At 70.1% G+C, this 114912-nt stretch carries 110 protein-coding genes (1 of these 110 only partly in view); 30 read left to right on the forward strand and 80 right to left on the reverse strand.

Annotation, left to right across the window (positions count from 1 at the left end):
• Positions 1-100: 100 nt before the first annotated feature.
• The 6 genes from DEI98_RS00005 to DEI98_RS00030 form a co-directional block, all read right to left on the reverse strand.
• A complete protein-coding gene (locus DEI98_RS00005) occupies positions 101-3142 on the reverse strand; it encodes a glycoside hydrolase family 38 C-terminal domain-containing protein (protein ID WP_111099518.1) in 3042 nt (1013 codons plus the stop codon).
• A gap of 39 nt (positions 3143-3181) precedes the next feature.
• On the reverse strand, positions 3182-4075 hold the full coding sequence (locus tag DEI98_RS00010; protein WP_371836703.1) for a carbohydrate ABC transporter permease: 894 nt from the start codon (positions 4073-4075) through the stop codon (positions 3182-3184).
• A 5-nt stretch (positions 4076-4080) separates the two neighbouring features.
• Positions 4081-5031, reverse strand: coding sequence for a carbohydrate ABC transporter permease (locus DEI98_RS00015; protein WP_110894824.1), 951 nt, complete (start codon positions 5029-5031; stop codon positions 4081-4083).
• Between the two features lie 107 nt (positions 5032-5138).
• A complete protein-coding gene (locus DEI98_RS00020; protein WP_027466665.1) occupies positions 5139-6497 on the reverse strand; it encodes an extracellular solute-binding protein in 1359 nt (452 codons plus the stop codon).
• A 240-nt stretch (positions 6498-6737) separates the two neighbouring features.
• Positions 6738-7580: a PhzF family phenazine biosynthesis protein gene (locus tag DEI98_RS00025; protein WP_111099519.1), complete on the reverse strand. Its 843-nt coding sequence runs from the start codon at positions 7578-7580 to the stop codon at positions 6738-6740.
• A 9-nt stretch (positions 7581-7589) separates the two neighbouring features.
• Positions 7590-8144 carry a DUF805 domain-containing protein gene (locus DEI98_RS00030; RefSeq protein WP_111099520.1) on the reverse strand — a complete coding sequence of 185 codons (555 nt, stop codon included), beginning with the start codon at positions 8142-8144 and terminating at the stop codon, positions 7590-7592.
• Positions 8145-8282: 138 nt separating this feature from the next.
• Here DEI98_RS00030 and DEI98_RS00040 point away from each other — a divergent pair, with 138 nt between their 5' ends.
• Positions 8283-8795: a hypothetical protein gene (locus DEI98_RS00040; protein WP_181437884.1), complete on the forward strand. Its 513-nt coding sequence runs from the start codon at positions 8283-8285 to the stop codon at positions 8793-8795.
• Between the two features lie 160 nt (positions 8796-8955).
• Here the strand turns inward: DEI98_RS00040 and DEI98_RS18980 are convergent, their stop codons facing one another.
• The 3 genes from DEI98_RS18980 to DEI98_RS00055 form a co-directional block, all read right to left on the reverse strand.
• A complete protein-coding gene (locus DEI98_RS18980) occupies positions 8956-11367 on the reverse strand; it encodes a lamin tail domain-containing protein (protein WP_111099523.1) in 2412 nt (803 codons plus the stop codon).
• A 268-nt stretch (positions 11368-11635) separates the two neighbouring features.
• Positions 11636-12595, reverse strand: a complete 960-nt coding sequence (locus tag DEI98_RS00050) for a hypothetical protein (protein WP_111099524.1) — start codon at positions 12593-12595, stop codon at positions 11636-11638.
• A 108-nt stretch (positions 12596-12703) separates the two neighbouring features.
• On the reverse strand, positions 12704-14023 hold the full coding sequence (locus DEI98_RS00055) for an ROK family transcriptional regulator (RefSeq protein WP_111099525.1): 1320 nt from the start codon (positions 14021-14023) through the stop codon (positions 12704-12706).
• A gap of 85 nt (positions 14024-14108) precedes the next feature.
• Here DEI98_RS00055 and DEI98_RS00060 point away from each other — a divergent pair, with 85 nt between their 5' ends.
• Both DEI98_RS00060 and DEI98_RS00065 read left to right on the forward strand, forming a co-directional pair.
• On the forward strand, positions 14109-14564 hold the full coding sequence (locus DEI98_RS00060; protein WP_027466669.1) for a GNAT family N-acetyltransferase: 456 nt from the start codon (positions 14109-14111) through the stop codon (positions 14562-14564).
• A 13-nt stretch (positions 14565-14577) separates the two neighbouring features.
• Positions 14578-14931, forward strand: coding sequence for an MGMT family protein (locus DEI98_RS00065; protein WP_258370686.1), 354 nt, complete (start codon positions 14578-14580; stop codon positions 14929-14931).
• 50 nt (positions 14932-14981) lie between these two features.
• Here the strand turns inward: DEI98_RS00065 and DEI98_RS00070 are convergent, their stop codons facing one another.
• From DEI98_RS00070 to sucC, 8 genes are all read right to left on the reverse strand, one after another.
• Entirely contained in the window at positions 14982-15410 is a 429-nt protein-coding gene (locus DEI98_RS00070; RefSeq protein WP_111099526.1) for a DUF805 domain-containing protein, read from the reverse strand.
• Between the two features lie 37 nt (positions 15411-15447).
• Positions 15448-17247 (reverse strand): ABC transporter ATP-binding protein, encoded by a 1800-nt coding sequence (locus DEI98_RS00075; protein ID WP_111099782.1) that lies wholly within the window; start codon positions 17245-17247, stop codon positions 15448-15450.
• A gap of 119 nt (positions 17248-17366) precedes the next feature.
• On the reverse strand, positions 17367-19175 hold the full coding sequence (locus DEI98_RS00080) for an ABC transporter ATP-binding protein (protein ID WP_111099527.1): 1809 nt from the start codon (positions 19173-19175) through the stop codon (positions 17367-17369).
• Between the two features lie 568 nt (positions 19176-19743).
• Positions 19744-21378 carry a bifunctional phosphoribosylaminoimidazolecarboxamide formyltransferase/IMP cyclohydrolase gene (gene purH / locus DEI98_RS00085; RefSeq protein WP_111099528.1) on the reverse strand — a complete coding sequence of 545 codons (1635 nt, stop codon included), beginning with the start codon at positions 21376-21378 and terminating at the stop codon, positions 19744-19746.
• Positions 21375-21968, reverse strand: coding sequence for a phosphoribosylglycinamide formyltransferase (purN, locus tag DEI98_RS00090; RefSeq protein ID WP_027466675.1), 594 nt, complete (start codon positions 21966-21968; stop codon positions 21375-21377). Before purN ends, purH begins: the two co-directional genes overlap by 4 nt.
• Before the next feature lie 41 nt (positions 21969-22009).
• Positions 22010-24028: a DUF6350 family protein gene (locus DEI98_RS00095; RefSeq protein ID WP_111099529.1), complete on the reverse strand. Its 2019-nt coding sequence runs from the start codon at positions 24026-24028 to the stop codon at positions 22010-22012.
• Between the two features lie 141 nt (positions 24029-24169).
• Entirely contained in the window at positions 24170-25057 is an 888-nt protein-coding gene (gene sucD / locus DEI98_RS00100; RefSeq protein WP_071404667.1) for a succinate--CoA ligase subunit alpha, read from the reverse strand.
• Between the two features lie 11 nt (positions 25058-25068).
• Positions 25069-26238, reverse strand: coding sequence for an ADP-forming succinate--CoA ligase subunit beta (gene sucC, locus DEI98_RS00105; RefSeq protein ID WP_111099530.1), 1170 nt, complete (start codon positions 26236-26238; stop codon positions 25069-25071).
• Positions 26239-26462: 224 nt separating this feature from the next.
• On the opposite strand from sucC, the gene DEI98_RS00110 reads away from it, so the two are divergent.
• The 4 genes from DEI98_RS00110 to DEI98_RS00125 all read left to right on the forward strand — a co-directional run bounded on the left by DEI98_RS00110 (position 26463) and on the right by DEI98_RS00125 (position 29963).
• Positions 26463-28094: a RecQ family ATP-dependent DNA helicase gene (locus DEI98_RS00110; RefSeq protein ID WP_111099531.1), complete on the forward strand. Its 1632-nt coding sequence runs from the start codon at positions 26463-26465 to the stop codon at positions 28092-28094.
• A 244-nt stretch (positions 28095-28338) separates the two neighbouring features.
• Positions 28339-28638: a hypothetical protein gene (locus DEI98_RS00115; protein WP_035809242.1), complete on the forward strand. Its 300-nt coding sequence runs from the start codon at positions 28339-28341 to the stop codon at positions 28636-28638.
• Positions 28639-28695: 57 nt separating this feature from the next.
• Complete coding sequence (locus DEI98_RS00120) at positions 28696-29061, forward strand: hypothetical protein (RefSeq protein ID WP_146237619.1); 366 nt, start codon at positions 28696-28698, stop codon at positions 29059-29061.
• Positions 29058-29963, forward strand: coding sequence for an oxygenase MpaB family protein (locus tag DEI98_RS00125; protein WP_111099532.1), 906 nt, complete (start codon positions 29058-29060; stop codon positions 29961-29963). The genes DEI98_RS00120 and DEI98_RS00125 overlap by 4 nt, the downstream gene beginning before the upstream one ends.
• On the opposite strand, the gene DEI98_RS00130 is transcribed toward DEI98_RS00125, so the two are convergent.
• Positions 29936-30445, reverse strand: a complete 510-nt coding sequence (locus DEI98_RS00130; protein ID WP_181437885.1) for an FHA domain-containing protein — start codon at positions 30443-30445, stop codon at positions 29936-29938. The genes DEI98_RS00125 and DEI98_RS00130 overlap by 28 nt on opposite strands.
• A gap of 120 nt (positions 30446-30565) precedes the next feature.
• Here DEI98_RS00130 and DEI98_RS00135 point away from each other — a divergent pair, with 120 nt between their 5' ends.
• From DEI98_RS00135 to DEI98_RS00185, 10 genes are all read left to right on the forward strand, one after another.
• The gene (locus DEI98_RS00135; protein WP_111089241.1) at positions 30566-30859 is read left to right on the forward strand and encodes a WXG100 family type VII secretion target; all 294 of its coding nucleotides are present in this window, start codon (positions 30566-30568) and stop codon (positions 30857-30859) included.
• Between the two features lie 104 nt (positions 30860-30963).
• Positions 30964-31257, forward strand: coding sequence for a hypothetical protein (locus DEI98_RS00140; RefSeq protein WP_111089240.1), 294 nt, complete (start codon positions 30964-30966; stop codon positions 31255-31257).
• Complete coding sequence (locus tag DEI98_RS00145; RefSeq protein WP_111099533.1) at positions 31257-32531, forward strand: hypothetical protein; 1275 nt, start codon at positions 31257-31259, stop codon at positions 32529-32531. Before DEI98_RS00140 ends, DEI98_RS00145 begins: the two co-directional genes overlap by 1 nt.
• 200 nt (positions 32532-32731) lie before the next feature.
• Positions 32732-33202 carry a hypothetical protein gene (locus tag DEI98_RS00150; RefSeq protein WP_146243374.1) on the forward strand — a complete coding sequence of 157 codons (471 nt, stop codon included), beginning with the start codon at positions 32732-32734 and terminating at the stop codon, positions 33200-33202.
• A complete protein-coding gene (locus DEI98_RS00155; protein WP_111232672.1) occupies positions 33199-33723 on the forward strand; it encodes a hypothetical protein in 525 nt (174 codons plus the stop codon). The genes DEI98_RS00150 and DEI98_RS00155 overlap by 4 nt, the downstream gene beginning before the upstream one ends.
• A complete protein-coding gene (locus DEI98_RS00160; RefSeq protein WP_111099536.1) occupies positions 33713-35173 on the forward strand; it encodes a hypothetical protein in 1461 nt (486 codons plus the stop codon). The genes DEI98_RS00155 and DEI98_RS00160 overlap by 11 nt, the downstream gene beginning before the upstream one ends.
• Positions 35174-35201: 28 nt before the next feature.
• Positions 35202-35786 (forward strand): hypothetical protein, encoded by a 585-nt coding sequence (locus tag DEI98_RS00165; protein WP_111099537.1) that lies wholly within the window; start codon positions 35202-35204, stop codon positions 35784-35786.
• A 609-nt stretch (positions 35787-36395) separates the two neighbouring features.
• The gene (locus DEI98_RS00175; protein ID WP_111099539.1) at positions 36396-40766 is read left to right on the forward strand and encodes an FtsK/SpoIIIE domain-containing protein; all 4371 of its coding nucleotides are present in this window, start codon (positions 36396-36398) and stop codon (positions 40764-40766) included.
• Between the two features lie 22 nt (positions 40767-40788).
• Positions 40789-41199 carry a hypothetical protein gene (locus DEI98_RS00180; RefSeq protein ID WP_111099540.1) on the forward strand — a complete coding sequence of 137 codons (411 nt, stop codon included), beginning with the start codon at positions 40789-40791 and terminating at the stop codon, positions 41197-41199.
• Positions 41200-41267: 68 nt separating this feature from the next.
• Entirely contained in the window at positions 41268-41906 is a 639-nt protein-coding gene (locus tag DEI98_RS00185) for a pyridoxal 5'-phosphate synthase (protein ID WP_111099541.1), read from the forward strand.
• Positions 41907-41922: 16 nt separating this feature from the next.
• On the opposite strand, the gene DEI98_RS00190 is transcribed toward DEI98_RS00185, so the two are convergent.
• The 6 genes from DEI98_RS00190 to DEI98_RS00215 all read right to left on the reverse strand — a co-directional run bounded on the left by DEI98_RS00190 (position 41923) and on the right by DEI98_RS00215 (position 52464).
• The gene (locus DEI98_RS00190) at positions 41923-42486 is read right to left on the reverse strand and encodes a hypothetical protein (RefSeq protein WP_146243375.1); all 564 of its coding nucleotides are present in this window, start codon (positions 42484-42486) and stop codon (positions 41923-41925) included.
• Positions 42487-42614: 128 nt separating this feature from the next.
• Positions 42615-44987 (reverse strand): GNAT family N-acetyltransferase, encoded by a 2373-nt coding sequence (locus DEI98_RS00195; protein ID WP_111099543.1) that lies wholly within the window; start codon positions 44985-44987, stop codon positions 42615-42617.
• Positions 44984-46375: a lysine N(6)-hydroxylase/L-ornithine N(5)-oxygenase family protein gene (locus tag DEI98_RS00200; protein ID WP_111099544.1), complete on the reverse strand. Its 1392-nt coding sequence runs from the start codon at positions 46373-46375 to the stop codon at positions 44984-44986. The genes DEI98_RS00195 and DEI98_RS00200 overlap by 4 nt, the downstream gene beginning before the upstream one ends.
• Positions 46372-47796, reverse strand: a complete 1425-nt coding sequence (locus tag DEI98_RS00205) for a pyridoxal-dependent decarboxylase (protein WP_111099545.1) — start codon at positions 47794-47796, stop codon at positions 46372-46374. Before DEI98_RS00205 ends, DEI98_RS00200 begins: the two co-directional genes overlap by 4 nt.
• Before the next feature lie 141 nt (positions 47797-47937).
• Positions 47938-49917, reverse strand: a complete 1980-nt coding sequence (locus DEI98_RS00210; RefSeq protein WP_111099546.1) for a LamG-like jellyroll fold domain-containing protein — start codon at positions 49915-49917, stop codon at positions 47938-47940.
• Positions 49918-50016: 99 nt separating this feature from the next.
• Entirely contained in the window at positions 50017-52464 is a 2448-nt protein-coding gene (locus DEI98_RS00215; RefSeq protein WP_111028996.1) for an ATP-dependent helicase, read from the reverse strand.
• Between the two features lie 57 nt (positions 52465-52521).
• Between DEI98_RS00215 and DEI98_RS00220 the strand changes: the two genes are divergently transcribed.
• Entirely contained in the window at positions 52522-53193 is a 672-nt protein-coding gene (locus DEI98_RS00220) for a hypothetical protein (protein WP_111099547.1), read from the forward strand.
• Here DEI98_RS00220 and DEI98_RS00225 read toward each other — a convergent pair.
• Complete coding sequence (locus DEI98_RS00225; RefSeq protein WP_071404647.1) at positions 53158-54180, reverse strand: glycerophosphodiester phosphodiesterase family protein; 1023 nt, start codon at positions 54178-54180, stop codon at positions 53158-53160. The two genes, DEI98_RS00220 and DEI98_RS00225, sit on opposite strands and share 36 nt — an antisense overlap.
• A gap of 106 nt (positions 54181-54286) precedes the next feature.
• Between DEI98_RS00225 and DEI98_RS00230 the strand changes: the two genes are divergently transcribed.
• Complete coding sequence (locus DEI98_RS00230; protein WP_111099548.1) at positions 54287-55309, forward strand: DUF817 domain-containing protein; 1023 nt, start codon at positions 54287-54289, stop codon at positions 55307-55309.
• 31 nt (positions 55310-55340) lie between these two features.
• The gene (locus DEI98_RS00235; RefSeq protein WP_111099549.1) at positions 55341-56213 is read left to right on the forward strand and encodes a Bax inhibitor-1/YccA family protein; all 873 of its coding nucleotides are present in this window, start codon (positions 55341-55343) and stop codon (positions 56211-56213) included.
• 427 nt (positions 56214-56640) lie between these two features.
• Here the strand turns inward: DEI98_RS00235 and guaA are convergent, their stop codons facing one another.
• Genes guaA through DEI98_RS00260 form a run of 5 tightly spaced genes read right to left on the reverse strand, consistent with a single transcriptional unit; the run spans position 56641 to position 61442 of the window.
• Positions 56641-58221 (reverse strand): glutamine-hydrolyzing GMP synthase, encoded by a 1581-nt coding sequence (gene guaA, locus DEI98_RS00240; protein ID WP_110863189.1) that lies wholly within the window; start codon positions 58219-58221, stop codon positions 56641-56643.
• Positions 58218-58664 (reverse strand): DUF3817 domain-containing protein, encoded by a 447-nt coding sequence (locus DEI98_RS00245; protein WP_017885467.1) that lies wholly within the window; start codon positions 58662-58664, stop codon positions 58218-58220. Before DEI98_RS00245 ends, guaA begins: the two co-directional genes overlap by 4 nt.
• A gap of 10 nt (positions 58665-58674) precedes the next feature.
• Positions 58675-59451, reverse strand: a complete 777-nt coding sequence (locus tag DEI98_RS00250) for an SURF1 family cytochrome oxidase biogenesis protein (protein ID WP_017885468.1) — start codon at positions 59449-59451, stop codon at positions 58675-58677.
• A 5-nt stretch (positions 59452-59456) separates the two neighbouring features.
• Positions 59457-60908, reverse strand: coding sequence for a cation:proton antiporter (locus DEI98_RS00255; RefSeq protein WP_111099550.1), 1452 nt, complete (start codon positions 60906-60908; stop codon positions 59457-59459).
• A 3-nt stretch (positions 60909-60911) separates the two neighbouring features.
• Entirely contained in the window at positions 60912-61442 is a 531-nt protein-coding gene (locus DEI98_RS00260) for a cation:proton antiporter regulatory subunit (RefSeq protein ID WP_017885470.1), read from the reverse strand.
• Between the two features lie 75 nt (positions 61443-61517).
• Between DEI98_RS00260 and DEI98_RS00265 the strand changes: the two genes are divergently transcribed.
• Positions 61518-62018, forward strand: coding sequence for a hypothetical protein (locus tag DEI98_RS00265; protein WP_146243376.1), 501 nt, complete (start codon positions 61518-61520; stop codon positions 62016-62018).
• A 230-nt stretch (positions 62019-62248) separates the two neighbouring features.
• On the opposite strand, the gene DEI98_RS00270 is transcribed toward DEI98_RS00265, so the two are convergent.
• From DEI98_RS00270 to DEI98_RS00300, 7 genes are all read right to left on the reverse strand, one after another.
• Positions 62249-64135, reverse strand: coding sequence for a glycerol-3-phosphate dehydrogenase/oxidase (locus tag DEI98_RS00270; protein ID WP_071404640.1), 1887 nt, complete (start codon positions 64133-64135; stop codon positions 62249-62251).
• Positions 64136-64197: 62 nt separating this feature from the next.
• Positions 64198-65316, reverse strand: coding sequence for a GuaB3 family IMP dehydrogenase-related protein (locus DEI98_RS00275; RefSeq protein ID WP_027466694.1), 1119 nt, complete (start codon positions 65314-65316; stop codon positions 64198-64200).
• 75 nt (positions 65317-65391) lie between these two features.
• Positions 65392-65583, reverse strand: a complete 192-nt coding sequence (locus DEI98_RS00280; RefSeq protein ID WP_027466695.1) for a hypothetical protein — start codon at positions 65581-65583, stop codon at positions 65392-65394.
• A 342-nt stretch (positions 65584-65925) separates the two neighbouring features.
• Complete coding sequence (locus tag DEI98_RS00285) at positions 65926-66732, reverse strand: ABC transporter ATP-binding protein (protein ID WP_027466696.1); 807 nt, start codon at positions 66730-66732, stop codon at positions 65926-65928.
• Positions 66729-67619, reverse strand: coding sequence for an ABC transporter ATP-binding protein (locus DEI98_RS00290; RefSeq protein WP_027466697.1), 891 nt, complete (start codon positions 67617-67619; stop codon positions 66729-66731). The genes DEI98_RS00285 and DEI98_RS00290 overlap by 4 nt, the downstream gene beginning before the upstream one ends.
• A complete protein-coding gene (locus DEI98_RS00295; RefSeq protein WP_027466698.1) occupies positions 67612-68598 on the reverse strand; it encodes a branched-chain amino acid ABC transporter permease in 987 nt (328 codons plus the stop codon). Before DEI98_RS00295 ends, DEI98_RS00290 begins: the two co-directional genes overlap by 8 nt.
• 12 nt (positions 68599-68610) lie before the next feature.
• Positions 68611-69921 (reverse strand): branched-chain amino acid ABC transporter permease, encoded by a 1311-nt coding sequence (locus tag DEI98_RS00300; RefSeq protein WP_111099552.1) that lies wholly within the window; start codon positions 69919-69921, stop codon positions 68611-68613.
• A 326-nt stretch (positions 69922-70247) separates the two neighbouring features.
• Here DEI98_RS00300 and guaB point away from each other — a divergent pair, with 326 nt between their 5' ends.
• The 3 genes from guaB to DEI98_RS00315 all read left to right on the forward strand — a co-directional run bounded on the left by guaB (position 70248) and on the right by DEI98_RS00315 (position 73432).
• Positions 70248-71750, forward strand: a complete 1503-nt coding sequence (gene guaB, locus DEI98_RS00305; protein ID WP_110859527.1) for an IMP dehydrogenase — start codon at positions 70248-70250, stop codon at positions 71748-71750.
• A 207-nt stretch (positions 71751-71957) separates the two neighbouring features.
• On the forward strand, positions 71958-72854 hold the full coding sequence (locus tag DEI98_RS00310; RefSeq protein ID WP_146243377.1) for a hypothetical protein: 897 nt from the start codon (positions 71958-71960) through the stop codon (positions 72852-72854).
• Positions 72855-73030: 176 nt separating this feature from the next.
• Entirely contained in the window at positions 73031-73432 is a 402-nt protein-coding gene (locus tag DEI98_RS00315) for a VOC family protein (RefSeq protein ID WP_111099554.1), read from the forward strand.
• 94 nt (positions 73433-73526) lie between these two features.
• Here the strand turns inward: DEI98_RS00315 and DEI98_RS00320 are convergent, their stop codons facing one another.
• Positions 73527-74327, reverse strand: a complete 801-nt coding sequence (locus DEI98_RS00320; RefSeq protein ID WP_071404637.1) for an SDR family oxidoreductase — start codon at positions 74325-74327, stop codon at positions 73527-73529.
• Between the two features lie 262 nt (positions 74328-74589).
• On the opposite strand from DEI98_RS00320, the gene DEI98_RS00325 reads away from it, so the two are divergent.
• Positions 74590-75918 (forward strand): ABC transporter substrate-binding protein, encoded by a 1329-nt coding sequence (locus tag DEI98_RS00325; protein ID WP_111053743.1) that lies wholly within the window; start codon positions 74590-74592, stop codon positions 75916-75918.
• A 152-nt stretch (positions 75919-76070) separates the two neighbouring features.
• On the opposite strand, the gene rarD is transcribed toward DEI98_RS00325, so the two are convergent.
• Both rarD and groES read right to left on the reverse strand, forming a co-directional pair.
• The gene (gene rarD, locus DEI98_RS00330; RefSeq protein ID WP_181437886.1) at positions 76071-77033 is read right to left on the reverse strand and encodes an EamA family transporter RarD; all 963 of its coding nucleotides are present in this window, start codon (positions 77031-77033) and stop codon (positions 76071-76073) included.
• 163 nt (positions 77034-77196) lie between these two features.
• Positions 77197-77493 carry a co-chaperone GroES gene (gene groES / locus DEI98_RS00335; protein WP_017885484.1) on the reverse strand — a complete coding sequence of 99 codons (297 nt, stop codon included), beginning with the start codon at positions 77491-77493 and terminating at the stop codon, positions 77197-77199.
• A 160-nt stretch (positions 77494-77653) separates the two neighbouring features.
• Here groES and DEI98_RS00340 point away from each other — a divergent pair, with 160 nt between their 5' ends.
• A complete protein-coding gene (locus tag DEI98_RS00340) occupies positions 77654-78856 on the forward strand; it encodes a class I SAM-dependent methyltransferase (protein ID WP_111099555.1) in 1203 nt (400 codons plus the stop codon).
• A 63-nt stretch (positions 78857-78919) separates the two neighbouring features.
• Here the strand turns inward: DEI98_RS00340 and DEI98_RS00345 are convergent, their stop codons facing one another.
• The 11 genes from DEI98_RS00345 to glmS form a co-directional block, all read right to left on the reverse strand.
• Positions 78920-79714: a DUF4190 domain-containing protein gene (locus tag DEI98_RS00345; protein WP_111099556.1), complete on the reverse strand. Its 795-nt coding sequence runs from the start codon at positions 79712-79714 to the stop codon at positions 78920-78922.
• 86 nt (positions 79715-79800) lie between these two features.
• A complete protein-coding gene (gene tsaD, locus DEI98_RS00350) occupies positions 79801-80856 on the reverse strand; it encodes a tRNA (adenosine(37)-N6)-threonylcarbamoyltransferase complex transferase subunit TsaD (RefSeq protein ID WP_111099557.1) in 1056 nt (351 codons plus the stop codon).
• Positions 80843-81388, reverse strand: coding sequence for a ribosomal protein S18-alanine N-acetyltransferase (gene rimI, locus DEI98_RS00355; RefSeq protein WP_111099558.1), 546 nt, complete (start codon positions 81386-81388; stop codon positions 80843-80845). The genes tsaD and rimI overlap by 14 nt, the downstream gene beginning before the upstream one ends.
• Positions 81385-82020 (reverse strand): tRNA (adenosine(37)-N6)-threonylcarbamoyltransferase complex dimerization subunit type 1 TsaB, encoded by a 636-nt coding sequence (gene tsaB / locus DEI98_RS00360; protein WP_110863199.1) that lies wholly within the window; start codon positions 82018-82020, stop codon positions 81385-81387. The genes rimI and tsaB overlap by 4 nt, the downstream gene beginning before the upstream one ends.
• 98 nt (positions 82021-82118) lie before the next feature.
• A complete protein-coding gene (locus DEI98_RS18185; RefSeq protein ID WP_146243378.1) occupies positions 82119-82808 on the reverse strand; it encodes a hypothetical protein in 690 nt (229 codons plus the stop codon).
• Positions 82808-84133 (reverse strand): AAA family ATPase, encoded by a 1326-nt coding sequence (locus DEI98_RS00365; RefSeq protein WP_111099559.1) that lies wholly within the window; start codon positions 84131-84133, stop codon positions 82808-82810. The genes DEI98_RS18185 and DEI98_RS00365 overlap by 1 nt, the downstream gene beginning before the upstream one ends.
• A gap of 115 nt (positions 84134-84248) precedes the next feature.
• On the reverse strand, positions 84249-84761 hold the full coding sequence (gene tsaE / locus DEI98_RS00370) for a tRNA (adenosine(37)-N6)-threonylcarbamoyltransferase complex ATPase subunit type 1 TsaE (protein WP_375334802.1): 513 nt from the start codon (positions 84759-84761) through the stop codon (positions 84249-84251).
• On the reverse strand, positions 84758-85924 hold the full coding sequence (gene alr, locus DEI98_RS00375; RefSeq protein WP_181437887.1) for an alanine racemase: 1167 nt from the start codon (positions 85922-85924) through the stop codon (positions 84758-84760). The genes tsaE and alr (DEI98_RS00375) overlap by 4 nt, the downstream gene beginning before the upstream one ends.
• On the reverse strand, positions 85921-87024 hold the full coding sequence (gene alr, locus DEI98_RS00380; protein WP_111099561.1) for an alanine racemase: 1104 nt from the start codon (positions 87022-87024) through the stop codon (positions 85921-85923). Before alr (DEI98_RS00380) ends, alr (DEI98_RS00375) begins: the two co-directional genes overlap by 4 nt.
• On the reverse strand, positions 87021-87416 hold the full coding sequence (locus DEI98_RS00385; protein WP_111099562.1) for a holo-ACP synthase: 396 nt from the start codon (positions 87414-87416) through the stop codon (positions 87021-87023). Before DEI98_RS00385 ends, alr (DEI98_RS00380) begins: the two co-directional genes overlap by 4 nt.
• An 8-nt stretch (positions 87417-87424) precedes the next feature.
• Positions 87425-89272, reverse strand: a complete 1848-nt coding sequence (gene glmS, locus DEI98_RS00390; RefSeq protein ID WP_042537488.1) for a glutamine--fructose-6-phosphate transaminase (isomerizing) — start codon at positions 89270-89272, stop codon at positions 87425-87427.
• Positions 89273-89388: 116 nt separating this feature from the next.
• Between glmS and DEI98_RS00395 the strand changes: the two genes are divergently transcribed.
• From DEI98_RS00395 to coaA, 3 genes are all read left to right on the forward strand, one after another.
• Positions 89389-90576 carry an ATP-binding protein gene (locus DEI98_RS00395; protein WP_111099563.1) on the forward strand — a complete coding sequence of 396 codons (1188 nt, stop codon included), beginning with the start codon at positions 89389-89391 and terminating at the stop codon, positions 90574-90576.
• A 10-nt stretch (positions 90577-90586) separates the two neighbouring features.
• Positions 90587-91072 (forward strand): glutathione peroxidase, encoded by a 486-nt coding sequence (locus DEI98_RS00400; RefSeq protein WP_110863205.1) that lies wholly within the window; start codon positions 90587-90589, stop codon positions 91070-91072.
• Positions 91073-91177: 105 nt separating this feature from the next.
• Entirely contained in the window at positions 91178-92122 is a 945-nt protein-coding gene (gene coaA, locus DEI98_RS00405; RefSeq protein ID WP_111099564.1) for a type I pantothenate kinase, read from the forward strand.
• A gap of 94 nt (positions 92123-92216) precedes the next feature.
• Here coaA and glmM read toward each other — a convergent pair whose 3' ends face one another.
• The 13 genes from glmM to infA all read right to left on the reverse strand — a co-directional run bounded on the left by glmM (position 92217) and on the right by infA (position 104353).
• Positions 92217-93590: a phosphoglucosamine mutase gene (gene glmM / locus DEI98_RS00410; RefSeq protein WP_111099565.1), complete on the reverse strand. Its 1374-nt coding sequence runs from the start codon at positions 93588-93590 to the stop codon at positions 92217-92219.
• A gap of 22 nt (positions 93591-93612) precedes the next feature.
• Complete coding sequence (gene rpsI / locus DEI98_RS00415; protein WP_017885499.1) at positions 93613-94098, reverse strand: 30S ribosomal protein S9; 486 nt, start codon at positions 94096-94098, stop codon at positions 93613-93615.
• Between the two features lie 36 nt (positions 94099-94134).
• Positions 94135-94581 carry a 50S ribosomal protein L13 gene (gene rplM, locus DEI98_RS00420; RefSeq protein ID WP_027466717.1) on the reverse strand — a complete coding sequence of 149 codons (447 nt, stop codon included), beginning with the start codon at positions 94579-94581 and terminating at the stop codon, positions 94135-94137.
• A gap of 330 nt (positions 94582-94911) precedes the next feature.
• Positions 94912-98007, reverse strand: a complete 3096-nt coding sequence (locus DEI98_RS00425) for an ExeM/NucH family extracellular endonuclease (protein WP_111099566.1) — start codon at positions 98005-98007, stop codon at positions 94912-94914.
• Between the two features lie 124 nt (positions 98008-98131).
• Positions 98132-98875, reverse strand: coding sequence for an MBL fold metallo-hydrolase (locus DEI98_RS00430; protein ID WP_110863208.1), 744 nt, complete (start codon positions 98873-98875; stop codon positions 98132-98134).
• Entirely contained in the window at positions 98872-99780 is a 909-nt protein-coding gene (truA, locus tag DEI98_RS00435; protein ID WP_111099567.1) for a tRNA pseudouridine(38-40) synthase TruA, read from the reverse strand. The genes DEI98_RS00430 and truA overlap by 4 nt, the downstream gene beginning before the upstream one ends.
• 76 nt (positions 99781-99856) lie before the next feature.
• Positions 99857-100975, reverse strand: a complete 1119-nt coding sequence (locus tag DEI98_RS00440) for an aromatic acid exporter family protein (RefSeq protein WP_111046471.1) — start codon at positions 100973-100975, stop codon at positions 99857-99859.
• A 157-nt stretch (positions 100976-101132) separates the two neighbouring features.
• Positions 101133-101711: a 50S ribosomal protein L17 gene (rplQ, locus tag DEI98_RS00445; RefSeq protein ID WP_111099568.1), complete on the reverse strand. Its 579-nt coding sequence runs from the start codon at positions 101709-101711 to the stop codon at positions 101133-101135.
• Positions 101712-101774: 63 nt separating this feature from the next.
• Positions 101775-102770, reverse strand: a complete 996-nt coding sequence (locus tag DEI98_RS00450; protein ID WP_017885506.1) for a DNA-directed RNA polymerase subunit alpha — start codon at positions 102768-102770, stop codon at positions 101775-101777.
• A gap of 205 nt (positions 102771-102975) precedes the next feature.
• On the reverse strand, positions 102976-103374 hold the full coding sequence (rpsK, locus tag DEI98_RS00455) for a 30S ribosomal protein S11 (protein ID WP_017885507.1): 399 nt from the start codon (positions 103372-103374) through the stop codon (positions 102976-102978).
• Between the two features lie 9 nt (positions 103375-103383).
• A complete protein-coding gene (gene rpsM / locus DEI98_RS00460; RefSeq protein ID WP_017885508.1) occupies positions 103384-103758 on the reverse strand; it encodes a 30S ribosomal protein S13 in 375 nt (124 codons plus the stop codon).
• A 186-nt stretch (positions 103759-103944) separates the two neighbouring features.
• The gene (gene rpmJ / locus DEI98_RS00465; RefSeq protein WP_022903266.1) at positions 103945-104061 is read right to left on the reverse strand and encodes a 50S ribosomal protein L36; all 117 of its coding nucleotides are present in this window, start codon (positions 104059-104061) and stop codon (positions 103945-103947) included.
• A gap of 70 nt (positions 104062-104131) precedes the next feature.
• The gene (infA, locus tag DEI98_RS00470; RefSeq protein ID WP_017885509.1) at positions 104132-104353 is read right to left on the reverse strand and encodes a translation initiation factor IF-1; all 222 of its coding nucleotides are present in this window, start codon (positions 104351-104353) and stop codon (positions 104132-104134) included.
• A gap of 294 nt (positions 104354-104647) precedes the next feature.
• On the opposite strand from infA, the gene DEI98_RS00475 reads away from it, so the two are divergent.
• Entirely contained in the window at positions 104648-105940 is a 1293-nt protein-coding gene (locus tag DEI98_RS00475) for an LCP family protein (RefSeq protein ID WP_111099569.1), read from the forward strand.
• A gap of 145 nt (positions 105941-106085) precedes the next feature.
• Here the strand turns inward: DEI98_RS00475 and map are convergent, their stop codons facing one another.
• The 16 genes from map to rpsC form a co-directional block, all read right to left on the reverse strand.
• Positions 106086-106865, reverse strand: a complete 780-nt coding sequence (map, locus tag DEI98_RS00480) for a type I methionyl aminopeptidase (RefSeq protein WP_375334805.1) — start codon at positions 106863-106865, stop codon at positions 106086-106088.
• Positions 106866-106924: 59 nt separating this feature from the next.
• Positions 106925-107515: an adenylate kinase gene (locus tag DEI98_RS00485; protein WP_110863215.1), complete on the reverse strand. Its 591-nt coding sequence runs from the start codon at positions 107513-107515 to the stop codon at positions 106925-106927.
• The gene (secY, locus tag DEI98_RS00490; protein WP_027466722.1) at positions 107512-108834 is read right to left on the reverse strand and encodes a preprotein translocase subunit SecY; all 1323 of its coding nucleotides are present in this window, start codon (positions 108832-108834) and stop codon (positions 107512-107514) included. The genes DEI98_RS00485 and secY overlap by 4 nt, the downstream gene beginning before the upstream one ends.
• 147 nt (positions 108835-108981) lie before the next feature.
• Positions 108982-109446, reverse strand: coding sequence for a 50S ribosomal protein L15 (rplO, locus tag DEI98_RS00495; protein WP_027466723.1), 465 nt, complete (start codon positions 109444-109446; stop codon positions 108982-108984).
• The gene (rpmD, locus tag DEI98_RS00500) at positions 109443-109628 is read right to left on the reverse strand and encodes a 50S ribosomal protein L30 (protein ID WP_017885515.1); all 186 of its coding nucleotides are present in this window, start codon (positions 109626-109628) and stop codon (positions 109443-109445) included. The genes rplO and rpmD overlap by 4 nt, the downstream gene beginning before the upstream one ends.
• A complete protein-coding gene (rpsE, locus tag DEI98_RS00505) occupies positions 109628-110476 on the reverse strand; it encodes a 30S ribosomal protein S5 (protein WP_071406161.1) in 849 nt (282 codons plus the stop codon). The genes rpmD and rpsE overlap by 1 nt, the downstream gene beginning before the upstream one ends.
• Positions 110473-110847 carry a 50S ribosomal protein L18 gene (rplR, locus tag DEI98_RS00510; RefSeq protein WP_027466725.1) on the reverse strand — a complete coding sequence of 125 codons (375 nt, stop codon included), beginning with the start codon at positions 110845-110847 and terminating at the stop codon, positions 110473-110475. Before rplR ends, rpsE begins: the two co-directional genes overlap by 4 nt.
• A 2-nt stretch (positions 110848-110849) precedes the next feature.
• A complete protein-coding gene (gene rplF / locus DEI98_RS00515) occupies positions 110850-111386 on the reverse strand; it encodes a 50S ribosomal protein L6 (protein WP_017885518.1) in 537 nt (178 codons plus the stop codon).
• Positions 111387-111392: 6 nt separating this feature from the next.
• On the reverse strand, positions 111393-111791 hold the full coding sequence (gene rpsH / locus DEI98_RS00520) for a 30S ribosomal protein S8 (RefSeq protein ID WP_017885519.1): 399 nt from the start codon (positions 111789-111791) through the stop codon (positions 111393-111395).
• A gap of 153 nt (positions 111792-111944) precedes the next feature.
• Entirely contained in the window at positions 111945-112535 is a 591-nt protein-coding gene (rplE, locus tag DEI98_RS00525) for a 50S ribosomal protein L5 (RefSeq protein ID WP_042537502.1), read from the reverse strand.
• Entirely contained in the window at positions 112535-112894 is a 360-nt protein-coding gene (gene rplX, locus DEI98_RS00530) for a 50S ribosomal protein L24 (protein ID WP_017885522.1), read from the reverse strand. The genes rplE and rplX overlap by 1 nt, the downstream gene beginning before the upstream one ends.
• A 3-nt stretch (positions 112895-112897) precedes the next feature.
• The gene (gene rplN / locus DEI98_RS00535) at positions 112898-113266 is read right to left on the reverse strand and encodes a 50S ribosomal protein L14 (RefSeq protein WP_017885523.1); all 369 of its coding nucleotides are present in this window, start codon (positions 113264-113266) and stop codon (positions 112898-112900) included.
• A 31-nt stretch (positions 113267-113297) separates the two neighbouring features.
• Positions 113298-113582 (reverse strand): 30S ribosomal protein S17, encoded by a 285-nt coding sequence (rpsQ, locus tag DEI98_RS00540; protein ID WP_017885524.1) that lies wholly within the window; start codon positions 113580-113582, stop codon positions 113298-113300.
• Positions 113582-113902, reverse strand: a complete 321-nt coding sequence (rpmC, locus tag DEI98_RS00545) for a 50S ribosomal protein L29 (protein WP_111099570.1) — start codon at positions 113900-113902, stop codon at positions 113582-113584. The genes rpsQ and rpmC overlap by 1 nt, the downstream gene beginning before the upstream one ends.
• A complete protein-coding gene (gene rplP, locus DEI98_RS00550; protein WP_017885526.1) occupies positions 113902-114321 on the reverse strand; it encodes a 50S ribosomal protein L16 in 420 nt (139 codons plus the stop codon). The genes rpmC and rplP overlap by 1 nt, the downstream gene beginning before the upstream one ends.
• A 2-nt stretch (positions 114322-114323) precedes the next feature.
• Positions 114324-114912: the 3' portion of a 30S ribosomal protein S3 gene (rpsC, locus tag DEI98_RS00555; RefSeq protein WP_017885527.1), read on the reverse strand. Its footprint extends 224 nt past the window's final position; only the last 589 of its 813 coding nucleotides appear in the window; its start codon lies off the right edge, out of view; its stop codon occupies positions 114324-114326.

Raw genomic sequence — 114912 nt, forward strand, 5'->3', positions numbered from 1 at the left:
CACCCGCACCCACCCACACGCAACACGGCGCCGGACGGAACGCACCCGTGTCCCGTCCGGCGCCGCGGTCTCTCCCCGACCGAACGCCGGGCCCGCTGCCTCAGGCCCGACGCACGCGCAGCGTCACGATCTCGAACGGCCGCACGGTCAGCACGACGGGCTCCCCGGCCGACCACGAGCGCTCCAGCGGCCGTTCGAGCAGGTCGACCTGCGCCACCGACGCAGCGTCGAACCCGAAGGTGACCCCGACGTCAGCAGCCCGGCCCCCGAGTCCTTCGTACAGGCGCACGACGACGTCTCCCGAGCGGTCCTCGGCGAGCTTGACTGCCTCGACGAACACCTGTGGCGACGACACCGTGACGAGCGGCGCGACCTCGGCCGACCCGGGCACGCTCCGCACCGGCAGGTTCAGCCGGTACCCGGAGTCGGCGGCGTCGAGCACCGAGGCCCCGATCCGCAGCACCGTCCGGAACACGTGGTGCCCCTGGTCGGCGTTCGGGTCCGGGAACGTCGGTCCGCGCAGCAGCGACTCCCGCACGAGCGTGGTGATCCCGCCGTCCGGCCGGGTCTCGCGCGTGATGTCGTGGCCGTAGGTCGAGTCGTTCGCCACGGCGACGCCGAACCCGGGCTCCGCGACGTGCACCCAGCGGTGTGCCGAGGTCTCGAAGCGTGCGTGGTCCCATGAGGTGTTCTGGTGCGTCGGCCGGTCGATGTGCCCGAACTGGATCTCGCTCGAGGCCGACGACGCGAGCACGTCGATCGGGAACGCGAGCTTCAGCAGCTTCTGGTGCTCGTGCCAGTCGACCTCGGTCTCGACGCTCAGCTCGGGTTCGCCCTGCACGGCCGAGTAGCGCGTGGTGAGCGTCGACGATCCGAAGGACCGTTCCACCACGAGCTCGTCGCCTGCGATCGCGACCGACGACGCCGACAGCACCGTGCCGTTGCGCTGGTACGCGCGGTCGATGTCCCAGGCCTCCCACTGGTTCGGGGTGTCCCGGAAGACCGTGTACTCCGCCGCCGCAGCGCCTGGTGCGATCGCGTCGCGTCCGGTGGCGTGGTCGACGAACGAGACGACGAGGCCTGCAGCGTCGATGGTCGCGGTGACGACGCCGGTGTCGAAGACGAAGCGGTCGCCGCTCCGGACGGGAGGCACGGGTCGCGGTGCGTGGACGACCGAACCTGCCAGGGCGGTCACGTCCCCTGCCGCGACCGGCGAGGCGTTGAAGCGCACGACCGACGCGGCGTCGGCGGCGGCGCCGGTGACGGCACCGGTTCCGCTCCCACCTGCGGCGAGCGCCGTCGTCGCACTGCCGATCAGCCCCTCGAGCACCTCGGCGACCCGGGCGTACTGCTCCTCGGCGTTCTCGTACACCCACGCGATCGAGGACCCGGGCAGGATGTCGTGGAACTGCTGCAGCAGGACGGTGTGCCAGGCGTCCTCGAGTTCGGCGTACGGGTACTCGCTGCCGAGCCGGACCGCCGCCGCCGCTGCCCAGAGCTCGGCTTCGCGGAGCAGGTGCTCGGAGCGGCGGTTGCCCTGCTTCGTGCGGATCTGCGACGTGTAGGTGCCGCGGTGGAACTCGAGGTACATCTCCCCCGACCAGACCCCGGGTGTCGGCAGCTCGGCTTCGAGCTGCTCGAACACCTGCGCCGGCGTGCCGAGTGTGACGTGGGGCGACCCGTCGAGGTCGTGCTGGCGGTGTGCGGCGCCGACCATCTCGCGGGTGGGACCGCCGCCGCCGTCGCCGAAGCCGTACAGGAGCATCGAGGTGTTCGCGGTGCCGCGTTCCTTGTTGTTCCGTTCGCCGCGGCGCAGGTCGGCGGGCGAGACGTCGGAGTTGTAGGTGTCGGCCGGGGGCAGGTGCGTCAGCACGCGCGAGCCGTCGATGCCCTCCCAGTGGAACGAGGTGTGCGGGATGACGTTCGTCTCGTTCCACGACGGCTTCTGGGTGACGAACCACTTCGAGCCGGCAGCGCGGACGATCTGCGGCAGGGCGCCCGAGTAGCCGAACGAGTCGGGGAGCCAGGCCTCGGGGGTGTCGATGCCGAACTCCTCGAGGAAGAAGCGCTTGCCGGCGACGAACTGGCGGGCCAGGGCCTCACCGCCGGGCAGGTTGGTGTCCGACTCGACCCACATGCCGCCGACCGGGATCCACCGCCCTTCGGCGACCCGCTGCTTGATGCGGGTCCAGATGGACGGGTACTCGTCGCGGATCCACGCGTACTGCTGCGCGGACGAGCAGGCGAAGGTGAAGTCGGGGTCGCGGTCCATCAGGTCGAGCACGTTCGAGAACGTCCGGGCGCACTTGCGCTTCGTCTCGCGCACGGGCCACAGCCAGGCGGAGTCGATGTGGGCGTGCCCGACTGCGATCGCGCGGTGGGCGGCGGGGCTGGCGGGGACGGCGAGCACGGGCGCCAGGACCTGCCGGGCGTCCGCAGCCGTGCCGGCGACGTCGTCCGGGTCGAGTGCATCGGCGGCGCGTTCGAGCGCCCGCAGGATGTCGGCGCCGCGGGTGCCGTCGGTGGGGAGCTCGGCCATCAGCCCGCGCAGCACCCAGAGGTCCTGCTGCAGTTCCCACACGGTGTCGTCGCGCTCGACGACCTCGAGGGCCTTCAGGCGGTAGATCGGGTCGTCACCGGCGGTGGAGCGCGAGCCGAGCGGCGTCGCCCCTTGGAACGAGTCGCCGCCGATGTCCGGGTTCGCCCCGGCCTCGATCCAGAGCTCGAAGGACTCCCCCGGGCCGACCTCGAGCGGCACGGTGTCGTTCCGCGGCTCGATCGCCTTGATCGTGGAGCCGTCGGCGCGGAACGCGAGTCCCTCGGCCTGGAACCCGGGCTGCCGCTTGGTGAACCCCAGGTCGACGAGGAGCTCGGCGGTGGTCCCCGGCGCGGTGCCGAAGTCCGCCGGCACGGTCCCGGTCACCCGGAACCACGTCGTGCCCCACGGGCGTCCGCCCCAGTGCGACCCCACCGTGAACGGTGTGTACGTCTCGCCCACGGCGGCGTCGAACGGCACCGGTTCGCCCGGCACCTCCCACGCCTCGATCGTCACCGGGGCCGAGCGACGGAGGACGGCGGGGTCGACACGGTCGCGCACGAGGCGGGCGATCCGGGCCTCGACGAGCGGTTCGTCCTGGTGCATGTGTTTCCTTTCGAGAGTGTGCCGGGGTGGACCGGCGGATCAGCCCTTGATGCCGCCGGCGAGGGCGTTGCCGCCGCCGAGGCCTCGGGACACGATCACGTAGAGGGCGATGACGGGCACGGAGTAGACGATCGAGAACGCGGCGAGCTGCCCGTACGCCACCGCCCCGTTCTGCCCGAAGAAGTTGAAGATGCTCACCGCGGCGGGCACCTTCTCGGGCGAGAGCAGCAGGACGAACGGGACGAAGAAGTTCCCCCACGCCTGGATGAACACGAAGATGAACACGACCGCGATGCCCGGACGCATGAGCGGGATCACGATGCGGGTCAGGGTGGTGAGCATCGAGGCGCCGTCGGTCCACGCCGCCTCTTCCAGCGAGATCGGCACCGAGTCCATGAAGTTCTTCGCCATCCAGATCGCCATCGGCAGCGACGTGGCGGCGAGGAAGAAGATGCAGCCCCACACGTTGTCGATCAGGTTGAGCGACACGAACAGCGCGTAGACGGGCACCATCATCGCGGTGATCGGCAGGCCGGTGCCGAACAGGATGCTGTACAGGAACGGCTTGTTGACCCGCATCTTGTACCGGGACAGCGGGTACGCGGCGAGCAGCGCGAACACCACGGTGACGACCGCGGTGCCGCCGGAGAGCAGCAGGCTGTTCGCGAGCGGGATGAACGACAGCTCGGGGGTGAGCACCTTCGCGAAGTTGTCCAGGGTGAACTGCGAGGGCAACTTCACCGACAGCGACGCCTGGGTGTCGAACGAGGCGAGCACGAGCCAGAGCAGCGGCACCGCGAAGCACACCGCGATGACGAGCAGCACGGTGTTCGACACCCACCGCATGGTGCGGCCGCGCGGTGACGTCATGTGCATCGACCCCGGTGCGGTCACCGAGCGGGTCGTGGTCTGGTCGAGGGACGGGGCTGTCATGGCCATCAGTCCACCTCCGGCTTGAGGGCCCGGATGTAGATGATCGAGAAGACCGCCCCCACCACGAGCAGGATGGTCGCGATCGCGGTCCCGAAGCCGAGCTGCGAGAACTTGAACGCCTCCTGGTACGCCAGGATCGGCAGGGTCGACGAGTTCGTGCCCGGACCGCCGCCGGTCATCACGAAGATCAGCGTGAAGACCGACAGGGTCTGCAGCGTCGTGAGCATGAGGTTCGTCGAGATGCTCCGGCGGATCACCGGGAGCGTGATGTAGACGAGCCGCTGCCAGCCGGTGGCTCCGTCGACCTCGGCGGACTCGGTGATCTCCTCGGGGACCTCCTGCACGGCGGCCGAGTAGACGAGCATCGAGAAGGCGGTGCCGCGCCAGATGTTCGCCAGGATCACGGCGAGCATCGGGTACGTGTAGAGCCAGTTCGCTCCGGTGATCCCGATCGAGGCGAGGAACGTGTTGAGCGTCCCCTCGTCGTTGAAGAACGCGTACGCCGCGAAGGACGCCACGATCTCCGGCAGGACCCACGCGGCGACCACGAAGGTGCCGACGATCGCCCGGACGGCCTTGTTGGCCGAGCGCATCAGCAGGGCCAACCCGAGGCCGAGCACGTTCTGTCCCACCACGGCCGAGGCCAGCAGGAAGACGACGGTCAGGATGACGGACTTCGGGAAGTCCGGGTCCTGGAACAGCTCGACGTAGTTCTGGAAGCCGACGAACTGCTGGTCGGCCGCGCTGGCACCGGTCAGGGCCGAGTTGGTGAACGACCCGTAGAACGACGAGATGACGGGGCCGAGCAGGAAGATGACGAGGAGGACCAGGGCGGGCAGGAGCGGGACCGCTCGTCCGACGTTCCGCAGTGGTCGCCGCTTGCGCGGCACGGGTGGATCGGTGCGCTTCGGCGCACCGGGCGCCGACAGCGTCGGCGCGAGGGGGGTGCTGGACACGATGGGTGCCTTCCGGGTGCGGAGGGGTTCCGAAGGTGGGGAAGGACGGCCGGGAGGCGCGGTGCGGGACCGCCCCGCGCCTCCCGGCCGTCAGTGGGTGACGTCCGTCAACCAGCGGAGACGGTGTTCTCCTTGCCGACCACCTGCGTGACGGCCTTGTCGTAGGCGGCAGCCGCGTCCTTCGGCGACTGCTGACCGGTCATGACCGCTTCCATCGCGACCTGGATCGCGTTGGACACCTGCGAGTAGTCACTCGTCGCCGGGCGGAAGTTGGTGTTCTCCACCAACCCCGAGAAGAACTTGAACGTCGGGTTCGCCGCCGTGTAGGCCGGGTCGTCCGCGACGTCCTTGCGCACCGCGATCTGGCTGTTCTCGGTGTCGTACTTCAGCGAACCGTCCTTGTCGAGGAAGCTCGTGATGAAGTCGAACGCCGCCTGCGGGTTCTTCGACTTCGCGCCCACCGCCAGGGTCCAGCCGCCGGACATCGAGTTGTAGCCGGGAGCCTGCCCGTTCTGGGTCGGCATGGGTGCCTGGCCCATCACGTCGTTCCACTCGGGCCACGGCGCGGTGCCGGACTTCAGCCACGTGCCGGACTGCCACGAACCGTCCAGGTCGATCGCGAGCTTGCCCTTCGGCAGCCACGTCTGGGCGATGGTCGTGCCGACGTTCGTGTCGAGCGCCTGCTGCGGTGTCGGGCCGAGGCCGCCCTGGTAGACGTCCTTCACGAACTTGAGCGAGTCCTCGAACTGCTTCGAGCCGGTGACCCACTTCTTGTCCTTGTACAGGGTGTTGCCGGAGCCGTCGGCGCCGTACAGGAGCATCTCGAAGCCCTGCATGGTCGAGGCCTCGCCCTGCGCCTTGCCCGAGTAGATGTTGAACGGGATGACGTCGGGCTGCTTGTCCTTGATGGTCTTCGCCGCCGCGAGCACGTCGTCCCAGGTCTTCGGCTTCCACGGGACCTCGAGCCCGGCCTTCTTGAAGATGTCCTTGTTGTACCAGAGGGCTCGGGTGTCGGTGCCCATCGGGACACCGTAGATCTTGCCGTCGTCACCCTGCCCGGCCTGCTTGGCGTTGTCGAAGAACTGGTCCCACTCGTCCCACTTGTCCGTGTACTTGTCGAGTGGCAGCAGGTAGCCCGCCTCGGCATCGGCCTTGACGAGGAACGTGTCCTCGTACATGACGTCCGGGGCGGTGGCCGGCGCCTTGTTCATGAGCGCGAGCTTGGTGTAGTAGTCGTTGCCCTGCGCCTGGATGGGCACGAGGGTGACCTTCTTGCCGGGGTTGTCCTTCTCGTACTGCTTCTTGACGACCTTCATCTGGGCGTCGAGCTGCTGGAAGGCACCGAACTTCTGGTACGCGATCTTGATCGTGTCGCTCGAGGCGGACCCCGAGCTCGAGCAGCCAGCCAGACCGACTGCGGCCACGGCCACAGCTGCGAGTCCGGCGATGATGCGGGTGCGTTTCATCGGTGCTCCTTTGCACGGGTGATGTCCGCGGGCACCATCGCCCGCGCGCAGGATTAGTCCACCGTATTGACTTAACCGTGTCAAGGAGTTTCTCGGGCCGATTCGGGCGTACCGGGCGGAATCGGGCGTACGGAGTCGAATCGGGCGTACCGGGCGGAATCGGGCGTACCGGGTCGGAAGTTTCGACCAGGTACGCCCGATTCCGCTTCCCATCGCGTGCGTTCTGGGAAGGAACGTCCGTCAGGAGATCGGCGTCGCGCTCCCCGTCACCGTGATCCCGCCGGCCTCGGGCACGTCCACGAGCAGCAGACTCGGACGCCCGACGTGCCGCCCCTGCCGGATAGTGACGCGGTCGCCCGGCTGCACTGCCCCGATCTGCCGCAGGTACGCCCCGGTGGACGCCGCTGCCGATCCCGTCGCCGGGTCCTCGGTGATGCGCCCGGCGGGGAACAGGTTGCGGGCCTCGTACTCCCGGTCGCCGGTGCGGTGCAGCACCGTGACGGTCCCCGCCCAGCCGGCCTCGCGCTTGAGCTCGGCGAGGGGCCCCGGCGCGAACCGGAACTGGTGGAACAGCTCGCCGTCGTGCAGCACGAGCACCGGGTGCCAGTTGCCGGCGAAGGACTCCAGCACCGGGAACCCCGGAGCGATGTCCGCCGCCGAGAGCCCGAGCAGGTCGAACAGCCGCGCCAGCAGACCCGGCTCGATGTCCCGTGTCGCCGGCTCGACGCTCGTCATCGCGACCTGCACCGAGCCGTCCGCACCGACGGTGGCGTCGAGCGCGACCTCGCCAGCCAGGGTCGTGAACACCCGGCGGCCCGGCCCCTCGCGCTCGGCCAGCGCGACGGCCAGTGCGACGGTGGCGTGCCCGCAGAACGGCACCTCGGCGCTCGGCGAGAAGTAGCGGACCCGCGGCCCGGTCGACGTCGCACCCACGACGAATGCGGTCTCGGGGTACCCGACCTGCCGGGCGATCGCGAGCATCTGGGCGTCGGACAGCCCGGCCGCGTCGAGCACGAGCCCGGCGGGGTTGCCACCGCCCGGCTCGGCGGCGAAGGCGGTGTACCGGAGGATCTCCTGCTGCATGCCCCGACGCTACTGCGGTGTCACGACCGGGTGCGCGGGCCGATCACCGACGGGTGGCCCGGACTGCTGCGGTGCCGCGGGTGGCTCCGAGGGCAGTGCGAGGAACACGGCGAGCGCGATGTTGCCGGCGGGCACGAGGTACAGCAGGACCCACCACCCGGAGCGGTTCGTGTCGTGGAGCCGCCGCACCGCGATGGTGATCCAGGGCAGCAGCGCCGCGAGTCCGACGACCACGAAGACCCCCAGTGCGATCTGGGCGAAGACCGGCATCGACGTGAGCAGGAACCACCAGACCGGGAACGGGTTGAAGGACTGCATCGCCTGGTCGAGGACGCGCGTCTCGTCCGGGCTCGGCATCGGTGGCGGCGTCATGAAGAGTCCGATGCCGTACACGATGTTGATCGCCGCGGAGATGATCGCCCACCACAGCGCCCACCACCAGAACTCGGCACGAGCGGCACGACCGCGGAACACGACGTACCCCCGCCAGAACCGCGAGAACGAGGCGGGGAAGGTGGCCTGGTGCCAGGGGACTCCGACCGGTGGCTGCTGCGTCTGGTGCACCGAACCTGCTTACCGGGGCGACCTGGGCACTCCTGAGTACTCCTCGGCAGGCCCGGCGCGGCGGGTGGGGGTAACCCCCGACCACTTCCGGGTGCGCACGTGATGTTTCAGCACCGCGTCCGTCGTGAGACTGGATCCATGAGCACCGACACGCGTCCCACCACCGCCCGCCGCACCCTCCGGATCGCCCTCGCCTCCACCGCCGCGGTGTCCGCCCTGCTGCTGACCGCCGGCTGCAGCGCGATCCAGGACATCGTGCCGAACAAGACCCCGCAGAAGCACTTCGACGCGTACTCCGACGCCCCGCGCTCCGGGGAGTCCGAGGACCTGGCCTTCTTCATGCCGAAGTGGGTGCCGAAGGACGCGAAGGACATCGACGTGCGCCTCCACGTCTCCCAGCCCGGGTACGTCATCGGGTTCGCCTCGAAGGACGGCGTCGACGTGGACGACTGCACCCCGCTCGACGAGTCGTACGGCGGCACGGCGATGACCGCCGACTTCCTGCCCGAGGAGCTCCCGACGAAGGGCCTGGTCACCTGCGGCGACGGCCGCGCGGTCACCGAGATCGACGGCCGCTGGTACGGCTGGACCACGAAGGACGCCATCCCCGGTCAGGACGACACCCAGACCATGCACGGGTCGGCGGACTGACCGCAGCCACCCACCGGCCTGGAGGCGCGGGGCGGCCCCGCACCGCGCCTCCCGTCCGTCACGCGGTCGCGCCCACCGCGCATGGTGAGCAGAAACGGTCGGGTCCCCACTGCGGACCCGACCATTCCTGCTCACGAAGTGCGCCCGTGGGGCGTGGGGACTACTCCGCAGCCACAGCCCGACGTCGGCGACGCACGACCAGCACACCCGCGCCCGCCGCGAGCAGCAGGAACGCCACCAACGCACCGGCACCGAGGCCCGCAGCACCCGTGAACGCGAGCTGCCCATCCACGGTGATCGTGATCGGGGTCCACCCGATCAGGCTCCCGTCAGCAGCCGTCACCGCGAGGCGGTGCACGCCGGCCATCGTGTCCGCCGGGATCGTCACCCGAACCGTCCCCTCGGATGCGACCACAGCCGTGCCGATCAGCGTCGGCTCCGAGAACAGCCACACGTTCACCGTGTCACCGGCCGACGCCGTGCCCACCGTCACCGAGATCGTCTCCCCCGCACGAGCCGACGCCGGAGCCGACACCCCACCACGGTTCGCCTCCGTCAACAGCGACCCCGACGGCGCCACCGGAGCAACCGGGGCAGCCGAGGGACCCGGGGTCGGGACCGCTGTGGGCGTCCCAATCGGGGTCGGGGCCGGCGTCGTGCCGCCGTCGCCCGGGGTCGGAGTCGGCGTGGGCTCCGTGCCCGGATCGGTGTCGCCGCCTTCGCACGGGTACGTCCCCGTCCGGAGCGAGAACCCGTCCGTGTCGTTGTCGTCGGCGTAGAAGGTCGCGCGCTCCCCGTCCGTGCAGACGCCCGAGATCGCGAAGCCCTCGTTGGCGAGCGTGCGGTCGGCGGCCGACGGCGCCTCGTACAGCGTCGAGGCGGCGAAGGCCCCGTCGGTCACCTCGTACAGCGCGGTCCGGCCGGAGCACACCTCGTCGCAGACCACCCAGAGCGCGTCGAGCGTCGGGTCGAACTGCACGTCGGCGACGACGGCGAGCGAGGTCGCGATCGTGGCGATGCGCGACGAGGACCCGTCGTCCATCAGGGCGTAGGCGTACACACTCGCGGTGCCCTCGACCCCGACGAAGAACAGCCCCTCGCCGTGTCCGGCGTAGCTCGACGGTGCGTAGGCGGCGCCGGTGCGCTCGTCGGCGAAGCCGTGCGCGGTGAGCCAGGTGTCCGGGATCCAGGTGACGCCCTCGAGCCCGGCGTTCGCGCCGAGCCCGGGGAAGTCCGCGGCGAGGTTCCACTCGTCTGTGGCCCGCAGGGTGGCCTCGGAGCCGTCGGTCGTGGTGTAGCGCAGGACCGACGGGCGGCTCGTGCTCGACACGTCGTTGTTCCGCTCGGTCGACACGTAGACGGCGCCGGGGTCGTCGCTCGTGACGGTCACGCCCTCGGCGTCCGGGGTGCCCGTGCCGTCGGCGTAGCGCAGGTCGATGCCAGCGGCGTTCGACGGCGCCCAGCCGCCCGCGCCGTCCGAGGTCAGGTGGTAGAGCAGGCCGTCGCCGTTCTGCACGGCCCAGAGCTGCCCGTCCCGCGAGCTCCCCGAGGTCGTCCAGTCGATGCCGCTCAGGTCACCGGTGAAGGTGTCCTCGTCGTCGAGCACGGTCTCGTCCGGGCCGCCGGGCCAGGCCTCGGCGGTGACGATGCCGGCGAACCGGTTCGCCGCACCCTTCGTGGGTGCTGCCGTCTCGGCGAAGTCGCCGGTGCCGTCGGGGTTGCGGCCGTACGTGGTGGCGGCGTGCGCCGTCCACGAGGTCGAGTCGACGACCGCACCGCGGGCGTCGAAGAGCCGCGCGGAGTCCGCCTTGCCGAGTCCGAAGCCGAACGCCGCCTCGTCGAGGACGGTGAAGCCCCCGGCCGCGACGGTCGTGCCCGCGGGGATCGTGTACGTGTGGTCGTCCTCGCTGTCGCGCAGCACGTACCCGCCCAGGTCGACGGTGGTGCTGCCGGTGTTGGTCAGCTCCACCCAGTCGCCGGGGGTGCCGTCCTGCGACTCGACCTCGTTGATGCGCACGGGCGAGGAGCAGTCGTTCGCCGTGCCCTTCGTCGAGGCCGTGGTGTCCACGAGCGGCCCGACACCGTCGGCGCAGCGGCCGTAGGTCACACCCGCGTGGGTCGTCCAGGCGTACCGGAGCACCAGGTCGCCGGCGGGGTCGTAGAGGCGCGCGGTGTCGGCACCGCCGAGTCCGAAGTCGAAGCCGGGGGCGGTCGCGGACAGCTGGTCGACGACGAAGTACCCGCCGGCGGCGATCGTCGAGCCGCCGGGCAGCACGTACGCGTCGTGCGAGTTGTCGGAGTCGAGGAACGCGTACCCGGTCAGGTCGATCGCGGTGCCCGAGGTGTTCTTGAGCTCGACCCAGTCGGTGTCGTCGCCGTTCGACTCGACCTCGTTGACGACGAGGCCGTTCGCCGCGACGGCGCCGACGGCCGGGTCGTCGTCACCGACGGCGGCGAGGGCCGGACTGGCGGTGACGACACCGGCGGCGACGACCAGGGCGGTCGCGACGGCGGCGCCGATGCGGAGTGTTGGCGGGCGCAGGGTGGGCGGGCGCAGAGCGGGAGCGCGCATGCAGGGTCCTTCTCGGGGGAGCGAGCGGGCGAAGACCTGCACGACTGTTCAGCATCCACGCGACCGGCCGGTGGCCGCGGGGTGAACGGGCGGTGTCCCGGGTCGCGCCCGGCGCCGTGGACCCGCGGCGTGCGGACGGGAGGCGCGGTGCGGGCCCGCACCGCGCCTCCAGTCCGCCCTGCGGTCGCGCTCACCGCATCCGGTGAACAGAAGACGTCGGGTCCGCACTGCGGACCCGACGTCTTCTGCACACTCGTTGCTCGAGGTGTCAGCGCTCGGTGACCTCCGAGAAGTCCGGCGTCCCGTCGGGCAGCGCGGGCAGGGGCGTGCCGTCGACGTAGCGGGGCCAGGCCAGGGCGCGGGAGGCCGACGGACGGGACGCGTAGCGACGCCCGTCGGACGCGACGACCGTCTCGGGCGCGGGGCCGGGGGTGGAGGCGCGAGCGGGAGCGGGCGCAGGAGCGGGCGGCAGCGGCACATCGGGTGCCGGTGCGGGAGCGGCGGGCGTCGGCGTCGCGCTCCACGCCGGCTGCTGCTCGGGCACCGGCCACGTCGCAGACGGCAGCGTGGCTCGCGGACGGAACAGGGCGTTGCTCAGGGGCACCACGACGGTCCCGAGCAGGTCGAGGATCACCACCACCCAGACGAGCCGCCAGTAGCCGCGGGCGTAGTCGACGTCCGGCGCGAGCAGCGGGATCGAGAGCAGCAGTGCGAGCAGGGCGATGACGCCGACGGTGGCCTTCGCGACGACCTGCAGGACGGGCGTCGGGTACCGCCGGTGGATCACGAGGAGCAGGTGGACGTGCAGGAGCGCCACCCGGGCGACGCCGACGAGCCAGATCCAGTGCCAGAAGTGCTCCAGGACGAACCAGATGCCGTCACCGGAGACGCCCGTCGGCACGATCCACACCTTGTACAGACCGGCGACGAGCAGGTACATCGACGTGGCGATGCTCGCGAACGCGAAGATCCCCGACCGCCTGGACGAGACATCGGCGTCGTACCAGGACAGCAGCGCGAACACGACGACCACGACGATCGTCAGGAGCAGCTGGACCGCGACCATGCCGAAGTCGCCGAGGAGCACCGCGGCGATGCCGACCAGGCCCGCGGCGACGACCGCGCCGATGATCGTCCGGAACACGAGTGGGCGCACCCTCGCCCACCGCGGGTCCATCGTGCCGTCCGTGTCGTTCGCGCTGTCCGTGGTGTCCGTGCTGTCCGTCATGTGTCCCCCGTCAATCCCGCACACCTGGCGGCTGCGTCGGATCGCAGCGTAGCGGGCCGGGGCGGAGTGCTCCGGCCGAGCAGGGCGCCGGGCGACGGCGCCGTGCCGTCAGCGCCGGATGAGCAGGGTGCTGGCCCGCGGCGAGAGCGCGGCGTCGAGCACCAGGCATGCTGCGCCCACGGCGGCGACGTCGGCACCGCGGTCGCTCTCCACCACCTGCACGGCGTGCTTCGGCACGAGCAGCGGCGACCCGACGATGGCGGTCCGCGCAGCCGGCAGGGCAGCACTCGCGATGCGTGACCAGAACGGGCCGCCGAACACCACGCGGTCGATGTCGAGCAGGTTCACGATGAGGACGACGGCGTTGCCCATGACGGTGCCGGCATCGGCCGCGAGCGTGACGGCGGTGTCGTCCCCGTCCGCGATGGCCGCGGCGAGCTCGTCCCACGCGGCGTTCACGGCGTCGACATCGGCGGCATCGGCGGCGTCCGTGGCATCGGCGGTGCCCCCGGCATCCGCACCAGCACCCGCCCCGGCCCCGGCACCGGCACCACAGCCGGACAACGCCAGCCCCCGCGACCGCGCGACCCGCACCAACCGGTCCGGCGCGACGGCTGCACCGACCTCGCCGCGCGTACCCGAGCCGTCCGGGGTGCCCGCGAGCGACCCCTGGTCGACCATGATGTGCCCGGCGTCACCCGCGTTCGACCCCACCCCGCGCACGGGTTCGTGGTCGACGACGAGCCCGACGCCGAACCCGGTGCCGAAGTACACGAACGCGAAGTTCCGGGCCGAGGACTCCCCCGCCAGGAACATCTCGCCGACCGCGGCTGCCGTGACGTCCTTCTCGAGCAGGACCGGGTAGCCGGTGGCCTCGGCGAGCGCATCGCGCAGCGGCACGTCCCGCCACCGGGGCAGGAACGGCGGGTCGACCACGATGCCGGCCTCGACGTCGATGGGTCCGGGGCTCGCGATCCCGACGCCGAGCACGCTGTCGACGGCCACCCCGGCGTCGGCGACGAGCCCGTCGACGGCCGAGGCGATGGTGCGCACCACCTCGGACGGGTCGTCGGCGGTGGGGGTCGAGGTCGTGGACGCGGCGACGACGGTGCCGGCGAGGTCGAGCAGCACGTAGGTGACGACGGCCGGGTCGACGTGCACGCCGACCGCGTACCGGCTGCCCGGTTCGAGCCGCAGGATGGTGCGGGGCTTGCCGCGGCCGGACACGACGGTGCCGGACTCGACGATCATGCCGGCCTCGATCAGGAACCGGGTGACGTTCGACACGGTCTGCGCGCTCAGGCCGGTGCGGGCGGCGAGTTCGACGCGGCTCAGGCCGTCGGGCGAGCGGCGGACGGCGTCCAGGACCACGGTGCGGTTGAACCCGCCGATCGACGGGAGGTTCGCTCCGCGTCGATGCTCTGCCATGCCGCGACCATACCGCGGCAACGGTGCGGTCTCGGTCTGCCGTCGTCACTGGCTTCCGCAGGGTCTGCACCGTTAGCCTGGCCGCATGTCCGACCTGCGCCTGGAAGAACTCTCCGCGAAGACCGCTGCCGCGGCCAACTCCCTGACGCTCAAGCCGGGCCAGGAACAGTTCGTGCAGCCGACCACCTACGGGGTCGCCGAGTCCGACGTCAAGCCGAGCTCCGCGTGGACCCGTGTCGTCCTCGACGACGACGAGGTCCTCGGCCTGATCATCGGTTCGTTCGACGCCGACAACGCGCAGGAAGAGCTGCGCAGCTGCATCTGGCGCGTCAACGTGGCGGCGAGCGCACAGGGCCGGGGCGTCGGTCGCTTCGCCGTGCACGGCCTGGCGGACGAGGCGCGCAGCCGTGGGTTCGAGCGGCTGACGGTCGTCTACGAGCCGGGCGGCGACGACAGCCCCGAGGCGTTCTTCCGCGCCGTGGGCTTCGAGGTCGTGCGCGAGACCCAGTACGGCGACCACTTCGCGGTCCTGACGCTCTAGCACGCCCGACGACGTGCCCTCCGACGACGTGGCATCCGACGACGTCCCCGTCGACTTCGGCGCCGCCGTCGCCGAAGTGGTGCGGATGATCCCGCCGGGTCACGTCATGACGTACGGCGACGTCGCCGCAGCCCTCGGGTCGCGGGCGTCGCGTGCCGTCGGCAAGGTGATGGCGCACGAGGGCGCCGACCTGCCGTGGTGGCGCGTGGTGCGCGCGGGTGGGCACCCGCCGCTGCACCACGAGGTCCGGGCGCTCGAGCACTACCGCGTCGAGGGGACGCCGCTCGTGCAGGGGACGACGGCCTGGAGGCTCGACATGCGTCGTGCGCGCTGGTCACCCGCCACGGACGCGGACGACCCGTTCTGATACCCGGCCGCGCAGGCCGGCCCGCCAGGGTGCACCGCCAGGGTCCACCGTCAGCGGTCGAAGCGCGCACCCTTCGGCTTCGCGGGCAGCAGGCACAGCACGTACACGATGAGCGAGCCGAGGCCCGGCAGCACGTGCAGGAACTGCCAGAAGCCGGACAGGTTGGCGTCGTGCAGCCGTCGGGCGCCGAGGGCGAGCGACCCGATGAGCGTCGCGAGCACCCACAGCATGAACAGGTACGAGCCGACCGGGTTCTCGAGCACCGGGGTGTCCGGCGTGAACACCTGCGGCACGAGCTGCAGCACGAGCCCGATCGCGAACGACGTCAGCCACCACCACCAGAACTCGGCGCGCGATGCCCGTCCGGTGAACACGGTGTACTTCCGCCAGAACCGTCGGACGGCCTCGGTGAAGGGGGCACCGTAGAAGGGGTCGTGCAGGGCGACGCCGCCGGGCTGCACCACGCTGTCGTTGCTCATGGAGCAAGCCAACCACGTGGTGCAGCCCGACCGGGGCCTAGACGAGCGAGTCGCGCCAGGCCGCGTGCAGCTGGGCGAACCGCCCGGTGCCGGCGATGAGGTCGGCGGGGGTGCCGTCCTCGACGATCCGGCCGTGTTCCATCACGAGCACCCGGTGGGCGATCGCGACGGTGGACAGTCGGTGCGCGATGATCACTGCGGTGCGGTCGGCGAGCAGGGTCTCCAGGCCCTCCTGCACGAGTCGCTCCGAGGGGATGTCGAGCGACGCCGTGGCCTCGTCGAGGATGAGCACCTTCGGGTCCGCGATGAACGCCCGCGCGAACGAGAGCAGCTGCCGCTGACCCGCCGAGACACGGCCACCGCGCTTGTTCACGTCGGTGTCGTACCCGTCGGGCAGCGCCATGATGAACTCGTGCGCGCCGACGGCCTTGGCGCTCGCCTCGATCTCCGCACGAGACGCACCGGGCTTGCCGAGCGCGATGTTGTCCGCGACGGTGCCGGAGAACAGGTAGGCCTCCTGCGTGACCATGACGATCGCGCGGCGCATGTCCTTCGTGTCGAGGTCGCGCAGGTCCACACCGTCGAGCTTGACCGAGCCCTGGGTCGGATCGTAGAAGCGCGCCATGAGCTTGGCGAGCGTCGACTTGCCGGCACCGGTCGACCCGACGAGGGCGATGGTCTGCCCCGACGGGATGTGCAGGTCGAACTGCGGCAGCACGACCTTGCCCTTGTTGTAGGCGAAGACGACGTCGTCGAAGTCCATCTTCCCGGTGGCGTCCGCCAGGCGGGTGGGCTTCACGGGGTCCGGCACGCTCGGCCGTTCCTCGAGGACACCGGAGATCTTCTCCATCGCCGCCGAGGCCGACTGGTACCCGTTGTAGAACATCGCCAGTTCCTGCGCCGGGTCGAAGAAGCGCTTGGCGTACAGCGCGACCGCGAGCAGCGCACCGACCTCGAGCGTCCCGCCGACGATCCGGAAGCCACCGACGATGACGACCGCGGCGAGCGTGGCGTTGCCGATGAGCACGAGCACCGGGTCGAAGGTCCCGAACAGGTTGAACACCTTCGTGTTCGCCACCCGGTAGTCCTCGACGTAGCCGCCGTACTCGTCACGGTTGCGGGACTCCTTGCGGAACGCCTGCACCGCCCGGATGCCCGTCATCGTCTCGACGAAGTGCACGATGACGCGCGCCGAGGTGACACGGGTGGAGCGGAACAGCGTCTGCGAGTTCGTCTGGAACCAGCGGATCAGGAACCAGAGCGGCACGAGCGACACCGCGAGCACGAGCCCGGACGTCGGGTCGAGCAGCACCAGGGCCACGGCGGTGAACGCCATGTACAGCACGCCCTGGATGAGCTGGTTCAACCCGGAGTCGAGCAGCTCGCGGATCGAGTCGAGGTCACTCGTCTGGCGCGAGATGATCCGGCCCGACGTGTAGGTCTCGTGGAACTCGAGCGAGAGCCGCTGCGTGTGCAGGAACACCCGCTTGCGCAGGTCGAACAGGATCGCCTGGCTGATCCGTGCCGCGAGCACCGTGTACCAGGCGGTGAGCACCGCGCCGAGGACGGCCACGACGATGTACGTCGCGACGACGCCGAACGCCGGCACCCAGTCGTTCTGGTCCATCACCGCGGGCAGGGCGTTGTCGATGCCCCACGCGATGAGCGCCGGACCCGCGACGGTGCCGGCTGTCGAGACCACGACCACGATGCCGAGCAGCACCAGCCGGAGCTTCAGCGGTGCGGCGAGAGACCCGAGCAGGACGAGGGACCGGCGCCGCAGGCGCTTGCTCTCGGCCTTCGTGAAGTCCTCACGCTCCTCACCGCGCACGCCCATGGTGGTGATCGAGGCGGTGACGGGCGCGGCAGACTGCGTGTCGGCGATGTCGTCGACGACGGGATCCGCGCTTCCCGGCCCGGCCGACGTGTCGAGCGGCAGGTTCTTCTCTTGCTGGCTCATGCCATCGCCTCCTGTCGTGCGGTCGCGTCGTCGTCGTCGAGCGACGAGATGACGTAGCGGTAGTGCTCGTTGTTGGCCATCAGGTCGTGGTGGGTCCCGACGGCCGTGACGACGCCGTTCTCCATCAGGGCGACCCGGTCGGCCAGCGTCACCGTCGACGGACGGTGCGCCACGATGAGCGACGTGGTGTCGGCGAGCACGCGTCGCAGGCCCGCCTCGACCCGTGCCTCGGTGTCGACGTCGAGCGCCGACAGCGGGTCGTCGAGCACGAGCACCGACGGCCGTGCGGCGATCGCGCGGGCGAGCGCCAGGCGCTGGCGCTGCCCACCGGACAGCGACAGCCCCTCTTCACCGACCCGGGTGTCGACGCCGTCGGGCAGGTCGTCCACGAAGGACGCCTGCGCGATGTCGAGCGCCTCGCGCATGAGCGCCTCGGCCTCGGCACCCTGCACGTCCGGTCGACCGAGCAGCACGTTCTCACGCACGGTCGACGAGAACAGGGTGGCGTCCTCGAAGGCGACGCCGACGTGCCGGCGCAGCTCTTCGCGGGTGAGGTCGCGGATGTCGACCCCGTCGATCGTCACCGAACCGCCGGTCACGTCGTACAGACGCGGCACGAGCGAGAGCAGCGTCGTCTTGCCGCAGCCGGTGAGCCCGACGAGCGCCATGGTCTCGCCCGGCTGCAGCTGCAGTTCGACGCCGTTGATCAGGTCCGGGTACTGCGGTGCGGAGTCCTGGTACCGGAAGTGCACGCCGTTGAACGACAGGGCACCGTGCGGCTCGGCGATCGTCTTCGGGTGCTCCGGGTCCGTGATGGTGTTCTCGGAGTCCATGACCTCGAAGAAGCGGTCGACCGCCGTGCGGGTGTCGAACGTCATCGAGAGCAGGAAGCCGATCGACTCGATCGGGAACCGCAGCACCGTCGCCGTCGCGAAGAACGCGAACAGCTGCCCGACGGTGAGCTGCCCCTGCGATGCCAGCCAGATGCCGGCGAGCAGGCACAGCGCGAACGCGACGTCCGGCACGAGCAGCAGCCACAGCCAGATGCCCGCGATGGCCTTCGCCTTCTTGATCTCGGTGCCGCGCAGGGCCTCGGCCTGCTCGCTGAACTCCTCGAGCTTCGCGCCGCCGCGACCGAACGCCTTGAGCACGCGGATGCCGTGCACCGACTGCTCGACGCTCGTGGCGAGGTCACCGACCTGGTCCTGGCTGCGTCGCGCGACGGCGGAGTACCGGCGCTCGAACAGCAGACCGTTGATCCACAGCGGGATCGAGGCGATCAGGAAGATCAGCCCGAGGATCCAGCCGAAGGTGAACAGCACGACGAAGCCGACGACGATCGTCACGATGTTCACGACGAGCAGGACGACCCCGAAGGCCAGCCATCGCCGGATCAGCGACAGGTCCGACACGGAACGGGACAGCAGCTGCCCGGACTCCCAGCGGTCGTGGAACGCGACCGGCAGGTCCTGCAGCTTCGCGTAGAGCGAGTTGCGCATGCTGGTCTCGATGCGGGTCGAGGGGCGCATCACCAGCCGGCGGCGCGAGGCGATGAAGAACGCCTCGAGCACACCGAGGGCGAGCACCCCGAGCCCGGCGGGCCAGATCTGTGCCGAGTCGCGCGACGACAGCGGACCGTCGACGAGCCACTGCAGCACGTAGGGGATTGCGAGCGCCACCAGGGAGGCTCCCATCGCTGCGGCCATGCCGCCGATGAGGCGCCCCTGGTAGGGCTTCACGTAGGGGTAGATCCGCGCGATCGCGCGGAAGGTGGACGGGCGCGCCGTGGTGGGCGACTTGGACATGCGTTGCGTCCTCATGCGTCTGCCGGGTCCCCGGGTCGCGCTGCGCGGTGCTTGCTCGCTGCTTGCTTGCTGCTTGCTTGCTTGCTTGCTTGCTGCTTGCTTGCTCGCGTCGCGCGGCGTCGGCCTGGAGGCTCGGTGTGGCGTTGCGTGGTGATCATCGGCCGGTCGCGTGGTCGCGTCTCCGCCGTCACTCGCGTGACGTCGGTCGGGCCGGAGGCACCGAGGGACAGTCGTCCCCCGGGTTCAGGCGGGTGGTTCGCGGACGCCGGTGGTGCTGCGTCGCGGGGCCGTGGGAACGGCCCGACTAGACGGCGGCCGCGGCGCGGGGCCGCGGTGCGATCAGGGATCGCCGTGCGGGAGTGGTCCCCACGACGGACACGAGACCTGCACGGGCGGCCGTCGCCACGGTTCCGGTCATGTTGTCCATCGTCACTCCAGTCGTCGTCTTCGTCACCGTTGTGTCCGCGGTGCCGCCGGTCCCGAGGGATCGTCGGCTGCCTGCCGCGGAGCCTTACAGACTATTCACAGTGACTCACGGCGCGCAATGGTTCGCCACCGATTGTTCACATCAGTGGAAGAAGTGGCGCTCGCTCGTGAAGTACATCGTGACGCCGGCGGCCTTCGCCGCGGCGATGACCTCGTCGTCGCGGACACTGCCACCGGGCTGCGCCACCGCACGGACACCGGCGTCGAGCAGCACCTGCAGGCCGTCGGCGAACGGGAAGAACGCGTCCGACGCCGCGACGCTGCCGGTCGCACGGTCACCCGCACGGTTCACCGCGAGGTGGCAGGAGTCGACCCGGTTGACCTGGCCCATGCCGACACCGACGCTCGCGCCCTGGTTCGCCAGCAGGATGGCGTTCGACTTCACCGAACGGCTCGCACGCCACGCGAAGGCCAGGTCGGCGAGGGTCTGCTCGTCGGCGGGCTCGCCGGCGACGAGGGTCCAGGTCGCCTGGTCGAAGCCGGTGAAACGGTCGGCGTCCTGCACGAGGAAGCCGCCGGAGATCTGCTTGACCTCGCGGTCGGCGAGCGTGAAGTCGGCCGGCAGCGTGAGCAGGCGGATGTTCTTCTTGCGCGACAGGATCTCGAGCGCCTCGGGGTCGAACCCGGGTGCGACGACGACCTCGGTGAAGATGTCCTTCACGGTCTCGGCCATGGCGACGGTCACGGGGCGGTTCGCGGCGATGACCCCGCCGAACGCCGAGAGCGGGTCGCAGGCGTGCGCGGCGGCGTGGGCCGAGGCGATCGGGTCGGCGGAGTCGGCCGGGGCGATCGCGATGCCGCACGGGTTGGCGTGCTTGATGATCGCGACGGCGGGCTCGTCGAAGTCGAAGGCCGCACGGACCGCTGCGTCGGCGTCGACGTAGTTGTTGTACGACATCTCCTTGCCGTGCAGCTGCGTCGCCTGTGCGATGCCGGTGCCGTCCGACGTCGTGTAGAGCGCCGCGGCCTGGTGGGCGTTCTCGCCGTAGCGCAGGGTCGCCGACAGCTCGGCCTCGACCGCCAGGTGCTCGTCGAACGCACCGGGGGTCCGGATGTCGCCGGCGGTCGTCGGGGCCGCAGCGGCGGTGACGACGTCGCTCGCGAAGTAGGACGCCACCGCGGTGTCGTAGGCGGCGGTGTGCGCGAAGGCCTGGGCGGCGAGGCGCTTCCGGAGCTCGAGCGTGGTTCCGCCGGCACGGACGGCCTCGACGACCTCGGGGTAGGACGCCGGGGAGACGACGATCGCCACGTTCGGGTGGTTCTTCGCCGAGGCACGGACCATCGCGGGGCCGCCGATGTCGACGTTCTCGACCACGGTCGCGGTGTCGGCACCCGACGCCACCGTCTCGACGAACGGGTAGAGGTTCACGACGACGAGCTCGAACGGCGCGATGTCGAGGTCGGCGAGCTGCTGCTCGTGCGACTCGAGCCGCAGGTCGGCGAGCAGGCCGGCGTGCACCGACGGGTGCAGCGTCTTCACGCGACCGTCGAGGGACTCCGGGAACCCGGTGACGCTCGCGACGTCGGTGACGGCGTAGCCCGCGTCACGGATGGTCTGGGCGGTGGAGCCGGTCGACACGATCTCGACCCCGGAGTCGGCCAGTGCGCCGGCGAGCTCGAGCAGGCCGGACTTGTCGCTCACCGAGATGAGTGCACGGCGGACCGGGACCACGTCACGGTCGCGGTAGAGGCTGGGGTCGGCTGCGTGCACGCTCATGCGCTCGGGGTGCCCTTCAGGTCGGTGGTGCCGTTGGCGATGTCGAGGATGGTCTGGATGAGCAGGCGGCGCTCGACCGGCTTGATGCGGTCATGCAGCGTCGACTCGGTGTCCCCCGGCAGCACCGGGATGCGCTCCTGCGCGAGGATCGGCCCCGTGTCGACGCCGTCGTCGACCGCGATGACGCTCGCACCGGTCTCGGTGACCCCGGCAGTCAGCGCGTCCCGCACGCCGTGGGCGCCGGGGAACTCCGGCAGGTAGGCCGGGTGGGTGTTGATGATCCCCGGGGCGAACTCGGACACCACGGCCGGGGGCAGCAGGCGCATCAGGCCGGAGAGGACGAGCAGGTCGGGCGACCACGGGCGGATCTGCTCCGCCAGGGCCTGGCCCCACTCGGCGCGGGAGTCGTAGCGGGTGAACGGGACCGTGAACGTCGGGATCGAGAACTCCTCGCCCAGGCCGAGCCCCTCGGCGTCACGGTCGGCACCGATGGCGACGACACGGGCGGGGTACTCGGCGTCGAAGGTCGCTTCGAGCAGGGCTCGGAGGTTCGACCCGGTACCGGAGATCAGGACGACCAGTTCGAGCACGGCACCAACCCTACCGGCAGGCACGCACGCGACGGGCGCTGTTACCGGTCGTCCTTCGGCTGCCGCCACCAGGGCAGCTCGTCCTCGGGGATCTGGTCGGTGACGTCCCACTTCGCCGGGCGGGACGGCTCCGCCGGCTTCGAGGCGGGCGCTCGGGTGTCGGGCGCGACGTCCACGCGGTCCGCCTCGGCCGTCTCGTCGACGTCGTCGCGGCCGGCCACGAACTCCTCGGTGCTCCACGGGAACGCGGGCTGGGCGCCGGTCGGCACCGGGGTGGGTGCGGGTGTGGACGCGGCTGCCTGGGCTGCGGGCCGCTCGGGGCTGGGCTGCTCCGGCTCGGCGTCGGAGCCGGTCACGCGGTCGCGGAGTGCACCGGCTCGTCCCCGGACCCCTTCGGCCGCACCGGCCAGGCGGTCGCGGAGGCCACCCAGCGCTGCTCGTCCGGCACTGCGGCGCTTCGGTTCGGGCTCAGCGGCCAGGCGGTCGGCGGCCACCGCGTCGGTCTTCGCCCAGTCGGGGAGCTCGACGTCGTGGTCGGTGTCGCCGGCACGCGGTGCGACGGGCGCGGGTGCGGAGGCGGGCCGTGCGGGTGCGGAGGCGGGCTCGCTGCTGACCGGCTCGGTCACGTGTTCGGTCGTCGCACGGGGCCGTGCAGCGGTCGACCCGTCGTGGGACTCCTCGACCACGAAGCGGTGTACATCGGTGGTGCGCCCGGCACCGGCCTGGTCGAGCGCGGCGAGCAGGGAACCCGCACCGACGTCGACCCCGGCGCGCGCCGTGTCGTGGGCATCGTCGGATTCGTCGGCCTCGGTCCAGCGCTCTCGCGTCCATCCGCGGTCCGGCAGCCGGACCAGGTCACTGCCCGCGGCGAGCGCGATGATCGCCGGCAGGCCGATCTCGAGTGCGGCGAACCCGCCGACCGCGAGGGCGTGCGGACCGACGTCGGCCAGGCGGCCGGGGCCGAACGAACCGGAGGACACCCAGGCGATGAGCCCCGTGAGCACCCCGGCCACGAGTCCCGCGACGACACCGCCGAGCGCACGGTGCAGCGCGGAGTCGGCGGCTCCCAGGGCCCGCACCAACCGCGGCCGCATCGAGCCGCCGATCGCGAACCCGGCGATGACCGGCACGAGGATCCAGACGAGCCCGAACGTGTGACCAGAGGTCGGCAGCGCGCCGAAGACCGGCAGGCCCGGGATCGGGCCCAGGGTCGTGGCGATCGGGGACACGCTCGACCCGGTGCCGATCGCGAACCCGGGGCCGATCAGCCACGAGGTGGCCCACCCGACGAAGTCCGGCAGGAACGCGAGCTGCCCGACGGTGAGTGCGACGCCGCCGATGACCCCGGCGTGCGACTGCTCGTACAGGGTGATGACCTCGGCGAACGAGGTGAAGAGGAGCAGGCCGACCAGCACCGCGGCAACCCCGACGACCACGGCGGTCGCGGCGGTCCCGGCGCGCAGGCCGAACCCGGTCACGGTCCGCCAGACGGCGGGGATGCGGTCGACCAGGTCGATGACCCGCTGGGTGCCGGCATCGGCGGGCAGGTCACGCCGACGACGACAGACCTCGGAGGCGGCGAGTGCGGGGATCCCGAACCAGAGCGCCGGCAGCACCACGGCCTGCCAGAGCGTGGGGCGGGTGGCAGCCGAGGTCGACGACAGTGCGACGGCCAGACCGAGGAGCGCGACGACTGCGGTCCCGACCAGCAGCCCGGTGGTGCGGTGTTCGGTCTCCGCGAACCGACGCCCGGCGCGTGCGCCGAGCCAGGCCGTCACGACCGCGAACCCGAGGGCTGCCAGGGTCACGTGGATGGGGTCGACTGCGCCGCTGACCCCGGTGCTCTTGGCGAGTGCGGACCCGAGCAGGAACGAGACGTCGACGCCGTGCCCGACGAGCCAGACGCTGCCGGTGGCCTTCCAGAACACGTCCCAGTCGACCTGCAGGCCGTACTCGAACCCCCAGAGCAGCGTCAGGGGCACGAGGGCGATCCCGATGCCGACGCCGACCGTCACGACCGCCTCGATCGCGGCGAGCAGAGCGGTTCCCAGGCGGTTCATCGCAGCGAGGATACGTGCCCCTCGCGCGGCCGCCCCGGAGCCGCGCGGCTGCCGACGCAAAACACCGGTGTTCGCAGGACGAACACGCGCAGGACGCGGTTCAACCGACGAACACCGGTGTTTTGCGGAACGGGCTGGCCGCTAGCGAGCGGCGACGACCTCGCGCAGCAGCGCGGCGGTCTCGGACGGTGTCTTGCCGACCTTGACGCCGGCGGCCTCGAGCGCCTGCTTCTTCGCCTCGGCGGTCCCGGCCGAACCGGACACGATCGCGCCGGCGTGGCCCATCGTCTTGCCCTCGGGAGCGGTGAAGCCCGCGACGTAGCCGACGACCGGCTTCGTGACGTGCGCCTTGATGAACTCGGCCGCACGCTCTTCGGCGTCGCCACCGATCTCACCGATCATCACGATGGCCTCGGTCTCGGGGTCGGCCTCGAACGCGGCGAGCGCGTCGATGTGCGTGGTGCCGATGACCGGGTCGCCGCCGATGCCGATGGCGGTCGAGAAGCCCAGGTCTCGGAGCTCGTACATCATCTGGTAGGTCAGGGTGCCGGACTTCGAGACGAGCCCGATCGGGCCCTTGCCGGTGATCGTCGCCGGGGTGATGCCGACGAGGGACTCCCCCGGGGTGATGATGCCGGGGCAGTTCGGCCCGATGATCCGGGTCGTGCCGCCCTTCGCCTTGGCGTGCGCCCAGAACTCGGCCGAGTCCTGTACGGGGATGCCCTCGGTGATGACGACGACGAGGGGGATCTCGGCGTCGATGGCCTCCATCACGGCGTCCTTCGCGAACGCCGGCGGGACGAAGACGATCGAGACGTCGGCACCGGTGGTGTCGATGGCCTCGCGCACCGAGCCGAAGACCGGCAGCGACACGTCGCCGTGGGTGACGGTGGTGCCGGCCTTGCGGGCGTTCACGCCGCCGACGACGTTCGTGCCGGCTTTGAGCATCAGGGCGGTGTGCTTCGTGCCCTCGCCACCGGTGATGCCCTGGACGATGACCTTGGAGTCCTTGTTGAGGAAGATCGACATGGTCAGTCCCTTCAGGCCGCTGCGGCGGCGAGTTCGGCGGCCTTCTCGGCCGCATCGTCCATGGTCGCGGCGACGGTGACGAGCGGGTGCGCTGCCTCCGCCAGGATCCGGCGACCCTCTTCCACGTTGTTGCCGTCGAGGCGCACGACGAGCGGCTTGGTGGCCGCGTCACCGAGGATGCCGAGCGCGGCGACGATGCCGTTCGCGACGGCGTCGCACGCGGTGATGCCGCCGAAGACGTTCACGAAGACGCTCTTCACCTGCGGGTCGCCGAGGATGACGTCGAGGCCGTTGGCCATGACCTCGGCCGAGGCGCCGCCGCCGATGTCGAGGAAGTTGGCGGGCTTCACGCCGCCGTGGCGCTCACCGGCGTAGGCGACGACGTCGAGCGTCGACATGACGAGCCCCGCGCCGTTGCCGATGACGCCGACCTGGCCGTCGAGCTTGACGTAGTTCAGGCCGTGGGCCTTCGCCTTGGCCTCGAGCGGGTCCTCGCTGGCGGTGTCCTCGAGGTCCTTGTGGCCCTCGTGGCGGAAGTCGGCGTTCTCGTCGAGCGAGACCTTGCCGTCGAGTGCCAGGATCTGGCCGTCGCTGGTGCGGACGAGGGGGTTCACCTCGACGAGGGTCGCGTCCTCGCCCTTGTAGACGTCGTAGAGCTTGACGAAGACGTCGGCGACGGCGTCCTGCAGCTCCGATGGGAAGTTCGCCTGCGCGGCGATCTCGAGCGCCGCGGCCTTGTCGATGCCCGTCAGCGGGTCGACCTCGACCCGGGCGAGTGCCTCGGGCTTCTCGACGGCGAGCTGCTCGATCTCCATGCCGCCCTCGACGCTGGTCAGCGACAGGTAGGAGCGGTTGGCCCGGTCGAGCAGCACGGAGAAGTAGAACTCCTCGGCGATGTCGGCACCCTGGGCGACCATGACGCGCTGGACGGTGTGGCCCTTGATGTCGAGGCCGAGGATGGCCTGCGCGTGCTCGAACGCCTCGTCCGGGGTCTTCGCGACCTTCACGCCGCCGGCCTTGCCGCGACCGCCGACCTTCACCTGCGCCTTGACGACCACGACGCCGCCGATCTTCTCGGCCGCCGCCTTCGCCTGCTCGGGGGTGTCGGCGATGATCCCCTGCAACACGGGGACGCCGTAGGACTCGAAGAGGTCCCTGGCCTGATACTCGAAAAGATCCACGCTGTTCTTCTTCCCGCACGGTTCGTGCGATCGGCATCGGTTTCCCGGTCGCGCACTCCACATCGAGGGTCGCTCGATGTCGAGACAACGGCCGCCACGCAGCCTAGCGCTGCTCGGTGGACGGCCGGTGCACGGATGCCAGGCCCGGGTCCGCTCCGACGCGCATGAGCCGCTGCGCGCACCGCTGGGACCGGCCCCAAGCTGGCGCTCGGCACTGTGGATCGGTGCAACCCGAACTCCGTACCCGCGCCACCGAGGTCTTCGGCTGGAAGCTCCGCCCCGACCAGGAGTCCGTCATCGACGCGGTGCTCGAACACCGCGACGCCCTGGCCGTCATGCCCACCGGTTCGGGGAAGTCCGCGATCTACCAGGTCGCCGGCCTCGGGCTGGAGGGCGTCGTCGTGGTCGTCTCCCCGCTCGTGGCGCTGCAGGAGGACCAGGTGGTCGGGCTCGAGCACCATCCCGACGCACCCCGAGCCGTCGCCCTGAACGCCACGAAGAAGGCACGGGACGTCGCCGATGCGTGGGACGCCGTCGCCGCGGGCGAGGTCGGCTACGTGTTCCTGGCCCCCGAGCAGCTGGTGAAGGACGACGTGCTCGAGCGCCTCCGCGACGCCGGGGTCGCACTGGTCGCCGTCGACGAGGCGCACTGCATCTCGTCGTGGGGTCATGACTTCCGACCCGACTACCTGGCGCTCGGCGAGGTCGCGGAGCGCCTGGGCCGCCCACCGGTGCTCGCCCTGACCGCGACGGGCTCCGCTCCGGTGCGGGACGACATCGTCGACCGGCTCGGCATGCGCGACCCGTTCGTGCTCGCCTCGGGGTTCGACCGTCCCGGTATCCGGCTCGAGGTGGTCCGGCACGCCGAAGACGCCGAGAAGCGCCAGGCCGTGGTCGACCAGGTCGCCGAGCTCGACGGACCCACGGTCGTCTACGTCGCCACCCGCGCCGCGACCACGGAGTACGCCGACGCGCTCGCCGCCCGCGGTCGCCGCGCGCAGCCGTACCACGCCGGCATGCGGGTGGCGGAGCGCGAGGCCGTGCACACCGGGTTCCTGGACGGCGACGTCGACGTGGTGGTCGCGACGAGTGCCTTCGGCATGGGCATCGACAAGCCCGACGTCCGGTTCGTCGTGCACGCCGACGTCCCCGAGTCGATCGACGCCTACTACCAGGAGATCGGGCGGGCCGGGCGGGATGCCGAACCGGCCGGCGCCACCCTGCACTACCGCGCCGAGGACTTCGGCCTGCGCACGTTCTTCGCGTCCGGCTCGCCGCGGCCCGCCTCGGTCCGGGCCGTGTTCGACGCCGTCCCGACGACCGGCTCGATCGCCCGCTCCGCGCTGGTGGAAGCCTCCGGCCTGTCGGCCCGCACCGCCGGTCGAGCACTCAACGCCCTGCTCGACGCCGGCGCCCTGCGCGACGACGTGGACGGTGTCTCCCGGGTGCCGGACGGCCCGCAGGACGCCGACCGTGCGGCACGTGCGACAGCCGACCGTGCCGCCGAACGGGAACGGGTCGAGGAGTCCCGTATCGCCATGATGCGCCAGCTCGCCGAGACGACCGGGTGCCGCCGGCAGTTCCTGCTCGGCTACTTCGGCGACGAGCTGCCGGAGCCGTGCGGGAACTGCGACACCTGCTCGTCCGGCACGGCACGCGAGGCCTCCGCCCACGTCGCCGACGGTGCGAACGACGCCGCGTGGCCGCCGGATGCCCGCGTCGAACACGCCGAGTGGGGCACGGGCGTGGTGATGAGCACGGAAGAGGACCGCATCACGGTGTTCTTCGAGTCCGCCGGCTACCGCACCCTCGCACTCGCCGACGTCGAGGAACGCGACCTGCTCGAACGCGTCTGACAGCGGCACGGACGAAGCGCACCGGCGGCCGGCGCACGGGCCCGCCCGGCCCGGCCGGCCCGGGCGGGGAAGGCGCGGTCGCTCGACCACCCGTCGGCGACCGCGCTCCACTCCCCCGAGCATCGGCGATGCTGCCGTGGCGGTGTGACCGGAAGGTGACGCCCGGGTGAACACGACACGAAACCGGACGGCCGCCAAGCGCCGGCGGGTAGGCAGGAAGCCCGCAACGGAAAGGAACCACACCATGAGCGACCCCGGCATCAGCCCCGTCGACGACTTCGAGTCCCAGCAGCGTCGCGACGACGACATCGACCGCGAGCACGTCGGCCCGTACGAGGTGGACGAGGCCGAGGAGTCCCTCGAGACGGTGACGAACGACGCGGTCGCCGGCGAGACGGTGGAGCCGCAGCCCGGTGACGGCTCCGACGACGGTCCGACCGGCGGGTCCCCGCGCGAGGGCTCGCCCGACCTGTGGGAGCACGAGAACGAGCAGGACGAGGACCGCGCCGACCTCGGCAACGACCTCGGCACGAAGCCGCTCTGAGCGCTGATCTCTGAGCTGATCAGGCTCCCCCGGAACACGGCTCGGTAGCATCGGGCCGTGTTCCGACGAGTCCGCTCCAGCGTCCGCAGCATGCCCTCGGCAGCGCGGCTGCTGGCGGTCGCGGCGATGCTGCTGGTCGCCGCCGCGGCACACCTCGCCGCCCGCTCGGAGTCCGGTGGCCGCTGGGTCCCGCTCCTCGTCGTCGGCGTCGTCGGTGCGGTCGTCACCGGATCACCGACCCGCCTCTGGCCGCTCCCCGCGATCTGGCTCGTCGCGACGCTCCTCGCCCTGACCGGTGACGCGCCCGTCGGCGCCTCGTCCGCACTGGTCGCCCTGGTCGTCGGCGGGGTCGCACTCCTGGCGGCGATCGCCGTGGACCTCCGGCCCGTCCTGCGGGCGCGACGCCGACGGGGTGCGGCGTGACCACCCCACGGCCTGGAGGCGCGGCACACGACCCGCACCGTGCCTCCCGTCCGACTGCTGGTCGCGTGCACGACCGTCACCTGCGGCGGTTCCTCGCCGACAGCACGCCCGTGGCCGCGGGCGGCCGCGCCATCCTGCTGCAGATCGCCGACCCGGTCGTCGCGGCCGGTGTCCGGCGGCACTCGGACTTCGCCCGGCGACCCCAGCAGCGGCTCGCCCACACCCTGATGTTCGTCTACGCCGTCGTCATCGGCACCGAGACCGACTCAGCGACCGCGGCGGGCTTCGTCAACCGTGCGCACCGGCCCGTCGCCGGCGCCGACGACGTCGACCGGCAGCTCTGGGTGGCCGCGACCCTGTTCGACTCCGCCCGCCGGGCACACGACCTGTTCGGCACACGCGTCTCCGCGGCCCGAGCCGAGCAGGTCCTCGCCGCCTACGCCCCGATCGCCACCGCGCTGCGGGTGCCGCCGGAGCGTTGGCCGACCTCGGTGGCGGCCTTCGACCGGTACTGGCAGCGGACGCTGGAGGGGCTCGAGGTCACCGACGACGCCCGCGGGGTCGTCCGTGACCTGCTGCACCCGCGGTTCGCGCCGCTGTGGGTGCGGGCGGCGATGCCCCTCGTCCGGATCGTGACCGTGGGGATGCTGCCGGAACGGGTGCGCTCGGCGTACGGCTTCGCCTGGGGGCCGCGGGAGGAACGGCGCTTCCGGCGCACCGTCCGGGTGGTGGCCGGGGTGCGGGCGCTGGTGCCGGGGGCGCTGCTGCGGCTGCCGGGGCCGCTGCTGCTGCGGGCGATGCGGCGGACCGCGGCGCGGTACGCGACGGCCGGTGCTGGTGCTGGTGCTGGTGCTGGTGCTGGTGCTGGTGCTGGTCAGCCTGCGAGTACCCGCACGGCGTAGTCCCCCACCATCACGACGTCACCGGGCCGGGCGATGACCTGTGCGCCGCCCACGCTGGGTTCCTGCGCACCGGACGCGCGGACGACCACCGTGCCGTTCGACGATCCGAGGTCCTCGACCACCAGGCCGCCGTCCCCGGTCGGCCGCATCGCGGCGTGCTCGCGTGACACCGACTTCCCCGGGTCGTCGAGCAGGACGGCTCGTCGCCCCGGCGCGGTCGGGACGCGCCGTCCCACGACGACCGGCTGATCGAGCGGCACGACGTTGCCCGGAGCCACCTCGAGTACGAGTCGCGGCACGACGCCGATCGTGGGCAGTGGCTGCTCGGTCCGGACGACGGCGTCTGGCTCGTCGTCCGACACCGGAGCCGCTGGGAGCACCCAGGCGCGGGACAGGTACCCGGCCTGCCGGTCGCGCTCGACGTCGGCACGCGTGACCGCCGGGCGCTTTGGAGTGTCGTCGTCCTTCCGGCGTCGAGCCACCGTGTACCCCTCGTTCTGGTGATTGTTCAGAAGTGGTGCGAGATGCAACGAGATCAAGTATGGTCGAAACGCGCCGGGGGGCTCCCGGTACTTCACATACGCATCGGGAGGGCATGCGCCATGGCCAATGTCAACGTCACCTACGACGATCTTCGCAACCAGGCTTCGCAGCTTCGCAACGGCCAGAAGGCCATCGAAGACCAGCTGAGCCAGCTCAAGAGCCAGATCGACAACCTCGTCTCGTCGGGCTACGTCACCGACAAGTCCTCGAAGGCCTTCGACTCGACGTACTCGGAGTTCAACTCCGGCGCGACGCAGACGATCCAGGCCATCGACGGCATGGCCGGGTTCCTCGAGAGCGCGGCGAACACGCTCGAGTCGACCGACGAGCAGCTCGCGTCCAGCATCGGCTGAGACCGGCTCGCAACGGTGGTGGCCGGCGTCCTCGGGCGTCGGCCACCGCTCTCGCTGCTCCGGCAGCACACACTTCGAACGACGACTTGACCAACGGGGGGACCGTGGGCGGCACACTCAAACTCGATCTCGACATGATCGGCGGCCTGGCAGCTGATCTCTCGAGGCTGCACGGCGACTTCGAACACGTCGCCTCGACTGCTGCTGACTACAAGTCCGGGGTCGGCTCGTCGACCATCGTCAGTGCGATCGACGAGTTCGCCAGCAACTGGGACATCCGCCGGGGGCGACTCCAGGAGTCGATCAAGGCGGTCGCCGAGATGGCTGAGAGCGCACACGACGGTTTCACGCAGACCGAGGTCGAACTCGCCAACAAGATCCTCGGGAAGGACAGCTGATGGCGCGTCCCACCGACTGGAGCGCCGTCGACCTGCCGATCGACCCGGTGCCCGGCGATCCCATGGAGATCCGCCAGTCCGCATCGGGCGCTCGTTCGATCGAACGGGCGATCACCGAGCAGGTCAACCGCCTCAATTCCCTCAAGGACGGCGACGGTTGGGAGAGCGAGTCGGGTACCAAGTTCCGCGACTCGGCCGGTGATCTCGCTGGCGCCATCGAGAAGGCGAAGGGGCGCTACACCCAGCTCGCCGCGGCGCTAGACGACTGGGCGAACGGGCTCGAGGGCATCCAGCAGGAAGCCGATGCTGCCCTCGCCCGTGCGCAAGAGGCTCAGGACGCGCACCGAGCCGCCGCCGGCCAGACCCTGACCGCCGCGCCGGACACGCCGGAGCACCAGGACCAGGTCGACGCGCAGGACCGCGCGCTGAGTGCGGCGCAGGGCGACATCGACGCGGCGAAGGCGATCATCCACCGGATCGCTGGCCCGTCCGGGCTGGCAGGCGAGTACGGGGACCTCTCCGACCGTGTTGCGAGCCGTATCCGGGACGGTGCGGACGACGGGATGAAGGACGGCTGGTTCGACCACGTGAAGCAGGCGATCCACGATGCCAAGGGGGTGCTCGAGGCGATCAAGAGCATCCTGAACGTGGTCGCCCTCGTCCTCGTGGTGGCCGCGGTCATCGTCGCCTTCGCGATCCCGGGCGTCAACCTCATCGCGTTCGCCGTCGCTGGTCTCGTCGTGGCGAGTCTGACGTTCGGTATCACTGCAGCGCAGGCCGCCGCCGGAGACGCCACAGCATCGGATGTGGCGTGGGCGGCCGTCGGCGTCGCGGCGTCCGCTGTAGGCCTCGGAGCCGCGAAGACTGCTGCGTCCGCGCTACCGGCCTTGACACGGTCGACCCTGCAGTCCGGCGCACGCGGAGCTGCGAACAGCGCGCGAGCGGCCGGCATCCCGGAGGGACCCGTCTTCTCTGCCAAGTACACCGAACTGCGAGCGAGCGCGGCAGCGGTCGGCGACAAGGCCTGGGTCAAGTTCTTCGACAACACGCTGACCAACGGTGCGATCGCGCCGGTGCTCATCAGCCGGCTTGCGAGCGGAGGGCCGATCGCTCAGGAGATGCTGCCGAAGATCCTGCTCCCAGCCGTGACCGCCTCGGTACTCGGGGCGAAGGGCATCTACGACGGCGTCGTCGACGCTGCTGACGACCTCGGCGACCTCCTCTCCGGCAACTACTGGAAGAACGCGACGTCGGTGCAGGTCGGCTCTCTGTGACCGGCTACCGCCTGCAACTCCCGGAAGGGTGGATCCGGACCCGTCTCTCCGGCGACCTCGACCACGTCGTCGACCAGATGGTTGAGCGGACGATCCCGCGCGGGCGCTTCGGAGACTCGGACGGTGCCATCGCCAGACGTCGGCTCAGAGACGACCTTCGCCAGTCCTTCGGCGCCGCCGCCGACGCAGGAGCGGTCGACATGTACTCCTTCGAGGGCGAGGTCAGCGGTGTCCGGCTGCCGATGAGCTTCTCGGTCTCCGTGGCGCACTTCGGCGCGACCGTCGGCGCCCTGCCGCTCGAGGTCTTCGCAGAGGCGCTCAGCGACTCGGGTGACGCGCGGGTCGTCGACTTCCCCGCGGGCAAGATGATCCGTGCTCGGAAGGAAGTCAGCGAGACTGCCGGAGCAGCACTCCGCGCCGCAGGGCCCCCTGCCACCGGGATCGGTCTCCTCTCCGCGCCGTCCCAGCGCTCGCTGGAGGCGTTGAACCGATTCGTCGCAGACAACGCCGACGTCGAGGTGTCAACGACAACGGTCGATTACCTCGCTCCCATCCCGGGTGAGCAGGGGACCTTCGTCCTCGTTTCGCTGACGGCTCCCGGCCCTACGGACGTCGAAGCACGTGTCGGGCACTTCGACGTGCTCATGGCAGGGTTCGGGTGGACACGATGACGACGCAGCTGGAGGTCCCTGTCACCACCGTGATGGCCCCGCTCGGGATCGTGTCGAACCGCGTCCAGACCAGCGAGGGCTTCGCCACGACGGATCGCGAGGACCTTTCCGAGCTCGGCCAGCTGCTGGCTGCGCGGGGAGCAGATGCCGCATGGGCTCTCCTCGACGAAGTCGACGATTCGATCGCGTCCTGGATCGCGCTCACGCTCCGACCCCTCGGAGGTGCTGCGCCGGGTGTCGTCCGTCGAGCCGCGCGCTACGACGATCCGATCGAGAGCGACGAGGCGATGCGCGACACGACGCTCGGCCGAGCGCTTCGACTTCGACAACGAGCCGCCATCACAGCGCCGAGCCGCGACGAACCGAATGCCACCATCGTGAGCGAGAGTCTCAATTGGTCGTGGGTCCTCCCCGCGGACATGATGTTGTGCGTGCACTCGAACACAACACAACTGGTCTATGCCGATTGGGTCGCCCGTCACGTCGATCTGGTGGCGAACGGCATCGACGTTGTCCACTGATCTCCCTGAACTCGTCGTCCGCAGCGCGGTCGTCAGTGATCGGGCAGCGGCGCGTGACCAGTTCATCGGTCTGACCGTCGTCGATGGCACGGTCTTCTCGGTCCGATCGGACGGCCGCATCGAGACGCTCTGCTCCGGCATCCGCCGCGCGGCATGGGCTCCCGCCACGGCATTGCCACGGGAGATCGGCGTCGTCACCGCCGTCGGGGCGGTTGTCCTGATCAGCGACGACAGCACCAACGTGTTCCCACTGGACGTGTGGTGGATCGAGCCTGCCGCTCCGGCGACGCCTCGCCAAGCAGTGTCATCAAGCGGGTTCGACGACCTCGCCGACCGACTCGGTCTCGAGATCGCGTTCGATCCGGACGCGATGACGGGCTTCCAGACAGCGAGCGCCGTCGTCCACGTCCCGCTTCCGGACACCGCAGCACGCCGCGCCCGACGGCGCACCTTCGTGGTCGCGCTCCTGCAGGCGATCGCGCTCGTTCCCGTCCCCATCGCGTTCGCGCTGCTCGGCCGAGGGTGGGGCGGCAGCGTCGCGGTGCTGGGTTGGCTGAGTGCGGCCGTCTCAGCAGCCGCTCTGGTGAACGTCGTGCTCAGTGTCCGAGGACGACGTCGAACGCGACTGCGGATCGGGACCACGGTGGTTCGTCCGAGATCCGGGCCCGGGTGGTTCCGAGAGCGAGCCGGCATCTCAGTCGCGAGCGGAATGGTCGTCATCGACGACGGACGCGGCCGATCCGTCCTGCTGTCCACACCGCAAGCGACCTCATCCGCGTCGGCTGTCGTTCGTGCGCGCACGGTCCGCGGGAAGCAGGCTCGCGCGGTACTGATCGACGGGACGGACGTCGTCCGCGCCGAGCTGCCGTTCGCGTTCTGGCCCGAGTCCGACATCGACGAACTGCTCCGAGAGCTCTCGGTGATCCGAGATGCAGGCAGCGACCGACGCAGTTCTGCGGACGTGCGCTTCGACCCGCACCGCGGTGCCGCCGTTCCTGGCACATCACTCATCGTGTGGACCTCGCTCGGGGTCGTCCCGCTCATCGCCGTGGGCGGTGCGACGATCCTGCAACTGATGGTCTCGGTCTTCGCGAAGATCGGAGGGCCGCTGACATGGGGGATCGCCCTCTCGTTCGGTTCCGCGTCCGTCGTGATCCTGCTCGCGGTCATCGGCACCGAGCTCGGCGGACGACTGCCCCCTGTCGAACCGCCACCTCGAGGTTTCCGGCCTTCTCGGACCTTCGGGTCTGTTGTCGGCTGGTTCGTCCTCCTCTCCGCCGTGGCAGTCGGTCTTCTCGCGGTCGGAGACCCGGGGACCGCCTGCTACGCGGAAGCGCTCGCCTTCGCGAGTGTGGCGTTGCACTGGTCGCTGTACCGTCGCCGTGCCATCCAGTCCCGTCGTGGAGTGACGAGCATCGGGCGCTGGCTCGCAACGGGGTGCAGGAATTGACCGGACAGCCGAGAAGGGAGACCTCCTGATGGGACTCGAATTCGATTACTTCAACGCCTGGACGAGGTTCATCGAGGGCGACCCGGCCACCGCCGGGCGCGCCGCAACAGCGAACGTGATCAGCCACATCCACCGGCCTGTGCCGAAGCGTGTCGCAGGATCGCTCGAGTCGGCGATGACCGAACTGGCACGATTGCGGAACGACGTCGATGCCCACGACTTCTTCGTCCTGACGACCGACGCCCCGACCATCGAGATACTCGCCTACACGGTCATCCAGTACTTCCCAGGACTCGATGCTGCAGCCCAGGCGGTCGACGACGCACTCCTCCCGCTCGCCGAACGGACAGCCGATGCCGATGTGTCCACCGTCACGACGGCACTCGGTCCCGCCACGAGGATCCTCGACCGGACGGAGACACCGGCTCGCTCACTCCTGCGCCGCGCGGTTCCGTCGACGACGATCCGATGGGTGCAGCCCATCGGACAGCTGCCCGATCCGCTGACCGCCGTCCTGACCACGTTCATCCCGAAGCGGGCTGACGAGTCGTTCGCTGCGCCCTTGGTCGACCAGTTCGCCCTCGGGCTGGTGCTCACTCCAGATGCCGAGTGAGAACGACCACGACAACTACCACGACCACGACCACGACCCGCGAAGGAAGCGATGACACGACGACTCCCCCGCACACCCGGACGCCGCTGGGCCGCATTCGCCCGCGACACGGTGATCGTGCTGGCCATCGGTGTCGGCGTCTCCCTCCTCCCAGGCGGCAAGTACGACACGGGTCCCTGGGACGGACCGACCGCGTGGCTCATCCGGTACGTCGTGTGGGCATTCGCGTTGGTCGTCGGCGTCGTCATCGGGAGTCGTCACCTGAAGGCATCCCGTCCATCGAGGGGCGGACGATGACGACGCCCGCTGGCGGCGGCGCACCGCCCGCGCACGTGCAGCGCATGACCTGGCCGTTCGTGTCCGACGCATTTACGGCGCGACGTGACCGATGGGGGCTGCACTGAGCCCGCGTCGAGGTGAACCGACCCGCTCCCCCACACCGCACCTCCAGGCCGAGCGCCCATCCACAAGCCGGACGCAACACGACCTGCCGGACCGGGGAACCTGCGAGAATCAGGCCATGAGCGGCAGCACGACGCTGCGGGGGGCCTCGTCCGACCACCGCGTTGCGACCACGACGACCACGAACTCCGGTGCGGGGCGCCTCCCGTGCGCCTGACGTTCACCGCGAGCCACCTTCCGTCGAGCGCCTCCGCCGACTTCGTGGTGGAGTGCGACGAGGACACCCTGCTCGGCGAGATCGTCGAGGTCGTCGCCAAGCGGCTCGGGCAAGGGGCTGCGTCGATCGTCGACGTCTCGGTCGACTCCGTCCCGACCACCCCGCACGCACGCATCGGTGACGGTGTGCTGCTCGAGGGCGCTCGGCTGACGTTCGGGGCACCGGCACCGGTGCTGCCCCTGCCGGGCGACCTGCCGAGCGTGCGGATCGTCGGCGGACCGGGTGCCGGCACCGTGGTGGTGCTCGATGCGGGCATCGCCCACGTCGGTTCGGCGCCCGACGCGACGGTGCCCCTGCCGGACCGGAGTGCACCGGAGTACGCCGCGATCCTGCGGCTCGACCTCAACCGTCGGTTCACGATCACGCCGACCGAAGGCTCCACGGTGCTGGTGGACCGCACCGAGGTCGACGACGAGACCCCGGTCGAGCCGGGCAGCATCGTCACGATCGGCGACACCCTGCTGTCGGTCGCCGTGCCGGACGCCGACCGAGCGGCGATCACCCTGACCGCCGGTGGCGGCTCGCTCGACTACACCCGGCCGCCGCGGCTCCTGCCCGAGGACCACCCGTCCGTGTTCAAGCTGCCGGCCGTGCCGGCGCAGCAGTCACGTCGGTCCATCCCGATCATCGCGGCGCTCGCGCCGCTCGGCATGGCCGCCGTGATGATCTCGATCTTCCACAACGTCGCGTACCTCGCGTTCGGTCTGATGTCACCGATCATCATGTTCGGCAACGCCTGGTGGGACCGCCGGAACGGCAAGAAGACCCACAAGCAGCGCGTTGCCGAGTACGAAGAGACCAGGAAGGCGGTCGAGGCGGACGCCCTGGAGGCGGTGGTCCGGTACCAGCGCGAGCTGCGGACGAGCGCACCAGACCCCGCAACCGTGCTCGACGTCGCGTTGCGGCGTCGCGCTCGCCTGTGGGAGCGCCGCCGGACCGATCCTGACTACCTGACGCTCCGCGTCGGGACCGCTGACGTCCCGTCCGGCGTCGTGCTCGAGGACCCGTCGGCGCTCGAGCACCGTCGCGCGGTCGACAAGCTGGCCGAGGACGTGCCGGTGATCGTCGACCTCGGCGTGCAGGGCGTCGTGGGCGTCGCGGGCCGAGACGAGCACACGCGGCACCTGACGTCGTGGTTCGTGGCGCAGCTCGCGGTGCTCCAGAGTCCGCGTGACACGCAGTTCGTCGTGCTGACGGACGCCCGGTCGGCCGATGAGTGGGCGTGGTTGCGGTGGATCCCGCAGGCCCGGCCGGGCTTCGGGCAGGACGCCGTGATCGCGATCGGCAACGACGCCGAGACGCTCGGTGCCCGGGTGGCCGAGGTCGGTCAGCTGATCGATGCGCGACAGCGGGCCATGCGTGAGTCCAACATGCGCGGGATCCCCGGTCCGGACATCGTCGTCGTGCTCGACGGTGCCCGGCGGCTCCGAGCACTGCCCGGTCTGATCCGCATCCTCAAGGAAGGGCCGGCGGTCGGCGTCCGGGCGATCTGCATCGAGGAAGAGGCACGGCTGCTGCCCGAGGAGTGCTCCGTCGTCGTCACCGTCGGGCCGGAACGCATCCGGGTCGCCGCGCAGCGCCAGGCGACGGTCACCGACGTGCGGCCCGACCGGATCCCGGACGGCTGGTTCGAGACGGTCGCCCGAGCGGTGGCGCCGATGGTCGACGCCGACGACGAGAGCGACGCCGGCGGACTGCCCACGTCGTCGCGGTTGCTGGACGTCATGCTGCTCGAACCGCCGACGGCCCGTGCGATCACCGGGAAGTGGTCGGTGCGGCCCCGCACGACCGAGGTCGTCGTGGGCGAGAGCCTGGACGGTCCGTTCGCGTTCGACCTGCGGAAGGACGGCCCCCACGGCCTGGTCGCCGGCACGACGGGTTCGGGCAAGTCCGAGCTCCTGCAGACGATCGTCGCGTCGCTCGCGGCGACCAACACTCCAGAGGGCATGAACTTCGTCCTCATCGACTACAAGGGTGGGGCTGCATTCCGCGACTTCGCGCCGCTGCCGCACACCGTCGGCATGGTGACCGACCTCGACACGCACCTGGTGGAGCGAGCGCTCGAGTCCCTGGGTGCCGAACTCCGTCGTCGCGAGCACCTGTTGGCCGATGCGGCAGCGAAGGACATCGAGGACTACCTCGACCGCCTCGGTCGTGGTGAACCGCTGCCGCCGATGCCACGGCTGCTCATCGTCATCGACGAGTTCGCGAGCCTGGTGCGGGAGCTGCCCGACTTCGTCACCGGCCTGGTGAACATCGCCCAGCGCGGTCGATCCCTCGGCATCCACCTGATCCTCGCCACGCAGCGTCCGACCGGTGTCGTCTCGAACGACATCCGCGCGAACACGAACCTGCGGATCGCGCTCCGGGTCACCGACTCGAGCGAGAGCACCGACGTGATCGACGCCGGCGATGCGGCCCAGATCCAGAAGAGCACCCCCGGCCGCGGTTACATCCGTCTGGGTGCCGGGGCCCTGCTGCCGTTCCAGTCGGGCCGCGTCGGTGGCCGTCGCCCCGGACAGTCGACCCAGCGCAAGCAGGTCTGGGCCGGTGCCGTCTCGTGGTCGGCGCTCGGCACTGCACCGCCCGCACCGCCGAAGTCCGAGGTGCAGCACACCGACGAGCGAACCGACCTGCAGGAGCTCGTCGGTGCTGTCACCGAGGCCGCAGCGGAACTCGACGGTCCGGCTCCCTACCGCCCCTGGCTCGATGCCCTGCCGGAGACGCTGCTCTTCACCGACCTGAACGACCGCGCGTGGGAACTCGACGACAGCACCGCCACGGATGCCCGGGTGGGGCCGCTGCCGTTCGCGCTCCAGGACTTCCCCGGCGAGCAGGCGCAGCGGGTACGCAGCCTCGACCTCGATTCCGACGGGCACCTCTACGTCGTCGGAGCCCCGCGGAGCGGCCGGTCCCAGGTGCTCCGGACCCTCGCGGCAGCCATCGCCCGGAACACCTCGGCGGCCGACGTCCACGTGTACGCGCTCGACTGCGGCAACGGCGCGCTGCTGCCGATCCAGGCGCTCCCGCACGCCGGTGCCGTCGTCCAGCGCGTCCAGACCGAACGAGCCCAGCGGCTGCTGACCAAGCTGACCCAGGAACTCGCCCGGCGCCAGCAGGTGCTGGCTGACGGCGGTTTCGCCAGCATCGTCGAGCAGCGAGCCGCGGCCGTCGTGCCGGCGGAACGTCTGCCGCACATCGTCTTCATGCTCGACCGCTGGGAGGGCTTCGTCGGCTCACTCGGCGAGCTCGACCACGGCGCTCCGACCGACCAGGTGATGACACTGCTGCGCGAAGGTGCCAGCGTCGGGATCCACCTGGTCGTCACCGGAGACCGACAGCTGCTCTCGAGTCGGATGGCCACCCTGGTGGAGGACAAGCTCGTCCTCCGGCTGTCGGACCGGGGCGACTACGGGCTGGCGTCACTCAACCCGCGGAAGCTCCCGGAGCAGGTCCCCGACGGACGCGCGTTCGCCTCCGAGTCCGCGACGGAGACACAGATCGCGCTGCTCGCCGCAGCCGGCACCGGGCAGTCGCAGGCCGCCGCCATCACGGCCCTCGCTACCTTCGCGACGGAACGCGACCGGGCCGTCGAACGCAGCCGACGTCCCTTCCGCGTCGACCAGCTGTCCGGCCCGGTGCCGTTCGAGCGTGCATGGGAGATGCGCGATGACGACGCCGGCCTGTTCGGTCTGGTCGGCATCGGCGGTGACGACCTCACCGCGATTGGGCCTGACCTGGCCGCGGCCGGTTCGTTCGTCGTCGGTGGACCCGCGAAGTCCGGACGCAGCGCCGTCCTGCTCTCGATGACCCGTTCGGTCCTGCGCGAGGGTGGCGAGGTCGTGCTCGTGACCCCGCGGCAGTCCCCGCTCCGTGCGCTGGCCGCGGAACCGGGCGTCCTGGCGGTGCACGAGGGTGTCGATCTGACCGAGGACGACCTCGCATCCCTGTTCGACGGGCAGCCCGGTCGACGCGTCCTGGTGATCGACGACGCCGAGCTCGTCAAGGACGCCCCGGCGAAGAGCTGGCTGCAGGGGTTCGTCAAGCGTGCGGCCGACAACGGTCAGGCGATCGTCGCAGCCGGATTGACCGCCGAGTTCGGTGTGGGGTTCACCGGCTGGCAGGTCGACATGAAGCGCAACCGCTCGGGAGCGCTGTTGAGCCCCCAGGCGATCACCGAGGGTGACCTGCTCGGCATGCGCCTGCCGCGGAGCAGCATCGTCGAGCGCGTGCAGGTCGGTTCCGCGATCGTGCACCTCGGAAACGGTGAGCTCGTGTCGGTGCAGGTCCCGACACCGTGACACGTGGTCACGGGACGCGCTCATGACGACGTACGACCGGATCGCGTACCGGAACGGCACCAGCACCCCGGCGAGCGTGACGGTGGAGATGGACCTGACGAACCCCGACCATCAGGTGCGCTACACCGTGACCGTGTTGCTGCTGGGCACAGAGCACACGGCCACGGCGTACGACGCCTTCGAGGCGCTGAGCCTGGTGCGCACGGCACTCGACCGCGAGGGGTGGCTCCTGGGTGTGCAGGGGGCCCGCATCGATGTCTGGGCGAGCAATATGGCGCGACAGCAGGGTGGTGGCATGCGTGCGTATCGACTCCGCCGCGGTCGTCGTCCCCGGTTCAAGGACCTCGTCGATGTGTTCGCCCCGGCCGACGAATGCCTCAGCACCGTGCAGGCGCAACGCGCGTTCGTCAAAGCGAAGTTCCCTGACGCCTGACCGGGTGCCGGCGACGACCGTCCTTGACTCCCTGAACACCGAGCCCCCGCGCACGGTTGGGTGGGTACATGTCCTCTGCCCCGCTCTCCGGTGACGACTCCCTCCACCTGCCCGAGTTCGACAACCCGCCAGCGTCTCCGCTCGACCTCGCTCGCGAGTGGCTGTCCGCGGCGAAGGACCGGGAGGTCTCCGAGCCGTTGTCGATGACCCTCGCCACGGCCGGCACCGACGGCCGCGTGTCCGCTCGCACCGTCGACGTGAAGCGCATCGAGGCGCGCGGACTGGTCTTCGGCACGTCGGAGGACAGCCCGAAGGGCCGGCAGCTCGCCGAGAACCCGCACGCAGCCCTGCAGTCCTACTGGCGCGAGACGATGCAGCAGCTCCGGTTCGAGGGTCACGTCGTCCGGCTGTCGGATGCCGAGTCCGACGCCCTGTTCGCCGACCGCTCCCCGAAGTCACGTGCCGCGACGGCCATCGCTGACCAGTCCGCCGTGCTCGAACCCCGCACCCTGCAGGACCTGATCGACGACGCGAACGACCTGCTCGACGACTCCGGCGACGACGTCCCCCGACCTGCACGGTGGGTTGCCTGGCGTCTCGAGCCCGACATCGTGGAGTTCTGGCACGGCAGCCGTGACCGGATGCACCGACGACTGCAGTACGCACTCGCCGAGGGCGCCTGGACGGCCACACGCCTCCAGCCCTGAGGCCGACGGTCGGCGTTCAGTCCCTGGACCACCACGCCGGCCGAGCGGGTTCGACTCGGACCGTGAACGATCGAGCATCGTTCGATCGTTCCGCGATGACGAAGCGGCTCTCCGCTGGGTCGACGGTACCGATTCTCCACACCGGCCACGAGTGCGGCCCGAGTTCGGGATCGAACCACGGTGCGGGCCCGTTGTCGTCCTCGCGCAACGCGCGCCGGACGTTCTTCGGATCGAGCTCCGGAAATCCCCCGGCGCGCACTGCCGCGATCATGCGCCGTGCTGCGGCATCGACGGCGGCGGACCGTTCCTCCCGTGGGTTCCGGGTGATCCAGTAGGCAGCGAGGTACCCGATCACCACGAGGCCGATCGCCGCAACGGTCACGATCCACAGTCCAGCGTCGGGATCGACCGTGGGGATGCGATCGATGCCGGAAACTCCGACGATGAACCCCAGGACGCCGAGCACCCATCCGATGCCCGCGACGCGTTTGGCACGGTGCGACGCTCGTGCGAGGACGCAGCGTGCGTCGGCGACGTCCTCGATCGCAACCGAGATCGCCCCCCACACCCGCGCCCGCACCGGTCTCCATCGGACCAGTCTCACTCACGGCGCACAACCGAAGTCGGCTCGAACCACGGAAGACCGCGGCGCGAGCCGACTTCGGTTGTGCGAACCGGAACGGAACCGGAGACCGCAGCGCGCCGCCCCTACCGCCCGATCGGGTTCGCCATCTCCCCCGCCCGGATCAGCGACGCCGACTGGTCCGCCAGGTCCACCATCGACAGGGTGTTCCGCAGCTGCAACCGGTTCAGGCACGAGTGCTCGAACGTCGGCACCCGCAGGTCCAGGGGACGACGGCGGTCCGGGTGCGCGGCGGCGTGGGCGTCGATGCACTCCCCCACGACCTGCCAGAAGCGGGACTCCGGCAGCACCCCGTCGTCGTCGAGGATCGCGGCGACGAACCGCAGCACCCCGTCGAACACGTCGGTGAACACCGCGAGCGCGGCCTCGTCGTCGGACACCGGGTGCACGATCCGGTCGATGTCGGCGGGGACCGGGCGGTCGTCGTGCCGACCGAGCACCGCGGCCTCCTCGCCGATGTCCTTCATCACGGCCCGGACCACGACGCCGTCGCGCACGACGAGCACCAGGTTCTCGCCGTGCGGCATGAACACCAGGTCGTGCACGGTCAGGCAGTGGACGACGGGCAGCAGGTAGGCGTCGAGCCAGCGCCGGACCCAGACGTCGGCGGGCAGACCGGAGGCCTCGATCAGCGCCGAGACCACTGCGTTCCCCGAGGCGTCGCGGTGCAGCAGCGCCGCCATCGTCAGCAGTCGCTCGCCGTCCGTCACCCGCGGCAGCGGGCTCTCCCGCCACAGGGCCGCGAGCATCTTGCGCTGCGGTGAGGACACGTCGACCCGGTGGTAGGCGTCCCCCGTGTAGCCGATGGCGGCGTGCTCCCGGAGCACCGAGAACCCGGCGGCGGCGAGCGTGGGATCGGCGGAGACGATCGACTCGACCCAGTCGTTCACGGCCGGGGTGTTCCGCATGTACGCGGGCGACATCCCCCGCAGGAACCCCATGTTCTGCACGGCGAGCGCCGTCTTCACGTACGAGCGTGCTGGCTCGGTGCGGTTGAACGCGGTGCGGATGGACTGCTGCGGCTGGTACTCGTCGGGTCCCTCGCCCAGGTCGACCAGGTCCTGTCGGCCCAGGTCGGGCGCGAAGGTCACGGCGATCCGGTGCTGCCACTGCCACGGGTGCACGGGCAGCCAGACGTAGTCGTCGGGGTCGAGCCCGCGACGCTCCAGCGTGGCACGGAACCCGGCCACGACCGCCGCCGACAGCTCCGACTCCCAGTGCGCCTGCTCGGTCCGGTCCGCGGCGAGCGCCAGGTGCGTGTGCTCGCGTCGGGCGGCGAGCCACCGGTACCGGAACCGGCCGCCGGACTCGGGCGCGAACGCCCGGTACTCGTCGAGCCCGAACCCGATCCGGCCGTTGGCGGCGACGAACGCCGGATGCCCCTCGGTCATCGCCGCCTCGACGTCCTGGAACGACGCGACGACGTCCTCGACGGAACCGGACGAACCGGTCGCACTGGACGCCTCGGCCGACCCGGCCGACGGTCCGCCCCGCCGGTGCTTCGCCGCGGCACTCGCCAGCGTCGACGCGATCTCCTCCAGGTACGTGCCGAGCAACTCGTCGGGGATCCCGAGCACCTCGTGCAGTTCGAGCACGAGCTCCTGCGCGCTGAGGGGCGCCGGCACCCCCGCGCGGGTCCGCGTCAGCGAGGCCTCGTCCATCGACCAGTGCTCGAGCACGTGCTGCCGCGCCCGGAACCGGTAGGTCGACTCCCCCGCGTCGAGCCGCCAGCCGTCGCCGTCCGACACGGGAGCGATCAGCCGTTCGTGGGTGAACTCCGCCATCGACTTCGCGACGAGGTGCCGTTCGGCGGGCTCCAGGTGCTCGGGCCGCAGGTGCGCGGCCGGCCCGTCGTCATCGGGGACGCCGATGCGATCGGTGTCGAGCACCGACAACAGGGCCCGCTTGCCGTCGACGTCCACCTGTCGCAGGGCGCGGAACCCGACCTCGGCGTTCTTCGCCTGCACGGCGGTGTTCCGCACGTCCGGTTCGACGACGACCCGGCGCGCGCCGAGGGCGTCCCGGCAGTGCTCGACGACGGCACGCATCACCGCGCTGGTCAGGCCGTGCACACGACGGTCAGCGGGCACCGGCGCGACGAGCAGGTGCATGCCGACGTCGCCGGGTTCGGCCGCCCACACGTCGGCGAGCAGGACGGCGGAGGGGTCGTAGGTCTCCGCCAGGAAGCACGGTTCACCGTTCCGGCGGCCGAGCCACGCTGCCTGCGCGGGGTCCGCCTGCACGCCGGCCAGGTAGGCACGCACGGCGTCCACGTCGAGGTCGCCCATCTCCCACCACGACGACGCCGGGTGGGCGAGCCACGACTGCACGACGGCGGCGTCGCGTTCCGGGTCCACGGGTTCGACGGTCAGGAGGCCCGGCTCGGCTCCCCCAGGCGCGGTCGCGTCCGGCGCCGTGGTGGTCACGGTCGTGCTCATGCGGACACCTCCGCGCGCTCGGTCGCGGGGCGGGCCGGCGCGCGCTCCGCGGCGCCGGGGCGGCCGGTGGACGGCGCTGCTGTTGACGGCTCCGAGGCGGGCAGGCCGAACTCCTGGAAGGCGATCCGGGCCTCCAGGCCGTACACGGGGCGACCCGTGACGGACCGGATGATCGACGCGTTCCGCCACGCACCCATGCCGAGGTCTGGCGCGGTCAGGCCGTGCGTGTGCTCCTCGGCGTTCTGCACCCAGATGCGCCCGCCCAGGGTGTCGACGTGGTGGTCGCGGGCGACGGCCAGGCGACCGCGGGAGTCGCGGGCGACGAGGTGCTCGACCGGGTCGAGGAACCGCGGGACCCGCGGGGTGTACCCGGTGGCGAGGACGAGCTGCTCGACCTCGTGCTCGTACGTCTGGTCGAGCTGCTCGTGGCGGAGCGTCAGCCGGTAGGTGCCACGGTCGGCGAGCCAGGCGGCGTCCACGACGCTCGTCTCGGTCCGGAGCGTCGTCGGGACGGGGCCGCGCGCACTGATCCGGTAGAGCTGGTCGTACAGGTCGTCGACCAGGTCGGCGCTGATGCCCTTGTACAGGCCGCGCTGTTCCCGCCCCAGGCGGTCGCGGACGGCCTCGGGCAGCCCGTGGAAGTGGTCCGTGTACTCCGGGCTCGTCATCTCGAGGGTGAGCTTGGTGTCCTCCATCGGGAAGAACCGGGGCGAGCGTGTGATCCAGTCGAGGCGGTAGCCGTCCTGCCGGATGTCCTCGAGCAGTTCGCGGTAGACCTCGGCGGCGGACTGCCCGCTGCCGACAACGGCGATCGATCCGGCGTCGCGCAGGGCATCGCGGTTCGGCAGGAACTCGGCGGAGTGGACGGCCGGTCCGCCGATCCCGCGCAGCGGGGCGGGGACGGACGGCTCGGTGCCGATGCCCACGACGACGTGGTGTGCGCGGTACGTCTCGGGACCCAGATCGGTCTCGGCGTGCACCGTGAACGTGTCGGTGACCGGGTCGTGCTCGACGGCGGTCACCCGGCGGCCCCACCGCAGGGTGTCGAGCCGGTCGGCGGCCCAGCGGCAGTAGGCGTCGTACTCGCTGCGCAGGGGGTGGAAGTCCTCGCGGATGTAGAACGGGTACAGGCGGCCGGTCTCCTTGAGCCACGCGAGGAACGAGAACGGCGAGGTCGGGTCGGCCATCGTCACCAGGTCGGCGAGGAACGGTACCTGGATCGTGGCGTCGTCGAGCATCATGCCGTGGTGCCAGGCGAAGCCGTCAGCCGCGTCGAGGAAGACCGCGTCGAGGTCGGCGATCGGGTCCGTCAGGCAGGCGAGGCCGAGGTTGAACGGGCCGATGCCGATGCCGACGACGTCGTGCACGGGCTGCTCATCGCGGTTCATCGGTTCGCTCCCTCGGTCTTGGTGGTGGCGGCGCGCACCCGGGCTGCTGTCGCGACGACGTGCTCCAGCGACGCGCGCATCTGCTCCGGCGTCGTCTCCGGGTTGAGCAGCGTGAGCTTGTTGCACGGCCGGCCGTCGATGACCGTCTTGGCGATGAGCACCCGGCCCTCGGCGAGCAGGGCCGAGCGGATCGGGGCGACCAGCGCGTCGGCGGCCTCGTCCGTCATGCCGGCGGGCTGCCAGCGGAACAGCACCGTGCTGAGCTGCGTCGGCGCGACGAGCACCAGGTCGGGGTGCTCCTCGACGATCCGGTGGGTGGCCGCGGCGAGGTCGATGACGGCGTCGAACGCCGCACCGATCGCGTCGGCACCCGTCGCCCGCAGCGTGGCCCAGAGCTTCAGGGCGTCGAACCGGCGGGTGGTCTGCAGCGACTTGTCGACCTGGTTCGGCTCGGCGGCGTCCTCGGGGTTCAGGTAGTCGGCGTACCAGGCCGTGCGGCGCAGGTCCTCCGGGCGCTGCACGAGCAGGGCGCTCGACGACACCGGCTGGAAGAACGACTTGTGCAGGTCGGCGGTCACGCTCCGGGCCCGTTCGACGCCGTCGAGCAGGTGCCGGCGGGTCGGGGACACGAGCAGACCGCAGCCGTACGCGGCGTCGACGTGCAGCCACACTCCCTCCAGATCACAGACGTCCGCGATCGGCTCGAGCGGGTCGATGACCCCGCGGTCGGTGGTGCCGGCGGTCGCGACGACGGCCATCGGCGTCTGCCCGGCTGCGCGGGCGGCGGCGATCGCCTCGGCGAGGGCGGCGGGCACCATCCGGCCGGCGTGGTCGGTGGCGACGGCGACCACGGCCTCGAGCCCGAGCAGTCGCGCCGACTTCGCGATGCTGAAGTGGGTCTCCGCGGTCGTGAACACGGTGCCGCTGCTGCCGAGGGCCTCGCGCGCCAGCAGCAGGGCCTGCAGGTTCGACTGCGAGCCGCCCGAGGTGAAGATGCCGTCCCCCGCGGCGAACCCGATCCGACCGGCGAGCCAGGCGACGACGTGCCGCTCGATCTCGGTGCCGATGCGGGACTGGTCCCAGGTGTCGACCGACGGGTTCACGGCGGCCAGGACCGATTCGGCGGCGACCGCGGGCAGCGCGACCGGGCAGTTCAGGTGCGCGAGGTACGCCGGGTCGTGGAACCAGACGGCTTCGCGGACGAACAGCTCGTCGAGTTCGGCGAGTGCACGGTCCGTCCCGAGGGGTTCGGCGTCGAGGTCGACGTCCTGCACCCGGGCCCGGAGGACCTCGGGAGCGGTGTCGGTCGTCGGACGGTCGGCGGCGGCGAAGCGGTCGGCCAGACGGTCCACCGTGGACGTCACGGCGGAGCGGTAGCGCTCGGCGGTGGCGGTGGTCAGGAGTTCGATGGGAGGTGTCACGTTAGGTAAGGCTAACCTCACTAACCGTCATCGTGCCACCCGAACGAGGGGCGCGTCGAACGGCCGGGCGTGTCAGACGCACGTCTGCCGGGCAGCCCGAGCCCCCACCCACCGCGCGGGTCAGGCGTCCGCCGCCGGGCGTCAGGCGTTCATGAACTCGCTCGGCTGCAGTGCCCGGCCGACGATGCGCACGTCGCCGATCGACCCGACGAACACGTTGTCGAGCTTGTCGCCGTAGCGGTACCCACCGAGCAGCCACGGCTTGCCGATCGTGCTGAGACCGCGGTTCGGTGTGGACGGGTTGCGCACGACCGGGCACCCGTCGACGTAGAGCACGGTGTGCGTCCCGTCGTTCACCACGGCCACGTGCCACCAGGCGCCGAGCGGCAACTCGTGCCCCCAGTTCGTCAGTGATCCGTCCTGGCTCGCCGGGTACACGCACCACTGCAGTTCGCGGTCCCCCGACAGGCTCAGCGTCATCGCGGGTTCGTCCGGGTCACCGTCGGCTCCGGTCGCCTTCCCCACCTGGCCGGCGCTCGAGTACTGCGACAGCAGGGCGCTGAACCCGTTCGCACTCGGGTCGAACGTGGTCGGCAGCACGAAGAACGCCTCGACCGTGTAGCCCCGGGGGAAGTGGGTCCGGTTGAGCGGTGCCGTGTCGACGGTCTGCAGGTGGTCGCCGCCGGTCTTGCCGCCCTGCAGCGCGAGGCTGCCGGCGCCCGGCTGGTCGGGGTGGTGCGCCGCCGTCCAGCGCAGCGCCCCTGCGACGGCACCGGTCCGCCGGGCGACCACCAGGTCGTTGCCCTTGCCGCTCTGGTCGCGCACCCGCGTCGTCGGCGCGAGCGCCGCCCCGTCCGGGTTGCCGTCGAACCGCCAGTACGCCAGCGTCCCCGGCACCAGCATGCGTGCCGCCGGCCGGGAGGCCCGTGGTGCGACCGGCGCGAACCCCGCGAAACGCGCGTCGAAGTCCACCGCCATGGTGAAGCGGTCAACGTCGCCACTGAGGTTGACCTCCTGGGCTGCGAGCTCGTTCGCGTCGCCGAGTCCGCCGGCGAGCAGGAAGGGCGACAGCGTCTCGACGTCGATGACGTTCCGCTCGAGGTCGACGTGGTACAGCCGGATCATGGCCGCGCCGCCGTAGTAGCGGTTCTGGTAGTTGGTCAGGTGGAGTGCGACGTCGTGCCCCACGGCGTTCTTCGCCGTCGTGCGGCCCGGACCCCAGTAGTGCCCGTTGAGCGTCAGGAACACCTGGTCGTGCTTCGAGATGAAGGAGTCCCAGAGCTGCTGGCCGTAGGGGTCGAACGCCGCCCCACCGCTGGCGTCCGAGTCGACGAGGGCGTGCGTCGTGAGGATGACCGGAGCGTGCGGCCGGGCGGCGAGCACGGAGCTGGCCCAGGCGAGCCCGCTCGCGCTCGTCCGCCAGTCGAGTGCCAGGACGACCCACTCTCGGCCGGCCGCGGTGAACCGGTGGGCGGTGTTGTAGCCGTCGGGGCTCGAACCGATCCAGCCCGGGGCCTTCCGGAACCGCTGCGGACCGAACACGTCGAGGTACGGGGTGCGGCCGCGCTGGTCGTCGGTCGAGGAGTCGACGTCGTGGTTGCCGGCGAGCACGCTGTAGGGCGCCCCGGCTCGGTCGAGCACGTCGAAGACCGCACCGGACGCGCGCATCTCGGACGCCGCACCGTTCTGCGTCAGGTCGCCGAGGTGCACGAGGAACACCGTGTTGTGCCGGGCCTGCTCGCGGACGACGTACTCGAGCGAGGCGCGCATCGGTGCCTGGTCGACCGCGGCGCCGTCGAACATGTACTGCGTGTCCGGCATCACCGCGACGGTGAAGCGCGGCGAGGTCGTGTCCGGGTGCCACCGTCCGGTGTGTCCGCGCGCCACCGCTGCCTGCGCGGCCGCGGCCGATCCGCCGAGCGCTGCCGGGGCCACGGCGGGTGCCGCGGTCAGCGCATCGGCGACGGCCGGGGCGCTGCCGAAGCCGTTCGACGCCACGAGTCCGGCGGCACCGGCGAGTCCGGATCCGACCAGGAAGCCCCGGCGGGAGACCGGGATGCGCTTGCTGCGGTCTCCGGCGTGGTCGTGGGCGTCGTCGCGGTCGTCAGGGCTGTTCTGCACAGCACCGCACCGTACGGATCGCGGGGGAACGCCCCGGGTCCGTTCCGTGAACTCCAGACCGGCCGCGGCTGCCGGTTCGGTGTGGACCGGTGAGGGCTCCTACAGCTTCTCGATCGGGGCGATCTTGATGAGGAGCTTCTTGCGGCCCGCGGAGTCGAACGCGATCTCAGCGATGCGCTTGGCGCCCTGCCCCGTCACCGCGGACACCGTTCCCTCGCCGAAGTCGACGTGCTTGATGCGGTCGCCGGCGACGAGTTCCATGTCGCCGTTGTCGCGCACCTGCCCGGACACCCGGTTCGCCCACTCGGTCTTCGGACGGGTCTTCGAGGCAGCCGCTGCACGGTCGTACGAGCCGCCGCCCCAGCCACCACCACCGCGGTAGCCACCACCACCACCGCCGCCGCCGAAGCCGCCGTCGCGCTTGGCGTTCAGGGCACGGGGCTGCGTGCCACCGCGGCTGTTCGCCATGCCCGGGGACTGCTTCCACTCGATGAGCCCCTCGGGGATCTCCTGCAGGAAGCGCGAGGGCATCGCCACGTTGACGTCACCGAACTGGGCACGGGTCATCGCGAGGGACAGGAACAGGACCTTCTTGGCGCGGGTGATGCCCACGTAGAACAGCCGGCGCTCTTCCGACGGACCGCCGGGCTCGTTGGCGGACATCCGGTGCGGGAGCAGGTCTTCCTCGACGCCGGTCAGGAACACCGCGTCGTACTCCAGGCCCTTCGCGGTGTGCAGGGTCATCAGCGACACCGTGCCCGAGGAGTCGTCGAGCTCGTCCGCCGCGGCGACCAGCGAGACCTCGGTCAGGAAGTCCGACAGCGTGCCCTCGGGGTTGTTCTTCTGGAACTCACGCGTCACGGCCACGAGCTCGTCGATGTTGTCGGCGCGTGCGGCGTCCTGCGCGTCGGGCGACTTCCGCAGGTTGTCGAGCAGCCCGGAACCGTCGAGCAGCTGCGTCAGGGTGTCGACCACCGGCTGTGTCGGGGCCTTCTCGGACACGGCGTCGAGCAGCGCCGCGAACTCCGTGATGGCGTTCCGCACCTTCGGCCCGAACCCGAGCTCGCCCGCGTGTCGCAGGGCGTCACGCATGGTGGTCTCGTGCTCGTCGGCGTAGCGCTGGAGCGTGGTCTCGGTGACCGAGCCGATGCCGCGCTTGGGCACGTTGAGGATGCGGCGCAGCGCCATCGGGTCGGCCGGGTTGGCGACCGTGATCAGGTACGCCATGGCGTCCTTGATCTCGGCACGCTCGTAGAACTTCGTGCCGCCGAGCACCCGGTACGGGATCGCCGCACGGATGAAGATCTCCTCCAGTGCACGGGTCTGCGAGTTGGTCCGGTAGAACACCGCCATGTCGCGGTAGTCCATGCCGTCTTCACGCAGGCGCTGGATCTCGTCGGCGACGAACTGCGCCTCGTCGTGGCCGGTGTACCCGGTGAAGCCGACGATCTTCTCGCCGGCGCCGACGTCGGTGAACAGGCTCTTCGCCTGGCGGTCGAAGTTGTTCGCGATGACGGCGTTCGCCGCGTCGAGGATGTTCTGCGTCGAGCGGTAGTTCTGCTCGAGCAGGATCGTCTTGGAGTTCGGGAAGTCCCGCTCGAACTCGACGATGTTGCGGATGTCCGCCCCGCGGAAGGCGTAGATGGACTGGTCGGAGTCACCGACCACCGTCAGGGACGCGGGGGCGATCGAGCCGTCGGTCTCGCGCATCCGGGCGACGTGCTGGCCGGAGTCCTCGAGCTTGTCGACCTGTTCGACCGGCACCGGGCGGGTGAGCTCGCGGATCAGGGCGTACTGGGCGTGGTTCGTGTCCTGGTACTCGTCGACCAGGATGTACCGGAAGCGGCGCTGGTACAGGGCGGCGACGTCCGGGAATGCCCGGAACAGGAACACCGTCTGGCCGATGAGGTCGTCGAAGTCGAACGCGTTCGCCCGGCGGAGTTCGTTCGTGTAGCGCCGGAACACCTCGGTGAACATGACTTCTTGCGGGTCGTTCACGTTGATGTTGCGCGCGTAGGTGTCGATGTCCTGCAGCTCGTTCTTGAGCTTCGAGATCTTCGACGCCGCGGCGCCGACGGTCAACCCGAGGGAGTCGGCCTCGAGTTCCTTGATGATCCGCTTCAGCAGCGCCTTGGAGTCGGCGGAGTCGTAGATCGTGAACGACTGCGGGAACCCGAACCGCTCGGCTTCGCGCCGCAGGATGCGCACGCACGCCGAGTGGAACGTGGAGATCCACATCCCCTCGGCCTCGCCACCGACCAGGGCCCGGACGCGCTCGCGCATCTCGGCGGCGGCCTTGTTGGTGAACGTGATCGCCAGGATCTGCGACGGCCACGCTTCGCGGTTGGCGAGCAGCAGCGCGATGCGGCGGGTGAGCACGCTCGTCTTGCCGGAACCGGCGCCGGCAACGATCAGCAGGGACTCGCCGCGGTACTCGACGGCTTCCTTCTGCTGGGGGTTCAGACCCGCGGTGAACGGGTCTTCGTACGCGCGGGCACCGGCGCCCGGCTCGGGCGTCGATTCGAAGGGGTCGAGCACGATCGTCATGTTCGGGACATTCTAGGCGAGACCCCCGACAGCGACCTCGTGCGGCAGGATGGCGCCGTGGCGATCACACCGGACCGACCTGACGTCTTCGTGCTCCCTGCGATGTCGGCCGCGGTCCCCACCACCCAGGACGTCCTCTGCATCCTGCCTCCGGACGGGCGCGACGACCCCGCCGCGATCGTCGAGAGCCACCGTCGGGCCCGTGCTCAGCGGTCTCGACAGGACACGGCGGGGTGCCTGGTCCCGCTGTCGGTCGGCCTGGTCACCGCTGGGCTGTGCCTGGCCGTACTCGGGGCCCTCGCTGCGTCGACGTTCCCGAGGAGTGCCCGGCTCCTCGTCGCCATCGTGGTGTTCCTCGTCGTCTCGTCCGCCGTCGCGGTCCTCGTCGATCGACGGCGGCGCCGACAGCCACCGGTGCAGGCCCTCCCGGTGACACCGATCGACCCTCGGGTCGCCCGTCTCGCGCCCGGGGACCTGCCCGCGGCCGAGGTCATCCGTGCCTCGGCAGTCCTGCAGGCGCTCGACCGTGCGCGTGCCGACCTCCGGAAGGGCGAACACGACGCCGACCTGACGGACGCGCAACGGACGGTCTCGCCCGGCGACCGGAGCTCGTGGTTCTACCGGCCCGAGGACCTGGCCGGGCTCCGCGCCGCTGCCACGTCCGCACGCGAGGAGGCCCTCGAGGCCCTCCGGTCAGCCGGCATCCCGCTCGAGGCGCTCGAGGACTGACCGGGCACGCACCGCCAGGTCGGGGTGGTCGGCGAACACCCCGTCGAGTCCGGTGCGGATCACGGACGTGAACCACCGCTCCCAGTCGCCGAAGGCCGCGACGTCGCCGCCACGACGCAACGGCGACGGCAGGAACCGGTTCTCCGGCCGGAGAGTCCACGTGTACACCGCGAGCCCGGCGGCATGGGCGCGGTCGACGATCGCGCTGCGCACCGGCGTCGGGTCGTCGAGCGCGACGCTGTCGACGCCGGCCATCAGGGTGCCGAGGTCGACGCTGATGCCGTGGAACTCGGTCGCGAACGACGCGAGCGCGTCCTCGGAGCGCTCGGCGGCGTAGGTGGGGGCGAGCGATCCGTGGGACGCGACCTCGTCCGCGGCGCTGCCACGGGCCTCCTGGAGGTACACGAGCCGACCACCGGTCCCCCGTTCGCGCAGGTCGCGCAGCACGCCCTTCTCGAAGCTCTCCACCGTGAGCCGCTCGTCCTGCCGCCACCCGGCCTCGCCGAGCGCGGCGTCGACGAGTGCACCCATCGGGAACCCGGCGCGGTCGAAGGACGCGGCGTGCTTCACCTCGGCGACGAGCCCGACCGGGCGGGGCGCCGCGTCGAGGATCGCGAGCAGGTCGACGAGCCGCAGGATCGGTTGCGCACCGTCGTGCTCGGCGGATCCCGGACGCAGCACCGGCAGGCGCTCGCGGGTGCGGAGCGTCTGCAGCTCGGCCCACGTGAAGTCCTCGGTGAACCAGCCGGTCAGGGTCTGGCCGTCGACGGTCTTCGTCGTGCGCAGGTGCCGGAACTCGGGGTGGTCGGCGACGTCCGTGGTGCCCGAGACCTCGTTCTCGTGCCGGAGCACCAGCACGCCGTCCTTCGTGGGCACCAGGTCCGGTTCGATCGCGTCGGCGCCGAGTTCGATCGCGAGCTCGTACGCGCTCCGCGAGTGCTCGGGACGGTAGCCGGACGCACCGCGGTGGGCGATCACGAGGGTCATGGCGCGACCCTACTGGCCGCGGGTGACCAGCGGGGCGCCTGTGTCGCGGGACACACCCGGCGCTCCGAGGCCCGTCGTTCCCAGCGACGACGCCGACCATCGCCGCATGACCGTCCGTTCGCTCTCCACCGCCGTTGAGGCCCGGATCGACCGCGCCGCTCGCCGCCTGCTCGACGCCGGGCATCAACCGCACCGGCCCGTCCGGGTGTTCGTCACCGAGTTCCTGGTGTTCGGCGCGAAGCAGGCCTGGGCGTGCGCGTTCGGGGCGCTGCTGCTCGCGACCATGGCGGTGGTGCACCTGACCGTGCCCGCGGCGATGCGGAACGACGTCCTGACGATCGCGGCTGTGCTGCTGCAGGTCGGGATGCTCGTGTTCGGGCTCGAGACCGTGCGGGAGCTCCGGGTCGTCCTGCTGTTCCACGTCGTCGGGACCGCGATGGAGGTGTTCAAGACCCACATGAACTCGTGGACCTACGAGTCAAGTGGGCTGTTCGTCGTCGCCGGGGTGCCGCTGTTCTCGGGGTTCATGTACGGCGCCGTCGGGTCGTACATGGTGCGGGTCTACCGGCTGTTCGACCTGCGGTTCGGCCGGTACCCGCGGCAGTGGCTGCTGGCGGTCGTGGCGGGCGGGATCTACCTGAACTTCTTCGGCCACCACTTCGTCGCCGACGCCCGGTACGTGCTGCTCGCGCTCGTGCTGCTGCTCTTCGCCCGCACGACCATGCACGTGCGGATCCACCGGGCGACGCTGCGGATGCCCGTGCTCGTGGCGATGGCCCTCGTCGCGGTGTTCATCTGGGCGGCGGAGAACGTCGCGACCTGGGCCGGAGCGTGGAGCTACCCGGCGCAGCTCGCGGTGTGGCAGCCGGTGGCGCCGACGAAGATCGTGGCGTGGTTCCTGCTCATGACCATCTCGGTCGCGCTCGTCACGTGGCTCTACCCGGCGCTGCCGTCGGGACGGGCGCGCTCGACGGGCTCGACGGGCTCGACGGGCTCGACGGCGGACTCTCGACGTCCTCGGGGCGCGCGTGCAGCGGGCGACCCTAGGCTTCCCTCGACGGGGCCCGCCGGGCCCGCGTCCGCTCGCCGCGAATCCTCAGCCTTCCGCGACCGAGCGCCCCTAGGCTGAGAGGACTCGAATCTCCTAGGAAGAGGACACCATGGCCTTCAAGCCCGGTTTCGACCAGTCCCCCGCCTTCAACGCACAGGGGGCAAACACCTGGGGCGGGCGCGGTGCTGGTCAGCAGCAGGCCGGCTGGGGACAGACCCCGCAGCAGGCCCAGGGCGGCATGACCCCCGAGCAGCTGCAGTACATGTACGACCGCCCGACTGCGTCCCCGGTGGACACCGACCGCATGTCGTACGAAGACACCATCGTCAAGACGCTGCTCGCGTTCGGCGTGCTCGTCGTCGGCGCGGTGGCCGGTTGGAACCTGCCCCCGGCCGTCTGGGTCGTCGGCGCGCTCGTCGGGTTCGTCCTGGCGCTCGTCAACACCTTCAAGAAGAAGCCGTCGCCGGGTCTGATCCTGACGTACGCGTTCTTCGAGGGGCTGTTCGTCGGTGGTATCTCGAACTACTTCCAGACCGCGTTCCCCGACGCCGACGGCATCGTCGCGCAGGCCGTGTTCGGCACCCTGGGTGTGTTCTTCGTCACCCTGCTCCTGTTCCGCTCGGGCAAGGTCCGCGCGACTCCGAAGGCCACGCGTTTCTTCCTGATCGCGATGGTCGGGTACATGGCGTTCTCCCTGGTGAACCTGGTCCTGATGTGGACCGGCGTGACGCAGAGCGCGTTCGGCCTGATGGGCGTGACGCTCTTCGGCATCCCGCTCGGTGTCCTCATCGGCGTGTTCGTCGTGCTGATGGCCGCCTACTCACTGATCCTCGACTTCGACCAGATCAAGACCGGTGTCGAGCGCGGGGCGCCTCGCATCTACGCCTGGACCGCGGCGTTCGGCCTGATCGTGACGCTCGTCTGGCTGTACCTCGAGATCCTGCGCATCCTCGCCATCATCGCGAGCAGCTCGCGCAACTAGTACCACCGCACACACGAAGGGCCCCGGCGCTGCCGGGGCCCTTCGTCGTTCCCGGGCCGGTGGACGCGCGAGCGGCGGCGGTCCCGGCGGCGGTCCCAGCGGTCACAACACCCCGCCGAACGCCCGCCGAGTGGTCACGAAGTGTCGTCCGGGCCGGAGCCAGCCGACAGTTCGTGACCCCTCGGCACCGGGCCCGCGGGGTGTCGTGACCACTCGACGGCCCCGGCAGCGCCCACGCCCACAACTCCAGCCGCCCGAGGTCGCACAACACGCCGCACGCGCAGCGCCCGGGTCGCGCGGACTGCCGTCACACGTCCCGGCAGACGGCAGTTCGTGCGACTCCGGCACCGACCCCGGCGCCGCCCACGGACGCACGAAAGCCCGGCACGCGTGACGCGTACCGGGCCTTCCGTTGCTCAGGGGAGCCCTACTCCCACTCGATCGTCCCCGGCGGCTTCGACGTGACGTCGAGCACGACCCGGTTGACGTCGGGCACCTCGTTCGTGATGCGGTTCGAGATCTTCGCGAGGGTGTCGTACGGCAGACGCGTCCAGTCGGCGGTCATGGCGTCCTCGGACGAGACCGGACGGAGCACGATCGGGTGTCCGTAGGTCCGGCCGTCGCCCTGCACGCCCACGGAGCGGACGTCGGCGAGCAGCACGACCGGGCACTGCCAGATCTCCTGGTCGAGACCGGCCGCGGTGAGCTCTTCGCGGGCGATCTTGTCGGCCGCGCGGAGCAGTTCGAGCCGCTCCTTCGTGACCTCGCCGACGATGCGGATGCCCAGGCCCGGGCCGGGGAACGGCTGACGACCGACGATGACCTCGGGCAGCCCGAGCTCGCGGCCGACCGCGCGGACCTCGTCCTTGAACAGGGTGCGCAGCGGTTCGACGAGCTCGAACGTCATGTCCTCGGGCAGGCCGCCGACGTTGTGGTGCGACTTGATGTTCGCGGTGCCTGCTCCGCCGCCGGACTCGACGACGTCGGGGTAGAGCGTGCCCTGCACGAGGAACTTGACCTCGGCATCAGAGTCGGAAGCCTGGGCCTCGAGCACGAGTGCCTCGGCTGCGCCCTCGAACGTGCGGATGAACTCCCGCCCGATGATCTTGCGCTTCTGCTCGGGGTCGCTCACGCCGGCGAGGGCGTCGAGGAACTGCTGCTCGGCGTCGATCGTGATGAGCCGGACACCGGTGGAGGCGACGTAGTCCTCTTCCACCTGCTTCCGCTCGTCGGCACGCAGGAGCCCGTGGTCGACGAAGACGCAGGTCAGCTGGTCGCCGACGGCCTTGTGCACCAGGGCTGCGGCGACGGCTGAGTCGACACCACCGGAGAGCCCGGCGATGACCCGCGCGGAGCCGACCTGCTCGCGGATGCGGGCGACCTGCTCCTCGATGACGTTGCTGGAGTTCCAGTCGCCGGGCAGACCCGCGGCTCGGTGCAGGAAGTTCTCGAGCACGGCCTGGCCGTACACGGAGTGCTTCACCTCGGGGTGCCACTGCACGCCGTAGAGCTTGCGCTCGTCGGACGCGAACGCCGCGACGGGCGTCGATGCGCTCGAGGCGAGCACCTCGAAGCCGGCCGGTGCCTTGGCCACCGAGTCGCCGTGCGACATCCAGGTCACCTGGTCCGCCGGCTGGTCGCCGAGCAGGGTGCTGGTGCCGGGGGCGAGGGTCACGTCGGTGGCGCCGTACTCGCGCAGACCGGTGTTCGCGACCTCGCCACCGAGGGCGGTCGCCATGGCCTGGAAGCCGTAGCAGATGCCGAGCACGGGGACGCCGAGGTCGAGGATGTCACCGTCGAGGGACGGCGCGCCTTCTTCGTACACGGACGACGGGCCACCGGACAGCACGATGGCCGCCGGGTCCTTGGCGCGGACCTCGTCCGCGGTGATGGAGTGCGGCACGATCTCGCTGTAGACGTTCGCTTCACGGACCCGACGCGCGATGAGCTGCGCGTACTGGGCCCCGAAGTCGACGACGAGGACGGGACGCTGTTCGGTCTCGCTCACCGAGCGGCCTCCTTCTCACGCTGCTGGGCAGCGATCAGCTCGTGGTAGGTGTCCATGGCCCGCTGCTGCATGCGGTGTTCGACCACGAAGGACATGAACGGGATGATGCCCCCGAGGGCGATGAGCAGGAAGCGCGACGGCCTCCAGCGCATGATGCTCCACAGACGGAAGTCCGTGAAGAGGTAGAGCACGTACAGCCAGCCGTGGGCGATGAGGATCGCGATCGACAGGTTGAACGTGCCCGGGGTCTCGCCCGCCGTGCCGTTGGGCACGAAGAACGGACCGTTGCCGAGCTGCATCTCGAGCTGCAGCGGCGTGTACTTGATGATGACCTCGACCACCAGGGCGAGCAGCAGCACACCGGTGATGTACGCCGAGACGCGGTACCACTTCACCGCCCCCGGGATCTTGGGGATGTCACGGGTTCGGACGGTCAGGGCCATGCCGGCAATCCTACCGTCGGAGCGCGTCGGCTTCGGTGGCGAGCGCTGCCTCGCGCTCCTCTTCCTGCTCGCGCTCCCAGGCGTCCTTCACGAACCGGTACCAGAGGAACACGGCGAAGCCGGCGAAGACGACCCACTCGATCGCGTAGAACAGGTTGAGCCAGTCGAACTGGACCTCGCGCGACGGTGCGCGGTCGGCGATGGTGCCGAGGTCGGCGGCCTTCGCGGTGGTGCCGTCGGCGACGACGTACCCGAGGTACATGCGGTCGTCGAAGGCCTGCCAGGTGTTCACGAACCGGGCGGGGGCGACGGCGGAGTACTCGCCCTTCTTGTAGGCGTCCTGGTCGGGCGACTCCGCCGGGTAGTAGCGACCCTGGATCGTGAGCGTCTGGCCGTCCGCCAGGCGCTCGCCCCCGGCGACGGCGGCCGACCGCTGGTCGGACCACCCGATGACGACCGGGAGGCTCGCCCCACCGTCCGAGTCCACCAGGTGTCCGACGGTCTGGTACTTCCCACCCCCGGTGCGGCCGGTCAGGACGGTGGTGTCGTCGGCGACGAAGGTCCCCGTGACGGTGACCTTCTGCCCGGCGAGACTCTCGCTGACGGGGCGCTCGGGGGTGGTGACCGCCTCGAGCGTGCGGCGGGTCTCGGTGGTCGCCGGCAGGGGCTTGCCGTTGGCGATCGACCGCTCCAGCTGCCACTTGCCCAGCCCGGCGAACACCGCCGCCAGCACGAGCGCCAGCAGCAGCAGCGCGATCCACCTCGGTCGTCGGGCAACGGCCCACATCTGTATCAGTACTCCGGATCGCGCTGTCGGACCGGGCGCTCGGGGCGCTCGGCGGGGATCTCGACCGGCGACGTCACGGGGGTGGACGTCGGCTCGGACCCCTCATTGTCTCGCTCGTCCCTGCCAGCCGCCTCGACGAGCGCGAACTCCTCGGCGAACTGGCGGTCCCGCTCGGCCTTCCGCGCCGCGGCGGTGGCGTCCGCCTCGGCCTCGGCCGCTTCGGCGCTCTCGGCGGCGGCTGCGGCGGCGACGGCACGTCGGCCGCCCAGGCGTCCGCGCAGGCGGATGAGCCGGCCCGGGCGCACCACGAGGCGGCCGATCCGGTCCGAGTTCACCGCGAGCAGCGGCCCGAGGACGGCCATGCAGAGGACGTAGAGGCCCGCGAAGGCGGTGATCCGCGCCTCCAGCCCGGCGGCAGCCGACAGCGTCGCGAGGATCAGCGCGAACTCGCCACGGTTCACCAGGATGACGGCGGTGTTGATGCCCTGCTGGACGTTGAAGCCGTTCATCCGCGCGACGATCTGGCCGGCGACCGCGTTGAGCACGACCGTCATGCCGATCGCGCCGAGGACGGGCCAAAGCACCTCGCCGAAGGTGGACAGGTCGAGGCCGAGGCCGAAGTTCACGAAGAAGAACGCGGCGAAGACGTCGCGCATCGGCAGGGCGAGCTGTTCGATGCGGTCGCGGTACCGGGTCGCTCCGCAGAGCAGGCCGATGACGAAGGCACCGATGGCGTCGGTCACGCCGAGCAGGTCGCCGATGCCACCGAACATGACCGCGAGTCCGAAGAACAGCACCGTGAACAGCTCGTCGTCACGGGTGGCGAAGATCTTCGAGACCCACTTGCCCGCGAAGCGCGCGAGCGTGAACATCACGATGAGGAACCCGAACGCCAGTGCCAGCTTGCCGACGACGGCCCAGACGTTGGTGTCGCCGGAGAGCACGACGGAGACGATCGCCAGGTAGACGGCGATGAAGACGTCCTCGATCACGGTGACGCCGAGGATCATCGGGGTCTCGTCGTTCGCCAGGCGCCGGAGCTCGATGAGGAGCTTCGTCACGATGGCGCTCGAGGACGTCGCCGTCATGCCCGCGATGATCAGGGCTTCTCGGGTGCCCCAGCCGAGCGAGAACCCGAAGGCGAACCCCACGCCCATGTTGATGACGACGTAGGTGCCGCCCGACACCAGGAGCTTGCCGGCGTTGCCGTAGAACTCCTCTTGGTCGAACTCGAGCCCGAGGTTGAACAACAGCAGGATGAGCCCGAACGTCGCGATGAGCTCGATGGTGTGGGATTCGACGCTCAGCCCGAACCACGGGGTGTTCGGACTCGCGACGAGTCCGACCACCATGTAGATCGGGATGGCCGGCAGACCGATGGTCTTGCCGAGCCGGCCCAGGACGTAGGCGATGACGAAGAGCACACCGATGGTGAGAAGCTCACCACCCAGGTGCATGCGCTAGCTCTTCCGCGGGGCCTCGGCCGAGGCGGCCGCAAGCTCTCCGCTGCGGTAGAAGGAGAACGCCTTGGCGACCTTCTCGGGGGATCCGGCGACGACGATCGTGTCTCCGGGGAAGACGACGAAGTCCGACGAGGGCGCCGGGTTGGCGCTGTCGCCACGGACCACGGCGACGACGGTCAGGCCGATGAAGCCCGAGTCGTGCAGGTCGCCGAGGGGCTTGCCCGCGATGGCGTCGTCGTAGTCGACGGAGAACCAGTCGATGGACAATCCAGGGATCTCGTCGAGCTTGTCGAGGCCCTCGGTGATCCGGGTGCCGCCGAGGAGTTCGGCGAGCGTGTGCGCTTCGTCCTCGCTGAGACGCAGCGAGACCTTCTCGGACTTGTCCGCGCCGTCGGAGACGTCGGCGAACGAGATGAGGTCGGAGTGCCCCGACCGGTGCGTGATGACACCGCACTTGCCACCGTCGTCGGTGTAGAAGCTGTGCAGCACGCCGACTCCGGGGAGTTTGACGCGATGGACGTCGACCATGATGGCTCCCTCTTCGAGTACCCCCATGCTAACCACCCGGTGACCCCGCGCATTCCTCCCGCTACTGTTCTGTGGATGGGGAGAACACGGATCGTCGTGGCCGTCGTCGGGGTGCTGGTCGTCGCGCTGTACGCAGCACTGCTGGCGGTGGACGCACTGGTGCTGGACCCGCTCGCCGCGGTCCCCGGAGCGAGCCTCGCCGAGATCCACGGGCGCCTCGACGCACAGGGGTTCCACGTGCAGACCGACATCGTGGTCGTGATCGCGCTGGCCTCGGTCGGTGTCGTGCTCGCCGCCGGGCTGTCGGTGCTGCTGCTCGTCACCCGGGCACCGACCCACGTCATCGCCGCAGTGCTGCTGGCCGTGGTCGTGCTGGGTGGTCCGGCGTCGTTCTGGGGTGGGTTCGCCCTCGGTATGGACGTCGCGGACGGCTTCGGCACCGACGGTGGTGACCACACGATCTGGGCCGGCGTGCTGTACGTGACGAGCCTCGTCGCGCTGATCGCGATCCCGGTGGTGCTCGTGGCGGGCGAGCGGCGCCGTGGCCGCGCCGCCCTGCGGCCGCACGCCGCCTGACCGACGCACCACGGGCCTCCAGTCCGGTCTTCCGGTCTGGAGGCGCGGGTGGCCTCCGCAAGACGCCGTCGTCTTGTCGAGACGCCTCGTCGACACCGAGACGCCGCCGGATCCGGCGGCGTCTCGATGACCAGACGGCGTCAACACGACACGACGGCGTCCTGTTCAACCCGCAGACGCCGGCGTCTCGGCGACACGACGGCGTCTGCTGGCCTCGCTACTCCGGCTCGCTACTCCGGCTCGCTCGTCTTCTCGCCGACGACCTGCTCGTCGGACGCCTTCGCGCCCTCGGCGCCGTCCGAACGGCCGCCGCCCACGACCACGTCGTCCTCGTCGAAGCCGAACGCGATGTCCGGGGCCTCGAGCCGCACGCGGTCCGCGCTCTCGTCGTCGGGCTGCAGCTGCGACTCCCGTTCGGCGGCGACGCGCTTCAGGTAGTTCGCGACCTCGTGCTCGGTCGTCTCCTGGTCCCAGCCGAGCACGTCCGCCATGAGCTTCGCGGCGACGGGCGCCGCTGACTCGCCGCGGTCCCACGCCTCGATGGAGATGCGGGTGCGACGGGCGAGGACGTCCTCCAGGTGCAGGGCGCCCTCGTGCGAGGCGGCGTAGACGACCTCGGCGCCGATGTAGTCATCGGCCCCCGGCAGCGGCTCGGCGAGTGCCGGGTCCTGCTCGACGAGCTGCAGCACCTCGGTCGCGAGGGTGCCGTACCGGTTGAGCAGGTGCTCGATGCGGACCTTGTGCACGTTGAAGCTCCGTGCGGTGCGGGCGCGTCGGTTCCACGCGGCCGGGTAGCCCTCGGCGCCGAGGAGCGGGATGTCCTCGGTCGTCGACTCCGGGATCCTGCCGTCCATGGCCGCGACGGCCTCGTCGATGGCGTCCTTGCCCATCACCCGGTAGGTGGTCCACTTGCCGCCGGCGACCACGACGAGCCCGGGCACGGTGTGCGCGACGACGTGCTCGCGGCTGAGCTGCGAGGTCTGGTCGGACTCCCCCGCCAGCAGCGGGCGGAGCCCGGCGTAGACGCCCTCGACGTCCTCGCGGGTGAGCGGGACGGCGAGCACCTTGTTGACGTGCTCGAGGATGTAGTCGATGTCCGCCGCGGTCGCTGCGGGGTGCGCCTTGTCGAGGTACCAGTCGGTGTCGGTCGTGCCGACGAGCCAGTGCCGACCCCACGGGATGACGAAGAGCACGCTCTTCTCGGTGCGCAGGATCATGCCCGTGTTCGACTGGAACCGGTCACGGGGGATGACGAGGTGGACGCCCTTCGACGCCCGCACCTTGAACTGGCCGCGGGTGCCGATCATCGCCTGGGTGTCGTCGGTCCAGACACCGGTGGCGTTGACGACCTGCTTCGCGCGGATCTCGAACCGCTCGCCGGTCTGGATGTCGTGGGCCTGCGCGCCGACCACGCGCTCCCCGACCTTGATGAACCCCTCGATGCGGACGCGACTCGCTGCCTCGGCACCGTACGAGGCCGCGGTGCGCACGAGCGACGCGACGTAGCGCGCGTCGTCGACCTGGGCGTCGTAGTACGTCATGCCGCCGACGAAGGCGTCCTTCTTGAGGCCGGGCATGTTCCTGAGCACCTGCTTCCGGCTGAGGTGCCGGTGGTGCGGGACGCCGGGCGGACGGCCGCCGGACCAGCTGAACACGTCGTACATCGCCATGCCGATGCCGATGTAGAAGCGCTCCCAGACCCGGTGGTTGAGCGGGTAGAGGAAGCGCACGGGCTTCACCAGGTGCGGGGCGATGCGCTGCAGCAGCAGGCCGCGTTCGATGAGGGCCTCGCGGACGAGTGCGAAGTTGAGCTGCTCCAGGTAGCGGATGCCGCCGTGCACGAGCTTGGACGAACGGCTCGACGTCCCCGAGCCCCAGTCACGGGCCTCGACGATGCCGACGCTCAGGCCGCGGGTCACGGCGTCGAGCGCGCTGCCCGCACCGACGATCCCGCCGCCGACGACCAGGACGTCGAGCTCCTTGGTCTTCAGCGTCTCGATCGCGGCCGCACGTTCGTCCGGCCCGAGCTTCGCCGCGGGGTCGAACCCCACGCCGGGCGTGACGTCACGCGGACGTCCGGCCGTGCTGGTCTGCTTCGTCGTGCTGGACTTGGCCATCGTCGCCTCCGGGTCACGGTCGGCGCCGTGGCGTCACCCGGGTTCGTGCCCGGGTGCCACCGTCACTGGTGGTACGGCGCCACGACCACTTCTACTCGCTGGAACTCCTTGGCGTCGGAGTATCCGGTCGTCGCCATCGAGCGACGCAGGGCACCGACCAGGTTGGCGCGGCCGTCGTGGGTCGGCGTCGGACCGTTCAGGACGTTCTCGAGCGGGGCGATCGTGCCCACCTCGACCCGGCGGCCGCGGGGCAGCTCGGGGTGGTGCGCCTCGGCACCCCAGTGGTAGCCGCCACCCGGGGCCTCGGTCGCACGGGCGAGCGCGGTGCCGAGCATGACGGCGTCGGCACCCACGGCGATGGCCTTGACGATGTCGCCCGCGGTGTCGAGCCCGCCGTCGGCGATGACGTGCACGTACCGGCCGCCCGACTCGTCGAGGTAGTCACGACGGGCACCGGCGACGTCCGCGACGGCGGTGGCCATCGGGGCGTGGATGCCGAGCGCGGCGCGGGTGGTCGACGCTGCGCCGCCACCGAAGCCGACGAGCACGCCGGCGGCACCGGTGCGCATGAGGTGCAGCGCCGACGTGTACGTCGAGGCACCGCCCACGATCACCGGGACGTCGAGCTCGTAGATGAACTTCTTGAGGTTGAGGGGTTCCTCGGTCTGGGAGACGTGCTCCGCCGAGACCGTGGTGCCGCGGATGACGAACAGGTCGACACCGGCGTCGACGACCGTCTTCGAGAACTCCTGGGTACGCTGCGGGCTGAGCGAGCCGGCGACCGGCACTCCGGCTGCGCGGATCTCGGCCAGGCGTGCGGTGATCAGCTCGGCCTTGATCGGCTCGGAGTAGATCTCCTGCATGCGCTTCGTGACGTTGCCGTCGGTGAGCGACTTGATCTCGTCGTAGTACGGGGTCGGGTCCTCGTAGCGGGTCCACAGACCCTCGAGGTCGAGCACACCGAGGATGCCGAGCTTGCCCATCTGGATGACCGTCGCCGGCGAGGACACGGAGTCCATCGGCGCCGACAGGATCGGCGACGCGAACGTGAACGCGTCGATCGACCACTGCACGCTGACGTCGCGCGGGTCACGCGTCCGCCTGGAGGGGACCACCGCGATGTCGTCGAACGCGTACGCCCGACGTCCGCGCTTGCCTGCACCGATCTCGACTTCGCTCACTCGGACAGCCTACCGGGCGGGCTCTGCGGCGTGCACGGGCCGGACGGTGCGGGCGGAGACGTCACGGCGGAGCCGTCAGCGCGGACGCCGCGGGGCCCGTCGGCGCTTCCGGAGCGCCCGCAGCACGAAGCCGAGCAGGAGCGCGAGCACCACGAGGACGACGAGCAGCACGGCCGCGACCTTGACGAGCAGCGCCGCCCCGACGAAGAGCGCGATGAACACGAGCCAGACGAGGGCGTCGAGCACGAGGGGTCCGGAGGTGCGCACCCGCGGAACGATACCGACCCGCGCGGGGCGAGCCGCGCCTCCTGGCCGGGTGCGACGGACGACGCCGTCGTCAACGGAAGACGCCGTCGTCAGCGGAAGACGCCGTCGTCAGCGCAGGACACCGCCACGCCGTCGAGACGCCGCCGAATTCCGAGGCGTCTCGACGGGACCGCGGCGTTGACGGAACACAACGGCGTCATGCGACCACAGCCATGCAACCAGGGGCGAGCCGCGCCTCCTGGCCGGGTACAGGAGCGGGGCCGTGCGGCGCGAAGCGACCACGCACGGCCCCACCCGTCACGGATACCACCCCCACAGCGGTACCCGTAGCCGACGACAGCGCTAGCGCTGTGCGTCGACGTCCTTGGCGAGCGTCCCCAGGTAGAGCTCGATGACCTTGGGGTCGTCAGCGAGTTCCTTCCCGGTGCCCGAGTACGCGTTCTTCCCCTGGTCGAGCACGTACCCACGATCGCAGATCTGCAGACAGCGTCGCGCGTTCTGCTCCACCATGATGATCGACACACCGGCCTTGTTGATCCGGCGGGTCCGCAGGAACGTCTCGTCCTGGCGCACGGGGGACAGTCCGGCGCTCGGCTCGTCGAGCAGCAGCACCTTCGGGTCCATCATCAGCGCACGGGCCATCGCGACGGACTGCCGCTCACCACCCGAGAGCGATCCGGCCCGCTGGTTCCGCCGCTGCGCGAGGACCGGGAACAGGTCGTAGATGACCTCAAGGCGCTCGGCGAACTTCCGGGGCCGCAGGTACAGCCCCATCTGCAGGTTCTCCTCGATGGACAGCGAGGGGAACACGTTGTTCGTCTGCGGCACGAAGCCGACACCGGCCTGCACGAGCTTGTTCGCCTTGAGGTTCGTGATGTCGTCACCCTGCAGGGTCACCGAACCCTCGCGGATGGACACGAGCCCGAACAGCGCCTTCAGGAGCGTCGACTTGCCCGCACCGTTCGGCCCGATGATGCCGATGAGCTCGCCCGGGTAGCAGTCCAGGTCGCAGCCGTTCAGGATGTTCACGCCCGGCAGGTAGCCGGCGACGAGGTTCTTCGCGCTGAGCACCGGCTCGCGTTCCAGCGTGGCCGCCGGGGACGGACTGGAGGCACTGCTCGCGTTCGTGGGGTCCGTTGCGTCCGTCATCGGGTCGTCTCCTCTGCTGCGTCCTCTTCGGCGACTTCCTCCGCCAGTTCCTCGAAGGTCTCCTCGGTGAGGAGCGAGTCGTCACCCAGGTCGGTGTCGTGGTGCGCACCGAGGTAGGCGTCGATCACGGCCTGGTCGTCCATCACCGTGTCCGCCGGGCCCTCGGCCACGACCTTGCCCTCGGCCATCACGACCACCCAATCCGAGATGTGCCGGACCATGTGCATGTCGTGCTCGACGAAGAGCACGGTCATGCCGTCGTCGCGCAGGGACTGGATGTGGCCGAGGAGCGACTGGGTGAGCGCGGGGTTCACGCCGGCCATCGGCTCGTCGAGCATGATCATCGTCGGGTCGGACATCAGCGCCCGGGCCATCTCGAGCAGCTTCCGCTGCCCGCCGGACAGCGAACCGGCGTAGTCGTCGGCCTTGGTGTCGAGCTTGAACCGGGCGAGGAGGTCCTCGGCCTTGGCCGTGATCTCGCGCTCCCGCTTCGCCCACACCGGCTTGACCAGGGCGGCGAAGAAGTTCTCGCCGGGCTGGTCGCGGGCACCGAGGAGCATGTTCTGCATCACGGTGAGCCGCGACAGCGCCTTGGTCAGCTGGAAGGTGCGGACCATGCCCTTGTTCGCGATGTGCGTCGCGCTCGTCTTCTGCAGCGTGGCGCCGTTGAACTGCGTCTTCGCACCCGGGCTCGGCTTGTCGAACCCGGTGAGCAGGTTGAAGAACGTGGTCTTGCCGGCGCCGTTCGGGCCGATGAGGGCCGTGATGGAGCCGCGCTGGACCTCGAGGTGGTCGACGTCCACGGCGGTCATGCCCCCGAACCGGCGGGTGACGTCGTCGACGGTGAGGATCGGGTCGGCCTTGGGGTGGCCGTAGGTCTCAGACACTGAACGTCAGCTCCTTCTTGTTGCCGAGCAACCCCTGTGGACGGAACACGATGAGCAGCATGAGCGCGACGCCGACGAGCACGTACGAGAACTGCTCGGCCTGCTGCGCGTTCATGATCGAGTCGGGGATGAAGTCGCCGGCCAGCGTGCGGATGAAGAGCCGGACGACGAAGAAGAGCACGGCTCCGAGCACCGGTCCGAACACCGTCGCCGCACCACCGAGGATGAGCGCCGTCCAGATGAAGAACGTCATCGAGCGGCCCATGGCGTCCGGTTGCACCGAACTCGGCAGCACGTAGATGATGCCCGCGATCGCACCGAGCGCCCCACCGAACACGAGCGCCTGCATCTTGTACGAGTAGACGTTCTTGCCGAGCGAGCGGACGGCGTCCTCGTCCTCGCGGATCGCCTTCACCACGCGGCCCCACGGGCTGCGCATCAGCAGGAAGAGCACCAGGGTGAACAGGGCGACCATGGCCCACGCCGCGATGCGGATCCACCAGCCGTTGACGCCGTTGTTCGCGTACGTGAACCACAGGATCGTGGTGGTGCCGTCGGGCAGCGGGCTGAGGGCGGTGAACGGGTCGCGGTAGCTCGACCCGGTGATGCCGTTCGAGCCACCCGTGGTCGAGGTGAGCAGGCTCGAGCGGCCCACCATGCGGATGATCTCGGCGCCGGAGATCGTGACGATCGCCAGGTAGTCGCCGCGCAACCGCAGGGTCGGGATGCCGAGGATGATCGCGAACACGATCGCGACGAGCAGGGCGATGAGCACCGCCATCACGAACGGCAGTCCGTTGGTGATCGAGATCGCGAAGCCGTAGGCGCCGAGCAGCAGGAACGCCGCCTGGCCCATGTTCACGAGGCCGGTGAGCCCGAAGTGCACGTTCAGGCCGATCGCGGCCAGCGCGAACGCCGCCGTGGTCGGGGCGAGTGCCTCCTGGGTGAGCGAGGACAGCAGGTTGAGGATGTAGTCCATGCGCGTGCTCCCTTAGCCGATCCGCTCGGCGCGGCCGAAGATGCCCTGCGGCCGGAACAGCAGGATGAGGATGAGGATGACGAGGGCGGTGGCGTACTTGAAGTCACCGGGGAGCACCAGGTTCGTGAGCTCCACGACGACGCCGATGATCATCGAGCCGACCAGGGCGCCGTACGCGGTGCCGAGGCCACCGAGCGTGACCGAGGCGAACATCAGCAGGAGCAGCTGGAGCCCGGTCTGCCAGTTCACGCCGTTCAGGACGAGTCCGAGCATCACACCGGAGAGCCCCGCGAGGCCGGCGGCGAGCGTCCACACGAAGCGGATCACCCGGTCGACGTCGATGCCGGAGGCCGCGGCGAGCGCCGGGTTGTCCGACACGGCGCGGGTCGCCCGGCCGAAGCGCGTCTTCGCCAGGAAGAGCCCGGTCGCGATCAGGACCACGAGCGCGATGCCCATGGCGACGTACGACTGCACCGTCAGGGTGACTCCGGCGAACCGCACGGTCTCCGGGTTGCCCTGCTGGATGCGGACCGTCGAGGCTCCGAAGAAGTACTGGAACGCGTATTGGGCGGCGATCGACAGACCGATCGTCACGATCATGAGCTGCGTCAGGCTGATGCGCCGGCGCCGGAGCGGCCGCCAGATCGCGGCGTCCTGCAGGTACCCGGTCGCGGCGCACAACAGCGTGACGACGATGCCGGTGACCCAGATGTTCCAGCCGAGCTGGTTGGCGAACACGTACGCCAGCAGACCGCCGAGGGTGACCTGCTCACCGTGCGAGAAGCTCGACAGCCCGGTCGTGCCGTAGATGAGCGAGAGCCCGATCGACGCCAGGGCGATGAGCAGCCCGAGCCGGAGCCCGGAGGCGAACTGCTGCCAGGCCCGCTGGATGCTCACGCCCGACGAGTCCGTCGAGGTCGTGGCGCCCTTCTGGTCGGACAGCTGGAAGATCTGCCCGACGTTGGCGTTCAGGGTGGCCTGCACCTTGCGCTCGGCGTCGGCGGCGTTCGTCAGGTACTGGCCCTTCGGCAGGGTGCCCTGGTCGACGCTCACGGTGTACTCGCCGGCCGTGTCGACGCTGACGGACCAGCGGCCGTCGCCGTTCGTCGTGGCCGTCTCGTCGAAGCCGCTCGGGCCGGTCACGTCGACGTCGACGCCCTCGGCCGGTTCACGCTCGGAGTCGGTGATCGTGCCCTGGATGCACCCGTTGTCGGGGCTGACGGTGCACGCCTGGCTGGTGGCCGGTGCCGAGGTGGCACTGAAGGCCGGCAGGGTGACCGCCCAGTCGATCAGGAAGGTCGCCAGGAACGCGGCGACGAGCACGGCCGCCAGGACCGGTCGTCGTCGTGCGTGGCGGAGGCGGAACAGGCGCGGCTGCGCCCGTCCCGGAGGAGTGATGGATCCCACGGAAGAGCCTCTCGTTCGGATGACGAGGAACCTATGGGGATTTTGTGACACCCGTGTTTCCAACACGTTCCCTGTGTGATTCGTACCCGAACTGTGACGTTGTGGAGGAACGCTGCGAGGCGGGCGCGATCCGTGCCTCCAGGCGGAATGCGGCGACAGCCGCTCGCGTTACCATGTCCTATCCGGAACCCGTCGTCGTGTTCCCGGTGTCTCGACACTTCACTCGCCCACGAAGGGGACCCATGGACCAGCCGGATCCGTTCGGATTCATCGGACTCACGTACGACGACGTCATGCTGCTGCCCGGGCACACCGACGTCATCCCGAGCGAGGCGTCCACGGCGTCCCGGCTCACCAAGCGGATCTCCGTCAACGTCCCGCTGCTCTCCGCCGCGATGGACACCGTCACCGAAGCCCGCATGGCCATCGCCATGGCGCGTCAGGGCGGCATCGGGATCCTGCACCGCAACCTGTCCATCGAGGACCAGGCTGCCTACGTCGACAAGGTCAAGCGCTCCGAGTCGGGCATGATCACCAACCCGGTGACCACCACCCCGGACGCCACCGTGGCCGAGGTGGACGCGCTCTGCGGCCAGTTCCGCGTCTCCGGCCTGCCGGTCGTCGAGCAGGACGGCACCCTCGTCGGCATCATCACGAACCGCGACATGCGCTTCGTAGCCTCGTTCGAGCAGGCCACCACGTACGTGCGTGACGTGATGACCAAGGCGCCGCTGATCACCGCGATGGAGGGCATCGACCCCGAAGAGGCGATCGCCATCTTCGCGCAGCACAAGATCGAGAAGCTGCCGCTGGTCGACGCCGAGGGCAAGCTCCGCGGCCTCATCACCGTCAAGGACTTCGACAAGAGCGAGCAGTACCCGGACGCCACGAAGGACGACGAGGGCCGGCTCCGCGTCGGTGCCGCGATCGGCTTCTTCGGGGACGCCTGGCAGCGCGCCGAGGCCCTGCGCGACGCCGGCGTCGACGTGCTCGTCGTCGACACCGCCAACGGCGAGAGCGAGGGCGTGCTCGACATGGTCCGTCGGCTCAAGGCCGACCCGACGTTCGACGCGATCGACGTCATCGGCGGCAACGTCGCCACCCGCGCGGGCGCCCAGGCGCTCATCGACGCCGGCGTGGACGCCGTCAAGGTCGGCGTCGGTCCGGGCTCCATCTGCACCACGCGCGTCGTCGCCGGTGTGGGTGTGCCCCAGGTGACCGCCGTGTACGAGGCCTCCCTCGCCGCACGCGAAGCCGGTGTGCCGATCATCGCCGACGGTGGCCTGCAGTACTCGGGCGACATCGCGAAGGCCCTGGTGGCCGGTGCCGACACCGTCATGCTCGGCTCGCTGCTGGCCGGCACCGACGAGTCCCCCGGTGACCTGGTGTTCGTGAACGGCAAGCAGTTCAAGGCCTACCGCGGCATGGGGTCCCTCGGCGCGCTGCAGACCCGTGGCAAGAAGACCTCGTACTCGAAGGACCGCTACTTCCAGGCGGACGTGCCGAACGACGACAAGCTCATCCCCGAGGGCATCGAGGGCCAGGTGCCGTACCGCGGTTCGGTCGGCAACGTCGTCTACCAGCTCACCGGTGGGCTGCGGCAGTCGATGTTCTACGTCGGCGGTCGCACGATCCCCGAGCTGAAGGCCCGTGGCAAGTTCGTCCGCATCACGGCGGCGGGGCTCAAGGAGTCCCACCCGCACGACGTCCAGATGGTCGTCGAGGCGCCGAACTACCGCAGCTAGCGTTCCCGTCCGGGCCGGTTCTGGTCCGCAAGACGCCGTCGTGTCGTTGAGACGCCGCCGAATTCGGCGGCGTCTCAACGCTTTCCGGGCGTGATCCGGAGACGACGGCGTCTTGCGACTCCTCCACAAGCGGCAACGGCCTGGAGGCTCTCCACCGGTCCGGCGCGCGAGTCACCTCGCAGCGTGGTCGCGATCCAGGCTGCGGGCATGCACACGCTCCCCCACACCGTCCTGGTCCGTGTCCCGTCGGCCCTGCACGAACCGGTGCGCCTGTTCCACGGCGCCGCCGTCGAACGTCCGGAGTGGGAGGCGCTCTCACTCCTGGAACGCCGGCGCCTGTTCGTCCGCGCACGGTACGGGTCCTTGGCGTCCGCGTGCGTCGTCTCGGGGACATCAGCCGCGGCACTGTGGGGGCTGCCCGACTTCGACGCTGCCGACTGGCGGTTGCACGTGGTCGACGTCCGGCTCGACAAGACGCACACCGGTCGGGGCGTCGTCCGTCACACTGGGCGGATCCGGAACGGCGAGCGCGTCGTGATCGACGGGATCCCGACGACGTCACTCGAGCGGACGGTCCTCGACATCGCACGTCGGCAATCGTTCACCCACGCCGTCGTCGTCCTCGACCACGTGCTCCGGTTCGACATGCTCCGCCGTGAAAGACTCGCCGGCGCACTCGAAGCCCTCGGACGCGTGCGCGGATGCCGACAGGCCGCCGCGGCGATCGCCTTCGCCGACGCGCGAGCCGAATCCCCCGGGGAGTCGATCAGCCGCGTCACCGCCCATCTCATCGGGATTCCTGCTCCGGAGTTGCAGCACGAGTTCGAGACGCCGCGCGGCAGGTTCAGAACGGACTTCTGGTGGCCCGACGCCGGCGTGATCGGAGAGTTCGACGGTCGCCTGAAGTACGACGACCCCCGAGCCCTCTGGGACGAGAAGAACCGTGAGGACGCGCTCCGTCGGCTGCCAGAGGTACGCGGGTTCGCGCGGTGGACGATGCGGGAGGCCGCGGATGCACGAGCGCTGGCTGCGGTGCTGTCGGCTGCCGGGCTCCCGGTGCTCCGTGCAGCGCCGATCAGCGCACGTCGCCAGCCGAGCTCGTGAGCAGCGGCTGGCGAAGAGCACAAGACGCCGTCGTGTGCGTTGGACGCCGCCGAGTCCCCGAAACGCCGCCGAATACAGCGGCGTCTCGCGAGCACCGCGGCGTCGAAGGAACACGACGGCGTCTTTCCCCCCCCCACCCCCGCTGCTGCTGCATTCCGCGGCGGTAGTGTCGCCGCATGGTCAGCGCCGTCTCACACACCACGATCGACTCCCGCGACGCCTACGCCCAGTCCGAGTGGTGGAAGCAGGTGCTCGGGTACGTCGACCTGCCCGACGACCCGAACGCCCCCGGGCACGAGGAGTGCGAGATCACCGCACCGGACCGGTCGCACACGGTGCTCTTCATCCAGGTGCCCGAGGCGAAGACCGTGAAGAACCGGATCCACTTCGACCTGCGCCCCACCGACCGCACCCGCGACGAAGAGGTCGAGCGGCTCCGCGGCATCGGTGCCGTGGAGCTCGCCGACCTGCGCCACCCGGACGGCGGATGGGTGGTCTTCGCCGACCCGGAGGGCAACGAGTTCTGCGTCCTGCGGTCCCAGGCCGAACTCGACGAAGAAGCCGTCCAGCAGAGCTGACGAGCAGGCCGGCCGCCAGAGCTGACCAGCGCGCCGACCGGCAGAGCTGACCGGCCCGGCGTCCGGCCTGCAGGCCGGACCGCCGGCCGAGCTCCTACGCCGAACGCCAGTCGTTCGACGTGATGTGCGAGCCGCCGTGCGGGCCCATCTGCAGCATCCCGCCGTCCACCGGCAGGGAGACCCCGGTGATGTAGGACGACGCCCGCGAGGCCAGGAACGCCACGGCTGCCGCGATCTCCCACGCGTTGCCCGGGCGGCCGAGCGGCACACCGGGGCGGTCGATGGTGTGCGGGTCCTCGTCCTCGGCGCCGGTCATCCGGGTGGCGATCTCGCCGGGGGCGACGGCGTTCACGGTGATGCCGTGTTCGGCGAGCTCGATCGCCATGGTCTTCAGCAGGCCGCCGAGCCCGTGCTTCGCGGCGTCGTAGGCGCTCGAGCCGTAGCGGGGCTGGTGCTCGTGCACGCTCGTGATGCCGATGATCCGGCCGCCGGTGCCGGCCTGCACCATGTGCTTCGCAGCGGCCTGCATCGTGACGAAGGCCCCGTCGAGGTCGGTCGACACCGTGTGGCGCCACTGGTCGAGGGTCATCTCGAGGAACGGGGCGTTGTCGCCGGTGCCGGCGTCGGCCACGAAGACGTCGACGCCGCCCAGCTGCGAGACGAGGCGGTCGACGACGGCGGCCGCCCCGGCGAGGTCGGAGACGTCGATCTGCTCGACGAAGGCCCGACGGCCGGTCTTCCGGACCTCCTCCGCGGTCTCCTCTGCACGGTCGGGTTCGGACAGGTAGGTGATGCCGACGTCCATGCCGGCTTCGGCGAGCGCGACGGCGGTCGCGCGGCCGATCCCGGATTCGGAACCGGTGACGATGGCTGTGGTGGGCTGGAAGTCGCTCATGCGGCGGAACGTACGCCGGGCCTCCCGGGCGCCCTGCCGGACCATCCGCCTGACGCAGGTCGGGTCGCCACGCCGGCACCGTCGCTGCTGCACCGATCCCTGTCCCTGCGCACAGGAACGTCACGGCTCGGTAACGAAACACCTTTGCGTACCGCCCCGTCACACGGGCGAAACACATGGACCCTACGTTTCTCGACATCCAGTGGAGGCGTCGCATTCACCCGAAGCGGCACAGCCTCCGCGCAGAGAAAGGGCTCCACGGATGATCAGAACCACCCGTGCCACCGCGGCACTGGCGTTGGCGGGCGCAGCAGCCGTCCTCCTCGCCGCGTGTTCCACCACCGGCAGTGCTTCCCCCTCGAGCTCGGCGTCGAGCGATGCGAAGAAGGATCCCGCCGCCAGCTGCAAGGCCCCGGACACCCCCGGTACGGACGCGCTGAAGATCGGCACGATCCTGCCCCTGACCGGTTCGCTGGCCTACCTCAACCCGCCGGCGGAGTCCGGTGTCGGCCTGGCCGTCAAGGACATCAACGCCGCGGGCGGCGTCCTCGACAAGGACGTCACGATCGACCCGGCGACCGACTCCGGTGACAGCAACGACATGACTGTGTCGAGCTCCGCGGCGACGAAGCTCGTCAACGCGAAGGTGCCGGTCGCGATCGGCGCCGAGTCCTCGTCGGTCACGCTGAACGTCATCGACCAGCTGACGAGCAACTGCATCGTCGAGATCTCGCCCGCGAACACCGCGACCGACCTCTCCGGCTACTCGTCGTACTACTACCGGACCGCACCGCCGGACTCGGTGCAGGGTTCCGCGCTCGGTCAGCTCGTGACCGGTGACGGCAACGCGAAGGTCGCCTTCCTGGTCTTCAACGACACGTACGGCACCGGCCTCCGCAACTCGGTGCAGGCTGCGGTCGAGGCATCGGGCGGCCAGGTCGTCTACGGCGGCAAGGGTGAGGGCCAGGAGTTCCCGCCCGGCCAGACCACGTTCTCGTCCGAGGTGACCGCGGCCCTGGCCGCAAAGCCCGACGCGATCGTCGTCCTCGCCTTCGACGAGACGAAGTCGATCATCCCGGAGCTCGTCTCGCAGGGCAACGAGGCGAAGATCTACATGTCCGACGGCAACACGGCGGACTACTCGAAGGACTTCGACAAGGGCACCCTGACCGGCGCCCAGGGCACCATCCCCGGTGCCTCGCCGAAGGACGACTTCAAGAAGCAGCTCGCCGCGTTCTACAAGGACTCGTCGGGCAAGACGCTCGCCGACTACTCGTACGCGGCGGAGTCCTACGACGCCACGATCCTCGCCGCCCTCGCCGCGGTGAAGGGCAAGGGCACCGACTCCGGCACCATCCAGGCCAACATGGCTGCGGTGTCGGGTGCTGACGGCGGCACCGAGTGCGCGACGTTCAAGGAGTGCAAGACGCTCTTGGACGACGGCAAGGACATCCACTACACCGGCCCGTCCGGCATCGGTCCGTTCGACGAGAACAACGACCCGTCGGCCGCCTACATCGGCATCTACAAGTTCGACGGCGACAACAAGCCCGTCTACCAGAGCGCCATCCAGGGTGCGGTGAAGAAGTAGGGCTCAGCCCAGCACCGCTCGCGAAAGCGACAGTCCCCCACGGAACTTCCGTGGGGGACTGTCGCTTTCGCGTCGGTGGCCGGGAGGCCCGTCAGGGTCCGTCGCCGCAGCAGGACGGATCGACGGCGGCCTGGAGGCCCGTGGTGCGTCCGTCAGACCGGCTCGGCCGGGGTGGGTGCGAGCGCCCGGCGACGGGACGCACGCGCGGCGGCGAACGAGTCCGCTGTCAGCACCACGAGCGCGAGCCACACGATGCCGAAGCCGAACCAGCGCCCGGCCGACATCTCCTCGTGCTGCACCAGCACCCCGACGAGCAGCTGCATCACGGGCGCCAAGTACTGGGTCAGCCCAAGCGTCGACAGGCTCACCCGGCGTGCCGACGACGCGAAGAGCAGCAGCGGCACCGCGGTCGCCGGCCCGGTCAGCACCGTGATCACCGCGTGTCCCCAGCCCTCGCTCGTGAACGTCACGCCACCACCGAGCCCGGTCACACCGAGCACCACCAGCGCCACGACCGCGATCGGCAGCAGCCACACGGTCTCGATCGTCAGGCCGCTCAGGGCGTCCACGGTGCCGCCGACGCGCTTCTTCACCAGGCCGTACAGCCCGAACGAGAACGCCAGGGCCAGCGAGATCCACGGCATCTGCCCGTAGCCGATCGCGATGACGACGACCGCCACGACGCTCAGCCCGACAGCTGCCCACTGCGCCGGACGCAGGCGTTCGCGCAGGACCACCACGCCGAGCGCGATGGTGACGAGCGGGTTGATGAAGTAGCCGAGCGCGGCCTCGACGGTGTGGCCGGTGGTCGTCGCGAGGACGTAGACGGTCCAGTTGACCAGGATCAGCACGGCGGCGAGTCCCATCACGAGCATCACGCGGCGCTGGGCCATCAGGGTGCGGGTGCGGAGCCACGACCGGGTGACGGCGATCGCCACCGCGCAGAAGACCAGGCCGAAGACGATCCGCCACGACACGATCTCGAACGCCGCGGCGGGGGCCATGGCCGCGAAGAGCAGGGGCATCAGCCCCCAGAGCCCGTAGGCCACGATTGCCTGCACCACGCCGACGGATGCCTCGCTGCGGACGGGTCGCGCCGGACTCGGTTCACTCACGGAACCATCCTAGGAACGACCACCGACCCGTGGGACGCGCACCGGGCCTCCAGGCGGGGTGAGCGGACTGACCAGGACCGGCGCACCCGGGTGACCGGCCCCGGACGCACGAACGCCCCGTCGGCCCGAAGGCCGGACGGGGCGTCGGTGGTGAGTACTCGACTCAGTGAACGATGACCGCGAGGACATCGCGGGCCGACAGGACCAGCAGGTCCTCGCCCGAGTACTTGACCTCGGTTCCGCCGTACTTGGAGTAGATGACCTTGTCACCCACGGCGACGTCGAGCGGGACGCGGTTGCCGTTGTCGTCGATGCGACCCGGACCCACGGCGACGACCTCGCCCTCCTGGGGCTTCTCCTTCGCGGTGTCGGGGATGACCAGACCGGAAGCGGTGGTCTGCTCCGCCTCGACCTGGCGGATGACGATGCGATCCTCGAGCGGCTTGATGCTGACGGCCACGGTGACCTCTTCTTTCTCGGTACGGACTCGGTACAGATGAAAACCGGGTTGGCACTTCGCACAGGAGAGTGCCAACGCCAACTCTAGGGGGCCTCTGGCACTCGGTCAATCCGAGTGCCAGCACATCCGGAGAACACGCAGCACCTGCGAGGATCGACGCATGGACGCCGCCGAACTCACCGCACTGCTGACCCCCGACGGGATGGCCCTGCTCGACCGTACCCCGGGCGTCTCCGACGGCGGCGAGATCGTCCGTGTGGTGTCCCGGCTGCGCGCCGAGGGCCACGATCCCCGGTTGGTCGCCGCGGTGCTGACCCAGGCGAAGCTGCGGCTGAAGGCCCGCGGCAAGTTCGGCGACTTCGCCTCCCGCATGCTCTTCACCGAGGCCGGGCTCGAGCAGGCCACACGGCTGCAGGTCGCGGCCCAGCACGCCGGACGCTTCGCCGCGGCCGGGCTGACCCGCGTCGCCGACCTCGGCTGCGGCATCGGCGGGGACGCCATGGCGATGGCGGCGCTCGACCTCGACGTCACCGCCGTCGATCGCGACGAGGTGACCGCGGCCGTCGCGACCCACAACCTGGCGGTCTGGCCGAACGCGCGGGTGGAACTCGGTGATGCCGCGTCCTTCGACCTGTCCTCGGTGGACGGCGTGTGGATGGACCCCGCACGCCGCACCTCCGGGCACTCGGACACCCGCCGGCTCGCCGACCCGGACGACTGGTCCCCCTCGCTCGACACCGTGTTCGCCGCGGCGACGACGACGCCGACCGGTGTGAAGCTCGGACCGGGCATCGACCGCGACCTGATCCCGGACACGGCCGAGGCGCAGTGGACCTCCGTCGACCGCGAGGTCGTCGAGCTCGCCCTGTGGTTCGGCCCCCTCGCCCGCCCCGGGATCCGCCGCGCTGCGACCGTCATCGGCGCGCACGGCATCGCCGAGATGACCGGAGCGGCCGACGCCGACGACGCCGAGGTCGGACCGCTCGGTGCCTACCTGTACGAGCCCGACGGCGCCGTGATCCGCGCACGGCTGATCGGCGACCTGGCACGAGGCCTCGACGGGCACATGCTGTCCGAGGGCATCGCCTACGTCACGTCCGACCGCGCCGTCACGACCCCCTTCGCGCAGGGCTTCCGGGTGCTCGACACGATGCCGCTCGACGTCAAGCGACTGGCCGCACGGCTCGCCGCCGATGGCATCGGCACCGTCGAGATCAAGAAGCGCGGCGTCGACGTCGACCCGGCGCAGTTCCGCAAGCGGCTGCGGTTGCGCGGTTCGGGTCGTGTCACGCTCGTGCTCACCCGCCTGGAGGGACGCCACACGGCGATCCTGTGCGAGCGGCTCACCGACACGGTCGGCTGACGGCCGGGGGCCGCGTGCGGTGCTGCGTGCGCGTCGGCGGCAGCGTCCGCGTCAGCGGCTGCGTCAGCTGACGAAGGCGCCGGAGTTCGAGCTGTAGTCGGAGTAGTCCGAGTAGTCCGACGCGTTCGCGATCGAGATCCACACCAGGGCGACGATCAGGATGAACAGGCCCGTCAGGATCCAGCCGCCGATGATGCCGGCGAGCGCCAGGCCGCGGCCACCCTCGCCGGTCTGCTTGATCTTGCCGAGGGCGATGTGGCCCATGATCGCGCCGGCCGGGCTCGTCAGGATGATGATCGGCCAGATGATGATGCCGCCGAACGCGAAGACGATCGACAGGATCGACAGGACGTTCGTCTTCGGGCGCTGCGCGTAGGGCTGGTACGTGTACGGGTTCGACGCGTAGGGCTGCTGCTGCTGCGCGTACGGGTTCTGCTGCTGCGCGTACGGGTTCTGCTGCTGGCCGTACGGGTTCTGCGGGGCGCCGTACGCGTTCTGCTGCTGCTGCTGCTGCGGAGCCGCGTACGGGTTCTGCTGCTGCGGCTGCCCGTACGGGTTCGACGAGGCCTGCGGTGCCGCGTAGGGGTTCTGCGGCTGGCCGTACGGGTTCGCCTGCTGCTGCGGCTGACCGTACGGGTTCTGCGGCTGCTGCGGAGCACCGTACGGGTTCTGCTGCTGCGGGGCCGCGTACGGGTCCTGCTGCTGGCCGGACGGGTTCTGGGGCGCTTCCGGGGCCGACGGCGCCTGCGGTGCGTCAGGAGCCTGCGGGGCGTCCGGGGCGGGCGTGCCGTCGGGCTGTCCGTTCGCCGGGCCGTTCGGCGTCTCGCCCGGCTTCGGCCACTCGTTCTGATCGGACACCGTCCACCCCTCTCGGGCGTCCGGTCTCTCCGACGCCCGTGTGAATCCTCCCACAGGCTCCCGAAGAAGGACCGGGGCCGAACTGGTCAGACCTGGACGGTCGTCACCGGCAGGGTCGAGTCCGCGGCGATGCCGAGGTCGCTCGGTGCGTGCCCCTCGGCCAGGAGTCGGGCACCGACGGCGGCGATCATCGCGCCGTTGTCGGTGCACAGGTCGAACGGTGGGATCCGGAGCCGCACGCCCGCGGCCGCGCAGCGCTCCTCGGCGACCTGTCGCAGTCGGGCGTTCGCGACGACCCCGCCACCGAGCAGCAGCCGGTCGACGCCGGTGTCGCGGCACGCGTTCAGGGCCTTGGTCAGCAGGACGTCGACGACGGCCTCGCGGAAGCTCGCGGCGACGTCGGCCACCGGCACCTCGCGGCCCTCGTCGCGGCAGCGCTCGACCCACCGTGCGACGGCGGTCTTGAGCCCTGAGAACGAGAAGTCGTACCGGTGCGCGGCCATGTCCTTCGGCAGCGTCAGTCCCCGGGGGAACCGGATCGCCGTCGGGTCGCCCTCGGCCGCGGCACGGTCGATCTGCGGGCCGCCGGGGTAGGGCAGTCCGAGCAGCCGCGCGACCTTGTCGAACGCCTCGCCCGCCGCGTCGTCGATCGTCTCGCCGAGCAGTTCGACGTCGCCGACCAGGTCCCGCACCAGCAGCAGCGACGTGTGGCCGCCGGAGACCAGCAGCGCGATCGTCGGCAGCTCGATCTCGCTGCCGTCCTCGCGCAGCACGTCGGCGCCGACGTGCCCGACCAGGTGGTTCACGCCGTACAGGGGCTTGCCGGTGGCCACGGCGAGCGCCTTCGCTGCCCCCACCCCGACCATGAGTGCCCCGGCCAGGCCGGGCCCGGCGGTCACCGCGACGGCGTCGAGTTCGTCGAGGGTGACGCCGGCACGGTCGAGCGCCTCGTGCAGCGTCGGGGTCATCGCCTCGAGGTGGGCCCGTGCGGCGACCTCGGGCACGACCCCGCCGTAGCGCGCGTGCTCGTCCATGCTCGAGGCGATCACGTTCGCCAGCAGGGTGCTCCCCCGCACGATGCCGACGCCCGTCTCGTCGCAGCTCGTCTCGATGCCGAGCACCAGTGGTTCAGTCGCGCTCACCGAGGGCCTCCTGTCCGATGGGTCCGACGTCGGACGACCGCTCGGCGTCCGGGCCGAGCAGTTCCGCCCGCATCACCCACGCGTCGACGCCGTCCGGTTGGTAGTAGCGCGGTCGAGTCGCGATGTGCTCGAACCCGAACGCCGTGTACATCGCCTGCGCCACGGGGTTGTCCGCGCGCACCTCGAGGAACACCTCGCGCACGCCGCGGCGCCACGCCTCGTCGAGCAGCTCCGTGAACAGGACCCGCCCGAGCCCCTTGCCGCGCTGGTCCGCGGCGACGGCGATGGTCTGCACGTCGGCGACCGGGTTGCCCGCGAGCGACGAGAGCCCGGCGTACCCGACGACCAGCGGCGCGGACGTGTCGTCGGCCGTCTCGATCACGACGTAGTACCCGTGCGGTGAGTACAGCTCGCCGGACATCTGCGACGCCGACCAGGCGTCCGTCGGGAACGAGACGTGCTCGAGCCACATGATGTCGTCGAGGTCCTGCGGGTGTGCTCGCCGCAGGCGGAGCCCGTCCGGCAGGGTCACTGCTTCACCCGCTTGGGCGCACCCGGCACCGTGACGTCGGGCTCACGCAGGTACAGGGGCGTGTCCTGGTCGAACGCCGCACCGGACGCGAGCCGGTCCGCGGCGAGCGAGCCGAGCCTCCAGGCCGGGATGGACGCGACCGTCACGCGGTCCCAGCCCACCGCTGCGGGCCGGGAGGCGCGGATCGCGTCGTCGAGATCGGCGGGCTTGGCGAGTCCGGGGCCGGCCACGCGGACGCCGTCGGCGTCGTAGGCGCTCCAGTAGACCTCGCGGCGGCGGGCGTCCGTGAGGACGACGAACGGACCGGCGATCCCCGAGTCGCGCTGGTCGAGGGCCACGGCGTCGTGGCTGACGAGGGGCAGGACGGGGACGCCGCGAGCGGCGGCGAAGGTGCGGGCGGCGGCGATGCCGACGCGCAGGCCGGTGAAGGGGCCCGGGCCCATGCCGGCGACGATGCCGGTGACGTCGGCGCCGGTGATGCCGGCCTCGGCGAGGGCCTCGGCGAGGAACGGGCCGATCACCTCGGCATGCCGGCGGCTGTCCTCGGTGTCGCGGGTCGCGAGGGCCTGGCCGGTGGCCGGGTCGACGACGGCGACGGAGGTCCCGGCGGAGGTGTCGATCGCGAGCAGCACCCGTCCATCGTAGGCGGCGGTCAGCTATCAGGACCCCGCACGTTCAAGTTCACGCCCTCTTCGTCGGCCCAGGCGCGCCGTCTTTGAGTCACGGACGGTTAGCCGAGACGAGCGGCGACAGCTAGGAAACAGGCGCCGTACTCTCGCACCTTCGCGTCACGGCGAAGACTTTCGGCCATAGCCGCCTTTTGTTGTGCAGTAAGCCCGTGTCGCTTAGCCTCTCGCGCGGATATTTGTCGCTTCAGGGCTACAAGAACGACCTTTCGCGCGGCAATTAGATGCTCAGCGTTCAGGTTGAGGACATCATCGATGACCGCGTCGGCACCAACCGGCAATCCTGGCATTGCAACGACGCGGCCATCCCGTTCGACGTTCACCAGTTGATCGACCGCCCAATCTCTGGGATTTCGGAAGGTGATACAGATGTCGATATTAGCCTTGGCTTTATCGCACGTGAAATTTTGCCCCGCCCGCTCATTTCCATCACAGCACAGAAGGAAATTGCCCCAAGCCACCGGCGCATCACCATTCGAGGCGGCGTGGCTCGCGCGCTCGCATTCCGATGCCCAGTCATGACTCCCCTGCGGATGGAAGTGCTCGATCCGCGTGTTATGCACCGGCGAGGACGGGTCTGCGAGGACCCGCTCGCAGTAAGCACACCTCTTGCCTTGTTGCTCCCAAAGCGAACGACGTATCGACGGCTCGGATGCTAATTCGGCGTATCGAGCCCCCTGTTGCCGTAGGGTCAGCATCGATACCGGTTCGGCGGCGGCGTTGATCTTCTGCATCAGTCGTCGAGGTCATCGAAGGCAATGCTGGCGTCAGCGTCGGCCAACTTAGGCACGTTTGCGACTCCACCGAGCTTCTGATCTAACTCATCGCGTAGACTCGCCGCTGCGGGAGATCGCCCTTGCCCCTGGTCCACCAGTTGAATGTATCGGTCAAGAGACTCGTTGATGGGCAAATTAGGCTCTGGATCAGTTCCGAGCACTTTGCTCATGACGATGTCGCTGCGCAACCCCGCCGCGAAGTCGACCCCGCGTACGGAATTCCCGTCGATGATCCTGATCTCGGCAGCATCAACCGTCGACAATACCTGCGGACTGTGCGTCGTGACGATGAACTGGATGTTCGGAAACACCGCTCTGAGCTGCGGCAAGATGCGCTGCTGCCAAGTCGGGTGGAGATGCAGATCAACTTCGTCGATCAATACAATACCGGGAGCTCGACGCAAGAGTTCCTCAGCACCTACACGGGGATTTGCGCGAGCAATTCGACTCACGAGATCGATAACAAGACCTACCGCAATCTTGATCCCACTCGAAAGCGACGACAGCGGGAGCGTCCCTCGCTTGTCATGCGTAATCGCGATTTCCTCCACGATTGGGCTCCACTCGGGATCATGCCACCCTGTGTGCCCAAGCACTTCGTTCGCCGCAAGAGAAATAGCGCGGAGCTGCTGACTTGCCGCCTCGCCGCCCGACCCGCGCCTATCGGCCGCGAATTCAGCGAGTGTTAGTCCCTTGATATACGCCGATAGTCTGACGAGGTCTGATTTTCCGTCGAGAGCGGAGTCGTAGGCACCGGACCGGGAGCGCGAAATCGCGCCCGCGGCGCGCCGCACACCGAGTAAGCGCTCGACACCGTAGAGCCCGATGACCGGCAGCATCGGCGCTTCAGCGCCGGGGATGTCCGACTCACGCCAGATCCTTGCCGCGATATGGCCGACGTCTGTGTTCCGATCGGCCCATGATGTGCGTCCCGAAGCGGTCTGCCGCACACGACGCCACCAGGCGCGCTCTCCTGCAAGCGTCCCTTCGACGTGGGCCGAAACCGGGTAGGTCGGCTCCATGCGCGCGACGCCGGTACCTGATTCGAGATCATGCGGAACCTCACGCGCGTCGCCTAGCTTGAATCCGAGCGTCGAACCTTCAAATTGTCGAAGAACTGTCGAAAGCATGACCGCAAGCCCGTCGAGAACAGCTGTCTTGCCGGTTCCGTTGACACCGACTAGCACCGTCAACGATGGGTTGAATTCAATCTCCAAGCGCTCAAAGCACCTGAAGTTCTCCAGGATCATTTTGTCGATGTGCCAGTCGCCGGTCGCCGCCATGCCGGCCAGCTTATGGCACTTCGCCGTACTTGCCGTTTAGACGCCCGCAAGCCTCAATATTGCGCACCTTGATCAAACGACAGTCGTCGCCAGCACGATTCGCAGCGTGGTCGGGTCAGAGGACCACGCCTTGCCAGCGCGGGCCGGTGGCGGTGACGACGACGCGGCGGGGTTCGTCGGGCACGTCGTCCGGCTCCGTGTCGTCGGCAGGTGCGGTTCCCGCGTCGGCACCGGTGGCACGGGTGATCTCGACGTCGAGCACGCTGTCGCTGATGCCGTCGACCATGCCGCGACCCCACTCGACGACGACGATCGCGGCGTCCCAGTCGAGGTCGAGGTCGTCGAGCTCGACCGGGTCGGACAGGCGGTAGGCGTCGACGTGCACCAGGTCGGGGCCGGCGGTCGTCGGGTGCGTCCGGGCGAGGACGAAGGTCGGGCTGGACACCTGGCCGCGCGCGCCGAGTGCGGCCCCGAGCCCGCGCGTCAGGGTCGTCTTGCCGGCACCGAGCGGTCCGGTCAGCACGACGAGGTCCCCCGCGCGCAGCACCGCGGCCAACCGGGCGCCGAGCTCCCCCATCGCCTCGGTGCCGTCGACGGTGGTGTCGAGCAGGACGTCCGACTCGGTCACGGCCGCTCGCCCCGCAGGTACTCCCCGACCCGTCCCTCGATGTCGTGGCCCTCGTAGGACCGGGGCACGCGGCTGCCGATGCGGCAGACGATCTCCTCGCCGATGGTCTCGAGCGCCGCGCCCCACTCGAGCACGGTCATCTCGTCGTGCTCGCCGGTGCCGAACAGCACGACGGTGTCGCCGGTCTGCACGTCGTCCTCGCCGACGTCCACCAGGAACTGGTCCATCGCGACGCGGCCGGCGATCGGGTAGCGCTTGCCGCGGATCGCGACCTCGATGCGGCCCTGCGCCAGACGCGGGACCCCGTCGGCGTACCCGACGGGCACGAGGGCCAGGGTCGTCTCGGTCGCCGTGCGGTACGTGTAGTCGTAGGAGACGCCCGTGTCGACGGGGACGCGCTTCGTCTTCGCGACCGACGCGGTCAGGGTCATCACCGGCTCGAGTCCGAGGTCGGCCGCCGAGACGCCGTCGGCTCCGGGGATGCCGAACAGGTTCGCACCCATCCGGACCATGTCCTTGCGGAACTCCTTGCGCTCCAGCCCCGCGAGCGACGCGGCGACGTGCTCCATCGGGACGTCGAGCCCCAGGTCCTCGGCGATCTCGATCGCGGCGTCGAACACGGCGACCGCGGCACTGTCCTCGTGGTCGGACGCTTCGGCCAGGTGCGTGTACGCGGCGACGACCTCGATGCGGCCGTTCCGCTGGGCGTCCCGGGCGAGCTCGACGAGCGCCGGCCAGTCCGCCGGGGTCGCGCCGTCGCGGTGCAGGCCCGAGTCGACACCGAGGTGCACCCGGGCCGGTCGCTGGTCGACGGCGTCGATGATGCGCTGCAGCTCGGCGACGTTCGAGACGCCGAGGTCGACGGCCGAGTCGATGGCGTCACGGAAGTCCAGGTCGGGGTCGTGCTGCCAGGTGAACAGGTGGACGTCCTCGCCGACGCCGATCGAGCGCAGCCGCAGGGCCGCGGGCACCGTCAGCACGCCGATCCAGCGGATGCCGGCGTCGACGGCGGCGAGCGCGATCGGCTCGAGGCCGTGCCCGTACGCGTCGGCCTTCATGATCGCCATCACGGCGACCGGGTCCATCCACTCGCGGACACGGTCGAGGTTGGCCCGGTACGCGTCGAGGTCGATGCGCGCCTGACGCAGCGGTGCAGAGCTCACGTCGTCCTCCGTTCCACGCTGCGGCCGATCCGGGCGACCACCTCGTAGTTGATCGTGCCGATGGCGTCGGCCCAGTCCTCGACGGCGGGGTCGCCGTTCGCGGGGTCGCCCCACAGCACCGCCTCGTCACCGACCTGCACGTCGGCGTCGCCGATGTCGACGTGCATGGCGTTCATCGCGACGCGGCCGACCACCGGGAACCTCCGGTCGCCGATCCGCACCGAGACCCGGTTGCCGAAGTCGCGGTCGAAGCCGTCCGCGTAGCCGAGGCCGATCACGGCGAGACGGGTGTCCGTCTCGGCGCGCCAGGTGTAGCCGTAGGAGACGCCGTCGCCCGCGGCGACCGGCACGGTGCGGAGCACGGCGGCGGTGACCCGCATCGCCGGGCGCAGCCCCAGGTCGGCCGAGGTGCGACCGTCGAAGGGGCTCAGCCCGTACAGGGCGAGTCCGACGCGGGACAGGTCGTGGCGGGTCTCCGGCACGGCGATGCTCGCGGCACTCGCGGCGAGGTGCACCACGTCCGGCACGATGCCGTTCGCGGCGAGGCCGTCCAGCGCCCGCTGCAGTGCGGCGTCCTGGTCGAGGTCGTCGGTGCGCGACGCGTTCGACAGGTGGGACATGAGCCCCTCGACCCGGGTGCGGTTGCCGCCGCGGGCCAGGGCGCCGGCGGTCGCGAAGAGCTCGGCCCACTCGGACTCGACCGCACCGTTGCGGCTGAGGCCGGTGTCGACGCACAGGTGCACGGCGCGGACGTCGGAGTCGGCTGCTGCGGAGAGCTGCTCGACGCTCGACACCGCGGGGGTGACGTCGAACTGCGCGGCGCGACGGAAGTCCTCGTCGGGGGCGTGCAGCCACGCGAGGATCCGGACCCCCTCGTCGATGCCGCCCTGACGGAGCGCGACGGCCTCGTCGATGTCGGCGACCCCGAGCCACTCGGCACCGGCGTCCACGAAGGCCTGCGCGGCGTCGAGGGCGCCGTGGCCGTAGGCATTCGCCTTGACCACCGCGATGACCCCGGCCGGGGCGACCCGGTCGGCGATCGTCGCGTAGTTCTCGATCAGGGCCCCACGGTCGACCGTGATCCCGGTGAACGCACTCACTGAACCGTCCCCTCCAGGACCACGTCTGTTCCTTCCAGGACCACGAACGCGGTCGCGATCCCTCCATCATGCGAGAGCGACAGGTGCACGCTCGTCACGCCACGCGCGTCCGCCACCTGCCGGGCCCCCTGGTGCAGGGTGAGCGACGGGTTCCGCTGGTCGTCGGACACGACCTCGAGGTCCTGCCAGCTGAGGCCGGCACTCGAGCCAAAGGCCTTGATCAGGGCTTCCTTCGCCGCGAACCGTGCGGCGAGGGACGCGATCGGCCGGGGTTCGCCGTCACGGACCTGCTCGGACGGCGTGAACAGCCGCGTCCGCATCGCCGGCGTGCGCTCCAGCACCCGTTCGAACCGCTCCAGGTCGACCACGTCGACCCCGATCCCGATGATCACCGTCGCGACTACTCGACGGTGACCGACTTCGCGAGGTTGCGTGGCTGGTCGACGTCGAGGCCCTTGGCCGCGGCGAGCTCCATGCCGAACATGTGCAGCGGTGCCACGGCGAGCAGCGGCTCGAACAGCGGGGTCGCCAGCGGGATCCGCAGGACCTCGTCGGCGAAGGGCAGGACCGCGGCGTCGCCCTCTTCGGCGATCGCGATCACCCGGGCACCGCGGGCGCGGATCTCCTGGATGTTCGAGACGACCTTCGGGTGCAGCGATCGGGGGTCGCGTGGCGACGGCACGATGACGAAGACGATCTGACCCGGCTCGATCAGGGCGATCGGGCCGTGCTTGAGCTCACCGGCGGCGAAGCCCTCGGCGTGGATGTACGCGAGCTCCTTGAGCTTGAGGGCACCCTCGAGCGCGATCGGGTAGCCGACGTGGCGACCGAGGAACAGCACGCTCCGGGTGTCCGCCATCCAGCGGGCCAGGTCCTTGATGCCGGCGGCGTCCTCGATGGTCTGCTGCAGCTTCGGGGCGAGCCCCTCGAGCTCGGCCACCTGCTCGGCGATCTGCTCGGTGGTGAGCGTGCCGCGCAGCGTCGCCAGGTGCAGCCCGAGCAGGTAGAGCGCGACGCCCTGGGCGATGAAGGCCTTGGTCGACGCGACGGCGACCTCGGGCCCGGCGTGCGTGTAGATCACGGCGTCGGACTCACGCGGGATCGTGGCGCCCTGGGTGTTGCAGATCGACAGGACCTGCGCACCCTGCTCGCGGGCGTACTTGACGGCCATGAGCGTGTCCATGGTCTCGCCGGACTGGCTGATCGAGACGACCAGGGTGCGCTCGTTCAGCACCGGGTCGCGGTAGCGGAACTCGTGCGCGAGCTCGACCTCGACCGGGATGCGGGCCCACTGCTCGATGGCGTACTTGCCGAGGATGCCGGCGTAGGCGGCGGTGCCGCAGGCGATCACGATGACGCGGTCGACGGTCGCCAGGCGCTCGGCGATCGGGTCGAGGTCGGTCAGCGTGACGGCGCCGTCGTGGACGCGACCGAGGATCGTCTTCGCGACGGCCTCGGGCTCCTCGCTGATCTCCTTCGCCATGAACGAGCTCCAGCCGCCCTTGTCGGCGGCGGAGGCGTCCCAGTTGACCTCGAACTCGGTCGGCGTGGCCGGGGTGCCGTCGAAGTGGATGACGTCCACGCCGTCGGGGCGGATCGTGGCGATCTCGTCCTGCCCGATCGACAGCGCGCGCTGCGTGTAGGCGACGAACGCGGCGACGTCCGAGCCCATGAAGTTCTCACCGTCGCCGAGCCCGACCACCAGGGGCGAGTTGCGACGGGCACCGACGACGACGCCTGGCTGGTCGGCGTGCACCACGAGGAGCGTGAAGGCCCCTTCGAGCCGCTGCACGGCCTGCTGCATGGCGGCGGTCAGGTCACCGGTGTCGCGGAAGGCGCGTCCGACCAGGTGCGCGGCGACCTCGGAGTCGGTCTCGCTGCGGAACTCGATGCCCTCGGCCTGCAGTTCGGCGCGGAGCTCGGAGAAGTTCTCGATGATGCCGTTGTGGATGAGGGCGAGCTTGTCGCCGTCGGCCAGGTGCGGGTGGGCGTTGCCGTCGGTCGGGCCACCGTGGGTCGCCCAGCGGGTGTGCCCGATGCCCGTCGTGCCGTCCGGGATCGGCGACGACTCGAGCTCGTCGACCAGGGCCTGGAGCTTGCCGGCCTTCTTGGCCGACACGAGGTCTCCGGCTGGGTCGACGACGGCGATGCCCGCCGAGTCGTAGCCGCGGTACTCGAGGCGACGGAGGCCACCGAGGAGGACGTCCTGGCTGCTGTTGCTGCCGACGTAGCCGACGATTCCACACATGGAAGCGATCCTACGGTCTGCCTGGACGCCGACCCTGCGAAGCGACCGATGGGAACGAGTCGAGCACAATCGGGAGCATTCTACGAGATGCGCTAGACAAGCGTAGAATCTGCTCGATGCACGCCGCCTTGAACCCGTACTCGCCCGGCGCCGGCCTGCGCCCCCCGGAGCTGGTCGGTCGTGACACCGAGATCGATGCGTTCGACCTCGTCGTGGCACGGTCACGGCGCGCGCTCGGAACGCGCAGCATGATCCTCCACGGGCTGCGTGGGGTCGGGAAGACCGTCCTCCTGAACCAGTTCCGCATGCAGGCTGACGCCGCGGAGTGGTTGGTCGTTGACGTCGAAGGACAGACGAGCGTGTCCGGCCGCGAGGGTGCTCGACGGAGGCTCGCGCGAGAGATCGCGCTGGCAGCACGTCGCCTCGCCCGCGGCCGCTCGGTCAGCGCAGCCGTGCAGCGCGCGCTCGGCACCGTCACGTCGTTCGGTGTGCACTTCGGGAACATCGGCTTCGACCTGGGGTTCTCCGCCGTTGAGGGTCGCGCGGACTCCGGCGTCATAGAGATCGACCTCGAGGAACTCGTCGAGGACCTCGCCCCCGCGCTGCGGGAGCAGAACCGGGCGCTCGCACTCTTCATCGACGAGGTCCAGGACCTCGACCTCGAGTTGCTCTCCGCGCTGTTGTCCGTCCAGCACCGGGCCGGACAACGGGGCTGGCCGTTCGTGATGGTCGGGGCCGGTCTGCCGAACGTACCGGGCAAGCTCACGGCGGCCCGGTCCTACGCCGAGCGCCTCTTCGACTACCGAGAGATGGGGTCGCTCCCGTCGGGAGCAGCCGCTGACGCGCTCACGGTTCCGGCCGCCCGCTCCGGGGTGGCTTTCGACGCCGCCGCGCTCGATCTCCTCATCGATGCCTCGGGCGGGTACCCGTACTACCTCCAGACCTACGGGGCGGCGGCGTGGGACCTCGCGGCCGACCGACGGATCACCCGCGATGACGCAGCAGCTGCCGTCGACCGCGGCAACGCAGAACTCGACAGCGGTTTCTTCCCGGCCCGCTGGGACCGTGCCACACCCGCGGAGCGGCAGTACCTCGTGGCGATGTCGGACGACCCGGCCGGCGTCTCCGGGACCGCCGTCGTGGCATCGCGCCTCGGTGCGGAACCGAAGGGGACCAGCCCGGCACGACAGGGACTGATCGAGAAGGGCATCATCTACGCGCCCGAGCGCGGCAAGGTGGCGTTCACGGTGCCGAACATGGGCGAGTTCGTCCGCCGTCAGGCCGATCTCGACATCGTGGACTAGCGTCCGGGCCATGGGACGCTTCGACGACATCGCCATCACCACGCTGCACGGCGAGGACACCACGTTCGGCGCCTACGCCGACAAGGCCGTACTGGTCGTGAACGTCGCCTCCCGGTGCGGCCTCGCCCCGCAGTACGAGCAGCTCGAGGCCCTGCAGAAGCAGTACGGCCCCCGCGGGTTCACGGTGCTGGGCTTCCCGAGCAACCAGTTCCTGCAGGAGCTCGGCTCGTCCGCGGCGATCGACGAGTACTGCTCCACCACCTGGGGCGTGACGTTCCCGATGTCCGAGAAGGTCAAGGTCAACGGCAAGAGCGCCCACCCGCTCTACCAGGCCCTCAAGGAGACCCCGGACGCCGACGGCAAGGCCGGCCGCGTCGCGTGGAACTTCGAGAAGTTCCTCGTCGCCCCCGACGGCACCGTCACGCGCTTCCGTCCCACCACGAAGCCGGACGCCCCCGAGGTCGTCGCCGCCATCGAGGCGGCCCTCCCCGCCTGACGCGTCGCGTCCTGCGGACGCGCACCGGGCACTGGACGGGAGGCCCGGGGCACGTGAGCCGGTCGGCTCACGTGCCCCGGGCCTCCCGTCTGTACGCTCGATCCCATGCCGTTCTCGGAGACCGCCGTCGCGCACCCGACCCCGTTCGTGGAGATCCCGCGTGACGAGTGGTCCCAGCTCGCCCCGAAGGAGCACCTGTCGCTCACCGAGACCGAGATCGTGCAGCTGCGCGGTCTCGGCGACCGGTTGGACATGCAGGAGGTGCAGGAGGTCTACCTGCCCCTGTCCCGCCTGCTCACGCTCTACGCCGCCGGTGCGCGCAACCTGCACGCCGAGACGAGCCGGTTCCTCGGTGAGCGCGCCGGACGCACGCCGTTCGTCATCGGCGTCGCGGGCTCCGTCGCGGTCGGCAAGTCCACCGTCGCCCGTCTGCTGCGCGAGCTGACGAAGCGCTGGCCGGACACCCCTCGTGTGGAGCTGGTGACGACCGACGGCTTCCTGTACCCGAACGCCGAGCTGGAGCGCCGCGGGATCATGGACCGGAAGGGCTTCCCGGAGTCGTACGACCGCCGCTCCCTGCTGCGCTTCGTGAGCCAGGTGAAGAGCGGGGCGACCGAGGTCCGCGCGCCGTACTACTCGCACCTGGTCTACGACATCGTGCCCGATGCCGAGATCGTCGTCCGGCAGCCCGACGTGCTCATCGTCGAGGGCCTCAACGTGCTGGCACCCCCGGTGCACGGGCGGCTCGCGCTGTCCGACCTGTTCGACTTCACGATCTACGTGGACGCGAAGACGAAGGACATCGAGTCCTGGTACGTCGACCGGTTCCTCGCCCTGCAGGAAGAGGCGTTCTCGAGCCCCGACTCGTTCTTCCACCGGTTCGCCTCGCTCTCGCGTGAGGACGCGGTGCGAACGGCGACCGACGTCTGGCGGGCGATCAACGAGCCGAACCTGATCGAGAACGTGCTGCCCACGCGCTCCCGCGCCACCCTGGTGCTCAAGAAGGGCGCGAACCACAAGGTGAACTCGGTCCTCCTCCGCAAGATCTGAGCTGCGGGCGACAGCAGAACACCGGTGTTCGCGAGCTGAACCGCGGCATGCACGCGTTCAACCGGCGAACACCGGTGTCTTGCGGAGGGAACCCCTACGCGGCGTCGAGCGCCAGGCGGTCCTGCACGACGGCGGCGAGCTCCTCGGCGATGCGCTGGGCATCGTCCTGCGAAGCGGCCTCGACCATCACGCGCACGACCGGCTCGGTGCCCGACGGACGGAGCAGCACGCGGCCGCTGTCCCCGAGCGCCTCGCTGGCGGCGGAGATGGCGTCCTGCACGCCCTGGTCGGCGAGCCCGTGGCGATCGACGCCCCGGACGTTGAGCAGCACCTGCGGGAACACCGTCATGCACGAGGCGAGCTCCTGCAGGGTCTTGCCCGTGCGCGCCATCTCGGCGACCAGGTGCAGCCCGGTCAGGATGCCGTCACCCGTGGTGGCGAACTCGTTGAAGATGATGTGGCCGGACTGCTCGCCACCGATGGAGTAGTCGCCCTCGGTCATCTTCTCGAGCACGTAGCGGTCACCCACGCCGGCCTCGATCACGGTGATGCCCGCGTCGGCCATGGCGCGCTTCAGCCCGAGGTTCGACATGACCGTCGCGACGAGGGTGTCGTCCTTCAGCCGTCCGCGCTCCTGCAGCGACAACGCCAGGATCGCCATGATCTGGTCGCCGTCGATCGCGTTGCCCGCGGCGTCGACCGCCAGGCAGCGGTCCGCGTCACCGTCGTGCGCGATGCCGACGTCGGCACCGTGCTCGAGCACCGCGCGCGCGAGGTTGTCGATGTGGGTCGAACCGACGCCGTCGTTGATGTTCCAGCCGTCGGGGTCGGCGCCGATGAGCGTCACGCGGGCACCCGCGTTGACGAAGACCTCGGGCGAGACGCCGGCGGCGGCACCGTTCGCGCAGTCGAGCACGACGTGGATGCCGTCGAGCCGGTGCGGCAGCGTGCCGAGCAGGTGCACCACGTAGCGGTCCTCGGCGTCGGCGAACCGCGAGATGCGCCCGACGTCGATGCCGGTGGGGGTGGGTGCGGAGTGGTCGTGCATGGCCGCTTCGATGCGGTCCTCGACCTCGTCCGGCAGCTTGCGGCCACCCGTGGCGAAGAACTTGATCCCGTTGTCGGGAGCGGGGTTGTGCGATGCGGAGATCATCACGCCGAAGTCGGCGTCGATGTCCGCGACGAGGAACGCCGCGGCGGGGGTGGGGATGACCCCGGCGTCGAGCACGTCGACGCCGGCCGAGGCGAGCCCGGCCGCGACGGCGGCACCGAGGAACTCGCCGGAGACGCGCGGGTCACGCGCGAGGACCGCGCGCGGGCGCGGGCGACCCGACGCCCGGCGGGCGTCGGCATGGTGTCCGTGTGTGAGGACGGCCGCGCTCGCCTGGGCAAGACCCAGTGCGAGCGCGGCCGTCAGCTCGCCGTTGGCGAGACCACGAACCCCGTCGGTACCGAACAGACGCGGCATTGCGATCTTCAGCCGGTGACGACTAGCGCTTCGAGAACTGCGAAGCCTTGCGGGCCTTCTTGAGGCCGGCCTTCTTGCGCTCGATGACGCGGGCGTCACGGGTGAGGAAGCCGGCCTTCTTGAGGGCCGCGCGGTTGTTCTCGCGGTCGATCTCGTTCAGCGTGCGGGCGATGGCGAGGCGGAGCGCACCGGCCTGACCCGAGGGGCCACCACCGGTGATGCGGGCGACGACGTCGTACGAGCCGAGGAGCTCGAGCACCTTGAAGGGGTCGTTGATGAGCTGCTGGTGCAGCTTGTTCGGGAAGTAGTCCTCGAGCGTGCGGCCGTTCACGACGAACGTGCCGGAGCCCGGGACGAGCCGGACGCGCGCGATGGCCTCCTTGCGGCGCCCGACGGCACCGCCGGAGACGTTGAGGATCTGACGGGGAGCGGCCTCGGCAGCGGCGGGTGCGCTCTCCGTGGTGAAGCTCTCCGGGGTCTGGTCGAGGGAATCAGCGATCTGAGCCATGAGTTTTCTGTGTCCTTGAAGTCGTCGTGGCCGGAACTACTGTGCGACCTGGTCGAAGATGTACGGCTTGGGCTGCTGCGCGGCGTGCGGGTGCTCCGCGCCGGCGTAGACCTTCAGCTTCTTGAGCTGCTCGCGGCCGAGGGTGTTCTTCGGCAGCATGCCGCGGATCGCCTTCTCGACGGCGCGGGTGGGGTGCTTCTCGAGCATCTCCGGGTAGGAGGTCGCCGTCAGGCCGCCCGGGTACCCCGAGTGACGGTAGTAGACCTTCTTCGCGAGCTTCGAACCGGTCAGGGCGACCTTGTCGGCGTTCACGATGATGACGAAGTCACCCATGTCCATGTGCTGGGCGAAGGTGGCCTTGTGCTTGCCGCGCAGGAGCGCCGCGGCGTGGGTGGCGAGACGGCCGAGGACGACGTCGGTGGCGTCGATGACGATCCAGTCGTGCTGGACGTCTGCCGGCTTCGGTGAGAACGTGCGAGTCACAGGAGTGCTGCTTTCGTGTCGAGGTGAGGAGTCCGTGAATCCCACTCCGGTCGGGAGTTCCACGGGCAGAAGCACGGGGAACACCTCGGTTGGAGGGCTCATCTGACTGTCCGCGCGCGGGGCGCACAGACCAAGGTGAGAGCCTAGCCGACGCGGGGTAGGTCGGTCAAACGCGGCCGACTGCCGGCCTGGAGGCGCCGTGCCAGCCCGCACCGCGCCTCCCGTCCGCCGCGCGGTCGCCCTTACCGCGCATGGTGAGCAGCAATGGTCGGGTCCGCTGTGCGAACCCGACCATTCCTGCTCACCAAGTGCGCCCGTGGGGCGTGGGGACTACTCCGCAGCGGCCGCGGTCCTGCGGCGACGCACGATCAGCACGCCCGCGCCCGCCGCGAGCAGCAGGAACGCCACCAGCGCACCGGCACCCATCCCTGCGGCACCCGTGAACGCGAGCTGCCCATCCACGGTGATCGTGATCGGGGTCCACCCGATCAGACTCCCGTCCGCAGCCGTCACCGCCAGACGATGCGCACCAGCCACCGTGTCCGCCGGGATCGCCACCCGAACCGTCCCGTCAGCAGCGACCACAGCCGTACCGATCAGGGTCGGGGTCGAGAACAACCACACGTTCACCGTGTCACCGGCAGACGCAGTGCCCACCGTCACCGTGATCGTCTCCCCCGCACGAGCGGTCGCCGGAGCAGACACCCCGCCACGGTTCGCCTCCGTCAACAACGACTCCGACGGCGCCACCGGAGCAACCGGCGGGGTGATCCCGTCGACCGGCGGCACCGGAGTCGGGGTCGGCGTCGGGTTCGGCACCGGGGTCGGCGTCGGTGTCGGGGTCGGAGTCGGCACCGGCGTCGGGTCCGTGCCCGGGTCGGTGCCCGCGGCGTCCAGGTCGAAGCCGACCAGGATCGGGTCGTGGTCGCTCGCCCGGTACACGTCGTCGGTGTACAGGTTCGTCGCGTTGTAGTTGTAGCGGCTGTACTCCAGGCCCACCGACTCGACCGAGTTGATGTTCCAGATGTCCACGCCCGTGACCGTCTCGAGCGCGGCCTTCGACGCGAACACGTGGTCGAGCGAGCCGCTCAGGCCGGAGAACACGTACGAGTACTCGGTGCTGTCGAGCGCCGGGCCGAGGTCGGTGTAGCCGGCCTCGTCGAGGACCACCACCGGGTCCTCCTTGCTGTAGGCGTTGAAGTCGCCGAGCATGAACACCTTGTCGGTGCCGTACTGCTCCTGCATGTCGGTGGAGAAGGTCACGAGGGCCTTCGCCTGCTCGACGCGGTCGGCGTTCGAGGCCCCCTGCCCGTCGCCCTGGTCGGCGTTCTCGCCGGTGCCGGAGCCCTTGGACTTGAAGTGGTTCGCGATCACCAGGAAGTCGTCGTCCGCGGTGCCGCCGACCGGGCGGAACGCGTCCGCGACGGGCTGGCGGGCGTTCGTGAACGCGTCGTCGAGCAGGATCGTCGACTCGCCGACGGGCTCGACGCGGTCCTTCTTGTAGATGAGGGCGAGGCGGATGACGTCCTCGCTCGCGGGCACGACGGCCGGGGACTTCGCGTAGGCCCAGGTGTCCTGGCCGGTGGCGGCGTTGAGCGCGTCGACCAGGGTGGCCACGGCGGCGTCGCGGTCCTGACCGAAGCGGACGGAGTTCTCGATCTCCTCGAGCGAGACGACGTCGGCGTCCAGGCCGTTGATGGCCTTCACGATCTTGACCTGCTGGCGCAGGAAGTCCTCCTGCTCGGCGGCACCGCGGGCGTCGCAGCCCGAGTTCACCGTGACGGGGTCACCGGCACGGTCCGTGTAGTACTTGCAGCCGGTGAGCTCGTCGCCCGTGGTCGGGAAGTAGTTGAGCACGTTGAAGCCGGCGAGCTTCAGGTCGCCACCGACGTCCTGCGGTGCCGGCTGGCGCACCTTCGAGAACGACGCCGGCAGGTCGGCGGCCGGGGTCGCACCCGTGATCGGCGCGGTCGGCTGGAACTTCCACCCGTTGTTGCGGTAGTCGAGGACGACCGGATCGGTGAAGGTGGCGGCGGCCCCGACGGTGACCGGGCCCTGGGTGAGCCACGACACCGGGATGCCCTGGTTCGCCTGGGTCAGGAAGTTGGTGCTCGCGCCGTCGTCGAGCGTGACCTTGCGCGCGGCGTTGTCGGCCTCGACGGCCTTCGCCTCGGCGCTGCCCGGTCGGCCGACCTCGGTCGGCTGGATGAGGCGCTTCGTGCCGCTGGCGAGCACGATCTCGCCGTACTGGTTCGTCGTGTAGTTGTCGGCGACGGTGTATGCCCCCTGGGGAGCGATGAGCATGCTCTCGAGCGACTCGCGCTGGGCGTCGGACGACGGGAACGCGACCGCGGCGGGCTGCGGTGCCGCGACGGTGTCGTCGAGCTGCTGCAGCGACGAGGCCCCGGACACCGTGAGTTCGGTCAGGCCGAAGTACTCGGACACGGCACCGGTGACCCGCACGTGGTCGCCCTCGTGCACCAGGCCGGCGGTGGCGGACGAGAAGACGAACACCGCGTCGGACGCGGTGTGGGCGCCGAGGTCGATGGCGCCGCCGGTGCCGGGGGTCTGGATCGTGTAGCCGTTGAAGCCGCCGGTGCCGTACACCGCGGTGACGACACCGTCGGTCGTGACGTTCTTGCCGGCGTACGGCGAGGTGTCCGTGGTGCCCTGCAGCTGGGCGATGGTCACCGTCTCGGCGGGCGTGCCGGGCGCGGGGGTCCCGCCGTCACCCGGGTCGGTCGGTTCCGTGGGCTCGGTCGGTGCCGTCGTCTCGCCCGCGGCGTTCCGTGGGGTGAGCGTCGTCGTCACGGAGAAGTCCGCACCGTTGACGTCGGTGTCCGTGGTGCCCTGGCGGACCAGGCCGTTCGGGACGGAGTTGTCCCCGGTCACGGTGCGCACGGCCGACTCGAACGTGTTCGAGGCGCCGTAGCCGAGCAGGTCGACCACGCCGTCGGTGCCGGTGGCGACGGGTCCGGCGGCGAGCGCCAGGGGTGCCGTGGCGTCGGACAGCACGAGCGTGCCCGTGGTGCCCGACGGGTTGAGCGTCGCGGTGTCGTCGGCGGCGGGCAGGTCCTCGCCAGCCGCGGTGGCCCCGCCGTTGCCCGCCATCGACACCAGGAAGGTGCCCTTGGCCGGCACGGTGCCCTGGAGCGCACTGGCCGAGAACGTGCCGGTGCCCGTGGCGGAACGGTACTGGAGCGACCACCCGTCGAGCGACACGGCGACGTCGGTCGGGTTGCCGATCTCGACGAACTTCTCGTTGTAGAACGCGCCCTTGCTCCCCGCCTTCAGGTAGGCCTCCTCGATGACGAGGTCGGTCCCCTCGGGGTTCGCGGTCGCTGCGGTGACGGTGACGAGTGGGGCCGCGAGGAGCGTCGCAGCCGCCGTGGCGCACAGCAGAGTGCGCCCGAGGGTGTTGGCCATGCCCGCACGCTACCGACCTGCGGGGACATTCAGGTTGCGTCGAGGTAAATGATTGCGTTCGGCAACATCAGCGATGCGGCGGCATCAGCCGATCGCGTTCGGCGGCCCAGCCGATCGCGCGGCATCAGCCGATCGGCAGCCAGGTCCCGCCGACACGTCGGACGGCCGGTCCGTGTCCCGGCAGCACGAGCGCCGGGAACGGCAGCGCCCGTGCCGACTCGAGCGCGCGGTCCTGGTCGGCGGTGAAGAACGGCGTGATCATCCGCGGCCGCGGGGCCCACGACCCGGGCTGGGTGTCGTGCCGACTGACGACCGCGTCGCCCGTGACGATCGCGTCCGCCGCGGGCAGCAGGTAGGCCGTCGAGCCGTCGGTGTGGCCGACGGCCGGGAACGGTGCGATCGCCCGACCCGCGAAGTCCGCACCGGTGAACGCGCGAGCGGACGGCACGGTCGTGGGTCGCAGGGCGTCGGATCGGATCGCCCGCGCCAGCCAGGCGAGCACGCGGGGGCTGGCGAGCCGGCCGCCGATCTCCGCCGGGGTGACCTGCTGCCGCTCCGGTCCGCGCACGTTGGCGAGTTCGTCGGCGTGCGCGAGCACCTCGACGTCGGGGTAGCGCTCGAGGATCCCGGGGATGCCGCCGACGTGGTCGACGTGTCCGTGCGTCACGTAGACGCGGCGGAGGTCGGCCGGGTCGTGCCCGGCGGCTCGCACCGTGTCGAGCACGAGGTCGGTGTCGGCCGGGTAGCCGGCGTCGATCAGCGCGACGCCGTCCTCCTCGGCCAGCACCACCCAGTTGGACACGGGGCCCTGGACGAAGACGACTCCGGGGGCGACGGACACGACGGAACGGGGTTCGCGCGGGCTCATCCCTCGACGGTACCGTCCACCGACCGTCGGGCCCGGGTCTGCTCCGCCCGCTCCGCGAGCTCCGCGTCCGCCGGGTAGCCCACCTCGGTCAGGGTCAGTCCCTTCGCCGGCGCCGTCTTGAAGGCGCTCGTGCGTTCCTCAGCGACGCGCAGTTCCTCGAGGCGGTCCGGGCCGAAGCGGCCCTCGCCGACGGCGATGGTCGCGCCGACCATGGCCCGCACCATCGAGTGGCAGAAGGCATCGGCCTGGAGGCGCGCCACCAGCACGCCGTCCGGCTCGCGGTCCCAGCGGAACTGCTGCAACGTCCGGATGGTCGTCGCCCCCTCGCGCGGCTTGCAGAACGTCGCGAAGTCGTGCAGCCCGAGCAGCGTCAGCGCACCGCGCTCCATCGCTGCCGGATCGAGCCGTGCGGCGTGCCAGACCGTGTGCCCACGACGACGTGGATCGCGTGGGGCGTCGGCGTCCGCGATCCGGTACTCGTACCGGCGCCAGAGCGGGGAGAACCGGGCGTCGAACCCGTCGGGTGCCACCGAGGCACCGGTGACGACGACGTGCCCCTCGGGTGCCGCGATGCCGTTGACCCGCTTGAGCAGCCCGTCGAGCGGTGACCGGCCCGTCCCGCGCTTGGCGGTGAGCGCTGCCCACTGTTCTGCCGACAGGTCCAGGTGCGCGACCTGCCCGGTGGCGTGCACCCCGGCGTCGGTGCGTCCGGCGACGGTCAGCAGCGGTGGCTCGCCCCAGCGGGTGAACACGGTGGCGAGTGCGGTCTCGAGCGCGCCCTGCACGGTCCGGAGTCCGGGCTGCCGGGCCCACCCGGAGAACGCCGCCCCGTCGTAGGCGATGTCCAGCCGGAGCCGCACGTCGCCCGTGCTGTCGGGGTCCTGGAAGCCGACCGTCTCGTCCACGTGACCACCGTAGCGGGGGTGATCCGTGCCTCCCGGCCCGCGCTCGGTCTGCCGGACGGCGGCCGCCCGTACCCGCTCAGCCGCGCGGACGGCCGAACGCCGACGGACCGGTCCGGGTGTCGAGGTCGTCGGTGGCGCGTCGCTCGGACTCGACGATCCCGCGCAGGGCGACGAGCGCGGCCGAGGTGACCGCGACGTGCGAGGGGTTCTCGCGCGATGCGTCGAGCGCGCTCTCGAGTCGTGCGATGGCCTCTTCGGCCTGGTCCTCCGGGGAGTCGCCGCGGATCGTGCTCGCGATCTTCCGAAGTGCCTCGGCGATGGGGGTGGCGAACGCGGGGTCGGGACGCCCGACGCCCTCGGACACCGGGCCGGAGCGTGCGACGAGCTCGGTGAGGTCGGTCGTGTACCAGGCGACCCGCTCCAGTGCGCGGAAGCGTCCGCCGTCCTTCTGGAGCCGCGCTCGCGACCCGCGCAGGGCACCACGGGGGTTGAGCCGACGGCTCTCGTGCGCGATCGCCACCCGTGAGCGCACGTCCGCGATCGCACGGTCCAGGCGGTCCTGCTGGTGGTCCCACGCCTTCTCGTCGCGCTTGCCCTCCTCGAGCACGGCTGCCAGCCCGTCGAGGTGGTCCGCCAGCACGCCGTTCACCGCGTCGATGCGGTGTTCGGCGTCCCAGAAGTGCAGCGGCGGGAACACCAGGAAGTTGACCAGCAGCCCGACCACGACGCCCACGGCCATCTGCACCAGGTACCCGAGCGAGTAGCCCTCGGCGTGCGCACCGCCGACGAGCAGGACGAAGAGCGCCGCGGTGGACACCCACGAGCTGCCCTCGCCCAGCACGCGGAACCCGCCGACGAGCACCCCGACGCCGACCGCCAGCGCGATCGCGAGGAAGCCGGGGTCGCCGACCCACATCGTGAACGCGGCGATGAGGATGCCGAGGGCGATCCCGACCAGGGTCTGCACGCCGCTCCGGATGCCCGCGAACACCGTGGTCTGCATCGCGACGACGGCGCCGAGTGGTGCGTAGTACGGGTACTCCGCCGCGACGCCCGGGATGTGCTGCGCCACGAACCAGGCGATCACCGCGGCGGCGGCGGCCTTGCCGGCGTGCAGCAGGCGCGGCTGCGTGCCCGAGGTCCGGCTCCACCGCCAGACCCTCGTCCCCAGACCCGCAACGTGCTGGAACGCCATGACTTCCTTCCCTGTCGTACCGGTCGGCCACCCTACGCGGCGCGTCGTGCGTGCCGTGGTGTCCGGACCCGTGACCAGCTTCGGACACGAGGAAGCCCCCGCGACCTGGGTCGCGGGGGCTTCCTCGTGGTGGTGCAGCGCCCCGGAGGGCACCGGACTACTTGGTGTCGGCGTCGTCCGACTTCTCGGCGGCGTCGGCCTCGACCTCGGCAGCAGCCTCGGTCTCGGACTCGGTCGCGACCGGGGCGGACTCCTCGGTGGTCTCGGTCTCTTCGACCGGGGCCTCCTCGGTGGTCTCGTCGGCGGCGGGCTCGTCGACCGGGGCGGCAGCAGCGGCCGGAGCCGAGTTGCGCTTGACCGGAGCGGGCGTGCTCGAGACGGGCTCGAGGACGAGCTCGATCGACGCCAGCGGGGCGTTGTCGCCCTTGCGGAAGCCGAGCTTCGTGATGCGGGTGTAACCGCCCTGGCGGTCCTCGACCTGGGGAGCGATCTCGGTGAACAGCGTGTGCACGACGGACTTGTCGCGCAGGATGCTGATCACACGACGACGCGCGTGCAGGTCGCCGCGCTTCGCGAACGTGATGAGACGCTCGGCGACCGGACGGAGGCGCTTGGCCTTCGTCTCGGTGGTCGTGATGCGACCGTGCGTGAAGAGGGCGTTGGCGAGGTTGCTCAGGAGCAGGCGCTCGTGGGCGGGACCGCCACCGAGGCGGGGGCCCTTGGTGGGCTTCGGCATGTCAGTTCTCCAGTGGTGAAAGTGGTGCGCGCGGTGTCAGCGCGCTTGCGCGTGAGCGCGAGGTCAGTTGTTGGACTCGTCCTCGTCGTACCCGCTGTAGAAGTGGGCGCCGTCGAATCCGGGGACGGTGTCCTTGAGGGACAGGCCGAGCTCGGTGAGCTTGTCCTTGACCTCGTCCACCGACTTCTGACCGAAGTTGCGGATGTTCATGAGCTGCGTCTCCGACAGGGCGACGAGCTCGGACACCGTGTTGATGCCCTCCCGCTTCAGGCAGTTGTAGCTGCGGACCGACAGGTCGAGGTCCTCGATCGGGGTCTGCAGTTCGTTCGAGAGCACGGCGTCGACCGGCGCGGGGCCGATCTCGATGCCCTCTGCCGCCGTGTTGAGCTCGCGAGCGAGCCCGAACAGCTCGACCAGCGTGCGACCGGCCGACGCGATGGCGTCGCGCGGCGTGATGGCCGGCTTCGCTTCGACGTCGACGACCAGGCGGTCGAAGTCCGTGCGCTCACCGGCACGCGTCGCCTCGACGCGGTAGGTGACCTTCAGGACGGGCGAGTAGATCGAGTCGATCGGGATCTGACCGGCTTCGCTGAACTCGGAACGGTTCTGCGTCGCCGAGACGTAGCCACGGCCACGCTCGATCGTGAGCTCGAGCTCGAAGCGCGCGGTGTCGTTCAGGGTCGCGATGACGAGTTCCGGGTTGTGGATCTCGACGCCGGCCGGAGCGGAGATGTCCGCTGCGGTGACCTGACCGGCACCCTGCTTGCGCAGGTACGCCGTGATGGGCTCGTCGTGCTCGCTGGAGACGACCAGGCTCTTGATGTTGAGGATGATCTCGGTGACGTCTTCCTTGACACCGGGAACGGTACTGAACTCGTGGAGGACGCCGTCGATGCGGATGCTGGTGACAGCCGCGCCGGGGATCGAGGAGAGGAGCGTGCGGCGCAGCGAGTTGCCGAGGGTGTAACCGAAGCCCGGCTCGAGCGGCTCGATGACGAAGCGCGAGCGGTGCTCGGAGATCGGCTCCTCGGTCAGGGTGGGGCGCTGTGCAATGAGCACTGTGGGATTCCTTTCGGCGAAGTGTCCGCTATATGACACTTGGCGGTACGACGGGGCCGCATGGGCCCCGACGGGTCTGTTGAGTTGTGATCACGCGCACACACGTGCGCGATCGAACGACCAGGAATGGCCGCGGGCCCTGCCCGCCCTCGCCGGAACGGATCCGGTCAGGGGACGAGCAGGGCGCGGCCGGTTGCTCCTCGCGTCAGACGCGACGGCGCTTGGGCGGGCGGCACCCGTTGTGCGCCTGCGGCGTGACGTCGTTGATCGAGCCGACCTCGAGGCCAGCGGCCTGGAGGGAGCGGATCGCGGTCTCGCGACCCGAACCCGGGCCCTTCACGAAGACGTCGACCTTCTTCACGCCGTGCTCCTGCGCCTGACGCGCAGCGGACTCGGCAGCGAGCTGCGCCGCGAACGGCGTCGACTTGCGCGAACCCTTGAAGCCCACGGCACCCGAGGACGCCCAGCTGAGGACGGCACCCGACGGGTCGGTGATGCTGACGATCGTGTTGTTGAACGTGCTCTTGATGTGGGCCTGGCCCACAGCGACGTTCTTCTTCTCCTTGCGGCGCGGCTTGCGCGCGGCAGTCTTGGGGGTAGCCATCGGGGTCTCCTATCGAGCCTTCTTCTTGCCTGCCACGGTGCGCTTCGGTCCCTTGCGGGTACGAGCGTTGGTCTTGGTGCGCTGACCGCGCACCGGGAGACCACGACGGTGGCGAAGACCCTCGTAGCTGCCGATCTCGACCTTGCGGCGGATGTCGGCGGCGACCTCACGGCGGAGGTCACCCTCGACCTTGAAGTTGCCCTCGATGAAGTCACGGAGGGCGACGAGCTGGTCGTCGGTCAGGTCCTTGACGCGGATGTCACCGGAGATACCGGTCTCCGTCAGTGCCTGGACGGCGCGGGTACGGCCGACGCCGTAGATGTACGTGAGTGCGATCTCCACGCGCTTCTCGCGCGGGATGTCGACGCCTGCTAGACGTGCCATGTGATGGCTGCTCCTGTTGTCGATGGAGGTGTGGCGCAGTACCGGTGCTCGGGCCTCCGCCCCGAGGTGTCCCCCGATCGTCGTGCGACCGGGTTCTGGTACTGCGTTGTCGATCTTCAGTTGTGGGTCGTGCTCGAGCAGCCTGGTGTCCGATGGACACCGTCGGCGCCGGTCACGCGCCCGGGACTAGCCCTGGCGCTGCTTGTGACGCGGGTTGCTCTTGCAGATCACCATGACGCGGCCCTTGCGGCGAATCACACGGCAGTGTTCGCAGATGGGCTTGACGCTGGGGTTGACCTTCATGGTTCTTTCCTCGTGCTCGCTGGCTTCGTGCTCGGCAGGATTGCCGTGCCGTTCCTTTCCAGCTCGCGGATCACTTGTAGCGGTAGACGATCCGGCCGCGGGTCAGGTCGTACGGGCTCAGCTCCACGATCACGCGGTCCTCGGGGAGGATGCGGATGTAGTGCTGGCGCATCTTCCCGGAGATGTGCGCGAGGACCTTGTGTCCGTTCGTCAGCTCAACGCGGAACATCGCGTTGGGCAGAGCTTCGAGCACCGAGCCTTCGATCTCGATGACGCCGTCTTTCTTGGCCATAGCCTCACTGTCGCTTGGTTGTGGAACAGGTGTGATCCCCGAACCGGTCTGCGGGTCGGTCGCCACACCCGAGAGGGCATGACACACCAAAGATCGATCTTATGTGGTAAACCCGCAATTGCCAAGTGGGGACGCGGAACACCCCACGTCTGGGGCTTCCGGGGCCGTGCCTGAGCGTTGCACAGTGGTTTGACGGCGCGCTCCGGGCGCACACATGCGCGCGAACCGTAGTTTTGCTCCGCAGCCACGTCCGTCGCACCAGCAGATCGCGCCGGACCACCGAACGGAGAACACGTGCCCGACGCCACCCGACGCCCCTTCGCCAGCCACGGCAAGCAGGCCCGTCGCCCGGGTTGGGGCACGCTCGTCACCGTCGTCGCGTCCGCCGTAGCCGTCCTGCTCGTCAGCGGCACGAGTGTCGCCGCCATCGCCGGAGCACAGCTCGCCACCGCGCCGCAGACCGTCGCGCTGAGCACCGACGACCAGAGCACCGCGAAGACCGCGGACATCTCGGCGATCAAGGGCGGGGCGAACATCCTGCTCATCGGGAGCGACACCCGCGTCGGCCAGTTCGACTCGGACGAGGACGTCGAGGGCGCCCGCAACGACGTCACGATGCTCATCCACATCTCGGCGGACCACCAGCAGCTCACCGCGGTCAGCTTCCCCCGTGACCTGATGGTCCCCATCCCGGCGTGCACGAACCCCGCGACCGGCACGACCTACCCGGCGTCCACCTCGGCGATGTTCAACACCGCGCTCGGCAACGGCGGTGTCTCCTGCGTCGTCGACACGGTCGAGAACCTCACCGGCCTGAGCATCCCCTACGCCGGACTCATCACGTTCGACGGCGTGATCGAGATGTCGAATGCCCTCGGCGGCGTGGACGTCTGCGTCGCCGAGCCGATCGACGACACGTTCACCGGCCTGCACCTCACGACGGGCTCGCACTCCCTCGAGGGCTCGGACGCCCTGGCGTTCCTGCGCACGCGCCACGGGGTCGGCGACGGCAGCGACCTCGCCCGCATCAGCTCGCAGCAGGTGTTCCTGTCGGCGCTCCTCCGCAAGGTCACCTCGGACGGCACGCTCTCGAACCCGATCACGCTCTACAAGCTGGCCGGCGCCGCCCTGTCCAACATGACGCTGTCCGACGGCCTGGCCCAGACCGGCACCCTCGTCAAGCTCGCGGCCGCCCTGCGCGGGATGAGCACGGCCAACATGCTCTTCGTGCAGTACCCGGTGGCCGACGACCCCGCCGACAGCGCCCGCGTGATCGTCGACCAGGAGACGGCCCACACCCTGAACGTGGCGCTGCAGAACGACGTCCGGTCCTCGCTGAGCGACTCGAGCACCGGTCGCGCGTCCGAGGAGTCGCCGTCGAGCGGCGGGACGTCGAGCGGCACCGGGTCGTCCGGCTCCTCGGGGTCGTCCGGCACCTCGAGTTCGTCCGGGACCTCGTCCGCCGGCACACCGTCGGCGACGCCGAGCGCGACCGCAACGCGGACGCCGACCGCGTCGGCGACGCCGCTGCCCTCGTCGATCACCGGGCAGAGCGCCTCCGAGGAGACCTGCTCCGTCGGCAACTGACGGGACGCCACGGCGCGTGCGCCCGGCGGTGGTCGGGTGGGTCCACGCGACGTCGTCGACACGGCGGACGCCAGCCGGGCCTCCCGGCCGTCGCATCGTGCGGAGACACCCCGCGTGGGCACCGCGTACGGACTGGAGGCCCGTCCTACGGGATCGGGACGGGCGTCACACCCAGCGGGGCCAGGCCCCGAGCGCCGCCGTCGGCGGCCGTGAGCACCCAGATGCCGGCCGCGTGCACCGCGACGCTGTGCTCCCAGTGCGCGGCGTCCGAGCCGTCGAGCGTCCGGACCGTCCACTCGTCGTCGTCCGTCGAGCTGTCGATGGCGCCGGCCGTGACCATCGGCTCGATGGCGACCACCAGCCCCGGCTTGACGGCAGGTCCGGCGCCACGGACGCGGTAGTTGAAGACCGGCGGTTCCTCGTGCATCGACCGGCCGATGCCGTGGCCGGTGTAGTCCTCGACGATGCCCCACGCGCCGGTCTCGTCGATCGCGTCCTCCACGGCGGAGCCGACCTCGTGCAGGTTCTTCGCGTGGGCGAGCGCGGCGATGCCGTGCCAGAGCGACCGCTCGGTCGTGTCGCAGAGCGTCTGGCGGGCTGCGGTGACCGCTGCGTCGCCACCGGGCACGACGGTCGTGAACGCGCTGTCGCCGTTCCAGCCGTCGACCTCGGCGCCGGCGTCCACCGACACGATGTCGCCGGGCGCGAGCACGCGCTCACCGGGGATCCCGTGCACGATCTCGTCGTTCACCGACACGCACAGCGTGTGGCGGTACCCGGGCACGAGCTGGAAGTTCGGGATTCCACCGCCGTCCCGGATGGTGCGCTCGGCGATCGCATCGAGTTCACCGGTGGTGATCCCCGGACGGATCGCTGCACGGACGGCGTCGAGCGCCTCGGCGGTCAGCAGACCCGGCCGGACCATCGCCCGGAGCTCGTCCGGGGTCTTGTAGATCGAGGGCTTCTTGAACCGCACCACGCTGGTCAGACGGTCGCGGAGAGCCCGCGGCCCGCCAGTGCCGTCTGGATGCGGTCGCCGACCTCGTCGATGGCACCGAGGCCGTCGACGTCGACCACGAGGCCACGCTCGCCGTACGCCGCCACGATGGGCGCCGTCTGCTCGGCGTAGACCTGCTGGCGACGACGGATCGTCTCCTCGTTGTCGTCGCTACGGCCCTGGTCCTCGGCCCGCTTGAGCAGGCGACCGACGAGCTCGTCCTGGTCGGCGACGAGCTGCACGACGGCGTCGATCCCGGTGCCCTGCTCGGCGAGCAGTGCGTCGAGGTACTCGACCTGACCGACCGTGCGCGGGTAGCCGTCCAGCAGGAAGCCGTGCTCGGCATCGGGCTCCTGTAGGCGTGACTTCACGAGCTCGTTCGTCAGGGAGTCCGGCACGTAGTCGCCGGCGTCCATGATCGCCTTCGCCTGCACACCGAGGGGCGTGCCCTCTGCCACGTTCTTGCGGAAGATGTCCCCGGTCGAGATCGCGGGGATCCCGAAGGAGTCGGCGATCCGGCCGGCCTGGGTGCCCTTCCCGGCTCCGGGAGGTCCGACGATGATGAGACGTGCGCTCAACGGAGAAGCCCTTCGTAGTGACGCTGCTGCAGCTGCGAGTCGATCTGCTTCACGGTCTCGAGACCGACACCCACGATGATGAGGATGCTCGCGCCACCGAACGGGAAGTTCTGGTTCGCGCCGAACAGCGCCAGTGCTGCCAGCGGGATGAGCGCGATGAGACCGAGGTAGAGCGAGCCGGGCAGCGTCACCCGGGTGAGGACGTAGTCGAGGTACTCGGCGGTCGGACGACCGGCACGGATGCCGGGGATGAACCCGCCGTACTTCTTCATGTTGTCGGCGACCTCTTCGGGGTTGAAGGTGATCGCCACGTAGAAGTACGTGAACCCGACGATGAGCAGGAAGTACAGGACCATGTAGAACCAGTTGTCACCCGAGGTCAGGTTGTTCTGGATCCAGGTCACCCACGCGGCCGGCTCGGAGCCGTCCGAGGGCTGGTTGAACTGCGCGATCAGGGCCGGCAGGTACAGCAGCGACGAGGCGAAGATGACGGGCACGACGCCGGCCATGTTCACCTTGATCGGGATGTAGGTGTTGTTGCCGCCGTACGTCCGCCGCCCCACCATGCGCTTGGCGTACTGCACGGGGATCCGCCGCTGTGACTGCTCGACGAACACGACGGCCATCATGATCACGAGTCCGACCAGGATCACGAACAGGAAGAGCTCGAACGACTGCGACTGCTCGATCGCCCAGAGCGCCGACGGGAACTGCGCAGCGATCGACGTGAAGATCAGGAGCGACATGCCGTTGCCGATGCCGCGCTCGGTGACGAGCTCGCCCATCCACATGATGAGGCCGGTACCGGCGGTCAGCGTGACGACCATCAGCATGATGGCGTACCAGCTGTCGTTCGAGATGATCGACGTGCAGGACGCGGAGGCGTTGGTGCCGAACAGGGCGCCGGAGCGGGCGACCGTGATCAGCGTCGTGGACTGCAGGACACCGAGCGCGATCGTGAGGTAGCGCGTGTACTGCGTCAGCTTCGCCTGGCCGGACTGGCCCTCCTTGTAGAGGGTGTCGAAGTGCGGGATGACCACACGCAGGAGCTGGACGATGATCGACGACGTGATGTACGGCATGATGCCGAGCGCGAAGACCGAGAGCTTCAGCAGCGCGCCGCCGGAGAAGAGGTTGATGAGGTCGTAGAGACCGCCGGAGGACGACGCGCTGGCGAGACAGCTCTGCACGGCGGCGTAGTCGACGAACGGTGCCGGGATGTACGACCCGAGACGGAACAGCGCGATGATCGCGAGGGTGAAGCCGATCTTCTTGCGAAGATCAGGGGTGCGCATGATGCGCGCGACCGCTCTGAACACGATGACTCCGAACTTGTGGGACCGGGGCCGTCGATCGCGGCCGGACCGGTTTCGGTCGGCAGGGCCGACCTGGCCGACGGATGCCGGCCACTGTCAAGGAAACCGTAACGGCGGCCCGTGCGCAAACGCACGGGCCGCCGACGGGGGTTACTGGGAGACGGTGCCGCCAGCAGCCACGATCTTCTCGGCGGCGGACGCCGAGACCTTGTCGACCGTGACCGTGATCTTCACGGTGATGTCACCCTGACCGAGAACCTTGACCTTCTCGTTCTTGCGGACGGCGCCCTTGGCGACCAGGCCCGCAACGGTGACGTCGCCACCATCGGGGTAGAGCTCCGAGATCTTGTCCAGGTTCACGACCTGGTACTCGACCCGGAACGGGTTCTTGAACCCGCGGAGCTTCGGGGTGCGCATGTGCAGCGGCATCTGCCCACCCTCGAAGCCGACCCGGACCTGGTAGCGGGCCTTCGTGCCCTTGGTACCACGCCCAGCGGTCTTGCCCTTCGAGCCCTCACCGCGACCCACACGGGTGCGGTCCTTCTTGGCGCCCTCTGCGGGACGGAGGTGGTGCAGCTTCAGCACCTGCACGCGCTCGTTCTTCTCGTCGCTCATGCGTCGACCTCCTCGACCTTCACGAGGTGCGCCACCGTCGCGATGTACCCGCGGTTCTGGGAGTTGTCCTCACGCTCGACCGAACGGCCGATGCGCTTGAGGCCCAGGCTGCGCAGGGTGTCGCGCTGGTACTGCTTCTCGCTGATAACGGACTTGATCTGCGTGATCTTCAGCATCGCCATCACGCACCTGCCTTCTCGGTCGCGGCACGCAGGGCTGCGGCCTCGGCCTGGAGCAGACGGGCCGGGACGACCCGCTCGACGTCGAGGCCACGACGGCTCGCGACGGCGCGGGGCTCCTCGAGCTGCTTCAGGGCCTCGACGGTCGCGTGCACGATGTTGATGGTGTTCGACGAGCCGAGCGACTTGCTCAGGACGTCGTGGATGCCGGCGCACTCGAGCACGGCGCGGACCGGACCACCGGCGATGACACCGGTACCGGGGCCGGCCGGACGCAGGAGGACGACGCCAGCGGCGGCTTCACCCTGCACCGGGTGCGGGATCGTGTTGCCGACGCGGGGGACGCGGAAGAAGTTCTTCTTCGCCTCTTCGACACCCTTGGAGATCGCCGTGGGGACCTCCTTGGCCTTGCCGTAGCCGACGCCCACGAGGCCGTTGCCGTCACCGACGACGACGAGCGCCGTGAAGCTGAAGCGACGACCACCCTTGACGACCTTCGAGACGCGGTTGATGGTCACCACGCGCTCAAGGAACTGGCTGTCGCCACCGCGGTTGTTGCGGTCGCGGCCCTGCTGACGGTCACGACCGCCACCACGACGGCCACGGTTGTCAGCGGAGTCGCGGTTGTTCGACGCGGAGCCCGCGGCGGTCTCGACCGGACGCTCGGCGACGGCAGGTGCCTCCGCCTCCTTGCCGGTCTTGGCGCCCTCGGTGGTCGCCTCGGCGGTTGCGTCGGTGGCCGTGGCCTCCGTGCTCGCCTCGGTGGTCTCCGTGGTCTCGACAGCCTCGGTCTCCGTGGCCTCGACGGCCTCGGTCTTGGCGTCTTCGTTGGTGTTCGCGTTGTCGCTCACAGGTTCAGCCCTCCTTCACGGGCACCATCGGCGATCGCGGCGACGCGACCGGCGTACTTGCTGCCACCGCGGTCGAAGACCACGGCCTCGACGCCAGCCGACTTCGCGCGCTCGGCGAGGAGCTCACCGACGCGACGGGCCTTGGCGGTCTTGTCGCCGTCGAACGAGCGGAGGTCTGCCTCCATCGTCGAGGCGCTTGCGAGGGTGTGACCCTTCGAGTCGTCGATGACCTGCACGAACACGTGACGCGACGAGCGGGTGACGGCGAGACGGGGACGAGCCTCGGTGCCGGTGATCTTCTTGCGGAGACGGTTGTGACGACGCGCCTTGGCGGCCGCCTTGCTCTTGCCTCGTGTCTTGAGGAGTCCCATGATCACTTACCTGACTTTCCGGCCTTGCGGCGCACGTTCTCGCCGGCGTAACGGACACCCTTGCCCTTGTAGGGCTCGGGCTTCCGGAGCTTCCGGATGTTCGCGGCGACCTCGCCGACAGCCTGCTTGTCGATACCGGCGACGGTGACCTTGTTGTTGCCCTCCACCGCGAAGCTGATGCCCGCCGGCGGCTCGACCGTGATCGAGTGGGAGTACCCGAGGGCGAACTCGAGGTTCGAGCCCTTGGCCGCGACACGGTAACCCGTACCGACGACCTCGAGGCCCTTGGTGTAGCCCTGGGTCACGCCGATGATGTTGTTGGCGATGAGGGTCCGGGTCAGTCCGTGGAGCGAACGCGACTCGCGCTCGTCGTCCGGACGGGTGACGAGGACCTGGTTCTCCTCGACCTTGGCCTGGATGGGCTCCGCGATGACGAGCGCGAGCTCGCCCTTCGGGCCCTTGACCGCCACGTTCTGACCGTCAACGGAGACGGTGACGCCGGCGGGGATGTCGATGGGGAGACGTCCGATTCGTGACATTGTCGATCACCACACGTAGGCGAGGACTTCCCCACCCACGCCCTTCTGCTCGGCTTCGCGGTCGGTCAGGAGGCCGGAGGAGGTCGAGAGGATCGCCACGCCGAGGCCACCGAGGACCTGGGGGATCTCCGTCGACTTCGCGTAGACCCGGAGGCCCGGCTTCGAGACGCGCTTGATGCCGGCGATCGAACGCTCGCGCTCGGGGCCGTACTTCAGGTCGATGGTGAGGGTCTGCCCGACTCGGGCGTCCTCCACCTTCCACTCGCTGATGTAGCCCTCACGCTTGAGGATGTCGGCGATGTTCTTCTTGAGCTTGGAGCTCGGGAGCGCGACTGCGTCGTGGTGCGCGGAGTTCGCGTTCCGCAATCTGGTCAGCATGTCTGCGACCGGATCGGTCATCGTCATGATGTTCGTCCATTTCTCGCCTGGTTTCGACACCCGTTCCACGAATGCCGACCTGAGCGATCGAGTGATCCCAGGGCGGTTCCCCGAGATCGGTGTGTTCGTGCGTGCGGGCCGGAGGACGTGAATCCTCCGGCCCGCACCGCCCGAAGTAGTTTAGACCGTCTGCTCGTTAGAGCGGAACGGGAAGCCGAGCTGGCGGAGCAGCGCGCGTCCCTCGTCGTCCGTCTTCGCGGTGGTCACGACAGTGATGTCGAAGCCGCGGACACGGTCGATGCGGTCCTGGTCGATCTCGTGGAACACGGACTGCTCCGTGAGACCGAACGTGTAGTTGCCGTTGCCGTCGAACTGCTTGTCGCTGAGACCGCGGAAGTCGCGGATGCGGGGCAGTGCGAGCGTCACCAGGCGGTCCAGGAACTCCCACGCGCGGTCACCGCGGAGGGTGACGTGCGCGCCGATGGCCTGACCCTCGCGCAGCTTGAACTGAGCGATGGACTTGCGGGCGATGTTGACCTGGGGCTTCTGACCCGTGATCGCCGTGAGGTCCTTGATGGCCCCCTCGATGATCTTGGAGTCACGAGCGGCCTCGCCGACACCGGTGTTCACGACGACCTTGACCAGGCCGGGGACCTGGTTGACGTTCGCGTAACCGAACTGCTCGGTGAGGGCCGTCTTGATCTCGGCCAGGTACTTCTGCTTGAGGCGCGGCTGGATCTTGCCAGCGGGCGCAGCAGTCGTGTCAGTCATCAGAGCTTCTCACCAGACTTCTTCGCGTAGCGGACACGGACGGTCTTCTTGACGCCGTCCTTCTCCACCTCTTCGGTGCGGAAGCCGACACGCGTCGGCTTCTTCGTCTTCGGGTCGACGAGTGCGACGTTCGAGACGTGGATCGAGGCTTCGTGCTGCTCGATGCCACCGGTCTTCGAACCACGCTGCGTCTGACCGACGCGGACGTGCTTCGTGACGAAGTTCACGCCCTCGACGACGACGCGGTTCTTGTCCTTGAGGACCTCGATGACCTTGCCCTGCTTGCCACGGTCGCCGCCACGCTCCTGCGTCGCGCCCGTGATGACCTGGACGAGGTCACCCTTCTTGATGTTCGCCATGGCTTACAGCACCTCCGGCGCGAGCGAGATGATCTTCATGAACTTCTTGTCACGGAGCTCGCGACCGACCGGACCGAAGATGCGCGTACCGCGCGGGTCGCCGTCGGCCTTGAGGATCACTGCCGCGTTCTCGTCGAACTTGATGTAGGAGCCGTCCTGACGACGGGTCTCCTTCTTGGTGCGAACGATGACTGCCTTGACGACGTCACCCTTCTTCACGTTGCCGCCGGGGATGGCGTCCTTCACCGTGGCGACGATGACGTCACCGAGACCGGCGTAGCGACGACCCGAGCCACCGAGCACGCGGATGGTCAAGATCTCCTTGGCACCCGTGTTGTCGGCGACCTTCAGGCGGGATTCCTGCTGAATCACTGCTGTCTCCTATTCCGAAGCAGGCCGAGGCCTACTTGGCCTTCTCGAGGATCTCGACCAGGCGCCAGCGCTTGGACGCGCTGAGGGGACGGGTCTCGCTGATCACGACGAGGTCGCCGACACCAGCGGTGCCGAGCTCGTCGTGGGCCTTCACCTTGGACGTGCGACGGATGATCTTGCCGTAGAGCGCGTGCTTCACGCGGTCCTCGACCTCGACCACGATGGTCTTGTCCATCTTGTCGCTCGTCACGTAGCCGCGACGCGTCTTGCGGTAGCCGCGAGTGAGGGCGGCGGAGTTCTTCTCTTCGTTCGCCATTACTTCTCCTCGGCGGTCTCGGCCTCGGTCGACTCGGCCGGCTTGTCAGCCTTCTTCGTCGTCTTATTGGCCTTGGGGGCGGTCTCGACGGGCGCGGGAGTGGCACGGATGCCGAGCTCGCGCTCGCGGAGGACGGTGTAGATGCGGGCGATGTCGCGCTTGACGGCACGGAGACGACCGTGGCTCTCCAGCTGGCCGGTGGCCGACTGGAAGCGGAGGTTGAAGAGTTCCTCCTTGGCCTTCTTCAGCTCGTCAGCGAGACGCTCGTTCTCGAACGTGTCGAGCTCCGTCGGACGGAGCTCCTTGGAACCGATCGCCATTATGCGTCGCCCTCCTCGCGCTTGATGATGCGTGCCTTGAGGGGCAGCTTGTGGATTGCACGAGTCAACGCCTCACGGGCGATCTCCTCGCTGACGCCGGAGAGCTCGAAGAGCACCCGGCCCGGCTTCACGTTCGCGACCCACCACTCGGGCGAACCCTTACCGGAACCCATGCGGGTCTCGGCGGGCTTCTTGGTCAGCGGACGGTCCGGGTAGATGTTGATCCAGACCTTGCCACCACGCTTGATGTGACGCGTCATGGCGATACGAGCGGACTCGATCTGACGGTTGGTCACGTACGCCGGGGTGAGGGCCTGGATGCCGTAGTCGCCGAAGCTGACCTTGGTACCACCGGTGGCCTGACCCGAACGCTTCGGGTGGTGCTGCTTGCGGTGCTTGACTCGACGGGGAATAAGCATGGTTACGCCTCAACTCCTGCGCCGGCCGGCGCGTCCTGCGGGGCCTGCTGCGGACGACGGTCACCGCGGTCGCCGCCACGACGGTCGCCGCCACGGTCGCCACGCTCACCGCGCGGGCCGCCACGACGCTCCGGGCGCGACGAACGCTGGTTCGCCTGCTCGCGAGCGAGCTCCTTGTTCGTGATGTCGCCCTTGTAGATCCAGACCTTCACGCCGATGCGGCCGAACGTGGTCCGGGCCTCGTAGAAGCCGTAGTCGATGTTCGCGCGGAGGGTGTGCAGCGGCACACGGCCTTCGCGGTAGAACTCCGAACGCGACATCTCGGCGCCGCCGAGACGACCCGACACCTGGATGCGGACACCCTTGGCGCCGGCGCGCTGTGCACCCTGCAGGCCCTTGCGCATGGCGCGACGGAACGCGACACGAGCGGAGAGCTGCTCGGCGATGCCCTGCGCGACGAGCTGGGCCTCGGTCTCGGGGTTCTTGACCTCGAGGATGTTCAGCTGGATCTGCTTCTTGGTGAGCTTCTCGAGCTCACCGCGAACGCGCTCCGCCTCGGCGCCGCGGCGGCCGATGACGATGCCCGGACGA

It is taken from the genome of Curtobacterium sp. MCLR17_034 (assembly GCF_003234485.1).
GTDB classification, from domain to species: Bacteria; Actinomycetota; Actinomycetes; order Actinomycetales; family Microbacteriaceae; genus Curtobacterium; species Curtobacterium flaccumfaciens.

Bases quoted from the DNA above. Each gene is read 5' to 3' on its own strand.
- rplR (WP_027466725.1), bottom strand. From the start codon at position 110,847: ATGGGACTCCTCAAGACACGAGGCAAGAGCAAGGCGGCCGCCAAGGCG.
- DEI98_RS00295 (WP_027466698.1), bottom strand. From the start codon at position 68,598: ATGGACTACATCCTCAACCTGCTGTCCTCGCTCACCCAGGAGGCACTC.
- DEI98_RS00040 (WP_181437884.1), top strand. From the start codon at position 8,283: ATGAGCACCGACACGCGTCCCACCACCGCCCGCCGCACCCTCCGGATC.
- DEI98_RS00050 (WP_111099524.1), bottom strand. From the start codon at position 12,595: ATGACGGACAGCACGGACACCACGGACAGCGCGAACGACACGGACGGC.
- rplX (WP_017885522.1), bottom strand. From the start codon at position 112,894: ATGGCGAACATCAAGAAGGGTGACCTCGTCCAGGTCATCACGGGCGCG.
- DEI98_RS00025 (WP_111099519.1), bottom strand. From the start codon at position 7,580: ATGCAGCAGGAGATCCTCCGGTACACCGCCTTCGCCGCCGAGCCGGGC.
- DEI98_RS00080 (WP_111099527.1), bottom strand. From the start codon at position 19,175: ATGTCCAAGTCGCCCACCACGGCGCGCCCGTCCACCTTCCGCGCGATC.
- DEI98_RS00325 (WP_111053743.1), top strand. From the start codon at position 74,590: ATGATCAGAACCACCCGTGCCACCGCGGCACTGGCGTTGGCGGGCGCA.
- rplF (WP_017885518.1), bottom strand. From the start codon at position 111,386: ATGTCACGAATCGGACGTCTCCCCATCGACATCCCCGCCGGCGTCACC.
- DEI98_RS00010 (WP_371836703.1), bottom strand. From the start codon at position 4,075: ATGACAGCCCCGTCCCTCGACCAGACCACGACCCGCTCGGTGACCGCA.
- rpsH (WP_017885519.1), bottom strand. From the start codon at position 111,791: ATGACGATGACCGATCCGGTCGCAGACATGCTGACCAGATTGCGGAAC.
- DEI98_RS00255 (WP_111099550.1), bottom strand. From the start codon at position 60,908: ATGCACCTGGGTGGTGAGCTTCTCACCATCGGTGTGCTCTTCGTCATC.
- DEI98_RS00145 (WP_111099533.1), top strand. From the start codon at position 31,257: ATGGCGCGTCCCACCGACTGGAGCGCCGTCGACCTGCCGATCGACCCG.
- rpmJ (WP_022903266.1), bottom strand. From the start codon at position 104,061: ATGAAGGTCAACCCCAGCGTCAAGCCCATCTGCGAACACTGCCGTGTG.
- DEI98_RS00180 (WP_111099540.1), top strand. From the start codon at position 40,789: ATGACGACGTACGACCGGATCGCGTACCGGAACGGCACCAGCACCCCG.
- rpsK (WP_017885507.1), bottom strand. From the start codon at position 103,374: ATGGCTACCCCCAAGACTGCCGCGCGCAAGCCGCGCCGCAAGGAGAAG.
- guaB (WP_110859527.1), top strand. From the start codon at position 70,248: ATGGACCAGCCGGATCCGTTCGGATTCATCGGACTCACGTACGACGAC.
- DEI98_RS00195 (WP_111099543.1), bottom strand. From the start codon at position 44,987: ATGAGCACGACCGTGACCACCACGGCGCCGGACGCGACCGCGCCTGGG.
- rplP (WP_017885526.1), bottom strand. From the start codon at position 114,321: ATGCTTATTCCCCGTCGAGTCAAGCACCGCAAGCAGCACCACCCGAAG.
- rplO (WP_027466723.1), bottom strand. From the start codon at position 109,446: ATGAGCGACGAGAAGAACGAGCGCGTGCAGGTGCTGAAGCTGCACCAC.
- map (WP_375334805.1), bottom strand. From the start codon at position 106,865: ATGGTCCGGCCGGGTCTGCTGACCGCCGAGGCGCTCGACGCCGTCCGT.
- rplQ (WP_111099568.1), bottom strand. From the start codon at position 101,711: ATGCCGAAGCCCACCAAGGGCCCCCGCCTCGGTGGCGGTCCCGCCCAC.
- infA (WP_017885509.1), bottom strand. From the start codon at position 104,353: ATGGCCAAGAAAGACGGCGTCATCGAGATCGAAGGCTCGGTGCTCGAA.
- DEI98_RS00340 (WP_111099555.1), top strand. From the start codon at position 77,654: ATGGACGCCGCCGAACTCACCGCACTGCTGACCCCCGACGGGATGGCC.
- DEI98_RS00310 (WP_146243377.1), top strand. From the start codon at position 71,958: ATGCACACGCTCCCCCACACCGTCCTGGTCCGTGTCCCGTCGGCCCTG.
- glmS (WP_042537488.1), bottom strand. From the start codon at position 89,272: ATGTGTGGAATCGTCGGCTACGTCGGCAGCAACAGCAGCCAGGACGTC.
- DEI98_RS00155 (WP_111232672.1), top strand. From the start codon at position 33,199: ATGACGACGCAGCTGGAGGTCCCTGTCACCACCGTGATGGCCCCGCTC.
- DEI98_RS18980 (WP_111099523.1), bottom strand. From the start codon at position 11,367: ATGCGCGCTCCCGCTCTGCGCCCGCCCACCCTGCGCCCGCCAACACTC.
- DEI98_RS00430 (WP_110863208.1), bottom strand. From the start codon at position 98,875: ATGAGCCCGCGCGAACCCCGTTCCGTCGTGTCCGTCGCCCCCGGAGTC.
- rpsM (WP_017885508.1), bottom strand. From the start codon at position 103,758: ATGGCACGTCTAGCAGGCGTCGACATCCCGCGCGAGAAGCGCGTGGAG.
- DEI98_RS00365 (WP_111099559.1), bottom strand. From the start codon at position 84,133: ATGGCGGCGACCGGCGACTGGCACATCGACAAAATGATCCTGGAGAAC.
- DEI98_RS00225 (WP_071404647.1), bottom strand. From the start codon at position 54,180: ATGACCCTCGTGATCGCCCACCGCGGTGCGTCCGGCTACCGTCCCGAG.
- DEI98_RS18185 (WP_146243378.1), bottom strand. From the start codon at position 82,808: ATGCAGAAGATCAACGCCGCCGCCGAACCGGTATCGATGCTGACCCTA.
- DEI98_RS00285 (WP_027466696.1), bottom strand. From the start codon at position 66,732: ATGACGGACGCAACGGACCCCACGAACGCGAGCAGTGCCTCCAGTCCG.
- DEI98_RS00200 (WP_111099544.1), bottom strand. From the start codon at position 46,375: ATGAACCGCGATGAGCAGCCCGTGCACGACGTCGTCGGCATCGGCATC.
- DEI98_RS00260 (WP_017885470.1), bottom strand. From the start codon at position 61,442: ATGGTCGACGTCCATCGCGTCAAACTCCCCGGAGTCGGCGTGCTGCAC.
- DEI98_RS00425 (WP_111099566.1), bottom strand. From the start codon at position 98,007: ATGGCCAACACCCTCGGGCGCACTCTGCTGTGCGCCACGGCGGCTGCG.
- DEI98_RS00235 (WP_111099549.1), top strand. From the start codon at position 55,341: ATGGCCTTCAAGCCCGGTTTCGACCAGTCCCCCGCCTTCAACGCACAG.
- glmM (WP_111099565.1), bottom strand. From the start codon at position 93,590: ATGCCGCGTCTGTTCGGTACCGACGGGGTTCGTGGTCTCGCCAACGGC.
- DEI98_RS00070 (WP_111099526.1), bottom strand. From the start codon at position 15,410: ATGAGCAACGACAGCGTGGTGCAGCCCGGCGGCGTCGCCCTGCACGAC.
- DEI98_RS00395 (WP_111099563.1), top strand. From the start codon at position 89,389: ATGCACGCCGCCTTGAACCCGTACTCGCCCGGCGCCGGCCTGCGCCCC.
- rpmD (WP_017885515.1), bottom strand. From the start codon at position 109,628: ATGGCGATGCTGAAGATCACGCAGATCAAGTCCGTTATCAGCGAGAAG.
- DEI98_RS00320 (WP_071404637.1), bottom strand. From the start codon at position 74,327: ATGAGCGACTTCCAGCCCACCACAGCCATCGTCACCGGTTCCGAATCC.
- sucD (WP_071404667.1), bottom strand. From the start codon at position 25,057: ATGTCGATCTTCCTCAACAAGGACTCCAAGGTCATCGTCCAGGGCATC.
- DEI98_RS00005 (WP_111099518.1), bottom strand. From the start codon at position 3,142: ATGCACCAGGACGAACCGCTCGTCGAGGCCCGGATCGCCCGCCTCGTG.
- DEI98_RS00165 (WP_111099537.1), top strand. From the start codon at position 35,202: ATGGGACTCGAATTCGATTACTTCAACGCCTGGACGAGGTTCATCGAG.
- DEI98_RS00075 (WP_111099782.1), bottom strand. From the start codon at position 17,247: ATGGGCGTGCGCGGTGAGGAGCGTGAGGACTTCACGAAGGCCGAGAGC.
- DEI98_RS00215 (WP_111028996.1), bottom strand. From the start codon at position 52,464: ATGACGATCGTGCTCGACCCCTTCGAATCGACGCCCGAGCCGGGCGCC.
- DEI98_RS00135 (WP_111089241.1), top strand. From the start codon at position 30,566: ATGGCCAATGTCAACGTCACCTACGACGATCTTCGCAACCAGGCTTCG.
- DEI98_RS00060 (WP_027466669.1), top strand. From the start codon at position 14,109: ATGTCCGACCTGCGCCTGGAAGAACTCTCCGCGAAGACCGCTGCCGCG.
- DEI98_RS00270 (WP_071404640.1), bottom strand. From the start codon at position 64,135: ATGGCCAAGTCCAGCACGACGAAGCAGACCAGCACGGCCGGACGTCCG.
- DEI98_RS00245 (WP_017885467.1), bottom strand. From the start codon at position 58,664: ATGGCCCTGACCGTCCGAACCCGTGACATCCCCAAGATCCCGGGGGCG.
- DEI98_RS00440 (WP_111046471.1), bottom strand. From the start codon at position 100,975: ATGGCGTTCCAGCACGTTGCGGGTCTGGGGACGAGGGTCTGGCGGTGG.
- DEI98_RS00115 (WP_035809242.1), top strand. From the start codon at position 28,339: ATGAGCGACCCCGGCATCAGCCCCGTCGACGACTTCGAGTCCCAGCAG.
- DEI98_RS00150 (WP_146243374.1), top strand. From the start codon at position 32,732: ATGTACTCCTTCGAGGGCGAGGTCAGCGGTGTCCGGCTGCCGATGAGC.
- DEI98_RS00265 (WP_146243376.1), top strand. From the start codon at position 61,518: ATGGGGAGAACACGGATCGTCGTGGCCGTCGTCGGGGTGCTGGTCGTC.
- rpsQ (WP_017885524.1), bottom strand. From the start codon at position 113,582: ATGGCGAACGAAGAGAAGAACTCCGCCGCCCTCACTCGCGGCTACCGC.
- DEI98_RS00230 (WP_111099548.1), top strand. From the start codon at position 54,287: ATGACCGTCCGTTCGCTCTCCACCGCCGTTGAGGCCCGGATCGACCGC.
- DEI98_RS00315 (WP_111099554.1), top strand. From the start codon at position 73,031: ATGGTCAGCGCCGTCTCACACACCACGATCGACTCCCGCGACGCCTAC.
- DEI98_RS00185 (WP_111099541.1), top strand. From the start codon at position 41,268: ATGTCCTCTGCCCCGCTCTCCGGTGACGACTCCCTCCACCTGCCCGAG.
- DEI98_RS00055 (WP_111099525.1), bottom strand. From the start codon at position 14,023: ATGGCAGAGCATCGACGCGGAGCGAACCTCCCGTCGATCGGCGGGTTC.
- rpmC (WP_111099570.1), bottom strand. From the start codon at position 113,902: ATGGCGATCGGTTCCAAGGAGCTCCGTCCGACGGAGCTCGACACGTTC.
- DEI98_RS00020 (WP_027466665.1), bottom strand. From the start codon at position 6,497: ATGAAACGCACCCGCATCATCGCCGGACTCGCAGCTGTGGCCGTGGCC.
- DEI98_RS00095 (WP_111099529.1), bottom strand. From the start codon at position 24,028: ATGAACCGCCTGGGAACCGCTCTGCTCGCCGCGATCGAGGCGGTCGTG.
- coaA (WP_111099564.1), top strand. From the start codon at position 91,178: ATGCCGTTCTCGGAGACCGCCGTCGCGCACCCGACCCCGTTCGTGGAG.
- rplE (WP_042537502.1), bottom strand. From the start codon at position 112,535: ATGACTGACACGACTGCTGCGCCCGCTGGCAAGATCCAGCCGCGCCTC.
- DEI98_RS00400 (WP_110863205.1), top strand. From the start codon at position 90,587: ATGGGACGCTTCGACGACATCGCCATCACCACGCTGCACGGCGAGGAC.
- purH (WP_111099528.1), bottom strand. From the start codon at position 21,378: ATGAGCGTGCACGCAGCCGACCCCAGCCTCTACCGCGACCGTGACGTG.
- DEI98_RS00250 (WP_017885468.1), bottom strand. From the start codon at position 59,451: ATGTGGGCCGTTGCCCGACGACCGAGGTGGATCGCGCTGCTGCTGCTG.
- rpsI (WP_017885499.1), bottom strand. From the start codon at position 94,098: ATGGCTCAGATCGCTGATTCCCTCGACCAGACCCCGGAGAGCTTCACC.